This is a genomic window from Corynebacterium gottingense (assembly GCF_002285125.1).
GTDB lineage: Bacteria > Actinomycetota > Actinomycetes > Mycobacteriales > Mycobacteriaceae > Corynebacterium > Corynebacterium gottingense.
In genome coordinates, this window is the sequence record NZ_NSGN01000007.1 from 56,154 (window position 1) to 168,764 (window position 112,611).

Genomic DNA, 112,611 nt, shown 5'->3' on the forward strand with positions numbered 1-112,611 from the left:
GGTAGAGCCCCTCTTTGCCGCCGAAGTGCTCGTAGATGACCGGCTTGGACACCTCGGCCCGGCTGGCGAGCTCCTCCACCGAGATACCGTCGAGCCCGCGCTCCGCGAAGGCGGCGCAGCCCACGGCAATGAGTTGGTCCCGGCGTTGCTTGCCGGTCATTCGCTGACGAGCCATGCGTACTACTTTACGTCCGCGCTGCCCGCACCCGTCGAGGCCTCACCGCTGGTGACATTTTCTGGAATCGCGCGCGATACGCTAGACTGTCTTCTTGTCATTCCCCATGGTGTAATCGGCAACACTACGGTTTTTGGTACCGTCATTCTAGGTTCGAGTCCTGGTGGGGAAGCTTTTTTATGCAGCGGGTTCGCGTGGCTCAAATAGTAAAATCAATCTTTCCCCGACTACACTGCCATTGTTTTAACAGCTACTCGGAAGGCCTCCCCTATGCCGCGCCCAATTCACGGCTCAACCCAGTATGTCCCTGCGCTCGACGGGCTCCGCTCGATCGCGGTGCTGTTGGTCATTGCGTACCACCTAAACCTTCCGGGCTTTGGCGGCGGGCTGCTCGGCGTCGGCGTCTTTTTTACACTCTCCGGCTACCTCATCACGCTCAACCTGATGAACGGCCACCTGCGCGACAACTCGCTGCACCTGGGCACCTTCTGGCTCCGCCGGTTCCGTCGTCTCGCGCCGGCGATGTTGGCCACCGTCCTGACGGTCCTGCTTCTCTCCGTCGCCTTCGACGCCGAGCACCTGCGCGACCGCGCTTTCGAGGCCCTCAGCTCGGTGTTCTACGTGAACAACTGGCACAACATCGCCACGGGGGCGTCCTATTTTGACCAGTTCAACGGGCCCGGCCCGCTTGACCACATGTGGTCCCTGGCCATCGAGGAGCAGTTCTACCTCCTGTGGCCGCTCCTGCTCTGGGTCCTGCTCAGGGTGCTGCGCCGCCCCTGGCTCGTCGCCACCGCCACGGTCCTCCTCGCCGCCGCCTCCTTCGGGTGGATGTGGGCGCTGGCCACACCCGACGTGGACCCGACTCGCATTTACGAGGGCACCGACACCCGCGCCGGCGGCCTGCTGTTGGGCGCGGCGCTTGCCATCATCGTCGCTGCGCGCCGCAACGCCGGGAAGCAGGTGGCCGCTTCACCGGTGGCCGGCACGCTCGTCGGCGCAGTCGGCTTTGCCGGCATCATCGCGCTGAGCATGGTGGTCGCCCAGGAGAACATGTTCCTGTACAAAGGTGGCATCCTCCTGCTCAACGCGGCGACCGTCATGGCCATCTACGCCGTCTTGGGCACGCGCGGCCCCTGGCCCGCGATCCTCGGCTGGGAGCCGCTGCGCTGGATCGGCGAACGCTCCTACGGCATCTACCTGTGGCACATGCCGGTCATCTACTTCATGCCGAATACGTGGCTGCAGGAGCACCTGTTCTGGGCCTCCGTGCTCACCGTCGGTTTGTCCGTGGCGCTCGCAGCGCTCAGCTGGACCCTGTTTGAAAACCCGATCCGCCGCCACGGCGTGTTCGGCCCGCTCAAGGCATACAAGACGGAGCCGCTGCAGGCGCTGCGCCCGGTATCGCTGGGGTCCACGGTCACGCTGATCAGCGTGATCGCCATCGGCATCCCCGCCCTGTTCGCCACGGACACCGGCAGCCCCGCGAAGCCGACGATGGCGCTGCCCGACTCCGCGAAGAGCAGCGGTCACAGGGAACAGGAGGCCGAGGAAACGACCGAATCTATGACTACCACTGAGCAGGCGGCGTCGTGGAGCGACCAGGCCGCAGACGTCACCACCGCCTGCGGCCAGGTCATCCACGTGGGCGATTCCACCTCGATCGGCATGTTCGACCCCGGCCAGCTCCCCGAGGGCGCGGAAACCGCGATCGACCGCTACCTGGACGCCGGGGCGGACAGCGTCGAGACGAGCGTCTTCGGCGCTCGCGCCACCAACCAAGGGTTTAGCGGCAACGGCGAAAACTACCCGTCTGCCATCGAGTCCGTCCAGCAGCTCCAAAACATGGGCGTGCCCGGTGAGGACACCTGCTGGGTGATCGCCACCGGCGTCAATGACGCGGCCAACGCGGACGCCGCCCGCTCCTACGGCTACGACACCACCGGCGAGATCGAGACCAACATTCGCACGATGCTCGAGCTTCTCGACGGCTACCGCGTCATGTGGCCGACCGCCGCCACCGGCAACCCGAGCAACGGCTTCTACTCCAACGAGAACATGCAGGAGTTCAACGACGCACTCCGCAAGGTCGCGGCGGAGCGTCGCGACGTCGTGGTCTACGACTGGGCGTCCGAGGCCCGCGGCCACCTGGATTGGTTCCTGGCCGGAGACGAGGTGCACTACAACGCCACGGGCAACGACGCGCGCGGCACGCACTTCGCCTCAGCGCTGTCCCACGCATTCCCACAAGGCATCGAGACCAGCGACATCCCGAAGGACGCGGAGGTTACTGCGGACGGTCCAAAATCTTAAACTGGCCCATCATCCCCTCGTCCTCGTGGAACAGCATGTGGCAGTGGTACATGAAGGCGTACTCGGAGTTGGGGAGGAACGGGATGTCCACGTAGAGGCGGACCGTGGCCAGCGGCGGAATGTAGACGGTGTCGTGCCAGCCGTCCGTGAACGCTAACTCGCCGCCTTCCACGCCGAGCACACGGAAGCGCGCGTTGTGGATGTGGAAGTTGTGGGGCCAATCCGCGTTCTCGTTGGTCACGGTCCACACCTCCGGCCCCTCCTTATCAATGACAAAGTCGATCCGGTCCATGTCCATGGACTGCTCGTTGATCTGGAACCCGTTGAGGCGGAACTCGCGCTCCACCGCTGCCTGCACATCGTCGGAGCTCACCTCCGGCGCCGCGGCGAGCTCCGACGGCAGGTCCCCGTTGCTCCCGGACGCAGGCCCGGTTATTTCCAGCAGGTCGAACGTGTCGCCCAGCCCGAAGCCGTTGGCCACCTCCTCGTCCGGGAGGCCGCCGCCGTCCGGCACCCCGATGCTGCGCAGCTTCGCGGTCTTGCCCGCCTCGAGGTCCAGGATAACCTCGGCGCGCTCGCCCGGGCTGAGCAGGATCGAATCCACCTCGACGGGGCGCTCCAGCAAGCCCTGGTCCGTAGCGATGACGTGGACCGGCGTGCCGAAGCTGAGGTTGTGGAACCGCATGGTGGTCCCGTTGAGCAGGCGCAGCCGCAGCCGCGACGCTTCGGCCTCCAGCTTCGGTTTCGTAATGCCGTTGATCAGCGGGGTGTCCCCGAGCAGGCCGTAGGTCGGGTCGATCGTCTCGTCCAGCTGGCCGTCGTCGGTGAACTTGGCATCCGTGATTACCACCGGGATGTCGTCCACGCCGTAGGTACTGGGAAGGCCGAGAGCGTCCGCGTCGTCGTCGGCAATCACGATGCCCCCGGCGAGGCCGCGGTACGCGTGCAGCGCGGACACCCCGTGCGGGTGCGGGTGGTACCAGACGGTGGCGGCGTCCTGCCGCACGGTCCACTCCGGCTGCCACTGCTCCCCCGGCGCGAAGGCGAGCGCGGGGCCGCCGTCCGCATCAGCGGGAAGGTGCATGCCGTGCCAGTGCACGACGGTGGGCTCGCTCACCTGGTTGCGCACAGTCATCCGCACGGTCTCGCCGTTGCGCATGTACAGGGTCGGCCCGAGGAAATCGCCGTTGAAGCCCCAGGTCTTGGTGCGCACTCCGGGCAGGATCTCAGCGTGCCCCTCCTGCGCGGTCAGCTCGATCTCGCGCACTCCCCCGACCAACCGGCCCTGGTCCAACGGCGGAATAGGCAGGGGCCGCGCCTCCTCCTTCGCCCCGCGCGGGGTGGGTTGCCCGCTCGCGCAAGCGGCGAGTACCGCCGCACTCGAGAGGACGATGCCCCGGAAAAAGGTCCGCCGATTGATACCGCGTGCCACGGTCAAAGCCTCCTGCTCAGCCGAAAAGTTTGGTGCGCCTCATTCTGCGCACGCCACCCCTCAACTCTACTATTCCCCACATGAGCAACAGCCCGAAACCACATCAGGAGTACAACGCGCGCAGGTTCATCTGGTCGAACGGCCTGCAAGGCATCGGCGACCAGATCGTCGCCCCCAAAACGGTCCTGCCCTGGCTCTTCACGGCGGCAGGCGTGCCGCACGTCTTCACCTCTTTCCTCGTCCCGATCCGCGAGTCCGGCTCGATGCTCCCCCAGGCCGCGCTCAGCCCGTGGGTCACCTCGCAGGCGCAGCGCAAACGCGCCTGGCTCATCGGCTCGTGGGGCCAGGCGATCTCCGCAGGCTTGATCGCGCTCAGTGCAATGCTTATCGACGGCACCGCCCTCGGCGCCGCAGTCGTCGTCCTCCTCGCAGCGCAAGCGGTGTTCCGCGCGCTGTGCTCCATCGCGGGCAAGGACGTGCAGGGGCGCACCATTGAGAAGGGGCGCCGCGGCCGGATCACGGGCCGCGCCGCCGCGCTGTCCGGCGGCTTCACCCTCGCCGTCGGCCTTCTCCTCTCTTTTCTCCCCAACGACTTGCCCCGGTGGGTGATCGTGGCGCTGCTGGCTGGCGGCGCATCCACGTGGGCGTTCGCCTCGCTGGTCTTTGGCACGATCAAGGAGCCCGCCGAGGAGCCGACTCCTGCGTCCAACACCAACTGGGCGAAGGCCACCTACGATCTGGTCAAGGGCGACCGCCAACTGCAGAAGTTCCTCGTCGTGCGCTCGCTGATGTTGGTCACCGCCCTGTCCACCCCCTTTATCGTGGTGCTGGCGCAATCGGAGGGCGCGAACCTCTCCAACCTGGGCTCGTTCATCATTGCCTCTGGCGGCGCGGCGCTCATTGGTGGGCGCATCTCCGGCATCTGGTCCGATAAGTCGTCGAAGACGACGATGGCTTGGGCGGCGGCGGTGGCGTCGATAAGCCTGCTCCTGCTCGTCGCGAGCGCAAGCCTGCTGCCCGCGGCCGCCAACGCGTGGATCATGCCGCTGGGCTTCTTCGTGGTCAACCTGGCGCACACCGCCGTGCGCGTGAGCCGCAAGACGTACCTGGTGGACATGGCGGACGGCGACCGCCGCACGATGATCACGGGGGCCGCGAACACCGTGATGGGCGTGGTGTTGCTAGTGGTCGGCGCGATCTCCTCGGCGATCTCGGTGCTCGGACCGCAGACCACGCTGGTGTTCCTGGCCCTCGTCGGCTTCGTTGGTGTGTTCTCCGCCGCGAACCTGAAGGATGTCTCTGCCCGCAACGCGTAGGCGTTATGCGTTAACGTAAACAGGACGATAGTTACTCAACTCAAAGCCATACATAAGGAGCCAAGAGTGCCAAACCACTCCCAGTGCGCCGTCGTTGTGCTCGCCGCAGGCGCCGGTACCCGCATGAAGTCGACGAAGCAGAAGACGCTGCACGAGATCGGTGGGCGCAGCCTGCTCTCCCACTCGCTGCATGCCGCAGCCTCCGTGCACCCGGAGCACGTCGTCGCCGTCGTCGGCCACCAGCGCGACCAAGTGTCTCCGGCGGTGGACGAGATTGCCCAGGAGATGGACACCACCATCCTCCAGGCGGTGCAGGAGGAGCAGAACGGCACCGGCCACGCGGTCCAGTGCGGCCTGACCGCCATCCCCGACTTCGACGGCACAGTCGTGGTCACCAACGGCGACGTCCCGCTCCTGCAGCCGGAGACCATCGAGGCGCTCATCAGCGAGCACGAGCGGGCGCAGGCCGCCGTGACGGTGCTCTCCCTGGAATTCCAGAACCCCACCGGCTATGGCCGCATCATCCGCGACGAGTCCGGCGACGTGCGCGAGATCGTCGAGGAGAAGGACGCCAACGACGAGCAGAAGGCCGTCAAGGAGGTCAACTCCGGCGTCTTTGCGTTCGACGGCGCCGTGCTGCGCGACGCGCTGACCCGCATCAACTCGGACAACACACAGGGCGAGCTGTACATCACCGACGTGCTCGGTATCGCCCGCGGCGACGGCAAGACCGTTGCGGCCTTTGTGGCGCCCGACGCCCGCGAGCTCGCCGGCGTGAACGACCGCGTGCAGCTGGCTGCCGCCGGCAAGGAGCTGAACCGCCGCCAGGTGGAGAAGGCGATGCGCGGGGGCGCCACCGTGGTCGACCCGGCGACCACCTGGATCGGCGTAGACGTGGAGATCGGCCAGGACGTGATCATCTACCCCAACACGCAGCTGTGGGGTGCCACCTCGATCGGCGACCGCGCCGAGATCGGCCCGGACACCACGCTGACCGACATGGAGGTGCACGCCGGCGCGAAGGTAGTGCGCACCCAGGGCGAGCTGGGCGTGATCGGCGAGGACGCAACCGTCGGCCCGTTCACCTACATCCGCCCCGGCACCGAGCTGGGCGCGCGCGGCAAGCTCGGCGGGTTCGTCGAGTCCAAGAACGCGAAGATCGGCGAGGGCTCCAAGGTCCCGCACCTCACCTACATCGGCGACGCCACCGTGGGCCGCGAGTCCAACATCGGCGCTTCCTCCGTCTTTGCCAACTACGACGGCGTGAACAAGCACCACACCACGATTGGCGACTACTGCCGCACCGGGTCCGACACCATGTTTGTCGCCCCGGTGAACATCGGTGATGGCGCCTACACCGGCGCGGGTACAGTGGTAACGGAGGATGTGCCTGCCGGCGCACTCGCCATCAAGGAAGGCCGCCAGCGCAACATCGAGGGATGGGTGGAAAAGCGCCGCCCGGACACCGATGCTGCGAAGGCTGCCAAGAACGCACGCGAGAGCTAAAGGATCGCAATGACTGGATACTCAACCGAAAGCCACAAGGACCTCAAGGTCTTTTCCGGCCGCGCACACCCGGCGCTGGCGGACCAGGTGGCCAGCGAGCTCGGTATTGACCTCGTTCCCACCACCGCCCGCGACTTTGCAAACGGGGAGATCTTCATCCGTTTCGAGGAGTCCGTCCGCGGCGCCGACTGCTTTGTCATGCAGTCGCACGCGCAGCCGCTGAACAAGTGGCTGATGGAACAGCTCATTATGATCGACGCGCTCAAGCGCGGCTCCGCGAAGCGCATCACCGCGATCCTGCCGTTCTACCCCTACGCCCGCCAGGACAAGAAGCACCGCGGCCGCGAGCCGATCTCCGCCCGCCTCATCGCGGACCTGCTCACCACCGCCGGCGCTGACCGCATTGTCTCCGTGGACCTGCACACCGACCAGATCCAGGGCTTCTTCGACGGCCCGGTCGACCACATGCACGCCCAGCCCATCCTGGTGGACTACATCAAGTCCAAGTACCCGATGGACAACCTGGTCGTGGTCTCCCCCGACGCCGGCCGTGTGAAGACTGCGGAGAAGTGGGCGAACGCGATGGGCGACGCCCCGATGGCGTTCGTGCACAAGACCCGCGACATCGACGCCGCGAACAAGGTCGTGTCCAACCGCGTCGTCGGCGACGTCAAGGGCAAAGATTGCATCATCATGGATGACATGATTGACACCGGCGGCACCATCGCCGGCGCCGTCGGCGTGCTGAAGGAGGCGGGCGCGAAGTCCGTCGTCATCGCCTGCACCCACGGCGTGTTCTCCGACCCGGCACGCGAGCGCTTGAGCCAGTGCGGCGCCGAGGAGGTCATCACCACCGACACCCTGCCGCAGTCCACCGAGGGCTGGAAGAACCTGACGGTGCTGTCCATTGCCCCGCTGCTGGCTAAGACGATCCGCGAGATCTTTGAAAACGGCTCGGTGACCACCCTCTTCGAGGGCCAGGCGTAGTAGCCCACCGCCGTACTTTCCCATAAGCCCCCGTGACCGCACGCCGGTACGGGGGCCGCAATGAATTGTGAGGAGTCCCGTGTCCGACGTAGCAACACCGCCAGAAAGCGATGGTGGCCTGCAGCGCGGCGTGAAGCAGCGCCACATGCAGATGATCGCCTTTGGCTCATCGATCGGCACCGGCCTGTTCCTCGGCTCCGCCGAGTCCATCAACTACGCCGGCCCCGCGGTCCTGCTCGCGTTCCTCATCGTCGGCGCGATCGTCTACCTGCTCATGCGCATGCTGGGCGAGATGGCGGTCGCCCGCCCGGTCTCCGGCTCGTTTGCCGCCTACGCCCGCGAGTTCATCGGCCCGCGCGCCGGCTTCATCGCGGGCTGGAACTGGTGGTTCACCACCATCGTGGTGGGCATGATCGAGCTGACCGCCATGGGCACGTTCCTCGACTTCTGGTTTCCCTCCATCCCCCACTGGCTCACCGCCCTGGTCACGCTCCTGGTCGTGGTGACCATCAACGCGGCGCGCGTGAGCGTATTCGCGGAGGCCGAGTACTGGCTCAGCCTGATCAAGGTCATCGCGCTCACCCTCATGATTGTGCTGGGCATCGTGCTCGTCCTGGGACTGGGACCAGAACCCGCGGTGGGCACCGACAACCTGTTCATCCACGGCGGGTTCTTTCCCAACGGCGCCACCGGCGTCCTGTTCTCCCTGGTTGCCGTCACGTTTACGTTCGGCGGCATCATGTCCATCGGCACGGCCGCGGGCGAGGCGCAGGACCCGTCGAAGTCCATTCCACGCGCCGTCAACTCGGTCATCTGGCGCATCCTCCTGTTCTACCTGGGCGGCATGAGCGTCATCTTGCTCCTCGCCCCGTGGGACGAGCAAGGCTCCTCCGCCAGCCCGTTCATCCGCGTGCTCACGGCGGTCGGCGTCGACGGCGCAGCGCACCTGCTCAACCTGGTGATCCTGGTGGCGGTGGCCTCGGTGTGCAACACCATGACGTACTCCGGCAGCCGTATGCTCCGCGACCTCTCCCGCAACGGCCAGGCCCCCGCATGGTTCTCCGCCACCACCAAGAAGGGCCTGCCGCTTCGGGCACTGCTTTTCGACGCCACGCTGATGGGCGTCGTCGTCATCCTGAACTACTTCTTCGAGGGGAAGGTCTTCGCGGTGTTGCTTGCCATCATCGTGGGTTCGGAGCTGATCACGTGGGCGTCGATAAGCTTTGCCCACCTCCGCTTCCGCGCGGGCGGCGGGCAGTCTTCCTTCCGCGCGCCGTTCTCCCGCGCTGCCAACTGGCTCTGCGCCGGGTTCTACCTGCTGGTGCTCGTGCTCATGGCGTGCCTGCCGGATTACCGCGTGGGGCTGCTCGCGCTCATTGCCTGGATCGTCGCACTGAGCGTAATAAGTGCCCTCCGGAAGCACGATGAGGTCCTAAACTAGTCAGGCATGATCCGCCACGACCTCTCATCCCTTCCCGCATACGTCCCCGGCGCGCGCGAACTCGCGCCCGGCACTGTCAAGCTCTCCTCCAACGAGTCCGCGGAAGGACCGCTGCCCACCGTGGTGGAGGCGATGACGAAAGCGCTGGACGGCACGAACCGCTACCCCGACATGGGCGCGGTGGAGCTGCGCGAAGCCCTGGCCGCGCACCTTGGCGTCGACGTTGACCAGGTCGCTGTGGGCACCGGCTCCTCGGCGCTATGCCAGCAGCTGGTCACTGCCACCGCGCAGCCCGGCGACGAGGTGATCTTCCCCTGGCGCTCGTTCGAGGCCTACCCCATCTTCGCGCAGATCGCGGGGGCGACGCCGCGCCCGATTCCGCTGGACGCGCAGCACCGCGTCGACCTCGCCGCGATGGCCGGGGCGATCACCGACGCCACCCGCCTCATTTTCGTGTGCAATCCGAACAACCCGAGCGGCACCACCATCACGACCGCGGAGTGGGAGTCATTCATGGCCGCGGTTCCGCCGCGCGTGACGGTCGCGCTGGACGAGGCCTACTTTGAATACAACCGCGCCGCCGACACCCCGGTGGCCACCGAGGAAATCACGAAGTACCCCAACGTGGTGGGCCTGCGCACGTTCTCCAAGGCGTACGGCCTGGCCGGCGTGCGCGTGGGCTACGCCTTCGGCGCCCCCAGCATCATCGAGGCCCTGAACAAGGTGGCAGTGCCATTTTCTGTCAGCTCCGTCGCGCAGGCGGGGGCCGTCGCCTGCCTGAACGCGGGCGCGGAGCTGCAGGCTCGTGTGGACGAGACGTGTGCTCAGCGGACCAGGCTGGTCGAGGCGCTGTCGCGCTTCGGCACGCCGGAGTCGCAGACCAACTTCGTCTGGATTCCGGGTGCCCCACAGGATTTCGCCGAGCGCATGGCCGCGCACGGCGTGCTTGTGCGCGCGTTTCCAGAGGGCGTGCGCATCACAGTCACGAACGAACACGAGACAGACGCCTGCCTGCGCGTCCTTCACCAGATATTGGAATAGACGTTCACCTCGCTCCGTACGCTCGCGGGCCTGGAGTTCAACCTCGGCACCGTCGACGCCGTCCTTGCAGAACTGTACAGCCTGGCCACCTCGGGCCGATGCACGACGACGCTGCTCAGCCCCAGCACTGGACCCCCGAGCAGCGCGAGCGCCTGTACCTGCACACCGAAATAAAGGAGCTCGAGGCGGAAACGGTGGCGTACCTCGTCTGCTCGCGCCCGGCGATCCGCTCCTCCAAGAGTTTGGATTGATGTCGCTGGTGGGTTACACTTTCCACGTCTCGGCGAGGGCTGTATAGCCGTTATCGGCGCGATATGTATCCAGACTTTTTCTCATGCTCGAGTGAGCAGTGATGAGCAAGCCTGCGATCACTCGACGAGCACCTGTTCCGTTCAGTGGTCGCAGGTTTTTCCTGTGGCCCGAAACTATAAAGGAGTCACATCATGGCTGTTACCCCGACCGTCATCAAGGTTGAAAAGCGCGAAGAGTTTGGCAAGGGCGCTGCCCGCCGCCTGCGTCGCGAGGGTCGTATCCCGGGCGTCCTCTACGAGTCCGGCATCGACAACGTTCACTTCTCCGTGGACCGCATCGAGATCTCCGCGATCATCCGTAACGAGGGCGTGAACGCTATTCTCGAGCTCGACCTCGACGGCGAGAAGCTGCTCTGCATGGTCAAGCACATCGACCAGAACGTCATCTCCATGGACATCGACCACATCGACGTGCTTGGCATCAAGCGCGGCGAGAAGGTCAACGTCGAGGTCCCGGTCATCACCACCGGCGAGGCTCACCCGGACGCCGTCGTCCTGGTGGAGAACGACGTCATCGAGATCGAGATCGACGCCCTGAGCATCCCGGACGAGCTCGAGGTGTCCGTCGAGGGCAAGGAGATCGGCGACCAGATCACCGCTGGCGACGTCACCCTGCCGGCGGGCGCTACTCTGCTGTCCGACCCGGAGGACCTGCTGGTCAACGTCACCTACGAGCAGGTTGACGAGGAGCTCGAGGAAGCCGCTGCTGAGGCCGAGGAGGGCGGCGCCGAGGCTGGCGCTGAGTCCACCGAGGACGAGGCTGAGTCTGGCGACTCTGAGGAGTAAACACGATATGCTGAGGGGCCGTGTCTACTTCTGATTCGCCCCTTCTCGTTGTGGGGCTGGGAAATCCCGGCCCCAACTACGCCGGCACGCGCCACAACGCGGGCATCGCGCTTATCGACGAGCTCTGCTCCCGCGCCACACCGATGCCGGCCCAACTCGCCGTGCACAAACGCACGAACACCGAGGTCGCCGAGCTTGCCGTCGGCCGCCTCCTGCCCGACCGCCAGGTCATCCTGGCGCGCACCCGGGCCTTCATGAACGTCTCGGGCGGGCCGATCAAGGCGCTCGCGGACTACTTCCGCGTATCCCCGTCCAACCTTTACGTCGCCTATGACGAGCTGGATCTCGAGCTCGGCCAGGTCAAGCTCCGCACCGGTGGCGGGGACCACGGGCACAACGGGCTGAAGTCCGTCACCAAATCCCTGGGCGGCAAGCCCTACCACAAGCTGGCGCTCGGCATTGGTCGCCCGCCAGGCCGCATGGCCCCGGCGGACTACGTGCTCAAGCCGTTTTCTTCCCGGGAGCAGGTCGAGATCTCCATCGCCGCGGCCGATGCGGCAGATTTGTGGCGCCAATCCGTATAAGTTTGTGGCATGCGCTTAGTCACCCTGAGAGTCCCCGGCCATGACCTGACCGTCGCCGCCCGCCTCGAGTCCGACACCACCGCGATCACCTACCCAGGTTTCCCGGACGTCGGCGCGCTCCTCCAGTCGGATTCCTGGCAGGAGGGCGAACGCGTCTCGTTTTCCCACGACCAGCTTGCACCCGTGATTCCGAGCCCAAGCAAGATCATCTGCGTCGGGCTCAACTACGCCAAGCACATCGAGGAGATGGGGCACGATCGCCCCGACGTCCCCACCCTCTTTATCAAGTTCCCCGAGGCCCTCATCGGACCTTACGACGACGCGGAGATCCCCGAATTCAACGCGGACACGCTCGACTTCGAGGGCGAGCTCGCCGTCGTGGTAGGAAAGTACGCCCGCCACGTGCGGGAAGCGGATGCGCACGCACACATCGCCGGCTACGCGGTGATCAATGACTACACCCAGCGCCACATCCAGAAGCGCACCAAGCAGTGGCACCAGGGAAAATCATTAGAAAAGACCGCCGGGTTCGGACCGTGGCTGGACACCGAGTGGCAGCCCGGCCCCACCCTGACCACCGCCGTCAACGGCGAGGTGATGCAGCAGGCCCCCACCGACGATCTCGTCTTCTCCCCCGCCAAGCTCATCGAGTTCATCTCCCACCTCTACCCGCTCAACCCTGGTGACGTGATCGCCACCGGCACTCCGGCGGGCGTGGGCCACGCGCGCGACCCCAAGCGCTACCTCGCCGACGGCGACACGGTGCGCGTGGAGATCGACGGACTCGGCGCGATCGAGAACACCACCCGCATCCTGCGGCGGCAGCACGCCATGCTCACCAGCGCGTTCCCGCCCTCCGAGTACCTCTACGAACCAGAGTCGGACGAGAGCGACATCGCGATGATGCTCTGCCACGGCTGGAGCGCCGCCGAAATCACCGCGCATTACGAGGACGAGGAAAACGTCGACGCCCTTTCGCTTCTCGACGACATCCGCGCCGAATATGCCCGCTGCATCCCCTCCCCCTCCGAGGACGCCACCAAACTCGAGGCCTTCAGGGACGCGCTCGCCGACCGCGGTCTCTCCTTCTCCTTCGACGAGGGCTGGACCAAGGCCGAAGCCGCGGACGAGGGCGCGGATCGGGCCACACGCGAAGGCCGCCGCGGCTACGCCTACTGCACCACGCAGGACGTGGACGACCTCATCCACACCGGCAAGCTCTATTTCGGGTTCGCCTCGCTGGATTCGCCGAACACCGACGCAGACGACGCCGTCGGCCAGGAGGTCGTCGACGCGCTCAGGGACGTCGGCTTCGCGCCCGAGTGGGAAGGCACCCGCGCCGCGCGGATCACCTGCAGCGGCCTCGTGTTCGAGCTAGCGCTGAGCGACTAACGTTCGCCCAGCAGGTAGCGCTCGATCTCCTTCGCCGGCGCCTCCATCAGCTCCCCGCGGTCCTTGCCCACCAGGCAGTAATCCTGATCCTTCGTCATCGGGCGCAGGTACGGGTAGATCGGCGGCATGTCGCGGTAGCGCTTGGTCATCTCGTTTTCCAGGCCGCGCGCCCACCGGCCGGAAAACGCCTTGCTCACCACGGTTCTCCGGTCGGTGCGCAGCAGCTCGCGGTTACGCTGGCTGGTACCGGCTTCATCGGCCATGAGGAAGGCGGTGCCGCACGCAATGGTCGACGCGCCCAGATCCCGCAGCCGTGCCACATCCTCCGGGCCCCGCACCCCGCCCGCGGCGATGAACGGCGCACCGAAGTCCGCCACCTCTTCGACGATGGTGTCCAGGTAGCGGGTGTCCGGAACCTCCAGCGGCGACCAGGTGCTGCGGTGCCCGCCCGCCTCTGGGCCCTGCACGATGACGCCGTCGGCGTTCCATGACTCGCCCATCGCTTCCCACGCATCCTCGATGCGGGTCACGGTCACCCACGCCTCCGAACCGACGGAGTGCAACCGCTCCACGTGCTCCGGGTCCAGCGGCCCGAAGGTGCTGCTCACAATGGGTGGCGCGGCCTCCAGGACGAGCTCGAACTTTTCTTCAAAGCCCCCGGTGACATCCACGTTCGGGACGTCGGTGCCGAGTTCGGAGGCGATGAGTTCGACGTCGATAAGCGAAGGCTCGACCTGCGGTACGAAGAGGTTCACGCCAAACGGCGGTGTGCACTGGCCGAGCCACGTGCGAGCCTGCTCGACGGTGCAGGTGCCGAGCGCGAGAAAGCCGAAGCTGACCGCGTTGACCAGCGCCGGCGTGGTTGGTCCGCCCGCCATCGGTGCGGCGACGATGCGTGGTAGGTCCATGGTTATGCTTGTCCCCGTGTTCGATTTTCTGAAGCGACTGACATCCCAGCCACCGGCCAGCCCCCACACCGAGTGGCTCGTGGTGGGGCTGGGAAACCCCGGCCCCGAATATGAGACCACGAAGCACAACGCCGGTTTCCTGGCCGTAGACCAGTGTGCCAAAGATTTGCGCCCCGCGCCGAAGTGCCGCGCACTCGTGCAGCACATTGACGACGTCACGTTTGCCAAGCCCACCACCTTCATGAACCTGTCGGGCGAGTCCGTCTCAGCGTTCGGCGTGCGGCCGGAGCGGATCGTCGTGATCCACGACGAGCTGGACCTCCCGGCGGGGAAAGTGCGCGTGAAGCTGGGCGGCAACGAGAATGGGCACAACGGGCTCAGGTCCATCACGGAGCACCTGGGCACCCGCGACTACGTGCGCGTCCGCGTCGGCATTGGCCGCCCGCCGAAGGGGACGCCCGTGCCGGACTGGGTGCTCGGGCCGCTCTCCGGGGACGAGGCGATCGAGATGGCCGCAGAAGCTGCGCGCCTCGTCTGCGCCCGCGGGCTCGCCGCGGCGCAGAACGAGATCCACGGGCGCTAGATTAGGACAGCGCCTGCTCGAGGTCGTTGAGCACGTTCTCCAGGGACTGGTTCTTCTGCTCGCGGGGCGCGAAGGCGCCGTCGGCGAAGTCCTCGAACAGGGAGAGCGCGACCTGGTTGCGGACACCGAACATGGAGAAGTTCGCCACGATCTGGCGCCAGTGCTCCACCGCGCGAAGGCCGTTATCAGCGCCGTAGGACACGAACGCGACGGGCTTCCCGGCCCACTCGGCGCCAAGCACGTCGAAGGCGTTCTTCATCGCGCCCGGCACGGAGTGGTTGTACTCCGGGGTGACAAAGATGAAGGCGTCGCAGGCGTCGACCGCCTTGGACCACGCGGTGGTGGCCTCGTCCTCGTACTGCTTGTTTGCGGCGCCCGGCACCATCTCCGCGTCGAGCAGCGGGACGTTGAACTCGGACAGGTCAAGCCGCTCGTACTCGAAGCCGTCGCGCTTCTCAGCTGCGTCCGAGACCCAGCGGGCGACGGCCTCGCCGGCGCGTCCCTTGCGGATAGAGCCGAGGAAAATTCCGATCTTCATAGATGCAACCCTTTTGTTGATTCGTCTACAATTTCGACTCCCCACTCTACGCCGCCCCCGCAACATTGTCAGCCGAATCAGCGCTGCGAGAATTGCTCCAGGTCACGCGGGCTTCCCGCCGCCACGATGCGGTCCGACGGCGTGAGCTGGGTGCCGTCGGCAAGCGGTGCCCACCCCTCATCCCGCTTCACCGAGACGAGCTGAACATGTTGGTTCCTCCACACCTCACCCAAGTCGAGCGGGCGCCCCGTCACGCACGCGGGCGCCGCCATCTTTGTCACGCCGTAGTTGGTGGAGATCTCCGCGAAGTCCTGGAAGTGCCCACCCAACAGGTGGGCCACGCGCCTGCCCGTGTCGCGCTCCGGGCGAATCACGTGATTGGCCCCGATCTGGTGCAGGATGCGCGCGTGCGCCTCCGAGTCCGCCTTCGCCCAGATGTCCTGCACCCCCAGCTCGACGAGGTTGGACGTGGTCAGGATCGAGTCCTCCAAGTGGGAGCCGATGGAGACGACAACGCGCTCGACATCCTCGATCCCCAGCTGCCGCATCGCCTCCGGGTCCGTGGTGTCCGCGGCGAGCGCCTCGGTCAGGTACGGCGCCCGCTCGCGGACAATCTTCTCGCTGGAGTCCACGCCGAGCACCTCCACCCCGTTCGCCATGAGTTCGCTGGCCAAGGCGGTGCCGAATCTGCCGAGCCCGATGACTACGACGGGCGGAATGTCAATCGTCGCGCGGGAAAATAACTTAGCCAATGAACGGCCTTTCTTCGGGGTAGCTAAAGCGCCTATCGAGCATCTTCGCCGACAGCGCCGCCACCAGGGTGGTCGGGCCTACGCGGCCCAGATACATGATGAAGCAGAGCACGATTTGCGACGCCGACGACAACCCCGCCGTGATGCCGGTGGAAAGCCCCGACGTTGCAAATGCGGAGATGACCTCGAAGGACACCTGGTCACCGGTGAACTGCGGGTCGAAGACACGCAGGGCCGCCACGCCAAGAGTGACCACCATGACGCCCGCGAAGCTCAGCGCGAGCGCCTGCCTGGTCACCGAGTGCGGCAAGCTCCGATGCCCGATCGTCGTTTTTTCGCGACCGGTGAACTCGGCCGCCATCGCCGCCAGCAGCACGCACGCGGTGGTCACCTTGATGCCGCCCGCTGTGCCAGCCGAGCCTCCGCCGAGAAACATGAGGACGTCGGTGCCCATCAGCGTGATCGGGTGCGCCTGCCCATAATCAAAGGCGTTAAAGCCCGCAGTCCTCGGCGACGCGCTGGCAAAGAAGGCATTGAGCAGCTTCACCCCCACCGGCATGGGTGCAAGCACGCCGGTCCATTCCGTCGTCGCGACGAACACGGTGCCGGCGACAAGCAGGAACGCCGTCGCAGCCAGCGTCATGCGGGCGGTAATAGAGATGCGGTGGACGGCGTTGGACCTCCGGCGCACCAGTCGCACCAGTTCCGCCCACACTGGGAACCCGAGGCCGCCTCCGATCAGCGCGGCGGCTAGCGGCATGAGGATCCAGGCATCGGACGCAAAGGACACGAGGTTGTCGCTGTGGGTGCTAAACCCGGCGTTGTTAAACGCGGAGACGGCGTGGAAGACGCCCTCCCAGGCGGCGCGGCGGAACGAGTACCCGTAGCCCACCATGAGCCGCGCGCCGACGATCACCGCGATGGTGGCCTCGGCGATCGCCGTGAACCCAAAGGTGAAGATGAGGGTCCGGCGGATGCCTCCGGCAGTGATGGGGCGCCCCTCGTAGGCGCCGGTCTTGCGCGCCTTCAAGCTGATCCGCCCGGTGAGCAACAGCCCGGACAGCGAGGCAAGCGACATGATTCCCAGCCCGCCGAGCTGGATGAGCAGCAGGATAACGGCCTGTCCGGCAGGGCTCCAGAAGGTGCCGGTGTCCTCGACGACCAGGCCGGTCAGGGAGACCGCGGACGTCGCGGTAAAGAGCGCAGCCAGGAACGAGGCGTGTTCCGTCCCTGCCTCCGCGAAGGGGAGCATGAGCAACCCCGTGCCGCTCAGAATGAGCAGCAGGAACCCGATCGCGGTCAGCCGTGCTGGCCCGAGCGATCGCAAGAAAAGCAAGCGCTTCACAAAGGTGAAGTATAGGCCCAATCGATTCCTCCGCACCAACCCTTGGCGGCTACACTCTGCGGCATGAGTTCTCTCACTTCCGAGGCCAAGCGCCGCCGCACCTTCGCCGTCATCGCCCACCCCGACGCCGGTAAGTCCACGCTTACCGAGGCGCTGGCGCTGCACGCGCACATCATCTCGGAAGCGGGCGCCGTCCACGGTAAGGGCAACCGCAAGTCCACCGTGTCCGACTGGATGGATATGGAGAAGGACCGCGGCATTTCGGTCGCCTCCTCCGCGCTCCAGTTCGAGTACGCGCCGGAGGGTCACGAGGGCGAGCCCTACGTGATCAACCTGGTGGATACCCCGGGCCACGCCGACTTCTCCGAGGACACCTACCGCGTCCTCTCCGCCGTCGATGCGGCAGTCATGCTTATCGACGCAGCCAAGGGCCTCGAGCCGCAAACCCTGAAGCTCTTCCGCGTCTGCAAGGCCCGCGGCTTGCCCATCGTCACCGTGGTGAACAAGTGGGACCGTATCGGCCGCGAGCCCCTCGAGCTTGTCGACGAGATCGTGAACGAAATCGACCTGCAGCCCACTCCCCTCTACTGGCCGGTCGGGGAAGCCGGTGATTTCCGCGGCCTCGCCCACATCAGCGACGACGGCGAGGCCGACGAGTACGTCCACTTCATCCGCACCGCCGGCGGTTCCACCATCGCGCCCGAGGAGCACTACGCCCCGGACGACGCCTCCGGCAAGGAGGGCGAGGTGTGGGACACCGCGGTGGAAGAGGTCGAGCTGCTCGCCGCGGACGGCGCCCTGCACAACCAGGAGCTGTTCGAGCAGTGCATTACCTCCCCGATCATCTTCGCCTCCGCGATGCTGAACTTCGGCGTCCACCAGATCCTGGACACCCTGTGCGCGATCGCGCCCGCCCCACGCCCGAAGGAGGAGCGCGACCTCGACGGCGACTTCTCCGGCATCGTCTTCAAGGTGCAGGCAGGCATGGACCGCAACCACCGAGACACGCTGGCGTTCATGCGCGTGGTCTCCGGCGAGTTCGACCGCGGCATGCAGGTCACGCACGCCCAATCCGGCCGCACCTTCTCCACCAAATACGCCCTGACCGTGTTCGGCCGCAACCGCGACACGGTGGAGACCGCCTACCCGGGCGACATCATCGGCCTTGTGAATGCGGGCTCACTGGCCCCGGGCGACACCATCTACACCGGTAAGAACGTGCAGTACCCGCCGATGCCGCAGTTCGCGCCCGAACACTTCCGCACGCTCCGGGCGAAGTCGCTGGGCAAGTACAAGCAGTTCCGCAAGGCACTCGACCAGCTGGACGCCGAGGGCGTCGTCCAGATTCTGCGCAACGACCTGCGCGGCGACGCCGCCCCGGTGATGGCGGCCGTGGGCCCGATGCAGTTCGAGGTCATGCAGGCACGCATGGAGGTGGAGTACAACGTGGAGACCGTCACCGAGCCGGTTCCCTACTCCGTGGCGCGCCGCACCGACGCGGAGTCCGCCGACGAGTTGGGCCGCCAGCGTGGCGTGGAGATCTTCACGCGCACGGACGGCGAAATTATCGCCCTGTTCGGCGACAAATGGAAGCTGGCCTTCGTGGAGAAGGAGCACCCCGAGCTGACGATCGAGCCGCTTATCGCAGACTAGGCGCCGGAGCGGCGAGGAACTCGACCCACCGTTCCCACTCGCGTTCGAGCTGCGCCTGGCCGGCAGCGAAGTTGCGATGCAGCTTGCTGGGGCGGCGCTCGATCGACTCGGCCTGCATGTTGTCGGGGAAGAAGACCAGCGCATCGCCTGCCCGCTCGGCGGCGAGAATCTCCCGCTTGGCGGCATTGTAGCGCCCGGCGCGCACGTGTAGCGCGTTGCCGATCTCCGGGTAGCGGCGGAACATGCCCCGCACGGCCGCGGGCTGGACCAGCGGTTTCTTCCAGTAATCGCGGGGGCGGGTGGCTAAGACGACGAAGCGCGTGAAGCCGGCCCGGCGCGCGGCGTCGATGAGCAGGCCTCCGGAGGTGCCGAGGGCGCCGTCGACGTACGGTGCGGCGTCGATAAGCGTAATGGGCATGACTTTGGGCACTGTCGACGACGCGCGGGCCGCCCTTGCCACGAGCGACGGGTCGCGCAAGAAGTCGTCCCTGCCCCAACTGACGGTGTCACCGGTATCCGCGCGCATCGCCTCCACGTGCACCTGAGTGGAGGACGCGGCGAAGGTGGCGAAGTCGAACGGAAGGAGTTGTTCCGCCTGCCCGTAGAGGAACTCGGAATTGAAGTACCCCTTGCCGCGCGCCAGTTTGAGCACACCGCCGAAGTGCGGGTGCGAGGCTAGCTCGGTAAACGCGGCGCGGGCGCGGCGCACGTCCGCCGACGCGTAGTTCAGCGCGTGTACGGCGCCCGCGGAGACGCCGCCGACCCAGCCGAACTTCACCTGCTCGATGAGACGAACGATGGCGGGTGCGGTGTACGAGTTGCGCATCCCGCCGCCTTCAACAATCAGGGCCACGTCTTGCGCATCAATCATGCGCCAAAGTTTAGGGCTGGATCAGCGATCCCGCTGGGTGAGGAACTCGCGCATCGCGGGCCACTCGCGCGCCAGCTGCTCCTGGCCGGCTGCGTAGTTGGCCTTCAGCTTGTCCACGTTCAGCTCGGTCGACTCCACCCCCATGTGCTCGGGGTAGAACACGTACGCGTCGCCCGCCGCCTCAAGGCGTTTCACCTCGGCGCGCGCCGCGTTGTAGATGCCGGGGCGTGCGACCATTGCGTCGACGACGTTGGGGGTCTTGCGCAGGATGCGTCGTAAAGCGCGCTGCCGCTTCTCCGGCGGCTTGATGTAGTCGCGCGGGCGGGTGAGCACGACGAGAAAGCGGGAGTAGCCGGCGTCCTTCGCCGCTTGGATGAGGATGCCGCCCGAGGTCCCCAGCGCGCCGTCGACGTAGGGCACACCGTCGACCTCGCGCATCTTCATCACGAGCGGCAGTGTCGACGAGGTGCGTGCTGCGATATTGATCTGTTCGATGGTCTGCATGTCCTCGCGGTTGTAGGTGACAGTCTCCCCCGTGTCCGCACGGACAGCCTCGAGGTGCACCTCTTCCTCCGTGCGAAGGAACGTCTCCATGTCGAACGGCAGTTGGTCCGCGTAGCCCTCGTAGATGAACTCGCCGTTGAGCAGGCCCTTGCCGCGGACCATGGTGCGCCAGCCGCCGAACTCGGGGTTGCCCACGAAGTCGGTGAAGGATTTCTCTGACCGGTACGCGTCGCGCGAGGCGAAGTTGAGCGCGTGGCTCGCACCAGCGGAAATGCCGCCAACCCAGCCGAACTGCACGTGCTCCGCGATGAGCTTCTCCACCACCGGGGCCGTGTACGAGTTTCTGGTGCCTCCGCCTTCGAAGATGACAGCGACGTCGCGGGCGTCGATTTCTGGCTCAACAGTCATGCGCTTCATCCTAAACGTTTTCGTAGCGTCGCCCCAAGGTATTACCTTGCACACCGTGCGCAAATTTGCATATGCTGTGCATCATGTCGAATTTCCTATACAAGCTGGGCAGCCGGTCATACCGAAAAGTATGGCCCTTCCTGGCCTTTTGGATAGTTGTCCTCATCGGCGCCGGGGTGCTCGCCTCCAACTTTGCCAAGGCACCCAACCCCTCGTTCTCCATGCCGGACATGGACTCCACCATCACGCAGGAGGAGATGAGCGAGCGCTTTGGCACTGACGCGGATCTCACCAGCGCACCCACCGGCACCGTTGTGATCCAGGCGGAGGGCGACCGCACCCTCGCCGACCAAGACGTGATGGCAAAGGTGGACGAGATGCTCGGTGAGCTGAAGTCCTCCGACGCACTCGCCGATACCGACGCCATCGTGAACCCCGTGCTCGCCGCAGGCGGGATGCAGCAGCAGCTGACCGAGGCGAAGACAGCACAGGGCGTCCCACCGGAGCAGATTGAAAAGGACCTCGCGCAGCTCTCCCCCGTCAGCCCCGACCAAAAGACCGGCACCGTGGACGTCACCTTTGACGCCGAGGCGGTCATGGACATCTCGACTGAGCAGCGCAGCGAGATCACCGACGTTCTGGACAAGTACGACGGCTCCGAACTGCTCAACGTGCAGTACAACGGCATGGCGTTCCAGTCGCAGGAAATGAACATGACCTCCGAGCTGATCGGCCTGGCAGTAGCAGCGGTTGTCCTGCTCATTACGTTCGGCTCCTTCGTCGCCGCCGGCATGCCGCTGCTCTCCGCCGTGATCGGCGTGGGCGTCGGGCTCCTCGGCGTCCAGCTGGCAACGCTGTTTACCGACACGATCTCGGACATGACGCCGATGCTGGCCTCCATGATCGGCCTGGCCGTGGGCATCGACTACGCGCTGTTCATCGTGGCGCGCTTCCGCAACGAGCTCATCAACGGTGCCGGCCTCAACGACCTCACGCCGAAGGAACTAGCGCAGGCGCTGCGCACCATGGACAAGGGCACGCGCGCCCACGCCATGGGCATGGCCCTGGGCACGGCGGGCGGCTCCGTGGTGTTCGCGGGCTTCACCGTGCTCATCGCGCTCGCCGCGCTGTCCATCATCGGCATCCCGTTCCTGTCCACCATGGCGTACGCCGCCGCCGCGACGGTCGCACTCGCTGTGCTGGTGTCCACCACCTTCCTGCCGGCGATGCTGGGCCTTTTGGGCACCCGCGTCTTTGCGGGTCGCGTCCCGGGGCCAAAGGTGCCGGATCCGGAGGACGAAAAGCCGACGATGGGCCTGAAGTGGGCCCGCATCATCCGCAAGCGTCCGTGGGTCATGCTGCTGGCGTCGGTCGCCCTGCTGGGCATCCTGGCCATCCCCGCCGCGGGTCTCCGGTTGGCCATGCCGACCGACGGCACGGCGTCACCAGGCACCCCGGCCCGAGAGGCGTACGAGATGACCTCGGACGCCTTCGGCCCCGGCCGCAACGCCCCCATGATTGCGTTCGTTGACGTGGCCAACGTCGCCGAGCAGGATCGCCCCGCCGCGTTCCAGGATGCGCTGACCGCCTTCAACGAGACCGAAGGTGTCGAGAACGCGCAGATCGTGCAGACCACCGACACCATGGACGCCGCGCAGGTCCTCATCACTCCGACCACGGGCGCGACCGACCCGGCGACCACGGAGACGCTCGAGCGGCTGCGCGACTACCAGTCCGAATTCGCCGGCAGCACCAGCGGCGAGTTCGGCATCACCGGTGTCACCCCGATTTTCGACGACATCTCGCAGCGCCTCCAGGACGTGCTGCTCCCCTACATCGCTATCGTCATCGGGCTTGCGTTCATCGTGCTCATGCTCGTGTTCCGCTCCCTGTGGGTCCCGCTCATCGCCGCGCTCGGCTTCGCGCTCTCCATGGCCGCGACCTTCGGCATCACCGTGGCGATCTTCCAGGACGGCATGTTCGGCATCATTTCCGACCCACAACCGCTGCTGTCCTTCCTGCCCATCATGCTCATCGGCCTCACCTTCGGCCTGGCCATGGACTACCAGGTCTTCCTGGTCACGCGCATGCGCGAGGGCTTCGTCTCGCGCGGCAAGACCGCCGGCAACGCCACCGCCAACGGCTTCAAGCACGGCGCGCGCGTCGTCACCGCCGCCGCCCTGATCATGATTTCCGTGTTCGCCGCTTTCATGCTCATCGACGAGCCCTTCATCAAGGCCATGGGCTTCGCGCTCGCTGTGGGCGTGCTTATCGACGCCTTCGTGGTCCGCATGACCATCATCCCGGCCACCATGTACCTGCTGGATGATCGCGCGTGGAAGCTGCCCAACTGGCTGGACAAGGTGTTGCCCAACCTGGACATTGAGGGCGAGCACCTGCAGCAAACGGTGGAACACCATGAACCTGCGCGAGTCTAAGAAACAGGCAACCCGCGAGGTGATTTCCGACGCCGCGGCGCACATCCTGCTGCACCAGGGGTCAGAGAAGCTCACCGTCGCCCGGGTCGCCGCCGCGGAAGTGTCCCCGCGCACGTTCCACAACTACTTCGCGGACCTGGACGCCGCCCTGCTGGTCTTTGTGGAACGCACCTTTGCGGAGATCGGCGAGGATATTCGCCGCCTCCCGCCCGAGCTCGGGCTCACCGAGGCGTTCGAGCAGATCTGCGTCGACGCACTCACCGGCGACGGGGTCAAGCTGCACTCGGCGTCGACCCTGCTGCTCACCTCGGACCGGCTTGAGCTGATTCGTGGCTCCGCCTGCCCGAACGACGACCGCGAGCGCATCCTGGACCCGGTGGTCAGCGCGCTACAGGAGCGCGCACCCCAGCTGGCCCCCTTCGAAGTCCTCGTGCTACTCAGCGCCTACGGGTCCGCCGCGAGTGTGGCGTTCAAGCGGCACCTCCGCACGCCGAGTGCCGACAGCCAGGCCCTCCTGCACAAGGCGTTCGCCGCCGTGCGCGCGAGCCGCTAGTTCCGCGCGTTTTTTACCTCGCGCGCTGTCCGCGCGATCCACCGCTCCAGCTGCAGGCGCCACCGGGCGCCCTCGCTGGAGCGTGGCCGTGCCTGAATGTGCCGCTCAGAGTCGTACCCTACCTGGAGCTCCTTCGCGCGGAGGATTTCGGCGTCGATCTTCACGCCCTCCAGCAGCACGATGTTCATTACCCACACGAGCGCCAGCACCGCGATCACGGTCCCGAACGCCCCGTACGCGGATCGCACGCCGAACGTGGACATGTAGAGCCCGAACCCCCACCACAACCAGAAGCCGACGAACAGGGCTAACGACGACCCCACCGTCAGCAACCTGAACCGCCCCGGCCTCACATTTGGCGTGAAGTAGTACAACAGCGACAGCAGGATCATCGCCATCAGCACGATCACGGGCGTCCGCACATACACCCACACCGGCAGGAACTTCTCCGTGAGGTAGGTCAGCACATTCTCCACACCGAGCGGCCGCGCCACCGGCCCAAGCACGCTGTGCACGATGCCGTCCGTGAGCAGCGTCCCGATCAGGATCGCCAGCCCACCGACGACGAGCATCAGCGTGATCAGCCACATGGTCACCCAAGTGACCACCACGTTTCGCCCTTCCGAGCGCCCATAGACCAGGTTGGCGTTGCGCGAAAAACTCCGCACGTACGCCGACGCAGACAGCAGCGAGATCAGCAGCGAGACGATTAGCGCCACAGTGCTTTGCGACGGAGTGCCCACAATCGTCTCCATCAGATCCATCGCCTCTCCGCGCAGGGCCTCCGGCACGTACACCTCAACCAGCCCGTCCAGGAGCTGATCGACCGTCCCCGGGTCGCGCCCGAGTAGCAAGGTCGCGATGGCGTACGCCGAGACCAGCATGGGCGCGAGGGACAGCACCGTGTAGTAGGTCAGCGTGGCGCCTCGATCCACCATGGCGTCCGTGGAAAAGTCTGCAAAAAGCCGCTTGAGCACGAGCGTCCAACCGGCCTTTCCCAGCCGGTTCCTGCGACCGAGGGGATTGGGCATCGTGTCTTCCGACGGAGGAAACTCCGGTTCGCCGATGCCGTAGGGCAACACGAAGTCGACGCGTCGCGACGCAATCTCAGGGCCCTTTTCGGCATCTTCCATAGTGCCAGCGTAACGGTTTTCTGTGCGTTGACCTTGTCCTGACACGGCGAAAATCAGCGCGCTTCCAGAGCAGCAGTTTGTGTTCGCACGGACATTCTTTGCGCTTATGTTCGAACGGCAATTGTGCACCACATCGGCACTCTTTCGTACGCCTGTTCTATTTTCGCCGCCAATCTTCGAACCGGTGTTGGGGGCCACGTTTATAGTGCAAGGCATGAACGCTCAACAAGCCCCACCTCGCCCCTACTTCCGAATAGACAGACCCCACGACAGCGATGCGCACCTTGGCCGCAGCCTCCGTGAATCGGAGCACGCACTGTACTCGCGCTTTAGCGACGATGGCGTGGACATCGAAGACTTCGACGTGGTCGTCGATAAGCTTGCTCAGGCCACGGGGTACTCCCGCACCGTCATCCGCTCCGCAGTGCTGTCGTATCACCGGCTGACGGATCTGCCGCGGCTGCGTGCGCTGCACAACGAGCAAAAGCTGCTCACGCTGGGCCACCTGACCGCGATCCGGCGGAAGCTGGAGGAGCTCGGTCCCGACGCCGACGCGGAGATCCTCGCCGGTATCGACGACTTCCTGGTCGAACAGTTCACGCCCACCCGGCAGAGCCAGCCGTTCCCCGACCCTGCCGCCGTCACGCGAAAGTTGCGGGCGCACATCCGGCGCATCGATCCGGCTCTGGGGTACAACCCGAAGAAGCGGAAGGAGCGCGAGGCCCGCCGGGACCACGGAGCCGAGTTCTTCCTCGAGGACTTCGGTGGGATAACAAAGGGCATGATGAACCTGACCACGGACACCGCGACACTGGCCGCCGTGCGCGCGTTCGTGCAGCAATGCGGGTTGGAGCACAAGCTGTCTTCGCACGACACCGTGGTGAAACTGCTCACCGGCGAGATCACGCCGGCAGCGAAGGCGCGAATCCAGGTATACGCGCCGAAGGGGCGCGAGGCGGGGCAGCCAGTGTTCATCCCGGGCTTCGGCTGGACCGAGCCTGACGCCACGATCGCGTTCGACGAGATGTGCGCGCAGACCCCGCCCTCCGTCGCCGACATGGACGGCGTTCGCGAAAACACGACACCCAGCTACGTGCCGACGGCAGACATGCGGGCGCTCGTGGAGGCTCGCGACGGCACGTGCATCTACCCCGGCTGCAACCACCCCGCGGAGCAGTGCCAGTTGGACCACCGCATCCCGTTCGCTGAGGGAGGGGAAACACGCGTGGATAACCTTCACTGCCTCTGCCAGAAGCACCATAACCTCAAGACCGACCGACGCGCCTTCTACGTCGTCGACCCCGCAACCGGGGATGCGATCTGGCTGTACGAGGACGGCACATTTGAGGTTTCGGAGCCTTCCGGGCTGCTGACCGCTCAGTTGGGTGCTGAGGATCCGCGGTGGAGGGCGTCGATAAGCGAAGTGAAGCGCAGGCGCGAACGGGCCGCGGAGTTTCATGCGCGCGGACACGCGATTATGGACCAATACGAGAAAGATCAGGACATCATCGAGTGTGAATTCGCGCTGGACCAGCTCGAAGAACAGTTTGACATGCGCTTTCCGTTCCACCCGGAACCGGAATGGTGGATGGGGCTCACACCACCGGTGGATGCACCATTTCCCGACTATGAATGGGAGGACAACCCGGACAACCTGCGCTTTGACGACGCCAACATTCCGCTCCCGGAGGCCGGTTAGACTCGCACCATGGCATTTCTTGAGCGAATCCGCGCACTGTTCGCGGGCGACCCCACCCTGCCACTCGTGGAGTACCCGGAGGAATTTGAGCGATTCGAGGTCACGCACCTGCACGTTCACACCGCGAACCTGTCCCCCGACACCGACGAAAAGATGGTGATCATCACGACAACGCCCGCCGCGCTCCCCGCTCTTCAGGAGGCGAACGGTCCGGTGCAACTTGTCGCAAAAAACGAACGTCCCGTGACGTTCGTCCCGATGGACAAGCAAGCAGACCCGCTGCTCGACCCGAACCTCGGATGGCTCATTCCAGTGACCGAGGCAACCGGTCGTGAAATTGCGACCATGCAACAAGGCCCCGGCGCGCACGAGCTGAACTCGCTGCACCTGGGCCTTGTGTTAGAGGGCGACTAGGCGGCTACACCAGCCCCATCCACTTCCAGTACGTCGCGGAAAGGAGCAAGATCAACAAGTACGCCACGATGGTCAGCGGGATGCCCGCCCGGAGGAACTGCTTCGTGGTGAACGCGCCCGTGCCGTAGGCCAGCATGTTCTGCGGGGCGGAGATGGGCAGCAAGAACCCGAAGCAGATGACAAACTGCTGGATGATGACGAAGCCGATGCCGCCATTCGGCACGTCGAGCGTCGCAGCGAGCGCGATGAACACCGGGATCAGGGCGGAAGCGAGCGACGTCGCGGACGCAAATCCCAGGTGAATGATGATGTTGAACAGGGACACGATCGCGATCGTGGCGAGGATCGGCATCGAGGAAATGCCCAGCGCGCCAAACGTCTGCTCCGAAAGCCAGGTCGCCGCGCCCGTTTTCAGGAGGAACGAGCCGAGCGAGATGCCCACCGCGAACACGATCAGCGTGCCCCAGTTGATGTGGTTCTGCGCGTACTTGAAGTCCATCACCCCGATGCCCGGCAAGAGCATCACGCCGATCGCCACGAGCGTGATCGTGGACGAGTTGATGGGGTGCAGCAACCCCTCGGTCGCCCAGAAGAGAAGCAGGACCACGGCGATCGCAGTCAGGCGCTTCTCTGCGCCAGTCATCGGCCCCATCTCGTCCAGCTGCTGCTGCACCAGTTCGCGCCCTCCCTCAATGCGATCCACCTCGGGTTTCATGACTGCGAGCATGATGAAGTACAGCGCAATCGACATCAGCACCGCCCATGGCGCGGCCCACAGGAACCACTTGCCCCAGGACACGGTCTGACCCATCTGGTCCTCAATGAAACCGATGGCCACAAGGTTCTGCGCCGCAGCAGTCTTAATACCGACGTTCCAGATCGACACCGCCTGCACCGCAGTAATTACCAGCAGCGCCGACAGTTTCGAATCCACCGTCATGCCGAACGCGGCCACCATGCCCAGGAGGATCGGCACCACGGCGCCCGCGCGAGCGGTTGCGGACGGCACGAAGAACGCGAGGATGATAGAAATCACGATCGCGCCGACGACAATGTGCGACGTCTTCTCGCCCGCAACTTTGAGCACGTTGAGCGCGATGCGCCGGTGCAGCCCCGTCGCCTGCATCGCCGTGGCCAGCGCCAACGCGGCCGCGACCAGCGCCACCGCGCCCGACGAGAAGCCCCCGAGCGCAATGCTCAGCGCCGGGCCCGTGCCGAAAATCTCGCCCGGATTTTCCGGATCGGGCGACAGCCCCACGAGCATGGCGATCAGCCCAATGATCAGCACCGAACTGACCGGGTAGCTCACCGCCTCGGTCACCCACATGATCACGGCAAACGCAAGCATTCCGAGCGCGATCTGTCCCTGCCACTCGATGCTGTCAATGGGAATCAGCAGCACCACGATGAGCGCGATAAACGCGAGGAAAAACGAAATGAGCTTCCCCTTGCTCATCGACGCCCCCTCGTCACCCCCTCCCCGCGTCACCGTTCCCGAATCCGCCGTTTGGTGCGGTTTTGCTGGTTGAGTTGCAGCCGATGCCACGAGAGCCTCCCTACCGAAATTGGTGTTATAACCAATTCTAACCAGGGAAATTGGGCGAAACAAAAGAATACAAACGGTCAGGACCGGGCACTACCAGGCATTAAAACGGAAGCATTCCCGCAGACCAGGCGCCGCCCGCGATGAGCGCGATCACGCCGCCGAGCGCCGCGAGTACCGCGATCACAATGTCGGTGGTGCTGGACCCCCGTGCGGGATCCGAAGTGTTAGACGGCGTCTCCGTCGGCCCAATCGGCGCACCCAGCTTTGCCTCTGCGAGCTCGCGCAGGGTCTTCGGGGCATCCGGGTCCGCAAGCACTTCCTCACGCACCTGCTTCGCCTCGTCCGCGGAGTAGTCCAGGAGCGACAGGTCGTAGTGCTCGGCGAACACCTCCTCGCCGTCCTTGTTGCGCACCGCCACGTCGAGCGGCATCGTTGCGCCCTTGAGGTGCTGCACCCCGGTGATCGGGATGTCGAAGGTCACCGACGGCGTCTCCGCCAGCTGGCCGGGTACGCGGATCGTATCCGAGTAGTGCCCGCCGGGGTACGAGACGTCGACGGTGAAATCGTCCAGGTCCAATCCCAGGTTCCGGAGCTGGGCAGTGACGCTGTTGTCGTTCCGGGAGGTGATGATGGAGTTTGTGGAGGCGTCGATAAGCCTGAAGCCCGCCTGGCCCGCGTTGTGCTCGGCGGCCGCGATCTCCAGGTCCCGCACGAGCATGTCGTTGTGGGTGGCCACGGAATCGTCCGCGCCGGCGGTGGCGTTGACCTTGCCGATGAACTTGCCGCCCAGGTCAAGGTGCTCCCAGTCCGGGGCCACCTCGTAGGCCCCGGTGTAGCAGGTGTAGTCGCCGCAGTGCGGGTCGTCGCCATTGCCCTTGGCCACCGTGTCGCTGTAGTCAAAACGGGCGAACTGGTAGAGGTAGTTCATCACGGACTCGTAATGGCGCAGCAGGTCAGTTGTCTCCACGCGCGTATCCGACAGCGCGGACCCGGTGTGGGTCAGGCCCAGGTTGTGGCCGAACTCGTGCAAAATCGTGTTGCGCACCTGGTCCTGGCCCGTCAGCCCCTCGTGCTTCGCCACGTAAAACACGGAGTCGCTCACAAGGCCCATGCCGGTGGTGTAATCGTCTTTGGCTAGTTGGTCGCCGATGATGCCGACGCGGAAGACGGACTCGCGCGGCCCGAGGAGCCGGTCGCGGTCAGCGGCCAAGCGGGAGTGATGGTCGGCGTCCTTGAAGTAGTACGGCTCAAAGTCCTCGGTCGCGCCGCCGTGGCTCTCCCCGTAGTTGGGGATGTTGTTGAAAAGGCTGCCGGCATCAATGTGCAGGTTGATCCCCTGCCGATCAAAGAGGTCGACGAGCTCCAGGAGCGAGCTTCTCGACGGCCTGTACACGTTCGCATTCGCCGCATTGCACGCCGCGAACTCGCCGAATTGCTCCGCGCTCACGCCGAAGCGCTGCTCGCGGTCGCACCCCAACGTCTCCCATTCGGACTTCGCCCAGTTGAGCTGCAGGTACAGGTCGGGCCGGTGCGGGTCCGCGCCCCACGCCTGTAACGGGAACTGCTCCCCGCTCGCGGTGGTGAAGCCCTGGCGCTCCCACGCGTCCGGAAGCCCGTCGCGGTCCGAATCTACTGCGGATCCCTGCGTGGTGATGTCCATGGTCATGCTGGCATGCAGCTTGTCCCCTGCGGGAACCGCTCGCTCCCAGCGTCCGCGCTGGAACGCAGCGCCATCCGCGCCCACGCGCCCGACCTTGCCCTCGGCTGTGGTCGCGTCCTTGTCGGCCGCGACGCCGGACGACGTGGGGTCCTTGTAGCGCAGCGTCGTCTCGTAGCCGCCGTCCTGCGGGGCGATCATAAACGCGCCGTCCCGGAAGCTCGCCCGGTCCTTGTCGTAGGCGGTGATGCGCGAGTTCATGTCCACGCTGAGTTCGCGGTCCTCGTTGCGCAGGTTGGTCAGGGTGACGTCGACAGCCATGGACTTCTTGCCCACCGTGAACGTCCGTTCCACCTTCACGCCCTGGGACGCGTCTTCGTGCGTCAGGGTGACCACATCTGCGCCGTCTTTGGACGATGTGTGCACCTTCGTCGCGCTCGGCAGATAACGGACGCTGCCGCCGTCGGCGCGCAGCGCGACGTCGAAACTTCCGGCCATAATCCCCGCCACGGAATAGGGATGCTCGAACGTAAACGTCGTAGTGCGCCCCTTCGAGATGTCCATCACCGCGAACCCCTCGTCGTCGGCGCTGGGCGTCATGTGGACACCAAAGGGCATGTCCTCCACGCCCGCAATCGCCGGGCTCGTAGTCCCAATCGCGATCATCGCCGCAGCAATCGCGGCGGCCCCCGCTCCCCTCAGGTTCACCGGGCACCCCCAGAGAAGGTGGTCCACGCCCAGTTGCCCACAGCTCCGGCGACTGCCATCGCGACCATCACCACCGGAATCCACCACGCCTTGCTGAAGTCTTCGCTTTGGTCCGGCGCGTCCGCGGTCAGGGTGACGGTTGTCTCCTTTCCGTCGACGCGCAGCTTGACCGGGTACACCGCACCGCGCATAGCGTCCGATGGCACCGAAGCCTTCACCGCTCCGTGTTCGTCCACGGCGACGTCGGCGCCGCCACTATCGACGATCACCACATCCGTTCCCCCGCCAGCAAGGATTTCCTCCTCCTGCCCCGGTCGCAGCGTGTGCTGTTGGGTCGCTGATTTCGGTGCCACCCGGAGGCGCACCGGCGCCGTCGACTGCGAGCCGTCCGCATAGCTCACGCGCACGTTGACGTCTGCGTCCTTGGCTGTGTCCGACGGAGCGGCGGAGACGGCGCCCGTCGCTGGATCGACGGAGATGGCCCACCCCTTCAGCTCTGGGTTGTCCGCGCGGCGCCACACAAACTGAGCGTCCGCAGGAACGTCGGCGTCACCAGTCTGCTCCACCGTCACCCGTTCCCCTGGCGCCGCGGTGAGCGTCTCCCAGCCGGGGTGGAACTGCTCCGCGGTTGGCAGGTCGTTGACCTGGAAGACGGCCGTGGCCTCAGCGGTGGCGCCGCTGGGCAGGCCGACTTCCAGCGGCACCGTGACCGAATCGCCCGCCTTCGCGCCCGACGCCGCGGTGTCTAGCGTGACCTGGCCAGTCTTTGCGTCCACCCACGCGCCCTCCGAGACGGTGTGGAACGTCATTCCCCCCGGGACCGGTTGGCTGGAAAACTCGCGCCCCTGGTGCCAGATGGTCACCGTCGGCGCCGCGCTCCGCACCTTGCTCCCGACCCGTACCTGCGTCACCGGGTACGTCACGTCCTTCGGGTCCTGCGGTCCGGTCACGCGCACTGGAATGGTCTCGACCTGCCCCGCCGACGTGCGCACGATCAGGTCGTGCACACCCGGTCGCTCGTTCGCCGGGGGCATGGCCTCGACGGTGCCGTCGGTGAACACCTCGGCCCACTCCGGGCCGTCAATGCGCTCCACGGTGACCCCGCTCTCATTGCCCGTCACCGTCGGCACCACGGTTGCACGGCTTCCCGCCGCGACGTTGATTGAGCTCCAGGCGTAGTCGACCGTGCGCTCCGGCCCCGGGATCATCAGGCTCGATTCCAGATCTGCAGTGAGCTCGATCCCAGACTGAGTGTACTCCTCCCCGCCCCAGGTCGCGCGGTAGGCGTACGTGCCGACCGGGACGTCTAATGACACTCTGCCCGCGTAATCGGTCGTGGCCTGGAACGACCCGCCGCTGCCAGTGAGCTCGACGTTGACGTGTTCAAGCGGCCCGGCCGGGGTTGCAACCGTCAGGGTGTAGCGGGCGGTGTCGGCCGCGAGCGCCGCCGGGGCGACCAAGGCGGTGGTGACCGCCGCGCACGCCACGATGGGAGTCGTTGTCCAGTTCATTGTTCCGCCTTGCGCTGTTGAGCTTTGTTGAAGAGTTTAAATCAGGCCGCTCGCCCACGCCGCCGCTGCGCCACCTGCAATGGCCAGCAGGAGGAGCAGCGGCACGACGATGGCCGCCGAGCTGCTGCCGCTTTCCGGCTTGGGCGTTGCCTTGGGGGCTGGCGTTGCCTTCGTGGTCGGTGTTGCTTTGGTGGTCGGCGTGGTCTCGTTGTGCACCTGCGCGATCGCCGGGGTCGACTTCACGGCCCCGCCCATGGGCGTCGAGTCGGCGTTTGGGTCCTCGGCAACCGGGACGGCGAAGCGGTCATCGAAGGTGGTGTTGCCGAGCTCATCGGTCGCGTGGACGTCGAGAGGCAATGCCCCCGGCTCCGTGGGCGTCACGGGCACAGTGATGGTCGTCGAGTTCTTGCCGGAGCGGACGCCGCCGAGCACCACACGCTGGGTGGTGCCGCCGACGGCGACCTCGTAGCGGTGCAGGTCCAGGCCCGGGTTCGTGAGCTTGAGCGTCACCTCGCCGCGCTTGCCGCTGGTCAGGTCGCCCTCGTCGGTGACCTCGACGTCGACGCGGTCACCGCTCGCGTCGGCGCGCTCCATCTCCTTGTCCAGCTTCTTGAGCGCGGCCGTGTCGACCTTGCGCGCGTCAACGCCCGCGGTACCGACGTGGCCGCCGAGGCGCAGGGAGTTAATGAGCAAGTTGTCCCAGTCCGCGGGGACGCGGTAGTCGCCGCGGTAGCAGTTCACGCCCGAGCGGTTGCACTCCTCCGGGAGCGGGCCGCCGGACACGGCCTCCACGTCCGAGTAGTCGAAATAGGAGAACTGGTACAGGTAGTTCATCACGGACTTGTAGTTGGGCAGGTAGTCAGATTTTGGCACCTTGCCCTCAAACTTCAACGAGCCGTTGTGGTTGAGGCCCAGGTTGTGGCCCAGCTCGTGCATGATCGTGTTGCGCAACTGGCTGTCTTCGGTCATGCGCTCGTGCTTGGCCACGTAAAAACCATTATCGCCCACGAGGGAGGTGCCAACCGAGTAGTTGCTCGGGTTCATCTGGTCACCGATCACGCCGACGTGGAAGACGGAGGCACGCTGGCCCAGCAGGCGGTTGACGTTGTCCACCATGCGCAGGCCGGGGATGGAGTTACTGAAGTAGTACCGCTCGTATCCCTCGGTCTGTCCACCGTGGCGGGTGTCGTAGTTCGGGATGTTGGAGTAGGTCTCGCCAGCGTCGATGTGCAGGGAAACGCCGTGCTCATCAAACTTGTCCGCCAGCTCATCCAGGATGTGGCGGGGCGGGCGGTAGGTCCGGGTGTTCGCGGTGTCGCACTGCTCGGCGTCCGGCGTGTTCAGGCAGCCGAGTTTTTCGTACTCGGATTCCATCCAGTTCAGCTGCAGGAAGACATCGGGGCGGTGCGGGTCTGCGCCCCATTCGTTGAGGGGGAGCTGGGTGCCGTCGTCAAGCGTGACGCCCTGTTCCTCCCACTGGTCGGGCAGGCCGTCCTGATCGCTGTCTACGGCGGAGTCCTGCGTATCAAAGGTGATCGTTGCCTTCGCCGTGAGCTGGTCGCCGGGGTCAACCGAGCGGAACCAGCGGCCACGCTGGAACTGTGCGCCGTCGGGGTCGACGTAGCCGACCTCGTCGGTCGCGGTGGTCGCATTGAAGCTGTTTGCCACGCCGGAGAACCCGGGGTCTGCAAACTCCACCAACGTGTCGTAGCCGCCGTAATCCGGGCCGACGGTGAAGCGTTCGCCGTCGAAACTGCCGGTGAGCGTGCGGTTGGTGTTGATGGAATTGGTCAGATCCAGCTGGAAGTAGGCGTCCTCGGAACCCTGGTTCGTGGCGGTGACCTCAACCGTCATCTCGGTGTCGGTGGTGCGCACGACCCGCTCGATTTGCACTCCCTTCGCGGCGTCTGCGTACTGAGCAGTGGTCACCTGCGCGCCCCGCTCATCCTTCGTGGTGACCGGCGCGTTGTCCGGCGCCATAATGCGGGCGCCGTTGACAAGGATGTCGGTGTACAGCGTGTTCGACTGGGTACCCGCAACGGAGTCCTCGTCGTGGTGGGAGAACTGCGTCAGGCGGGAAGCGTCCACTTTTGCCTCGACGGCACCGGCGACCGCGGGCTGCCCGCCCACGACGAGCGCTGCACCGAGCGCGACTGCGATGCAGCGTGATGCCAGCTTCCTCATGCGGCTGCTCCTCAACGTTCTTACCCTGACCATGTATGCGCCGATGCATGAAAACTATTCACGGTCGATACATGAGCCAATGCTTATCATTTCAGTTCTGGTGTCAACTGCTTAAGCTACCCCAAAACCGCAGATTAACAACTTCCCCTTGCCCCAAAACCGCGACCAATCGCCAATTCATAGACACCGGTATATCAGATGTTCGGAAGCGTTCGCAGCTTGTTGAACAATCCTAGATGTGCATATTATTCACCAGGGAGTGTCCTATCAGATGAGAAGCCGTGAGGCTGATTCACACAATCGGAATCCTTTTCTCAGAATTGAGCCGGCATCCGGCCGTTAACTGGCGGAAGTCAACGTTTCTTCATTAAGGTTCGGCTTAGGCATCCTCTTAGGCCAGGTGAATACCTTAGCCGGGACAGATATAGACAATTCGACGCCTGTCAATAATGCGCTTGCCTCGCAGTGCAACGCGAGGCAAGCGCACCTTTTTTAGTGATTTTTAGCACACTTGGCGCTAGATCAGCCCCTGGCTCAGCGCCCACCCTGCTCCTGCAGCGGCAATTCCGCCGAGCGCAAGCAGCACGGCGACCACGATCGCGACGGCAGAAACGGGCTCCTCCTGCTGCCGGGTCGGCTTCTCCGCCTGCTTCTCCGACGGCTTCTTCGTGTTCAGTTTCGTGGCCGCCGCCGGGGCGCGATCGGTCACGCCGTCCAGCTTGGTTTTGGCCATCCGCTTCACCTGCGGCGAGGCGTCGGACTTGAGCACGTCGTTGAGCACGCGCTCCGCCTCCTCAGCGGTGTAGTCCAGCACCGAGAGCTCGTAGCGGTCGGTGAAGACGCTCTCGCCCGAGTGGTTGAAAATCTGCACGTTGACCGGCAGGGTCGGGCCACTGATGCTGTTCGCGTTGCGGATCGGAATCCTCACCTCGCGCTCCGAGCGCTTGTCCTTGATCCCGGCGAGCGTGATCTCCTCGGTGTAGCGCTGCCCGCCCGGGTAGTTGGCCACCAGCGTGAACCGCTCCGCGTCGGCACCAAGGTTGCTGATGGTGCCCGTAGCAAAGTTCTCTTCGCTGGCGGTCACGATGCCGTTGTCGCCGCTTGCAGTGGTGTCCATCTGGAAGCCGGCCTTGCCCACGTTGGCAACGGCGGCGTTTTCTGCCAGCTTGCGGGGAGTTTTTTCGGACTGGTCGTCGTCGTCAAGCTGCCCGGAGCCCGTCGTCACATTTCCCTGGCCGATGTTGAAGCCGGGCAGGTCCAGGTTGGACCAGTCAGCGGGGATGGTGACGGACTGCTCACCGCACCCGCCGCCCTTGACACAGGCGTTTACCCTCGCGTCGGTCGGTTCCTTGGCGTAGTCGAAGTAGCTGAACTGGTACAGGTAGTTCATCACGGACTTGTACTCCGGCACGTACACGTCCCCCGAGAGCGGGTTGTCGGGCACCTCGGGCCCTGAGTGCCCCAGGCCCAGCGTGTGTCCGAACTCGTGGAAGATCGTGTTGCGCAGCTGCTCCTGCGTGGTCATGTCCTTGTGGTCCGCAATGTAGAAGGCGGAATCGCGGACGAGCGCGACGCCGGAGGAACGGTTCCCCTCCGCCATCTTGTCGCCGATGATGCCAAGGCGGAACACGGCCTTGCGGGGCCCAAGCAGGCGATTGCGCTCGTCGAGCAGGCGCTGAGCTTGCGACTTGTCCTGGAAGTAGTACTGCTCAAAGCGCTCGGTCTTCCCGCCGTGGGGCTCCTCGTAGCCCGCGAGCGAGGCGCTCTGGTAGGTCTCGCCCGCGTCGATGTGCAGCGCGATGCCCTCTTTGGCAAAGACGTCCTCCAGGTCGCGGAGGGTCGAGGTGGAAGGGCGGTACGAGTTAACGTTGGCGGTCGCGCAACCGGCGAATTGCTCGAATTCCTTCACCGTCGGCGCGAAGTCATCCTTGCGCGCGCAGTTCAGGGTCTCCCACTCTGCCTGCATCCAGTTGAGCTGCAGGAACAGGTCCGGGCGCTCGGGATCGGCGCCCCACTTCTGAATCGGCAGTTCGGTCCCGTCCTCCAGCTTCAGGCCTTTGAGCTCCCACTCGTCGCGCAGCCCGTCGCCGTCCGTGTCAATCGCGGACTCTTGCGCCGCCACGCTTACCGACGCCCGCGCCTCCACCGATTCGCCAGGATCCAGCACCTCGATCCACTCGCCGGCCTGGAGCTTCGGCGTCCCTTCGCCGATCCCCTTGCTCTGCTCCTGCGTCAGCTGCTCGCGGGTGCCGGAAAAGTTCGGGTCTGTAAAGGACACGGTGGTGTCGTACCCCTCGGACTCCGGCCCCACCTTGTAGGTGTCCGCCTTCGTCTCGCGGGCGCTCACCTGGTAGGGGTTCTGCAGCTCGTTGGCCAGCTCGATGTCTACCTGGCGGCGCTGCTTGCCCGCGTTGTGCGCCCGTACGTCGACGTCGATGCGGTTCCCGTAGATACGGAAGGTGCGCGTGATCTCGACGTCCGAGCGGGCGTCCGTGTAGGTGTAGGTGATCACGTCCGCCCCGCCGTCCTTGCGCACGTCGGTTGACGCGCCCCAGTTGGGTGCGAGGTTCTTTCCATCGATCCAGATGCTTGAGTACACGGTGAACTCGTGAATACCCACCGCGGCCGCGGGGTGGACGTAGGCGAGCCGGGCGCGGGAGTCCTTGCGGACCTCGCCGTCGATCCGCCCCTGCTCTGCGTTGGGGGTCTCGCCGTGGACACGCACGGAGATTTCTCGCTGCTCCGTGGCGGCGGAGGCCTGCGGGACGGCGACGCCTCCGAGCGTGAGGGACGCGCACAGGGCGATGGCAACGGTTTTCAGGGAAGCATGCATGGTATTCACCTCTTAGATCCGGATCCCGAACTGTGAGAGCATCCGACGAATGTGGTCTTGGTTAACGAACGCGGCGTAGCCCACCCCGCCAATCGCGGCGAGGAGGCCGAGGACGATGGGCACCCAGCTGTACCCAGACGATGCGCCCGACGGCGCGTCCTGCGGGGTGGGGGTCACGGTCTGCAGGGCCGGGGCGTTGGCCTCGACATTCTTGATCCGCTGCGAACCGTCCGGGTACGAGACCACCACTGGAACTTGCACCGACTTCTTCTTGGTGACGGTGTCGTCCACGTCGACCGAGAGCTTGCCGGTGCGCTTATCGACGCTCACGTACCACCCCGGCTCGTTGAACTTCTCAGAGAGACCGAAGGTGGTCCCCTTCGGCGCGGTCGCGGTGCCCTTGCTGTCCTTGCTGTCCTTGCTGTCACGGCGTGCTTGCGAATCGGTGGTGACCTTGAGTGGGAGCAGCGCGGTAGTGCCGTCCGGGTACTGGGCGCGAACGCGGACGGTGTACGTGGCGTTGGCGGGCGCGTTCGCGGGAACATCGGCGCGGACCTTGCCGGTGCGCTGGTCAACGTCGACGCGCATGCCTGCGTCGTCCATGAGGACGAAGACGGTGCCCTCGGGGACGGAGCCCTTTGGCTCCGCGGTCACCGAGTTGCCGGTCTTGGAGACTGTTGCTGGGTAGGTCAGCGTGGTGCCCCGCTTCGGCGCCGATGCGGTAGCCACGCCGATCCTCGCGGTGATGGTGCGCTCCGACCCGTCCGGGAAGCGGACCTTCACCGGGACCTTGACCGGCTTGGCGTCGGCAGACGGGGCGGTGACGTCGAGCGCGCCGGTGCGCTCGTTCACGCCAACGACCCACCCGCCAAGTCCAGCGTCCTCGTCGAGCGCGTACTCAGTACCGTCCGGCACGCCCTTGGAGGTATGCGCGGTGATCATCGTGTGCTGCCCGGGCCCGACCAGGACTCCGGCCTCGTAGCTCGGTGCGAGGCGGTCCGCGATCGGGGACTCGACGATTTCAAACGGCACGATCGCTTCGTCCTCCGACCCATCGGGGAAGGTGATGGCGACTTTCACCTTGATGGTGCTGCCGGGTTTCGCGTCCTTCGGCACCTTCAGCTCCACGCGGCCGTCGCTGGCGACGGTCGCGTTCGGGTTTTCAATGATGCGGTACCCGGTGCCCGCCGGCAACGGCTGCCAGCCGTACTTCTCCGGGGTGATCGTGCGGGTCGCGGCCGGCTTCGGGCTGCTGGCCCGCTCCCCCGCGCGGACGGTGCGCGGTTCGTAGGACACGTCGTACAGCGCAGCCTCAGACTGCGGCTTCCCGACCGTGATGGTCACAACGTTGTGCCCTCCGGTGGAGTTGCGGATCTCCGCCGTGTACTTCCCCGGGGCGACATTTGCCTGCGGGGCTGCTGCGACGGTGCCGTTCTGGTCGACGGTGATCCAGGTGGCGTCGAGAAGCGGCTGCCCGTCTTGGCGGGTAACCCCATCCACGACGAAGGTGACGCCTCTGCCGGCGGACTTTTGGGGGTTTGCGATCTCGATCTCGCCCGGGCGGACCTCGATGTCGCCCCAGCCGAAGTTCTCAACCGGTGCGAGCGTGGGTTTGGGTTTGGGCTTCTTCGTGGTGGGGGTCGGCTTGGGTGCGGGTTTTGGCGCGGGCTTCTTCGTGGTGGGAGTTGGCTTGGGTGCGGGCTTCTTCGTCGTGGGAGCTGGCTTGGGCTTTGTGGTGGTCTTCGGTGTGGTCTTCTTCGTCGTGGGAGCTGGCTTGGGCGTTGGCGTTGGCGTTGGTGTGAGCTTGACCTCGAGCGCCTCAGTCTCATTGGGCGAAACCACTACGCTCGTAGTGCTCGCTGTATAACCATCCGCAACCACGTCGACGATGTACGTACCCGGGACAAGGCCCGCGGCCACGAACAATCCCTCGCTGTCTGTGGTGGCGGCAACTGCCCGGGCCGGGTCGTCCTCAGGGTGCACCTTCACCATGGCTCCGGCGATCGGGGTATTGCGGTCCGAGACGACCACCCCGGACAGCGCGCCGGGCAGCAGATTGACCTGAACGTCCGCAGACGCCGTCTCGCCCGGAGCGACGGTCACCCCCTGGTGCACGCCGCCCTCGATCGTTTCTGTCGCGGACACGGAGATGTTGTACGGGCCCGGTTTGAGGTCAGGGAACTGGAACCTCCCGTGTCGATCCGTGACGGTTTCATGCTGGCCGGTGCGTACTTTTACCCCGGCGACGGGGGTGCCGGAGGAATCGACCACGGTGCCGGTAATCGTGCCCGGTTTCGCAGCGACAGGGATGTCCCCCGCCCGGTTGTGCTCGGTGGGCTCGACCCTCACGCCTCTGCTTTTAGGCAGCGTGCGCGTCGAGGCTCCGACACGGATTTTTTGTTCCCCCTCCGGCACGTGGGTGAGGGTAAACGTTCCGTTGGCGTCCGTGGTGGTTTCCAACTCGCCGATGGAGACGGGGACGCCCTTGACGGGATTCTGGTGATCGTCGATCACGCGACCCGTCACGCCGATGGGCGTCAGCTCGATCGGGGTCGGGGTGTATTCCTGGCCGCTCGCCACGGTGAGGGAGACTGGCTGCTCGGCGAAGTACCCGTCCAGCGTGCCCGACTTGATGGTGTAGGTTCGGCCTGGTTCCACGTCGACGAAAGTGACGGTACCGTCCGCGTTGGTGGTTTGGGTTTGGAGGGGTTTGCCGTCGGCGCCAACAAGCGAGACCTCGACGCCCTCGGCCGGCTCGGTGGAGTCGGCGCGCACCACCTTGCTGTGGATGGTGGCGGGCTGCGCATCGAGCGGCTCTGCAAACCCGCGGGCGCCGACGGATGAGTTGTATGCGCGCCAGGGCAACGTGTCCGCGCCAGCGGCGTTGCTGATGAACAGCGCCTCCGCTTGGCCGATGGTCACTGTCTTGGGCAGGGTAATGTCCAGCCATTTGTAGCCGCGGGCGTCCTCGAACCCGTAGCCCGTCAGCGCGCCGAAGTCCTCGGTGACCTTTCCGTTCGTCTTCAGCTGAACCTGATATTTCTCCTCTGCGGGGAAGAACCGATCCACGTTGGAATAGCGGCCCGTTGGCGTTGGGTAGTTCGGGTTCGCTTCCCGGTCAGGCAGGAAGTACATGCGCACGGACCGGACCGATTTCGACTCATAGTCGCCATCCTCGAGTTTGAAGAACCCACCCCAGCTCCGTCGCGCGTTGATGCTTTGATCATCCGTCGTGGCGTAGAGCGCAAACCCGGCTGCCTCATCAAGCACGTCGGCCGCGTGCGCGACCGGGAGCAAGGTGGGCGGCACGGCGACGACACCGGACGCGAGACAAGCAACGACTGTGGCTACGGCGAAATTACGGCTCCGAAAACCCCGCACCATATCAATTCCCAGACTTTCCTTGAGGGCAACACAGGTAACTCCATTAATTTAACTACAGATATGCCTAAACTGCACGTTTGCGGAACGCGGGCCAAATTCCGCGCGAGCGGAGTCGTTTTACTCAGCAAAGGAGGCGCGTGCTGGGTATCGTGAACCGGAGGTGTCGGCGCGCTCAGCGTCGACAAGCTTTTGCATGTGTTGACGGAAAGGTTGTTCGGAAGTGAAGATTGCGGTTCTTGGTGGGGATGGATTCTGTGGCTGGCCGGCCTCGTTGCACCTCTCCGACCTCGGCCACGACGTGGTGATTGTGGACAATCTGTCACGCCGCGCCATCGACGAGGAACTGGGCGTGACCTCCCTGACCCCGATCGCTTCCATTGAGGAGCGCCTGCAGGCGTGGAACGAAATCTCCGGGCACACGATCGGCTTCCGCCATCTCGACGTCGCGCAGGACTACGAGGGGCTGCTCGCCTTTATCCGGGAGTTCCAGCCGGACGCAGTGATTCACTACGCCGAGCAGCGCGCCGCGCCGTACTCCATGAAGACGCCGCGGGCGAAGCGATACACGGTGGATAACAACGTCAACGCGACGCACGACCTGCTCGTGGCCATCGTGGAATCCGGGCTGGACGTGCACGTCGTCCACCTGGGCACCATGGGCGTCTACGGCTACGGCACCGCCGGGATGGAGATCCCGGAGGGCTACCTGGACATCAAGGTGGACACCGAGGACGGCACCACCGTGGAACAGGAGATCCTCTACCCCACCAACCCGGGGTCGATCTACCACATGACCAAGGTGCTGGATCAGAACATCTTCGCCTTCTACGCCAAGAACGACGAGCTGCGCATCACCGACCTCCACCAGGGCATCATCTGGGGCACCCACACCGCGCAGACGCAGCGCGACGAGCGCCTCATCAACCGCTTCGACTACGACGGCGACTACGGCACCGTGCTCAACCGTTTCCTCATGCAGGCCGCCGTGGGCTACCCGCTCACCGTCCACGGCACCGGCGGGCAGACGCGCGCCTTCATCCACATCCAGGACATGTGCAAGTGCATCCAGATCGCCCTGGAGAACCCGCCTGCCAAGGGCGACCGCGTGAAGATCTTCAACCAGATGACGGAGACGCACCGCGTGCGGGACCTGGCGCAGCTCGTCGCAAAGCTTTCGGGCGCCGAGGTGCAGATGGTGCCGAACCCGCGCAAGGAATCCGCCGAGAACGAGCTGCATGTGAAGAACGACACCTTTATCGGGCTCGGGCTCGAGCCCACCAAGCTGGCGGACGGCCTGCTCACAGAGGTGGAAGACGTCGCGCGCAAGTATGCCGACCGGGCGGACCGCTCGAAGATTCCGGCGCGCTCCCTGTGGACGGCCAAGCAGGCCGCGGGTGTGCCGACCGGCGAGCAGTAACCGCATGCGCATCGCGATTATCAGCGAGGTCTTCCTGCCCAAAATCGACGGAGTAGTCACACGCATCACCCGCCATCTCGACCAGCTGGCAGAGATGGGGCACGAAGTCATCGTCTTCGCCCCGGGCAACCCTCCCACGGAGTATGCGGGATTCGAGGTCGTGCCTATCCCCTCGCGGGCACTGAAGGTTTACCCGGAGGTCAAACACGGCATGCTCGGGCCGAAGGCGATCCGTCGCCTCCGCGAGTTCAATCCCGACATCGTGCATGCGGTCAACCCAATTTGGACCGCGGGGTGGTCAACATTGGTCATTTCGCGCCTCTTCCCTGTCATCGCGTCTTTCCACACCGATGTGCCGGAATACTGCGTCAAGCTGGGCATTCCGTGGGTCAAACCCATTGCGAAGTGGGGCCTTCGCACGTTCCACGGCCGTGCAGAAATCAATCTGGTCACATCTGGTCCGATGATGGACAAAGCTGCTGAGTATCGCATCCCCAACGTTCGCCTGTGGCCGAAGGCCGTCGACACAGAACGCTTTACACCAGAGGCTCGTTCAGTGTCGATGCGCGAGCACCTGGGCGGCGGCCCGCTCGTGATGTTCGTCGGCCGTATCTCCGCGGAAAAATCCGTCGAGCGCTGCTTCCCCATCATGGAGGAAGTCCGCAAGCGCGTCCCTGGTGCGCGTATCGCGTTCGTAGGCGAGGGCCCGCTTTACGACGAGGTACGTTCCAGCGCCCCCGACTGGGCCGTCTTCACCGGCTACCTCTCGGGGGCCGAGCTCGCTGCCGCCTACGCTTCCGGCGATGTTTTGTTGTTCCCCTCCACCACCGAAACGCTTGGCTTCGCCGCACTTGAATCCTTCGCGTCGGGCCTTCCGGTCGTGGCTGCCAACGCCGGCGGCCTGCCCTTTGTCATTGACGACGGCGAAACTGGCATCCTTGTGGATCCAGATGCGCCGGAAACCACGTGGGCCGATGAAATTGTGCGCGTGCTCCAAGACGACGCATTGCGCACCCAGCTTTCCACCGCAGCCCGGGCGGAAGCGCAGCGCTGGACGTGGCGAGCTTCCTCAGAGCAGGTGGTCGATTACTACGACGAGGTTATTCGAAACGCAGGACGGTAACCTCGGCGGTCTCCCCGCCCGCGTATTCGCGGGATTCCGTCGCTGTCCGCACTCTCGCCGAAGGATCAATGTCCTGGTAAGGGTCCACACCCGGACCACAGGCATCAACGTTGCGCGGGTCGAACCACTCGATATTTGCGCGGCCGTCTGCGATCACGCCGATGCCGGAGGCGGTCTCCCAAGCCTGGACATCGCCGTCAATGCCGGGCACGTCGTCTGGGTTGAAGCCGAGGCGCTGCGCTTCGGCCTTGTCCGTGTACGGGCAGAATACGTACGCCCGCTCCACTCCCGGCCCCGCCACATCCGCGACGGTGAAGTCTCCGGCGAGCGCGGCGTCCTGCAACCCCATTTCGGTGCCGTGCGCACCGCAGCCGGCCAGCGCGAACACGCTGGCAACGGCGGCGAGCTTACGGCGCATGCCCATAGTTACTTGATGCTCTCCGGAGCCTTGCGCTCCGGGTAGATCTTCGGGCGCACACCCGCGATCTCCTCCACCACGCGCACCACCTGGTGGGAGTAGCCGTACTCGTTGTCGTACCAGACGTAGAGCACCAGGTGATTGCCGGAGGCGATCGTGGCCAGGCCGTCCACCACGGAGGCGTGCGTCGTGCCCAGCAGGTCCGTCGAGACGACCTCGGGCGACTGGATGTAGTCGATCTGCTGGCGCAAGTTAGAGTCCGTGGACACGCGACGCAGGAAGTTGTTGACCTCCTCCTTCTCCACCTCGGTCTCCAGATCCAGGTTGAGCACCGCCATCGACACATCCGGGGTGGGCACGCGGATGGCGTTGCCCGTCAGCTTGCCCTCGAACTCCGGCAGTGCCTTGGACACGGCCTTGGCAGCACCCGTCTCGGTGAGCACCATGTTGAGACCAGCTGCGCGGCCGCGGCGGTCGCCCTTGTGGAAGTTGTCCGCCAGGTTCTGATCGTTCGTGTACGCGTGCACGGTCTCGACGTGGCCGTGCTTGACCCCGTAGCGGTCATTGATCACCTTGAGCACCGGCGTAATGCCGTTCGTGGTGCAGGACGCGGCGGACAGCACCTTTTCGTCGCCAATCATGCCCTCGTTGATGCCGTAGACAATGTTCGGGATGTCCCCCTTGCCCGGCGCGGTGAGCAGGACGCGGTCCACGCCCTTGGACTCGAGGTGCTTGGACAGCCCCTCGCGGTTACGCCACGCGCCGGTGTTGTCCACCACGATCGCGTCATTGATGCCGTAGGCGGTGTAGTCCACCTCAGCCGGATCGTTGGCGTAGATCATCTGGATCGGGGTGCCGTTCGCCCAGATGATTTCCTTTTCCTTATCCACGGTGATCGTGCCGTCGAACGCGCCGTGGACAGAGTCGCGGCGCAGCAAGGACGCGCGCTTCACAATGTCGTCCTCGCCCTTCTTGCGCACCACTACGGCTCGCAGACGCACGCCGCCGTAGGCAGCCTCGCGGGAAATGAGGATGCGGGCGAGCAGGCGACCGATGCGCCCGAAGCCGTACAGGACAACGTCGCGAGCCTGCAGCTCAGAGGAGGTCCCGACGACCTCGGCGAGCTCCTCTTCCAGGAACTCGCGCAGATCCTTGCCATCCGTGCGGGAGTAGTTTTTTGCCAGGCGGCCCAGGTCGATCGACGCGGTACCCAGGTCCATCTTGACCAGTTCCTTCAGGATGGGCAGCGTGTCATCCAGTGGCAGTTCGCGCTCGACGATGCGGCGCGCGTAGCGGTGCGCCTTGATGATATCGATGTCCGTGGCCCCCAGGAGCAGGCGGCCGTAGATAGACGTGACCGCGTTGTGCTCGCGGTGCAGCTGGCTGATCAGCGGGAGCATCTCCTGCGCGAGAGTGAGCTTGTGGTTCCAGTCAGCGGCGGGGGTAGTTGATTGTGTCACTGTAGTCCTCAAATACGGTCGTTGGTGTACGAATCATGTTCGGTTCGGGGGCATTCCGAAGACCCACATGCACCCCTATATTAGCGCGCCCGGCCGCGCGCGATGACGAGAGTTCGCCCTAAAGAAAACCGCGTGTCACCTAGACATTCCCCGGCGCACACATCACACCTTTGATTGGTTCGGTGCCAGTTTCCGCGCACACCCCGGTTCGTACTTTCGCTCAGAGAGGGAGTTCCTGCGGTGCCAACACCGCTACTTCGGCGTAGCATGTCTGCCATGGATTTGAGCTCGCAGCTGAACTACAACATGCATTCCGGCGCGCAGGACCTTCGCGACGCCCTTTTCACCCCGACGACGGAGATCCTCCCCGTATCGTGGCAGGCCTCCCTCGACGACCTGAGCTACTCGGTCATCGGCCTGTGGGACTCGATCGTCCGCGCAGTGGAGACGTTTCTGATTTAACCTCCCCTACTTCAGCACCTCCCTGTACTTCTCCGGCGACGGCTGGGGCGCGAACGACGGCGCCTGATCCTTGTCCACCAGCACCGCGCGCACACCCTCCACAAAGTCCGGCTCTCCGCGCATCAGCTCGCCGAGGACGCGCTCGTTGTCCAGGGAGCCGGCGAGGTCTTGGTTGGCGTTAGCGTGAAAAAGCTCGGCCGCGGCGACGAGCGCGGAGGGCGAGGCCTGCGCGGTAAGTTCGCGGACCTTGGCGCCGAACTCGCCGGCGGCGTCGAGGCGCCCCTCAATCTCGGCCCACGATCCGGCGAAGACCTCCTCGATCTGCTCGTACCACCGGGCAAGCCCGCTCTCGCCGGCGGGGAGGGCGAGGGCGTCGAGGGCGGTGACGCCTTCGTCGATAAGCTTTTCTACAAGCCCTTCAAAAGATTCCACCTTGTGCGAGGCCAGGCCGAGCGCGAGCATGTCGTCCGCAGTCATGCGGTAGCCGGTCAGCCCAAGGAACTTCCCGAGCGCGAGCGACGGGCGGGCCGGCAGGTGCTGCAGCTTCCAGGATTGGCCCACGTCCGTGATGTAACCGATGTTCATCTCCGGCATGGAGGCGAACGCGTCCTTGTGCACCACCAGGTGCGAGCCGAGCGCCGAGATCCCCATGCCGCCGCCCATGTCCACGCCGGAGACCAGCGCGATATACGGCTTGGGGTAGTTGGCAATGTAGTTGTTCATCTCGTATTCCTCGGCGAAGAACGCGCTGATCTCCTCGGTCTTTCCGGCGAGGACGCCCTCGCGCGCGTACTTCACGTCGCCGCCCGAGCAGAAGTGCTTGGAACTCGAGCGGACGATCACCTGCGTGATCGCGTCGTTTGCCTCCCACGCGCGCAGCGCCGTGTAGATGCCGTGAATCATCTCGCCGTTGAGCGAGTTCAGCGCCTTCGGCCGGTTGAGCGTGATGATGCCCGTGGTGCCGCGGGCTTCGACGTTGAGCAATTCGGTATTCAAGGATTCAGTCATACCCCCTAGTGTTGCACATCACAGCGAGTCCGGGTGGGGAGACAGCGGGTATGGTGTGAAGAATGAATGCCCCGCGCTTGGTTGCCCTCGATATGGACGGAACGCTGCTCGCCCCCAGCGGGGCGATCCCCGAGCACTTCTGGCACACGCTCGACCGGGCGCGCGCCGCAGGCATCACCGTCGCCCCCGCCTCCGGCCGCCAGCTAGCCACGCTGCGCTCCATGTTTGCGCGCAACGAACCCGACACCTTTATCGCGGAGAACGGAGCCGTGGTCCAGCACCTGGGCGAGATCGTCTCCGCCATCACCATGCCGGAGGACACCGTGCGCCGCTTTGTTGACGCCTTCCCGCACGCCCCCTTCACCGCCCACCCCGTCATGTGCACGCCCGAGGCCTCCTTCACGCTCGCCGACACCCCCGCCGAGGTGCAGCGCGAGGTGGACAAGTACTACTTGGCCAACGAGCGGGTCAGCACGCTTGCCGACGCCCCCGCGCACCGCATCGTCAAAATCGCCCTCTTCGTCGACGGCGACGCCGAGTTGGACGGCCTGCCCTGGGTCCGGGAGACGGTGCCGGAGCTCGAGGCGCTCGTGAGCTCCAAGCACTGGCTGGACATCATGCCGCCGGCCGCGTCCAAGGGCGCGGCGCTCACCGCGCTGGCGGCAACCCTCGGCATCGCGCAGGAGGACACCGCCGCGATCGGCGATTACCTCAACGACTTCTCCATGCTGCAGGCCGTCGGCACCGCCGTCGCGATGGGGAACGCGCACCCGGACCTCAAGGCGATTGCGCATGAGGTCATTGGGACGAATGGGGAGCACGCGGCCGTCGATAAGCTTGCCCAATGGGCCAAATGATCGACTTCGCACAACCCGCTGACCTCGTCGCCCCGCAGCTGCTGGGGTGCCTGATCACGCACCGCGGCGTGACGGTGCAGCTGACCGAGGTGGAGGCCTACACGGGCGCGAGCGACCCGGCCGCGCACACGCACCGGGGGAAGACCGCCCGCAACGCCGCCATGTTCGGGCCGGGCGGGCGGCTGTACGTCTACCTGTCGTACGGGATCCATCTCAACGGCAACATTGTCTGCGCGCCGGAGGGCGACGGGCAGGGCTGTCTCATGCGCGGCGGCGAAGTCATCGCGGGCGAGCCGCTGGCGCGGAAGCGACGGCAGCGGCCTGATCGCAACCGGATTCCCTTTGCAAATCTGGCGCGCGGTCCAGGGAATTTAGGGCAGGCGCTGGGGCTCGAGCTCGCGGACAACGGGACGCCAGTTGAGCTCACGCCGCGAGAGACGGAGCCGGAATGGGTGGCCGGGCCGCGCATTGGCATTAGCAAAAACGCGGACGCCCCACTCAGGTTCTGGATCCCGCGCGACCCGACCGTGTCCACGCCGCGCGGGTACCCGAAGCAGTAACGCTACTTCTTCTTCTTTTTGCCCTTCTTGTGCTTCTTGCCGGGCTTTTCCGACTCAACGCGGCGCTGCTCCAGCTTCGCGGCGGCGTCCGGCACGTAGCGGAACTCCTCGCGCGGGGGGCGCTCGTAGTCGGTGATCTCCGGGCGCTCCGGAATCTCCGGCAGGTCCACCTCGACGTGCTCGTAGGGCACCGTGGACAGGAGGTGCGAGATGACGTTGATGCGCGAGCGCTTCTTGTCCTCGCTCTCCACCGTGTACCAGGGCGCGGACGGGATGTCGGTGTGGATGAACATCTCGTCCTTCGCGCGGGAGTAATCCTCCCAGCGGGTGATGGACTCCAAGTCCATCGGCGAGAGCTTCCACTGGCGCAGCGGGTCCTCCTTGCGGGACTGGAAGCGCTTGTATTGCTCCTCGTCGGACACCGAGAACCAGTATTTGCGCAGCATGATCCCGTCTTCTACCAGGAGACGCTCGAAAATCGGGGCCTGGTGGAGGAAGCGGCGGTACTCCTGCGAGGAGCAGAAGCCCATCACGCGCTCGACGCCGGCGCGGTTGTACCAGGAGCGATCAAAAATCACGATCTCGCCCGCTGCTGGGAGCCGCTCGACGTAGCGCTGGAAGTACCACTGCCCCTGCTCACGCTCGGTCGGCTTTGGCAGCGCCTCGATACGGCACGTGCGCGGGTTGAGATACTGGGTGATTCGCTTGATCGCGGACCCCTTTCCGGCAGCGTCGCGCCCCTCCATCACGATGACGAGGCGCGCGCCGGTGCGCACGACCCACTGCTGCATCTGCACAAGCTCCGCCTGGAGTCGCACGAGCTCCTGCTCGTACGCCTTTTTGGAAAGCTTCGGCGGCTTCTTCGCCGCATGTTCTTCGCTCATGTCTTTCACCGTACCCAGGATGAAAGCTGCCGAGCAAAATGCTCAACCTAGCGGTTGACCTTGAACTCCGCCATCTCGTCCCACTCGGTCTTGCCCTCGATGAGCGTGTTGATGATGGTCGGGGTCTCCTTCAGGACCTTCGGGAACAGCTCCTGGGCGTCCTTGAAGTGCTGCGAGTTGACGTGCGCCTCAGCGGCGTCGTCCTTGAACGCCTCAACGAGCAGGTACTCCTTCGGGTCATCCTCGGAGCGGTACCAGTTGAAGAAGAGGCAGCCGTCCTCGGCGCGGCTGGCGTTGGTGAACTCCGACACGACCTCGCGGAAGTTCTCTACATGCTCATCAAGCGGCTTGAATCGTACGTTAATCAAAATCATGTGGACCACCGTACCCGGACTTGGCGGATTGGGTTGCGCGCCAATTGTTCAACAACTCTGCGCTACGCTTGTCTGCAATGTACGCGCTCGCGCTCGGCCCGGTGCATAAAAGGGGGAGTTTCCCCTCCTCCACCCGGCTGTAGCGAGTACCGTAAATATGTTGTCTTCTTCCCCACCTCGAGCCGGATGCCATGCTTGCCCAAAATGTTGCCGCCGAAGTTCGCCGCGCCATCTCGCGTGGCGAGTTTTCGCCTGGCCAGAAGCTCAACGAGGTAGCGCTGGCCGAACGTTTCGGCGTCTCGCGCAACACGCTGCGCGAGGCGTTTGCCATGCTGACGTCGGAGGGGCTGTGCGAGCGACTTCCCAACCGCGGCGTATTTTTGGCCACCCCCTCCCCCGAGTTTGTCACGGACACCTACCGCGCCCGCGCCGCCATCGAGCCCGCGGCGTTGCTGTGGGGCGAGCACCTCGACATCGAGCGGCTCACCCTGCTCAACGAGGAAGCACGGGAGGCGATCGCACAGAACGATGATGACCTCGTCTCCGCGATCAATCAGGCGTTCCACCACGTCGTCCTCTCCGCGATGGGGTCCAAGACGTTGGGCGACACAATGGACCAGCTCGACGCCTTCTTGCGCCTGGCCACGCTGCCGATCGTGCAGCACCAGCCCACGTTTCACCGCCAGTTCATTGACATCAACGAGCATCTCGTCGAGCTCCTGCTCGAGGAACGCCGGCAGGAAGCGTCCGATTACCTGCAGGAATCGCTGGAGGATCAGGGGCGGATGGTCAACGAGCTGATTGCCAAGATCAACAACGGCGAACCGATTTAGCCCACCGCATGCGTGGCGGAGTATAACTGTGTCAGGATCTGCCTGTGGCCCACGAGCCAGCACCCGCCTCGTGTGAGCCGCACCATGCATTCCGTCGCCCACGTTCAATGCTTCAGCTGTGAGAAGGGATGCCGCCTGTGAGCACCACCATTGACCTCAACGCCGACCTGGGAGAAACCACGGCCGGCAACCCCGTCGCCGACGACGCAGCCATGCTCGGCATGGTGTCGAGCGCCAACGTCGCCACCGGCTTCCACGCCGGCGACCCCCACACCATCGCGGCCACGCTGGCTGCCGCCGCGGAACACGGCGTTTCGGTCGGCGCCCACATTGCCTACCACGACCCGGCCGCGTTTGGCCGCCGCTTCGTGGACTACGAGCCGGGCATGCTTGCCAGCGAAACGCTCTACCAAATCGGCGCCCTCGACGCGCTCGCCCGCGCCCAAGGCCTGCAGGTGCGCTACGTCAAGCCCCATGGCGCCCTCTACAACGCGATCGTGCACCACGAGGCGCAGGCCAAGGCGGTCATTGACGGCATCAAGGCATTCGACCGCGACCTGCCCGTCATGCTGCTCCCGGGTGGCGTGGCCTGCGACATTGCTGAGCGCGCTGGGCTGCGCGTGATCCGCGAGGCCTTCGCCGACCGCGGCTACAACCCGGACGGCACGCTGGTGTCGCGCCGCGAGCCGAACGCGGTGATGCACGACCCCGAGCAGGTCGCCCAGCGCGTCCTGCAGGTCGCCGCAACCGGCTCCGTGACCGCCATCGACGGCACCGAGGTGCTGGTGCAGGCCGAGTCCGTTTGCGTCCACGGCGACTCGCCCGGCTCCGTCGAGCTCACCCGCAGCGTGGTCGAGCGACTCGGCCAGTCCGGAATCACGATCGCGAGCTTCCTATGAGCGTACGCATCACCCCGGTAGGCACCCGCGGGCTCATGGTGGACCTGCCCGACCTGGCCACCGTGATGAACTGGCACGCCTTCCTCAAGGCGAACCCGCTGCCGCGCCAGACCGACGTCATCGCCGCGGCCCGCACCGTGCTCCTCACGTTCGACTCCCCGACGGCGACGCGTGAGGCGACGGACAGGTTGGCGTCGATAAGCCCGAGCTCCGCCGAGCAGCGCGCACCCCGCGACGTGGAGATCGCAGTGCTTTACGACGGCGCCGACACCACCTCCCTGGCCGAATCCCTGCACATGAGCGTGGACGAGCTGATTGCGTGGCACACCTCCACGACGTGGGTCGCGGCCTTCGGCGGGTTTGCCCCCGGTTTTACCTACTGCGTGCCGGAGGACCCGGCGCGGGCGCTGAGCGTGCCGCGGCTGACTTCCCCGCGGACCGAGGTTCCCGCCGGCGCCGTGGCCGTGGCGGGCGAGTTCTCCGCGGTCTACCCGCGCACCTCGCCGGGCGGCTGGCAGCTCATCGGCACCACGCACACCCCGATGTGGGACTCCGCCGCGACCCCGCCGGCGCTCGTCGCACCCGGCGACCGGGTTCACTACCGCGCCGTTGACGCGCTCGAGGACGCGACCGAGACGAGCCACCACCACCTGGCCACTCCGCCGCGCCGCCCCATCTTTTCCGTGGACGACCCGGGCATGCAGACCCTCTACCAGGACCTGGGCCGGCAGGGCAACGGCAACCTCGGCGTGACCACGTCCGGGTCGGCGGACCGGGCGAGCGCGCGCACCGCCAACGCCGCGGTGGGCAACAAGCGCAACGCCACCCTGCTGGAGAACATCGGCGGTCTGACGCTGACGGCGCTAGCTGAGACGGTCATCTGCGTCACCGGCGCCGACGCGGACGTGACGGTAGGCGGCCGCCCCGCCCTGCTGGCCACGCCGACGATCGTGCCCGCCGGCGCGGAGGTCGTCGTGGCGCCCGCCCGCCTGGGGATGCGCACCTACATTGCGGTGCGCGGCGGGCTCATCGCCGACACGGAGCTGGACTCCGCCGCGACAGACATGCTCTCCGGGCTCGGCCCCGATCCGATCCGCGCGGGTGACACCATCGCCATGTCGCTCACGCGGCCCCAGTCCGCGAACGCGCTGCTGTCCAACCCGCTGCGCGTGCGCAAGGAGGGCGCGACCACCACGGGCACCGTCCGCGTGGTGCTCGGGCCGCGCGACGACTGGTTCAGTCCCGCGGCGATCGAGCAGTTCCTCTCCACCACCTACACCGTCACCGCGGAATCCAACCGCGTCGGCCTACGGCTGGACTCCGAGCAAGGCCTCGAACGGGCCCGCACCGAGGAGCTTCCCTCCGAGGGCATGGTCGCCGGCTCCGTGCAGATCCCGCCGTCGGGCCAGCCCGTCGTGTTCCTGCGCGACCACGCCGTCACCGGCGGCTACCCGGTCATCGCCACGGTGATCAACGAGGACGTCGACATTGCCACCCAGCTCCCGCCCGGGGGCACCATCCGTTTCGAACTGTTTGAGGAAAAGAATGACTAACGCCCCCCAGCACCAGCCGCTTACCGCCGTCCTGATTGCCAACCGCGGAGAGATCGCCGTGCGCATCGCGCGCACCGCCCGCGACCTGGGCATCCGCTCCATCGCCGTCTACTCCGAGCCGGACACCGGCGCGCTGCACACCCAGGTGGCGGACGAGGCCTACCTCCTTCCGGGCAAGACCTCGGCGGAGACGTACATGAACATCCCGGCGCTGATCGACATCGCTCACCGCGCCGGCGCGGACTGCCTACACCCCGGGTACGGCTTCCTGTCCGAAAACGCCGACTTCGCCCGCACCGTCGAGGAAGCGGGCCTGCGCTGGGTCGGCCCGCCGCCGGAGGCTATCGAGCTGCTGGGCGACAAGCTGTCCGCCCGCGCGCTCGCCGTCAAGGTCGGCGCGCCGCTCGCCCCCGGCACCGGGGAGCCGCTGGAGACCTGGGAAGAGGCGCGCGACTTTGCCGCCGAGCACGGCATGCCCATCGCCATCAAGGCGGCGTTCGGCGGCGGCGGGCGCGGCCTGAAGGTCGTTTTCGACGAGGCCGACATCGAGGAGGGCTTCGCCTCCGCGGGCCGCGAGGCGAAAGAGGCGTTCGGGCGCGGCGAGTGCTACGTGGAGAAGTTCCTCGTCCACCCGCGCCACGTCGAGGCGCAGGTGCTTGCCGACGCCCACGGCAACGTCGCCGTCTTGAGCACCCGCGACTGCTCCACGCAGCGCCGCTTCCAGAAGCTCATCGAGGAGGCGCCGGCTCCGTTCCTCACCGACGAGCAGCGCACCGCCATCGAGGAGGGCGCGCGCGCCATCTGCCAGCAGGCCGGCTACCAGTCCGCGGGCACGGTGGAATACATCGTCTCCGAGGACGGCACGGTATCCTTCCTGGAGGTCAACACCCGCGTGCAGGTGGAGCACCCGATTACCGAGCAGGTCACCGGCGTGGACATCATCGCCGAGCAGTTCCGCGTCGCCGCGGGCCTGCCCCTTTCCTTCGCCGGGAAGGACCCCGAGGTCAACGGCCACGCCTTCGAGTTCCGCATCAACGCAGAGGACGTCACCAACGGCTTCGCCCCCTCCCCCGGCACGATCACCCGCTTCGACCTGCCCACCGGCCCCGGCATCCGCGTCGATTCCGGCGTGATGACCGGGTGGACCATCCCCGCCTACTACGACTCGCTGATGGGCAAGCTCGTCGTCTGGGGCCCGGACCGCGAGACCGCGATGCGCCGCGCCGAGCAGGCGCTCAAGGAGTTCTCGATCGGCGGCGTGCGCACCGTCCTGCCGTTCCACCGCGACATGATCACCGCGCCGGAGCTCACGGGCGACTCGCTCGACGTCTACACCGACTGGGTCGACCACAACTACTCACCCTCGGCGCAGCACGAGGTGGAGGACATTGAGCACATTTACGACGATCGCACGTCCCTGGTCATCGAAATCGACGGCAAGCTTCACACCGTCGGCGTGCCGGTCGCGCTGCTCTCCGGCGGCGGAGCTGCGGGCGGTAGCGCCGAGCCGGCTCCCGGTGCGGCTGATGCCGCTGGCGCAGTCACGGTGAAGTACGAGGCCACCATCGTTGAGTGGCTCGTTGCCGACGGCGACGTGGTGTCCAAGGGCGACGCCGTGGCCACCATCGAGGCAATGAAGATGGAGTCCAGCGTGAAGGCCACCCGCGACGGCCAGATCTCCCTGGCGGCGGCCGCGGGCGAGCGCGTGAAGGCGAACGCGACGATCGCCACGATTTCCTAGGGGACGCTAGGGCACCTGGTACTCGGCGTCGTGCACGTCCGTGATGAGCATCTTGCCCGGCGAGTGGCAGATGGCCAGGTCCGGCCTCGAGTGCATGACGATGGACTGCGGGGTCACCCCGCACGCCCAGAACACGGGGACGGCGCCCGCCGGGATGTCGATGGCGTCGCCGAAGTCGGGCTGCCCGAGGTCCTCGATGCCGATCAGGGAGGGGTCGCCCACGTGCACGGGCGCGCCGTGCACCGCCGGGTAGCGCGAGGTGATGCGCACCGCGTCTGCGACCTGGCCGGCCGGGATTGGGCGCATGGACACCACCATGGGGCCCGCGAATACGCCGGCGGGCTCGCACTGCAGGTTCGTGCGGTACATGGGCACGTTGCGGCCCTGGGCGATGTGGGCGACGGGGACGTGGGCGTCGAGAAGCGCCCGCTCAAACGTGAATGAACAACCGATGAGGAAGCCGACCATGTCTTTCGTCCAATACTCGGTGGCGTCGGTGGTTTCCTCGACGAGCTCGCCGTGACGGTAGATGCGGTAGGCGGGGATGTCCGTGCGGATGTCGCCGCCCTCCATGAGGTGTGAGCTGACCTGGCCGGGCTCGAGGACGCCAATGACGGGGCACGGCTTCGGGTTGCGCTGCGCGAACAACAGGAAATCGAAGGCGTGCTGCTTGTCCACCGCGATCAGGTTGGCCTGCACGTTGCCCGGCGCGAAGCCTGCGGTCGTGGTGACGTTGTGCTCGCGGAAGTAGGCGCGCGCCTCCGCCGGAGTCATGGCTGCCGGGTTTATGCCCACAGCGCGCCCAGCTTCGTCAGGGACATCACGCCCAGGACGACGGAGCCGAGCAGCACAACGAAGCCGATGATGAGCAGCGACTTCGGGTACCGGTACCCCTTGAGCAGGTCCGGGCGGCGCCACGCGGCCCACATGACCACGGCGAAACCGATGGGCAGGATGATGCCGTTGAACGCGCCCGCGAAGATGAGCAGCATCTGCGGCGCGGCGCCCATGAGCAGGTACGCCACCGCGCACACCACGATGAAGGAGACGGTAAGCAGGTTGCGGGTGCGCTCCGAGGTCGCTTGCGTGGTGACGAAGGAGACCGAGGTGTAGGAGCAGCCGATCACCGAGGACAGCCCGGCCGCGAAGAGGACGAGGCCGAACGCGCGGAGGCCGAACTCGCCGGCCGCCTGGTAGAAGGCGTCCGCCGCGGTGTTGTCCTCGGACAGCGCCACGCCGGTGGCCACCACGCCGAGCACGGCGAGGAAGAGCAGTACGCGCATGATGCCAATGACGATGATGCCCAGCACGGACGAGCTGGTGATCTGCTTGATGTTTTCTAGGCCCGAGTTACCGGAGTCAATGAGGCGGTGGACGCCGGCGAAGGTGATGTAGCCACCGACGGTGCCGCCGATCAGGGTGGTGATGGTGAGGAAGTCGACGCGCTCGGGCAGGACGGTCTGCTTGAGCGCCTCCCCCACCGGCGGCTGCGAGACGATCGCCACGTACAGCATGAGCAGGATCATGATGGCACCGAGCACCACCACGATGCGGTCCAGCGCCACGCCGGCGCGCTTGGACAGGAAGACGAGGACGGCGATCGCCGCGGAGATGCCGCCGCCGATCTTCGGGTCCAGCCCCAGCATGGCGTTCACGCCCAGGCCGGTGCCCGCGATGTTGCCGATGTTGAAGACCAGCCCGCCGATGAACACCAGCGCCGCCATGAACCAGCCCAGGCCCGGCAGCACGATGTTGCCCAGCTCGTTGGCGCGCAGCCCGGAGATGCCCAGGACGCGCCACACGTTCAGCTGGATCGCAATGTCCACGATGATGGACAGCAGGATGGCAAAGCCGAGTGCTGCGCCCATCTGGACGGTAAAGACCGAGGTTTGGGTGAGGAACCCGGGGCCGATGGACGAGGTCGCCATCAGGAAGACGGCGCCGACCATCGCACCGATCCCCTTGCCAGAGCCTTGCGCGGCTTCTCTGGTCTGCTGCTCTTGAGTGGCCATTGCGGTGACCCCCATTTCGTTATACGCGGGAAAGTGACCCACGTAATGTTAGGCGATCATGTGACCTACGCGCCACTGCGCCCTACCCCTCGAGCTGCTCACCCAGCTCCAGCCACTCCATCTCCAGCTCGTCGCGCTGGTCTTTCAGCTCGCCGACCTGCCTCGTCTTCGCCCCGATCGCCTCGAAGTCGGGCGCGTCCTGCGCGGACATCGCAGCAATCTCGCCCTCCACGGCGGCGATCTGCTCGTCCGCCTTCGCGATCTTGCGGTCCAGCGCCTTCATCTTCTTCTGCAGCTCGCGTGCCTCCTGCGAGCTCAGGGCCTGTTGCTTCTCGACGCCCCCGTGCTCCTTCTCCCCCAAATCCAGGGGACCCGACGACGTGGACGTGGCCGCGCGCCGGTCCAGGTACTGCTGGATCCCGCCCGGCAGGTTGGTCAGCTTCCCGTCGCCGAACAGGGCGTAGGTGACGTCCGCGATGCGCTCGATGAGGTAGCGGTCGTGCGAGATCACCACGAGCGTGCCCGGCCAGGAGTCGAGCAGGTTTTCCAGCTCCTGGAGGGTGTCGATGTCCAGGTCGTTGGTTGGCTCGTCCAGGAGCAGCACGTTCGGCTCGCTCATGAGCACGCGGGTCAGCTGCAGGCGCCGCCGCTCGCCGCCCGAGAGGTCGCGCACCGGGGTGCGCTGCCGCTTCGGCGAGAACCCGAGCCGCTCGGCGAGCTGGGAGGCGGAGATCTCCTTGTTGCCCACGTGGACGTAGTTGGCCACGTCCTCCACCGCGTCGATGACGGTGCGGGAGGGATCCAGGTCGTCGAGCTCCTGGCGCAGCCACCCGATGCGGGTGGTCTGGCCTTCGACGCGTTTGCCGTCGTGAAGCGCGTGCTCGCCGGCGAGGGTGCGCAGCAGCGTGGTCTTGCCGGAGCCGTTGACGCCGACGAGGCCGATCCGCTCGCCCGGGGCGAGGCGCCAGGTGAGGTGGTCCACGAGGGTCCGGCCGTCGGGGGCGTCGATGCGCGCGTCCTCCAGCTCGATGACCACCTTGCCCTGGCGCTGCTTGGAAAAGGCCATGAGCTCGATCGAGTCGCGCGGGGCGGGCACGTCCGCGATGAGCGCCTCGGCGGCCTCGATGCGGTAGCGGGGCTTGGAGGTGCGGGCCGGGGCGCCGCGGCGCAGCCACGCGAGCTCCTTGCGCGCCAGGTTTTGCCGGCGTTGCTCAATCGCATCGGCTTGGCGGGCGCGCTCGGCGCGGGCGAACGTCCAGTCGTTGTAGCCGCCCTCGTACACGTCGACCGTGCCGTCGTGGACCTCCCAGGTCAGGGTGGCTACGGTGTCGAGGAACCAGCGGTCGTGGGTGACCACCACCACGGCGAGCTTGCGCGAGAGCAGGTGCTCGGCCAACCACTGCACCCCCTCCACGTCCAGGTGGTTAGTCGGCTCGTCGAGCACGATCAGGTCCAGGTCCTGCACGAGCGCGGCGGCGATGTTCACGCGGCGACGCTCGCCGCCCGAGAGGTTGCCCACCTGGGTGTCCAGGCCGAGCTCCGCGACGCCGGTGCCCTGGAGGACCTCGCGCACCTTGCTATTCGACGCCCACTCGAACGTCTGCAACCCCAGCGGCTCCACCACCGCCTGGCCCACGGTGAGCTGCTCGTCCAGGTCGAAGCGCTGCGTCACCACCGCCATGCGCAGGTCCGAATTGTGCGACACGCGGCCCGCGTCCGGCGGCTCGATGCCGGTGAGCACCTCGAGCAGCGTGGTCTTACCGCCGCCGTTGACGCCGACGATGCCGATGCGGTCGCCGGTCTGCACGCCGAGCGAGACCCCGTCCAGCAGGGTCTTCAGCCCCCACGTCTTGGACACGTTTTCCAGATTGATCAGATTCGCCATAACGAACCTGAGTTTACTGTGCCGCCTGTGCCCCCGGCGCAGGTCCCGTGGCGCCGAAGGACTCGTAGTCCGGGTAGCGCTCGCGCACCTGTCCCAGCACCTGCTCGGCCGCGGCGGCGTCGCGGCACAGCAGCGCGATCGTCGGCCCGGAGCCCGACACCATCGAGCGCGCGACGCCGGGCAGCGCTCCGGCAAAGGCGAGGATCTCCACGAGGATCGGGCGCATGGTCGTGGCGGCCGCCTCGAGGTCGTTGTGCATCGCGCGGCCGAGCTCGTGGGCGTCGCCCCGCGTCAGGGCCCGCGCTACCGTGGCGGTGCCCAGGCGCGGGACGAGTGCGGGGTCATTGTGCCGCAAGTCATCGAGCAGGCCGAACGCCTGCCCAGTCGGGATACCCACCTTGGGGTTGAGGAACACCCAGTGAGTGCTGCCGCGGGTGAGCATCTCCACGAGCTCGTCGCCGCGACCGGTGCCGAGCGCGGTGCCGCCCATGAGCGAGAATGGGACGTCCGCACCCAGTTCTGCGGCGAGCCGGTGAAGCGTGTCTCGGCCAAGCTCGCTGCCGGCAAATGCGGCGAGGTAGGCGTTCGCCGCCACGAGCGCGGCCGCCGCGTCGGCGGAGCCGCCGGCCATCCCGCCGGCGACGAAGACCTGCTTGTCTACCTCGATGTGCACCGGCGGCAGCGCGGTGACCATCTCCGCGCCGCTGCGGCGGTACTCGTCCACCACCGCGTCCACGGCGCGCCAGGCCAGGTTGAAGGGGGCGTCGATGTGTTCCTCCGGGCGCCGCACCCCGAACGTGGTGGTCATACCGGTGACCACGCTGCCGGTGGACACCGGGGGCGCGTCCTGCACGACCAACGTCACCGTCTCGCGGCGATCCACCGCCTGGAAGACGCTGACCAGGTCGTGGTAGCCGTCCGAGCGGGCCTCGCCAACGCCCAGATGCAGGTTGACCTTGCCGGGGGCAGATGCGGAGAAGCGTTGCGCACCGTTGCTCATCGCGCCTCCCCAAGCCGGATGAAGTCCTCGACCCCCAGCTTTTCGCCGCGCAGTCCGGGGTCGATCCCGGCCGCCGTGAGCGCCTCCTCGGCGGCCGCGGGGGCGCCGTAGACCTGGGCGAGGGTCGAGCGCAGGGTTTTGCGGCGTTGGGAAAACGCGGCGTCGATAAGCGGGAAGACCTTGGGGCGTATGGCGCGGCGCGCGGCATCAGCGGTGACGTCGATGCGCACGAGGCCCGAGGAGATGTTCGGCGCGGGCCAGAAGACGTGCTTACCAATGGTGCCGGCGAGCGAAACGTCGCCGTAGAACGCGGCCTTGACGCTCGGCACGCCGTAGATCTTCGAGCCCGGCGCGGCCGCGAGGCGATCCGCCACCTCTTTTTGCACCATCACCAGCACGCGGCGGATGGTGGGGAACTCTTCCAGCAGGTGCAGCAGGACCGGCACGGAAACGTTGTAGGGCAGGTTTGCCACCAGCGCGGTCGGCGCGACGTCCAGGTCGGCGCGGGTCACCGCGAGCGCGTCGATGTTGGTCACCGTCAGCTTCGCGGCGTGGTCGGGGGCACGCTTCTCGACGGTCTGCTGCAGCCGGCCCGCCAACCGCGGATCAATCTCCAACGCGGTGACGTGGGCGGCGGTGTCCACCAGGCCGAGGGTGAGCGAGCCGAGCCCGGGGCCGACCTCCACGACAACGTCGTCCGGGGTCAGCTCCGCGGCGGCGACGATGCGGCGCACCGTGTTCGGGTCGTGCACGAAGTTCTGGCCGAGCTTCTTCGTCGGGGTGACGTCCAGCTCGGTGGCGAGCTCGCGGATCTCGACGGGGCCCAGCAGGTGGGATTGGCTCATGGGGACCCAGCTTACCCAGCCGGGTGGGGCGCGGAGCGACTAGCCAATGCCCAGCTTGGCGGTGCAGGCGGGCCATGCGCCCCAGCCCTGCGCCGCCTGGACCTTCTCGGCCACGGCGATCTGCTGCTCGCGGGTCGCCTGGTTGGCGCTCGGGGCGTAGGCGGTGCCGCCGAAGCCGGCCCAGGTGCCCGGGGTGAACTGCAGGCCGCCCTGGAAACCGTTGCCGGTGTCGATGGCCCAGTTTCCGCCGGACTCGCACTGCGCGATGGTGTCCCACACGGAGCCACCCGCGACGGACGGGGCGGCGGCGCCGGTGTTACCCTGCTCGGACTTGGCGGCCTTCTTGGTGCCGCGGTGGATCACGGCCGGGCGCGCTTCCTTGGTCTCGTGTGCGGACGCGATGAAGGTCTCCTCCGGCACGCCGTTGACCACGACGGTGTGGCGCACGACCTGCTTCTCGCCCAGGACCTCTTCCTTGCGGACCTCCTCGGTGCCCTCCTCGAGCTCCGGGTCGTCGACGTACTCGGCCGGGGCCTTCACGTCCATGATCTCGCGGTCCTTGAGCAGCTCGACGCGGTCCAGCGTGATCTGCATGTTCGGGGTCACCGGCGCATCCAGGGCGACGTTGAGGCGGTCGTTGGAGTCGAAGGTCACGCCGCGCTCGGCGAGCAGGTCGCCGACGGTCTTCGCGGCGGCGGCGGTGTAGGTGACGTTGCCGCCGTCATTAATGGCCACGATCTTCGGGGTGGTCACATCGACGTTCAGCCCCTCGGTCACCGGCTGGTCGCGGTCCACATCGGTCGCAGCGTTGGCCGCCAGGCCCGCCTCGTCCATGAGGTCACCCACGGTGGCGGCGGTGGAGGTCAGCTCCTGCGCCACGCCGTCAACCACCACGGCGACCGGCTTGGCGGTGCGCACAGTGACGGTGTCGCCGTTGGCCAGCTTCTCGCCCGGCGCCGGGTAGACCACGTCCTTGTCGCTCACCTGCACGCCGGCGGCCTCGAGGGCCTTGTTCACGTCGCCGGAGAAGGTGGAGACGTTGGTGGTCTCACCGTTCACGTCGACGGTAATGTCCTTCTGCGCGGCGACGGCAGCGGTGGCGCTGCCGACGATCGCGGCGCCAGCCACAGTGCTGGCCACAACGCGCCGTGCAGCGGGGGTGCGGGAGGTGGTGCGGGACATAGCGGGGATGGTTCCTTCTGTGATACGACCGTGTACTACTGCGGTAACAATACGGTAACGGCGCGGGGTTTACAAGATTGTGACCTCCGCGCGTGTCGCACTCCACACCCCAATCGCAAACGTGCCGCCACTCGGCGCTTCTCCCTCCTCAGGCACCACTTTTGTCACACGTTGAACACGCGATCAAACGTTGCCGAGACCTCCTCGGCGAGCGCCTCGACCGCCATCCCGCGCGCCTCGGCGACCACCTTTGCCGTGTGCCCGATGAGCGACGGCTCGTTGCGCGCGCCCCGGAACGGCTCCGGCGTCATGTAGGGCGCATCCGTCTCAATGAGCAGCTGCCCGGCCGGCGCGAGCGCCGCCGCCTCCCGCATGCCCTCGTTGCGCTTGAACGTCACGTTGCCCGCGAAGCTCAGCACGTAGCCGCGCTCGATTGCCTCGCGCGCTACCTCCACCGGCGAGGAGAAGCAGTGCAGCATCACCTCGCGCGGGGCAGGTGCGTCCGCCAAGATGCGCATGAGCTCGGCGTCGCCCTCGCGGTTATGAATCATGAGCGCCTTCCCGCTCTCCACCGCCAGGTCGATGTGGAAACGCAGCGCCTCCTCCTGCACGTCCAGCGGGGCGGTGCCGTCCGCGTCGTGCTTGAGCCAGTACGTATCGATGCCGGTCTCCCCCACCGCCACGCAGCGCTCGTCCTGGACCATTTCGCGCAGGCGGTCTCTCGTGGGCGCGTCGAGCTCGTGCGCGCGGGTCGGGTGGATCGCGCAGGCGGCGAACACGCGCTCGTTGAAGTGGGCCGCGGCCAGCGCGAGCTCGGCCTCGTCCAGCCCGTCGCCGACGGTGCACATCCGCTCGACGCCCGCGTCCACGGCGCGGGCCACCATCGCATCGACCTCGTCGCGGGTGCGGGCGCCGGCGGAGGCGAGGTGGGTGTGGGCGTCGATAAGCTTGGCGACGCGCTCGGCGGGCACTGGTGTGGGGCGTGGCTTCTTTTTGCTCATACAGTAGAGCCTATGGCATTCCAAGATTTGGACCCGCAGACCCGCACCCAGCTCGACCGCGACCTGGCCGAGGCCGCGGGCCGTGGCATCAACGGCGATGTCGACGCGGTAGTGAAGAGCTTCGAGCACACGCTCGGGTATTACCACCGGCTCCCCGAGGACGTGCGCCGCGGCTACCCGCGCGGCGAAACCGCCCGCATCTTCGGCGCAGCGCTTGGGGCCGCGCTCGTGCGCGACCACGGCTTTGCGTGGCAATTGCTTTTCGACGACTACGGCACCGACCTCGTCGTCGCCCGCGACATCGACACCGCCGAGCCGAAGTACGCCGCCCCCATGGTGATCGTGGACGCCCGCTTCGAGGACGCCGAGCCCGGCAAGCTCACCGCCTTCGTGCAGCAGTTCCTGTGAGCACTTTGCTAGGTTCAAGCCCATGGCTTCCTTTGAACGCGTCACCGTCCCCGCGCACACCGCAATCCTCGTGCGCGACACCGTCAGCCCCACCGAGATGGCCGCGCTGACCGGCGAGGCCCTGCCCAACCTGCGCGAGTTCCTCATCTCCACCGGCGCCGAGCCAGGGGCCGCGCGCGCCTACATCTTGTCCGAACCTCACGGCACCTTCGACGTCGGCGTCGGCTTTGTGGTGGTCGAGCAGGATCTGCCACTGGTGGAGCCGTTCGCGGGCGACACCGGCGACGACCGCGTCGAGCTGGCGCACTTCGATGCGACGACGGCGCTTGTCCACCGCCACACCGGCCCGCGCACTGAACTCTCTGGGGCGTGGCGCGAGTTCGCCGCCGAGGCCGAGGCCGCCGGCGAGCCGCTCGGCGCGGGCAGCTTCGAGGAGCTCGTGTCCGATACCGTGACGGACCTCTACCTGCACCTGCGCTAGCAAAGCAGCTTGTCGACGAGCCCCGCCCCCGTCACCTCGCGCGTCCCCGGCCCCAGGCGCGGGTCAAGGTCCTTCGCGCACGGCACCATGTGGCCGAAGCCCTCGATGGTGGCCAGGTGCACCGGGGCATCCCCGTCCCAGGTATCGAGGTGAATGTGCTCGCTCAGCTGCGTCCGGCCCCGAAGCGATGCGCCGTTGCGTGCCGCGAAGTACGCGGCGGAATCGACCGCCGAGCGGGTCACGCCGCGGTTGTTGCCGCCGATGCCGGCCATGCCTCCTTCGTACGGGACGAGCGGATCTGCGGTCCCCTGCACGCACAGGATCGGGGTCGGGTGCCATGCTCGCGACGAGTCACGCGGGGGAAGCGTGTTCTCCTCGGTGGGCATGGATGCCCCGAAGAGGGCGGCTGCGTGGAGGGTGGCGGGGGCGTCGATAAGCATGCGGATGAGCATCTGACCCCCGTTGGAGAATCCGCAGCCGATGACGCGCTCGTGGGGGTAACGCGCGAGGAGCGCGGTGAGGAAGCCGACGTCGTCGACGCCGAGCGTGCGGGCCGACTCGCGGAAGCCGCGGCGCAGGTCGTTGAAGTGACGGCCTACCCCGTCCGGGTAGATGACGGTGTGTCCGAGCGACTCGAAGGTGCGGTCCGTGAAGTTGCGTGCGACGTTGCCCGACTGGCGCGAGCCGTGCAAAAACAGGATCAGCGTGCCGGTGTCCCCGCCGGGGACCTCGACCCAGGTGCGCGTGCGCCCGCCGAATTCCAGCGAGCGCTTCCGCGGTCGTTGCTCGGTCACCCTGCTACTGGACGGGCGCCCACTCGGGGCCCGTCTGCCCCAGCTCCGGATCCAGCTTGGCCACCAGCGGCTTCGGCTTGGCAAGCTCGGTGCCGGCCTCGATGTCCACGCGCTGCCACACCGCCTGCTGGCTGGTGTAATCGCCGGTGATGGTCAGGTACGTCTGCCCCTTCTCCGGCAGACCGACGCCGACGAGGTCGTAGTCAGCGTCGTCGGTGATCTCCTCGATGCGCGGCTCCGCGGCCCACACGCCGGAGCGGCCGAGGGTCTCGTGGACCTTCTGCGCGGTGTGCGGCAGGAACGGGGTGAGCATTGCGTTGCAGTCCGAGACCACCTGCAGGGCGGTCCACAGGACGGTGGCCAGGCGCTCACGCTGCGTGTCATCCTTTGCCAGCTTCCACGGCTCCTGGTCCGCGATGTAGGCGTTCGCCTCGCCGACGACGTGCATGACCTTCGTAATCGCCGCTTTGAAGTGCGCCTTGGACAGGTCCTCGCCGGCGGTGGCGAAGGTCTGCTCGGCCAGGTCCAGGATGGCTCGGTCCGCGTCGTCGAGGTGTCCCGGGGTGGGCACGGCACCGAAGTTCTTGTGCGCCATGGACACGGTGCGGTTGACCAGGTTGCCCCAGCCGTTCGCGAGCTCGTTGTTCACGCGGCGGACAAACTCGTCCCAGGTGAAGTCCGTGTCATTGTTCTCGGGGCCGGCCACCGCGATGAAGTAGCGCAGCGGGTCCGGGCCGAACTCCTTGAGGAAGTCCTTGACGTAGATGACCACGCCCTTGGAGGACGAGAACTTGGAGCCGGACATGGTGAGGAACTCGGAGGAGACAACCTCAGTGGGCAGGTTGAGCTCGCCGAGCGCGTGGGACTCGCCGCCCTTCGCCCCCTTACCGGCGTAGCCGAGCAGCTCGGCGGGCCAAATCTGGGAGTGGAAGGTGATGTTGTCCTTGCCCATGAAGTAGTAGCCCTCGGTGGCCGGGTCCTGCCAGAAGGTTTTCCACGCCTCCGGGTCGCCGGTGCGCGCGGCCCACTCGATGGAGGCAGACAGGTAGCCGATGACCGCGTCGAACCAGACGTAGAGCTTCTTCGACGGGTTGTCCTGCCAGTCCTCCACCGGGATCGGGATCCCCCAGTCGATGTCGCGCGTCATCGCGCGCGGGCGCATGTCCTCGAGCAGGTTGAGCGAGAACTTGAGCACGTTCGGGCGCCAGTCCTGCCGGGTCTCGAGCCACGACGCGAGCGCGTCGTGCATGGCGGGCAGGTCCAGCATGAAGTGCTCGGTCTCGATAAACTCCGGAGTTTCCCCGTTGATCTTGGAGACCGGGTTGATCAGGTCGGCCGGGTCGAGCTGGTTGCCGCAGGTGTCGCACTGGTCGCCGCGGGCGTCGTCGGCACCGCAGATTGGGCAGGTGCCCTCGATGTAGCGGTCCGGCAAGGTGCGGCCTGTCGACGGGGAGATCGCGCCCTTGGTGGTCTCCTTGACCATGTAGCCGTTGGCGTAGAGGCCCTTGAACAGCTCCTGGACCACCGCGTAGTGGTTGCGCGTGGTGGTGCGGGTGAACAGGTCGTAGGACAGGCCCAGACCAGCAAGGTCGTGGACGATTTGCTCGTTGTAGCGGTCCGCCAGCTCCTTCACAGTCACGCCCTCTTTGTCCGCCTGGACCAGGAGCGGGGTGCCGTGCTCATCAGTACCGGAGACCATGAGCACGTTCTTGCCGCGCATTCGCTGGTAGCGGGCAAACACGTCGGAGGGCACGCCGAAGCCGGCGACGTGGCCGATGTGGCGCGGGCCGTTGGCGTAGGGCCAGGCCACGCACACAAGAACGTTCTCAGGAGCCGTAGGGGTCTCAGGTAAAGTCATGGTGTTTAGCATAATCAACCCGCCCGGCCGGTCGAATCGGGGCATGAGAAATCCCCAGCACCCGGCTGGTGGGGTGCTGGGGATGGTGATGCGGTGGCGTCGAGAAGCGAGCGAGCGCTACTTTCGCTTGCCCGTGAAAGCGCGCTTGACCTGCGCCTTGCGCGCGTTCAGCTCGCGCTGATCGCGGTGCATGCGGCGCTCGATGGCCAGCTGGCGGGAGAAGCGCTCCTGCTCCTTCTTATCCAGGTAGATCGTGTCGTTGGACAGATCCTTCACAATCGCGAACATCAGCGCGATGAGGATAAGCAGGAACGGGGTTGCCGCGACGATGGTCACGGACTGCAGCGAGTTCAGCGCGTCCGAGCCACCGGAGATCAGCAGGGTGAGGCCGACGGCTGCGGTGGCCAGACCCCACATCGCGGCGATCCACGGCTTCGCGTCGGACTTGCCGTTCTGGGTCATGGATGCCATGACGGTGGAGGCGGAGTCCGCCGAGGTGATGAAGAAGGTGGCGAGCAGCAGCAGCGCGAACACGCCCATCACCACGCCACCTGGCAGGGAGTGCAGCAGGTTGAACAGCTGCTGCTCCGAGGAGCCGTCTGCGTAGATGGACTCGCCGGTCTGCTCCATGTGGATGGCGGTGCCGCCGAAGATGGCGAACCACACGGTGGACAGGCCGGACGGGACGAGCAGCACGCCCAGGCAGAACTCGCGGATGGTGCGGCCGCGGGAGATGCGAGCCAGGAAGGTGCCCACGAACGGGGACCAGGAGATCCACCATGCCCAGTAGAAGATGGTCCAGCTGGACAGGAAGTCGCCAGCCTCGCCGTCAGCGCTCTCGGCGGTGCGGCCTGCCATCTCGAAGAAGTTCTGCAGGTAGGTGCCGACAGACGTCGGCAGCAGGTTGAGCTGTACGACGGTCGGGCCGAAGACGAACACGAAGATTGCCAGCAGCGCGGCGATCACCATGTTGGCGTTAGACAGCCACTGGATGCCCTTGGACACGCCGGACATGGCGGAGAGCAGGAACGCGAGCGTCAGCACGGCGACAATGCCGATGATGAGGCCGTTCGACGGGTCGTGGACAAAGCCGGATGCCTCGAGGCCGGAGCTGATCTGCATCGCGCCCAAGCCCAGGGAGCAGGCGGTACCGAAGATGGTGGCAAAGATGGCAAAGCCGTCAATGAGCTTGCCCAGCGGGCCGTCCGCGGCCTTCTGGCCGATCAGCGGGATGAACGCGCTGGACAGCAGCTGCTTGCGGCCGAGACGGAAGGTGGAGTACGCAATTGCGAGCCCCATGATGGCGTAGACCGCCCACGGGTGCAGGGTCCAGTGGAACATGGTCTGCGACATCGCGGTGCCCACCTCGTGCGGCTCGTGGCCCGGCACGCCGTCGCGGTACATGGCCAGCGGCTCGGAGGCGCCGTAGAACATCAGGCCGATACCCATGCCCGCGGCGAACATCATGGCGATCCAGGATGTCGTCTTAAACTCGGGCCGCTCGTCGGCGGAGCCCAGGCGGATGGTGCCGAAGTTCGAGCAGGCGATGACCAGCACGAAGACCACGAAGGCGGTGCCGCCGAGCACGAAGGCCCAGCCCAGATTGTTGATGACCCAGCCGAAGGCCGCGTCTGCGAAGTTGGAGAAATTCTCCGGCGCAAGCAAGCCCCACGCGACCATGGCGACCACGATGACCGCAATTGGCACAATGATGCCCCAGTCCACGGGTGCGTTTTCCGCATCGGCCTGGCGCTCGATCTGCTCTTCGGGGTCCTGGTAGTTGCCACGTTCGCCGGCGCTATCGGCCTGCAGCAGCGAGACGAGCTCACCAGCCGCGGACGGCGCGGGGTCGGTGGAGTTGTTCTCAATTTGCGGATCTGCAGTCCGCGGTTCTGCGCCCGGATCGTGCGGATCCAAGCCAGTCTCACGCCGAGACATCAATCACTCCTCAAGTATCGAAAAACTCGTATGACCTTTGCAGGGTATCTGATAAATAGTCTCAGCACGAACCGAGCGCAATCTTTTCCCGGATCTGGTAGAGGGACGTTGTCGCTGCGTACTTCTGCGTCTAGTCCGCGCGCGCGGCAAGGGCCGCATTATAGAGGTCGCCCGTCTTCACGCCGTGTGCCTTGGCCACGGCCTTGCACGCGTCCTTCATCCGCTCACCCGCATCGACCCGCTCGAGGACGAGTCCCACCAGGTCCTCGGGGTTCTCCTCCGCCCTGGTGCCGCCCTCAATAACGACGGTGATCTCCCCGCGCACGCCTTCCTCGGCCCACGCGGCGAGCTCCCCCAGCGTGCCGCGCTTGACCTCCTCGTACGCCTTGGTCAGCTCGCGGCACACCGCGGCGCGGCGGTCGGCGCCCAAGATCTCGGCCGCGCGCGACAGGGTCGCGGCGATGCGGTGCGGGGACTCGAAGAAGCACACGGCGCGCTCCTGCCCCACCAGCGAGCGCAGCCAGGTTTCCTGGGCACCGGGCTTGCGGGGCGCGAAGCCGTCGAAAAGAAAATGCCCCACGCTCAGGCCGGACAGGGCAAGCGCCGTGGTCACCGCGCTCGGCCCTGGCAGGCAGGTCACGGGAACGCCCGCGTCGTGCGCGGCGGCGACGATGGAGTGCCCAGGATCGGACACCAGCGGCATGCCTGCGTCGGTGACCACCAGTACGACCCCGGCACGCGCGTCCCGGAGCAGCTCCTCGGTGCGCGCGTCCTCGTTGTGGTCAAAGTTGGAGATGATCTTGCCGCGCGGCTCGACCCCCAGCGCCGCGGCCAGCGCGCGAGTCCGCCGGGTATCCTCCGCCGCGATCACGTCCGCGCGCTCGAGCAGTGTGCGCAGCCGCTCGCTCGCGTCCGCGACGTTGCCCAGCGGCGTGGCCGCGAGCACGATGCCGGTCTGTGGCAGCGAATCCTGGGGCAGATCTGTGGAGGCAACCATAAACGCCAAGCATACGCACGAACCAGTAAGATCCTTGTCCGTGAGTACCCAAGTGCCAGCTTCCGCCCCACCCGCGTCGCCTACGCTGCCGCCTGCGCCGAAGCGCTGGCGCGCGAAGCGCCCCGAGCCGTCCGCGCCCGTCACGGTCCCGTGGACCAAGCGCGATACCGTCTCCGCGACCGTGATCGGCGTGCTCGCACTGCTGACCCGCTTCATCGGGTTGACCCAGCCGACGTCGGGTGGCACGCCGGTGTTTGATGAGAAGCACTACGTCCCGCAGGCGTTCGACATGGTGCGCGACTACATCAACCCGGTCCTGGGCGGCATCGAGTCCAACCCGGGGTACGGCCTCGTCGTGCACCCGCCGTTGGGCAAGCAGCTGCTGGCGTGGGGCGAGCAGCTCTTCGGCTACACCCCGCTCGGCTGGCGCCTCATGACAGCGCTGTTCGGCACCGCCATCGTCGTCTTCGTCTTCCTCATCGCGCGCCGCGTGAGCCAGTCCACCAGTATCGGTTTGTTCGCGGGCATCATCGCGCTTTTCGACGGAGTGCTGCTGGTCACCGCCAAATTCGGCATGCTCGACGTGTTCGAGGTCTTCTTCGTCGTCGCGGCGGCGTGGACGCTCGCCGGCGACATGCAGCAGGTGCACCGCCGCTGGCACGACGCCTACCTGACCGGGAAGCTGGACGGCATGGACGCGCTCGGCCCCCGCCTGGGCTTCCGCTGGTGGCGCTTCGCCACCGGTGTCCTGCTCGGCCTGGCCATGGCTGTGAAGTGGTCGGGCTACATCGCGTTCTACGGCCTGCTCTCCGCGTTCTGGGACCTCTGGCTGCGCAAGCGCTACGGGGTGAAAAAGCCGCTGGCGGGCGCGCTGCTTCGCGACGTCCCCTCCGCCCTCGCCTCCATCGTCCTCGTCCCCGCGCTGCTCTACATCTGGTCCTGGCGCGCCTGGTTCGCCTCCGAGACGTCCGTATACCGCCACGCGGTTGCCGACGGCACCGTGGCCGACTCCGACTGGCCCTGGCTGACCAACCTCCCCTCCCCCGCCGCGGACTGGCTGTACTACCACTTTTCCGTGCTCGAGTTCCACAGCTCGCTGACATCCTCCTCCGGGCACTCCCACCCGTGGGACTCCAAGCCCTGGTCCTGGCTCGTGGCCTCGCGCCCCATCCTCTACTACTCCAACACCGACCTGGCCTGCGGCGACGGCGGCACCTGCCGGGAAATGATCTTCCTCTTCGGCACCCCGGTGATCTGGTGGCTGACCATCCCGATCCTGCTGTGGGGCGCATGGGTGTGGATCACCCGCCGCGACTTCCGCGTCATCGTCCCGATGGTGGCGTTCATGGCCGGCTTCCTCCCGTGGCTGGCCGCCTTCGACCGCCAGATGTACTTCTTCTACGCCGCCCCGCTCGTCCCGTTCACCGCGGTCCTGCTCGCGCTCGCGCTGGGCAACCTGGCGCAGAAAGGCGCGCCGAGCGGCAACCGGCTCGTGCGGCGGATCGCCGGCGCGGACCTGCGCACCGGGCAGCTCGCCGTGATCGTGTACCTGGCCCTTGTCGTAGCCAGCTTCGTGTACTGGTCCCCCATCCTCTACGGCTTCATGGTGCCGGAGGACTACTACCACTCGCTCATGTGGCTGCCCAGCTGGAAATAGCGCGCTAGCTGGGGTTCGCGTCCAGCAGATGCCAGGCGCGGCGGATTTCAATCCCGCGGTCCGCCACCCACGTCCATACGAGCCCGAAGAGGGTAACCAGCGGGATGAGCACAATGCTGGGCACGAACTCGCCGGTGGAGAGCACCCAGTCGCGCACCGCGAAGCCCGCGGTAAAGGTGAACATCGTGCCCACGATGAGCAGGACGCCCGGGATCTGGCGCGGACGCCAGGCGGTGACGCCGAGCGCCAGCGCGACACCGAAGCGGACGGCCGCCGTAGACGTCTCCAGCGAGTCCGTACCGCCGCCGTGAACCAGCAGCAGCACCGCCCACACCGCCCACACCACCGCAGCGGCGATAAGCGCCACGCGACCAATCGCCAGGGTGATAAGGCGGCGCTGCTCGAGCTTGCGCCACGTATCGTCCACGCCCGCCATGATGACCTCGGAGAGGTCGTGGGGCGGTGCCATCCCGCCGTCCACTTCGGCGAAGCTCATGCGCCGGGAGAGGGAAAGCGCGCGCTCCCAGTAGGCGGTGCATTCCTCGCACTGCGCCAGGTGGGCGTCCACGATGGCGTCGTCAAGCCCGGGCGACTCGCCGTCGATACGCGCGGAGAGCGCGGCCTGGACCTCCTCGTGACTAACCACGGGTGAGCACCCCGTCCAGGCTCGCGCGGCCCGTGCCAAAGACCACGAGAGCGAAGAGCGCGGCGGCGAGCACCAGCGTGTACTCCACGCCCCCGTGCTCCACGAAGAAGCCGTTACCCAGGTGCACGAAGTAGGCGGCGGCGAGTGAGAGAATGAGCAGCAACGACGCCGCGATCGTGGTGAGCAGACCGATCACCAGGAAGGTCCCGCCGATCAGCTCGACGGCGCCCGTCACATACGCGCTCAGCTGCGGCTGCGGTACCCCCGCGTACGCAAGCTGCTCGGCAGTTTTATTCATGCCGACAGCAAACCAGTGCTGGTAGCCGCGGGCAACAAACACGGCCCCAACGACCAGGCGTAAGAGTAGGAGTGCGAAGTCTCGAACGGCAGGCCTGTTCATGCCATTTACCCTACCGATGGAACCGAACGGCCATAAATCGAGTCAAATATATATGAGCAATTTCAACGAAACACCCAAGTCCCTGCCCATCACCTGCGACGATGGTCTGGTCCGCCCGCCGTGGGCCGCCACCGATCCCCTCCTGCGCGAGTACTACGACACCGAGTGGGGCATGCCGCTTACCGACGAGGCGTCGCTCTTCGAGCGCGTCTGCCTCGAAGGGTTCCAAGTCGGCCTGTCCTGGCGCCTGATCCTGTCCAAGCGCGACGCGTTCCGCGAGGCGTTCCATGGCTTCGACCCGGACGAAGTCGCCGCCATGGACTCCGTCGACCACCTGATGGACAACCCCGGGCTGATCCGCAACCCGAACAAGCTCAAGGCCGCGGTCACTAACGCGAGGGCGACCCTCGCGCTGCGCGAGGAGGGCACGCACCTCGGCGAGTTCATCTGGTCCTACAAGCCCGCCACCACTCCGCGTCCCCGCACCGCCGAGGAGGTGCCGACCACCTCGCCGGAGTCCAAGGCGCTCGCGCGGGACTTAAAGAAGCGCGGCTTCATCTTCGTCGGCCCCGTCACCATGTACGCGCTCATGGAGTCCGTGGGCATCGTGGACACCAACCTCGTTGGGACGTGGCGGCGCGGCGCCTCCGGTGTGTGGAGCGCCGAGGAGCTCGGCGAGGGCTGACGAGGGGGTGAGCTAGCAGTCCTCCATATCCGCGAAGGCCTCCTCCACGGAGGCGTGCTCCTCGCGGGATTCCTCCCACACCTCCTTGGCTGCGGACAGGTTGATGACCGCGATGATCGCGCCGACGACGATGTCGAACCAGGCGGTGGACCACACGAACGTGAGGAGGCCTGCCACGATGATGAGGAGGTTGGCCAGGGCGTCGTTTCGCGCCGCGAGCCACGCGCCCTTGGCCAGCGAGGACCCCTGGTCCCGCAACCGCAGCAGAATGACGGCGCAAATCACGTTCACGACGAGCGCGCCGACCGCGACGCCGGTCAGCCCCTCGGGCGAGGGCGCGACCGGGTTGATGAGCTTGGTCACCACCATGACAATGGCGGCAATCGCCGGAATGAGGATCAGCGCGGCGAGCACGCTGCCGGCCGCGCGACGATGAGGACGGCGCGGCGGATGGTTTGTGTGGTCACGAGTCCCTCCTACACGAAACCCCGTTGCCGGCACCGAAAGTGCTGGCAACGGGGGTAGTTTCCCTTGTGGAGCTAAGGGGAATCGAACCCCTGACCTTCGCATTGCGAACGCGACGCTCTACCAACTGAGCTATAGCCCCTCGCTGGTTTGAAAGGTTACTCCTTTCACCCCAGAGCATGAAATCCGCAGGTCACTAGCTTGCGCGGGGCGTGTACTCGCCGTATCCGTCATCCCGCGGCTGCGGGCGCACGTAGCCAGGCAGCGCGTCGAAGTCCGGGTGTTCCTCGTCCAGGTCCAGGATCACGGAGCCGACGCGGCGGCGCTCGCGGGGGGCGGGCTGCGGGCGGTCCACGTCAACGCCGAGGCGGGCGCGGCGCAACTGGCGCACGCGGCGCTCGTGCAGCGCGCGCTCCTTCTTCACCACGCCACGAAGGACGATGAGGAACCAGGCGGTCAGGCCGGCGGTGATGGCGGGCAGGACCCAGGTCCACCCGCCCACGACGAACGCGACGACAAAGGTGACCACGAAGGAGGCGATGAGCACCAGCAGGGTGCGCTGGCGACGCTGGAACCGGTCCGCCTTTGCGGTGCGCTCGCGCTCCGGGTCGTAGCCGCCGCGCCCACGGCGGGTCTTGGCAAACTCCAGGTCGCTGTCGTCCGGTTCAAAATCGGGCTCGGGTTCCGTTTCAGGTGCGACTTCGGCGGTGGAGGAGTCGTCTGCGTCCTCAGAGCTCTCAGGGTCCTCGGGGGCGTAGCCGAAATCTGAGGGCGCGCCGTAGGACTCGCTCATCTCGTAGCGGTCGGCTTCCGCGTCAGTGTCCACGACGGTGGAGCCGCCCTGAGGCTCCCCGTCAATCATCTCGTCACCCTTTTCGTCACTCTCCTCGTCAAGGTCGACGACGGTGGAACCCGCCTCCTCGTCCTCCGGCTCGGCGTCGATGACCACGGGGCGGTCCTCCTGGGTCGCGACCTCTTTGCGGAAGAAGTTGCGGAGGGTGGGTGTGTCGTCGATAAGCACCTGCTCCTCCTCGGCCTCGACGATCTCGACGTCATCTTCGGCGGCGGTGTGGTGGTGCACATCGGCGGACGTGAGCTTGGGGCGGCGGCGGGCCACGACGGGTTCGGTGCCTCCCTCGTGCAGGACGCGCGTTTCCTCGTACCCCTCGCCAGAGCGGCGAATCTTCTTCGTGTTCCCCAGCATCATCGGCGCAAGCACGATGACCCACACGACGAGAATGAGGACCAGAATGAGGCTCGGGCTGCCCATAGGCAATGCCACCTTTCAACGCAACCAATTGGGTGTGTACACAGAACTGGCCCCAACGCTATCCGCGCGCACTCGGCCCCACCGCCAGGCGCGCCGGACCCTGCGCCTGAAAAATTACTGAACCGGCCGAACGCGCCCCGCCGCGCGCAGCCGCTCCACGGCGGTGTGCGGGAAATCGTCCGCGTTCAGCGCCACGAAGTGGTGGTCGCGCCACTGCCCGTCGATGTGCAGGTTCTTGCGGAGGTAGCCCTCCTCGCGGTAGCCATTTGCCAGGAGCACGCTTTTCGACGCCGGGTTGTCCGGCAGGAACGTCGCCGTCACCCGGTGCATGCCCACCCTCGCAAAGGCGTGGTCCGTGCCGAGCGCGCACGCCGCTGTCGCGATGCCGCGCCCCATGAACGGCGAGTGGACCCAGTAGCCGATCCAGCACTCGCTCACCGCACCGTGCTGGATATTGCCCAGCGTCACCTGCCCGGCGAACTCGCCGTCCGCGACGATGACCAGCGGCACGACGACCCCGTCAGCCGCCAGCTTTTTCAGGTTGAGCCAGTTGGCACGCCAGGCTTGCGGCGAGTGCGCGTCAGCCCACGTCCCTTGTACGGTCGGCTCGACCGGCTTGAGCCAGTGCTCGTCCAGCACGCGGGTTTCGCTCCATGCGCGACCGTCGCCGGATTTGAGCGGGCGCAGGTGGACGTGTGTTCCGTCCGCCAGCCGCAGCGCGGGCGTCGTTTCCGGCCAGCCCGGCGTGGGCTCGCGGAAGAGTGCAAACAGGTCCACCGGGGCAGGTTCCTAGCTGCGCTGCTGCAGGAATTCAACATCCACGAACTCGCCCGGGCGCACCTGGAGCACGTCCTCGGGGATGCGAATCATGGCGTTGGCCTCGGCGAACCCGGCAAGCAGGTGCGCCGCGCTACCGTCGAGTGTGCCCAGCGACTCCACCAGGTACTCCCCCGTCTCCATGTCGCGCATGAGGCGCGCACGAATGTAGCCGCGGCGGCCCTTGATGGAATCAATGTGGCGCACCGAGCGGGCCTGTACCGTGCGGCGCGCGACGCTCGCCTTCCCAAGCGACTGCCGGATCGCCGGGCGCACCAGCGTCTCCGCAATCACCAACGCGCTGACCGGGTTGGACGGCAGCAGGAAGACGGGCGTACGCTCCTCGCCGAGCAGGCCGAAGCCTTGCACAGACCCGGGGTGCATGGCCACGCGCTGCGTGTCGAGCTCCCCCATCTCGCGCAGCACGTCCTGGATGACGTCCGCGCCCGAACCGCCAACGGCGCCGATCACGATGACTACTTCGGACCGCGCGATGTGCCCGGCGATGGTCTCGCGCAGGCGGCGCGGCTCCGCGTTGACGATGCCCGCGCGCACCACGTCCGCGCCGGCCTCCTCGGCGGCGGCTGCAACGGCGTACGACGCGACGTCGTACACCTGCCCAAGGCCCGGGTCGCGGTCTACGTCCACCAGCTCGAGGCCGTAGCTCATCACGGTCACGCGCGGGCGCGGGTAGACCAGCACCTTCTCGCGCCCCGCGGCGGCCACGAGCCCGATCTGCGCCGGCCCGAGCACCGAGCCCTGGCGCACGGCGATGTCCCCCGGCTGGATGTCCGAGCCGGGTTTGCGGACAAAGTCGCCGGTGCGCACTGCGCGCGACGGGGTGACGCGCTTGCGCCCCCGGTCACTCCATTCCAGCGGGAGGACGGCGTCCGCGAGCGTTGGCAGCGGCGCGCCGGTGGCAACGCGCACGGCCTGGCGCGGCTGGAGGCGAAGCGGCTTCTGCGAGCCCGCCGCGACCTCCCCCACCACGGGCAGCGTGCGGTCGCGGTGCGGTGTGCGGCGTTCCGTAGTCTCCCCGCCGTCCTGCTCCTCCGGGGGCTCCGCGGCGAGGCGCAGGCCCGCGGTGCCGCCCACGTCCACGGAGCGCACGGCGTAGCCGTCAACCGCTGCCTGTGAAAAGCTGGGCAACGGGGCGGTTGCGGCGATTTCCTCGGCGCACATGAGGCCGAGGGCATCAAGGATTCCGACGCGGATCGGCTCAGGCGTCACCGCCGCGTCTACCACCATTGCTTGCTGGTCTTCAACGCTGCGCATTGGACCAATCCTAGTGGGAACTAGCGGACAATATCGGGATTCTCCGCTTCGAAGTCGCTGATAATCTGCTTCAGCGCCGTGTACAGGGCCGGACCATACTTCTCGTTGTGCAGCCCAAAGTCCACATTCGCCGGGATGTAACCACCCGGATTGCCCAAATCGTGGCGCTTCCCGTCATGCACCACCACGTGCACCGGGTGGCCCTCCGTGATCATCAGCTCGATCGCATCAGTCAGCTGCAACTCACCACCCTTGCCCGGCTCGATCCGACGCAACGCGTCAAAAATCGCCCGATCCAGCAGGTAGCGACCCGTAGCAACCAACGTCGACGGCGCATCCTCCACCGCAGGCTTTTCCACCATGCCACGCACACGCTTGACCTCAACACCATCACCCTCGGTGTCCACCTCCTCAACGTCAAACACGCCGTAGTTGAACACCTCCTCACGGCTGACGTTAAACGCGCACAACACCGAGCCACCAAGCTCCTGGCGCACCTTGACCATCTTCTCCATCACACCCGCCGGCAACACCAAATCATCCGGCAGCATGACAGCGACAACGTCCTCGTCATCATCCAGCGCGACCTCCGCACACCCTACGGCGTGCCCCAACCCCAGCGGCTTATCTTGCGTCACCGAAATCGCATCAATCAGCTCACCAGCGCGGGCGACCTTTGCCACCTGCTCGTCCTTACCGCGCGCAGCAAGCGTTTCGCGCAGCGTGGAAAACTCGCCGAAGTGAGCCATGATCTCCTCCTTCTGAGGAGCCACCACCACCGCCAAGCGCTGCGCCCCCAGCTGGGCCGCTTCCTCCGCGATCAGCTCAATGCCGGGAGTATCCACCACCGGCAAAAGCTCCTTCGGCACCGTCTTCGTCGCCGGCAGAAAACGAGTACCCATACCCGCCGCCGGCACGACAACCGTCTTCACCGCACCATGGGAAGGCACGGATGATACTTCGTTAGAATTCCGCATAAATATCGAGCCTACATGGCCAGTTGCTGCTATTTTGCTCCGACCCACGTTCTCCGCTCAACCCGAAGGGGGCCACCATGCCAACGCCAACCGAGGACAAGCAAGCCCTGCGCGCCCGCCGCACCGAATTCCGCCGCCGGCTCCGCCACGACCCCGCCCGCAAGACAGCGCTCGACGCGGCGATCCTGACCAACGCGGTTGCCTGCATCGACGCGTTCGGCGCACGTGGCGCCAACATCTCCGCTTACAATCCGCTCCCCACCGAGCCAGGCCCGGCAGACTTCGCTGCGCAGCTGCGCCGCCATGCGCGGAGCGTCTTCATCCCAATCTCGCTGCCGGACGGCGTGCTGGCGTGGTCGCTGGCGGACGGGGCGACGCAGCCCGGCGCGCTCGGTGTCGCAGAACCGACCGGTGCCCGGTTCACCTCCCGCGTCCTCTCCTCCTGCGCGCTGCTCCTGGTTCCCGCGTTGGCCGTCGATGCCCGGGGGATGCGACTGGGCAAGGGCGCCGGCTATTACGACCGGGCGCTCGCTGGGCGAGACGTGCCCACGGCGGCGGTGCTCTACGACGAGGAAGTCGTCGACGCGGTCCCCCACGACGCGCACGACGTCCCCGTGCGCGCGATCATCACGCCGCGCGGGTGGCGGGAAATTTCGGTGTAGAGGGAACCGCCGCGCGTCCGGCTGCGTCTAATATGCATGGACCTCTCGCAACGACTCACTGGACTCGCCCACCGCCTGCGCACCCCGGGCTATCGACGCTCCGTGCTCCTCCGACGCGCGCTCGCCGGCGCACTCGTCTGCGCCGCCGGCCTCAGCGCGCTGCTCAACGCGTCCCGCGCCGACCCCCTGGTTGTCACCTTCGCCCGCCCCGTCGCCGCGGGCGCCCGCGTCACCGATGAGGACCTGCAGCTGCAGCGGGTGCCCGAACGCGTCGTCCCGGAGGGCGCGCTGCGGGAGCAGTCCCTGGCCAGCGGGCACATCCTCGCCGCAGGTGCCGCGCCCGGGGAGGTGGTCACCTCCACCCGGCTCGTCGGCCCCGACCTGGTGAGCGAGCTCGTTGCGGGCCAGCCGGAAGGTGAGCCGTTCACCATGGTGCCGGTGGCGCTCGCGGAGCCGGACATCCTGCCCATGCTGCACCACGGCGCCGTCGTGGACGTGATCGCGGAGGGGCCGACGACGGTCGCCTCCGGCGGGCGCATTGTCACCGTTGGCGAAGAGGGCACGGTGCTCGTGCTGATGCGGCGGTCGCAGGCGTCGGCGGTGGCGGCGGCGTCGTTAAGCATGCCCCTCGCCGTTGTTTTGGCCTCTGCTGGCACGCCGGCATAAACTGCGTATCCTTGACACCTGCCATGCGCACGCATGGCGGTGCCGTTTCTTCCCCCACTACGCAATGCTCTTGCAAAGGAGTGCATGTTTCATGCTGAAAGGTTTCCGCGATTTTATTCTGCGCGGCAACGTCATCGATCTGGCCGTCGGTGTTGTCATCGGCGCCGCCTTCACCGGGCTGGTCACGGCGTTCTCTGACGCCATCATCAACCCGCTGCTCAACATCTTCGGCGACGCCGAGGTGGGCGAAGGCTGGAAGATTCCGGTCATCCCGGGCCGCCCCGAGACCGCCCTCGACCTGGGCATGCTGGTCTCCGCCGCGATCAACTTCCTGCTCATCGCCGCGGTGGTCTACTTCCTCATCGTCGCGCCGATGAACAAGCTCAATGAGATGCAGAAGCGAAAGCGGGGCATCCCCGAAGACGTCGCTGCCCCGACCGAAACGGAGCTGCTCACTGAGATCCGCGACCTGCTCGCCGGCCAGTCCCCGGAGCAGGCAGGCAGCACCACCCCGCCCGCGACCAGCAACTAGTCCCCACCGTGGTGGGGCGGGCGCTCGTAGTCGTAGAACTCCCGCCCCGTCAGCTCCGCGGCCGGGTCGCCGTCTTCCTCAAAGGACACCGCGCGTTCGCCATCGCCCCCGGCCCCCGTGAACGGCGCGTCCGCCGTGCGGTCGTAGTCCACGTCCGCGACGCGCCGCGCCCTTCGCCGCTGCCGCGTCATTTCTGCACGGTGTAGCTGTTGAGCTCCGAGATCAGGTGGTCCACCAGCGGCGCGATGGTGGCCACGCCGTCACGAATCGCCTGCCGGCTCGGAGCCAGGTTGACCACCACTGTGGAGCCGGACACACCACAGATGCCGCGGGAGGTGCACGCGTCGACGGCGCCGCAGGCCTGGCCGGAGGAGCGAACCGCCTGCGAGACGCCCGGCACCAGCTTGTCAATCACCGCGCGCGTGGCCTCCGGCGCCTTGTCGCGCGGGCCGACCCCGGTCGCGCCGACGGTGAGCACGAGGTCGACGCCGCCGACCACACCGGTCTCAATCACCTTGCGGATTTCGGACTTCTTCGACTTGGTGCGCACCACGCCATCGACGTGGTAGCCGTACTCGCCCAGCAACTCCGCGACCATCTCGTGCGTGTTGTCGCCGGGGGCCTCGTAGCGGTGATCACCGATGAGCACGATGATGGCCCGGGACGGGGCGGGAGTGTCCTCCGCGAGCTCGGTGGCCCGCAAAAACGCGTCGTCCGGCTCCACGTTTTCCAGCGCATCAAGTGTTGTGGACATGTGCCTTCTTTCCCTCTCTCGCTTCGACGTTGTTCCGGCCCCGCGACCGGAGGAGTGTCCTTTAACTTACTCGGAACTCAGCGTCACATCTACGGAAACGGGAGCCTCCTCCCCCTCCCGCCGGATCTGCAGGGTGACCGTCTCGCCGAAGTCGTGGGAACGCGTCGCCGCGATGAGCGCGTCGGCGGAATCGATCAGCCGGTCGCCCACTTTGGTGATCACGTCGCCCCTACGCACGCCAGCCTGCTCCGCCGGGCTATTCGGCTCCACGCCGGCGACGACGGCGCCGTCGTCGCCCATGTCCATGGCGCTGACTCGCACGCCCAGCATCGGCTGAGAGGCGCTGCCCTTGTCAATCAGCTGCTGCGCCACGCGCTTGGCAAAGTTGGACGGGATTGCAAAGCCCAGGCCGATGGAGCCGCCCTGCGATTCCTGCCCGTAGCCGCCCGCAGACAGCGACGCAATCACGGAGTTCATCCCGATGAGGTTGCCGTGCATGTCCACCAGCGGTCCGCCCGAGTTACCGGGGTTAATCGCGGCGTCCGTCTGGATGCCGTCCATCAGCGAGCTCTCGCCACCGCCTTGCGACGCCCGCACCGGTCGGTTCAGCGCCGAGACGATACCGCTGGTCACCGTCGCGGACAGGCCCAGCGGAGAGCCGACGGCCACCACCTCCTGGCCGACGGCGAGCTGGTCGGAGTCGCCGAACTGCATCGTCGGCAGGTCCTTCACGCCCTCAATCTTGATCACGCCGACGTCGGTGTTCACGTCGCTGGCCACGAAGGTGGCGTCGTGGCGCGAACCGTCATTCAGCGTGACCTGGATCTGGGACTGCGAGCTCGCCGCATCGGCGATCACGTGGTGGTTCGTCAGCACGTAGCCGTCCGAGGAGATAATGGAGCCGGAGCCTTCCGCCGACGCACGCGGCGTCTGCACCACGATCGAGACCACGGCGGGCAGGACCTGCGACGCCACGTCTTCGACCGAGCCCTTTGGCGCCGCCTGCGCCTCCCCCTGGTCGTTCTGCTGGTCGTTCTGCGGAGCCGGGGCTGCCGGCGCCTCCAGGGCGCTGTACGAGCTCTCCTCACCGTCGTTGGTTTTGCTCACCACGTACCCGGAACTAGCGCCCCCGACAAGCGCGGCGACGAGTGCGGTGGCTATGACGGTCCCCGCACCGAATCGACGCTTCTCTCGAGCCCCCTCCGGCGCGCTTGGCACCTGGTCGACGTGGTACACGGTCGGCTGGTCCTGGCGCGTCTCGGTCAGTGCGGGAGATGTATCTGTGTTGCTGGTAACACGATCCGAGCCGCCGCTCGCTGCGCGACGGGGGTTGCGTGGATCCTCTGGAAAAGTCATGGAGGTAATTATCAACCTTTCTGCTGGAGCCAGTCTTGATGCCTGAACAGACTCCACCTAAAGTTAACTGAACGTTCCCTGTGTGCTGTGCGCTGGTGCAATGCCGCTTATCGACGAAACCCCGCCCGGTGAGATCCCTCCCACCAAGCGGGGCAACGCGACCGTGCGCACACGCGCTTGCTAGTCCTCCGCGGGCGGGCGCCACCCCGGGAACACGACACGCATGCGGGTGCCCCCGTCGTCGGATTCCTCGACGAAGATCTGGGCGTTGTGGCGGTCGAGCACCTGTTTCACAATCGCCAGGCCCAGGCCCGAGCCCGGCATCGCGCGCGACTCCGGGGCGCGGTAGAAGCGTTCGAAGACGCGGGCGCGCTCCTTCGGCGCAATGCCGGGGCCGGAATCGTCGACAATCAGCACCGCCTTCGTCGTGGCCGCCTTGAGCGAGATGCGGACGGTGCCGCCGTCCGGGGACCACTTGGCGGCGTTGTCGATCAGGTTAATCGGCGCGCGCCCCATGGCGAAGTGGTCGCCCATGATGACCCATGGGTCGGCGTGGAACTGGAACGTGACGTCCGGGCGGCGGCGACGCACGCGGTCCAGCGCCTCCTCCAGGATCATGTCGAGACGGAGCTCAGTGAACTCCGTGTTGGGAGAGTCCTCGCGCGCAAGGTCGACGAGGTCTCCAATCAGCGTGGACATCTCCTCCATCTGCGCCAGCACGTCCCGCTCCAGGTTCTCGCGCTCCTCGGGCGAGATCATGTCCTGGTGGCCGGACTTGTACATCATCATGAACAGCTCAATGTTGGTGCGCATGGACGTCAGCGGCGTCTTCAGCTCATGGCCCGCGTCTGCGACGAGCTGCGTCTGTCGGGTACGCGAGTCCTGGAGCGTCTGGATCATCCGGTTGAACGAGCGGCTGATGTTCGCGAGCTCGTCGTCGCCCTCAACCGGGAGCGGCTTGAGCTCCTCGGTCCGGGTCACCTCGTCCACCGCTTTTTGCAGCCTGCGCAGTGGATACAAACCGGTCGCGGCGACAACGGACGCGACGGCCCACGCCATCGCAATGCCGAGGCACAGGATGACCAGCAGCGCCGCACCGGAGCTGCCCTGCAGCCGGCGCGAGGGATCCACCTGCTGGGCAAGCGCCACCGCAGAGCCGTCGTCCTTGCGGAGGACCAGGATGCGCTCCCCGCCCGCAGTACGGACCGAGATTTCTTCGCCGTCCGCTTCCCTGTGGAACGCCCCACCGATCGCGATCGCATCGCCGTAATAGCGATTGGACTGCGGCGGCGACACCGCTGCGTGGATCTGCGGGTTGAAGTACTTAAACGCCGCTATCTTCCCCTCAAGCTCATCGACGGGATGCCTTTCCACCTCGTCCATCAGCGCATCCGCCTTCACCCGGAGGTCGCTATCCATTGAATTCGTGATCGTCGTGGCGGCAGCCCAGAAGCTGACCAGGGCGGTGACCAAGATGGTGAAGGCGACCATCACGCCAGTCAGCACCACGAGCTGCTGGCGCAGAGAAAGTCCGAGCCCAAGGAACCGAGAGCCGCGGAAACCTGACGCCTCCGCGCCCCCCTGCTCGTCGATCCACGCGTCCTTATCGCGCTGGTAAGTCTCGGCTGATTGCCGAAGGATCACGGTGCCGTCTCCCGCAGCACGTAACCAACGCCGCGGACGGTGTGGATCAGGCGCGGCTCGCCCGCAGCCTCCGTCTTGCGCCGGAGGTAGCCGATGTACACCTCGAGCGCGTTGCCGGAGGTTGGGAAGTCGTAGCCCCACACCTCTTCCAGGATGGTCTGGCGGGTGAGCACGCGACGCGGGTTCTGCATCAGCAGGTGCAGCAGCGCGAACTCGGTGCGCGTCAGCGAGATGGTACGGGAGCCGCGCGTGACGTCTCGGGTCTCCGGGTTGAGCGTGAGGTCCTCGAACTTCAGCGCGGAGGACTCGTGGTCGCCGCCCTCTATAGAATCCGCGCGGGCACGGCGCAGCAGGGAGCGAACGCGGGCAAGGAGCTCTTCGAGCGCGAACGGCTTGGGAAGGTAGTCGTCGGCACCGGCATCCAGCCCCGCCACCCTGTCAGACACGCCGTCACGCGCCGTAAGCATCAGCACGGGCCGATCGTAGCCGGACGAACGCAGCGTACGGCACACGCCAAGCCCGTCAAGCTTAGGCATCATCACGTCAAGGATGGTCAGGTCCGGCTCTTCCGCGCGGATCAGATCCAGCGCCTCTTCGCCATCTTCCGCCAGGCACACCTCGTACCCGTTGAAGCGAAGAGAGCGCCGTAAGGATTCACGCACGGCCTGCTCATCATCGGCCACAAGAATTTTCATGTTTCTATTATGGCTTACTCGATGATTTTTGGTGCATAAGACCGCAAAAAAGCCGATTCCCCAGGTCAGGGAACCGGCTTCCGGTGGAGCTGCGTTTAGAACTGCTCCACGTCAATCAGGCCAGCCTGCGCGGCCTTGACCAGGCGACGCGGGATGCGAACTTCCTGGCCGTCGATCTTGACGGTCTGCAGTGCGGCGTTGTCAGCCTTCCACTGCGAGCGACGCATGCGGGTGTTTGCGCGGGACTTCTTAAACTTCGGGGTAGCCATTTCTCAATTCCTCCTTTACGCCTAGTTAGCGGACTTCTTCTTACGGCGAGCCATGCCACCGAAGCGCTGGTTGAACTTCTCAACGCGGCCAGCGGTGTCCATGAGGCGCTGTGCGCCGGTCCAGAACGGGTGGGACTCAGCGGTCACGTCGACAACGATGAGCGGGTACTCGTTGCCGTCCTCCCACTGGTCGGTACGGTCGGAGGTCTTGGTGGAGCGAGTCAGGAACTTGTGGCCCGTGTTCGCGTCCTGGAAAATCACCGGGTGGTAATCCGGATGAATATCCTTCTTCATATACTTCGTCTCCCTCAGGATTGAACTTCAGGTCGTCTCCTCCGCGAGGATCGTGCCTGAGTTGGGTGCGAAAAACTGACATTACGCCCGGCTCCCGCCGGACAACTCGCACAAGCATACAGCTCAGGTCCCCCATTACCTAATCTCGGCATTTTGCTTCTCGACGCCCCGCCACCCCGCCGAGAACGTGGCGTCGTCAAGCATACTGCCCCCTTGCACGCACCGAATTAGGAAAACCGCAGCCCGGCATGTATCGTTGACTCTCGCTGTTGTCGAAGTACACGTATACGCCTACGTCAACCGATTGCACCAGACGCTCTCGCGGACCCTCACTCCGCTTAGCAGTGGCGTCATCCTCACTTGTGATCAGTGCGTGGGCGGCAGAAGAGAAAGAAGTCAACCCATGTCGGCACATTGCCAGGTCACGGGACGCGAGCCAAAGTTTGGCAAGACCGTCTCGCACTCGCACCGCCGCCACTCGCGCCGTTGGAACCCCAACGTGCAGAAGCGCCGGTTCTACCTGCCCTCCGAGGGCCGTACCATTACTCTGAACGTTTCTACCAAGGGTCTGAAGATCATCGACCGTGACGGCATCGAGTCCGTCGTGGCAAAGATCCGCGCACGAGGTGAGAAGATCTAATGGCACGTAACGATATTCGCCCGATCATCAAGCTGAAGAGCACCGCGGGCACTGGTTTTACCTACGTCACCCGCAAGAACAAGCGCAACAACCCGGATCGCATCACGCTGAAGAAGTACGACCCGGTTGTGCGCAAGCACGTCGAATTCCGCGAGGAGCGATAATCAATGGCTAAGAAGTCGAAGATCGCCAAGAACGAGAAGCGCAAGGAGATCGTTGCTCGTTACGCAGAGCGACGCAACGAGCTCAAGGCAATCATCCGCAACCCGGAGACCTCGGACGAGGACCGCCTGGACGCGCAGTTTGAGCTGAACCGCCAGCCCCGCGACGCTTCCCCGTCGCGCGTGCGCAACCGCGACTCTCGCGATGGCCGCCCCCGCGGCTACCTGCGTAAGTTCGGTGTGTCCCGTGTCCGTATGCGCGAGATGGCTCACCGCGGTGAGCTGCCTGGCGTCCGTAAGTCTTCGTGGTAAGGAGGAATTGACCAATGAAGCGCAATAACCAACGCAAGGCGCGCATGGAGCAGTCCCGCCGCCCGAAGAAGAACCCGCTCAAGGCCAAGGGCATTGAGAAGGTCGACTACAAGGATATTGAGACCCTGCGTCTGTTTATCTCTGACCGTCACAAGATCCGTTCCCGCCGCGTCACCGGCTTGACCCCGCAGCAGCAGCGTCAGGTTGCTACCGCCGTCAAGAACGCGCGCGAGATGGCTCTTCTGCCGTTCACCACCCGCTAACCAGCGGTTGACGTCAACAGCGTAGAGTTTTCGACCCAAAGCCTGCCCCGCCCGGATGTGATTCCGGTGCGGGGCAGGCTTTTTCATGCGCTGCCGCTACCTTTCTAACGATTGAAAGGCCGCGGCGTGCAGTAGACTAGGAACGCACACGCGTCGCTGCCTTCCCTGCAGAACGGCGCCGTTTTGAGAGGAGTAGTGGATGAGCGGAAACGTGGGTCGCCCCCGCAAGAACAGCCCCCGTCGTCGCGGCAAGACAGCCCGCGACGAAATCCTCGACGCATCCTCGGAACTGTTCACCCGCCGCGGCTTCTCCACCACGTCTACGCACCAGATCGCCGAGGCCGTGGGCATCCGCCAGGCGTCGCTGTACTACCACTTCCCCTCCAAGAACGACATCTTCCTCACCCTGCTGAAGGGCACGATCCAACCGGCGTTGGACCTCGCCTCGGACTTGGCGGAGTCGGACGCGTCGCCGGCGCTGAAGCTGTGGGCGCTGTGCGCCGCCGAGACGCGCATCCTGCTGTCTTCCAATTGGAACATCGGTCGCCTCTACCAGCTGCCGACGCTGGAATCGGAGGAGTTCGAGGAGTACCACGAGGCGCGCGCGAAGCTCGAGGGCATCTACCGCGACCTCGCGGCGCAAATCGTCGGCAATGACGATCCCCGCATCGATCTCCCGTTCCACATGACGCTCGCCGCGATTGAGATGCGCGACAACACCGGTGTGGCGCCCTACCCGCTTGTCGACGATGCCCTACCCGCCCCCTCAGTCATGATCGCCGATGCCGTGCTCGACGTGCTCCACGCCGAGCTCCCCTCCTGCCGCGGCGAGCGCACCCTCGAGCTGGTGGCGAAGGTGTCGGGGAATCCGGAGTAGCAGCGGGGCTTACGGCTGGCAGCGCAGCAAACACGGGCTGCGCCGACCTAATCGGTACCCACATGACGAGATCCCCGTGACGAAGATATTGGAAATTGGGACCGCGGACAAATAGTTGGTGTGTCCCCGGGGGCGGAGAGGGTTTCTGATGTCCGCGCATTTTCCCCGTGAGATCCGGGAGCAAGCAACGCCTGAGTGAGACACCGCTACCGGATACTCACTCAGGCGCTACCAGATACTCACCACACCGCTACCATTTCAGTCTTCTGAACACTATCCTTTGAACTCCACACCTATTGCGAAGCTCATGCTCGGCCTGCTTGGTTCGGTGGCGGAGTTTGAACGTTCGATTATTCGTGAGCGTCAGGCCGAGGGCATTGCCCGTGCCAAGGCTCGCGGTGTCTACAAGGGTCGCGCGAAGGTGCTCACCGACGCCCAGGTCGCCCAGGCCTGGGGGTGGGTAGCCGATGGCGTGCCCAAGGCGGAAGTGGCCCGCCGGCTCGACATCGGATGGACCACCTTGTATACATACCTCGCAAGAAGCGCTGTATAAACACCCTCTCCTAGCGACCGCTCCTACTCCCGCGCTTCGCCGAAGCCATTCGCAATGATGCGCCACAGAGAACTGATGATAACGGTGGTAATTAAGTAACCGCTGACCGCATAATTGAAAAGGCCGCTACACATCTCATCGCTAAGTATGTCGTAGATCAGGAAAACGGGTGCTAGTAAAACCATCACGACTAAGAAACGGTATGGAGAAAGCACCTTCCGCTTAGCTGAAAGGTGGACTAGGTACCCCATTGCCATGATGCATAAGGAGATGAATAGCGCGACCACTGCACCAAAAACCACATAGATCATGTTTCTCTCTAAATTCTTTTAGGGGGTGGTCATGACATCCATTGCGTTCGATCCTATTCCGGAGCCTCGGTTCCCTGTGTTGCCTGAATGTGTTGCCTGAATAGGATCCGGCTGACTATCAGTCGTGGTGTCGCTTGGTGTTGGGGTCTTTCCTTCTCGGATTGTTGGAAGTGACGTGGGTATGCTGCCACTCTTCAGTGCCGCTTCGATTTCCTCCGAGGACGTTCCTGCCGGGAAGAACGGGACGAGATCCATACCTTCGCTCAACTGGTAGTTCGTCGTGTCAACCACTTCAGCATCCGGAAGGGCAGATACGGCGTCCGAATTGGGGACATTAAACGTTCTAACCGAGGAAGTGTTCTTATCTGCGGTGATGTAAGTGGCAGATGCAGTCGAGGTTCGCTTCCTCAGATTGTCTGCCAGTCGGGACCATGAATACCGAGCGACAGTCTGGGAGTTCAAAGGACCTAAAAGAGATACATTTGAAACCGGCCCCCATGCTTGCACATTCAATCTGATAGTAGTGATCCCTGTGACGGTAGTCGGGACAAATCTGAAGTTGATCAACCGACCGGCACCTTCGGGGTGTCCCTCCAGGGATTTAAAGGTGAAACCATCTGGGGAAATAGCCTCTACTCGTACTGGGGCATCCACTCCTACTGCCGTGTCAAGATTGCAAGTATCTCCTACGCGGAGAGTATCGGGGCAGCCCGTGAAAGTGAAATATTGATTAAAGTGAGTGGTCAACTCTCGATTTAGGGCCTGCGGGGTCCATTGCTCACTGATATTGAAAATATCGTAAAACTGGTTGTAGCTACCATATGCAGAGCCGTAGGTTGGTAGGGATGCGGGCTTAAAAGGAACCCATTGAAGGGCGTGGCCTTGGAATTCTTGTTGAACTGCGCCGTCGATCAAACGCCGTTCCTCGGATACAGGAAAACCGAATCTACTCTTCTCCCACCCGTTCTTACCCCAATAGTTTCTAATTTCACCTAGTACTTTATGCGCGCCGGTGGAAGGGCTCCAATAGATCGAGCCTCCTTGGAAATGATTGAACTTCCCTTCTCCGCCAGGAGTATTGAGCTCGTCGGTCGTAGGAAAGCCAAGTGGGCCCATTTCCCAGTCGCTCAAACCCCATTGCTTTTTAATCTCGCCTTGGATATTGTGCGCGCCGGTGGACGGACTCCAATAGATCGAGCCTCCTTGGAAGTGATTGAATCGCCCTCCTGGTTGCCGAGTGGGAAGTTCATCTGTGGCGGGATAACCGAGATGCTCCCGTTCCCACCCCAGTTCCGCCCATTTGTCCCTGATTGCCCCTCCTACTTGGTGGGCGGTTCCACCATCGACGTTAGGGTGCCAATAAATAGAGGAGTCGCGGGCAAAGACCTGAAAACGCCCATTCCACGCCGACACACTTTCGGGGGTCAAGGCATCCCCAAATGTGGGCCAGCCGCCGAGGCGTTGATACGTTTCTTCAATTCGACCTCCGATCCAATGCCCATGAAAGACATCGGCGGTAGCTGTGGCCGTACCTAAACTGCACGCGACAAGAAATGCCGTGGCCGAAGGGAGAATTCGATGACTACATTTCATTTTTGCCTCTTACTTAGAGGGGGAAATCGTCATTCTCGTTAGAGTAACGGATCACCCTAGCCTTTGTAGGACTTTCGAACCTCCGATATTGGGGGTCAGTGAATCTCTTTCGCGCACGTGCAGTGGCACAAATGCGAGACTATATTGACAACTACATCGACTTCTACACCCATACCAGGCTGAAGTCGACGCTAGGCAACGGCTATGTCACCATCGCCGAACACCGCCAAGCACTTGGAGTCTAAACAACAACACACAAGCCCACGGGGCACTCCAACAAAACATCCGCAGGCCCATTCTCAACGAATTCGTCACCCTGTTCTCGTCATCCAGTCAATGCTTCACCCCGACGTGACGCCCGTCCGCTTTACGGCTGGCAGCGCGCCGCCGGCAGCAACTCGGTCCCCTCCCCCAACCGCTGCGCCATCGCGCTGAGCATCTGCTGCCCTGTGTCGTACGCGCCGTCCGCGGGAAACGCGGCGAGCGCGACGGGCGCGTAGCTCCCGTCCGTGCGCGGCACAAGCCCGAACTGTCGCACCTGATACATGCCTGCTGTGTCCGGGCCCCACCCGCCCTTGAACAGGGCCCCAAGCGTCCCCAGGCCGTAGGACTGGCCCGGGTCGACCTGCCCCATGAGCTGGAGCACCTGCCCGGCGCCAGCAATGCACGCGAGCGAGTCGGCGAGCTGCGCTTCATCGCTGACCGAGAGGGCGGTCTGGCCGAACGTGGAGAACTCCGGACGGGTCTTCGCCGTATTTACCGGCACGGTAAGGCCGGACTCGCTGAGCACCGCATCCACCGCGTCGGCACCGGCGGTGGCGTAGAGCCGTTCCGCAGCGGCGTTATCCGAGGCGGTGATGGCGGCGGCGACGTCGCCGGAGGCAGCGGGATCGGCGCGGAGCGCGGCGATCGCGATGGGCACCTTGATCGTCGACCACGCCGCGGTTGCCCCCTGCTCCCCTGACGCCACGACTCCGTTCGGCCCGGCGACGGCGGCACCGGCGGTGCCCCAGGCGGAGGCGGCCTGCACGGTGGCGTCGAGAAGCGACTGCGCGTCAGGGGCCGCGGCGCGGCGTTCTGTGGTGGACGGGGCGGGCGGAGGCGTAACGAACTCGGTGGACTTCACCACGACTGTCGGTGGTTCCTGCTGCGGCCCAGTCGGCACGGTACAGGACGACAAGGCGCAGGCGGACGCGGCGAGCGCAACGCCGAGCCGGAGAGGGACTACCAAATCCGGACCCTGGCGTTATTGCCGCCGGAGCAGTACACGGTGCTGCCGCCGCTGCACGACATGGTGTAGGTGTATCCCGTCCGCGGGCTGTACGCAGAGATCGTGACGTTCGTGCTGCCCGAACTGTTGTACGCGTCGACGAACTCGCTGTACACGTTCGCGGCAAACGGCCCGGTGGTCACCCCGGTATCGGCCGCGTAATGCGAGTACGTGTGACGCGAGGGCGCCGGTGCTGCCGGGGCGGGCTCCTCGGCCTGCTGCTGGGCGGGCGCCTCCTGCTGGAGCGTCTGGGTCTCCACATCCGTAATGGTCACCGGCTCGCTCGAGCCGCTGAACGCCCCGGAACCAAACAGGTACGCAAGCACGCCCACTATCGCCGCGAGCAGGACCCCAATGATGGCGATGAGCCACGGGGTCCAGTTTCGGCGATTCTCCTCGTGGTACGGGTACTGCCCCTGGCCGTACGCCGGACCGTATTGCTGTGGTGGATATTGCTGCGGTGCGTATTGCTGCTGGGGCTGCTGCGGGTACTGGCCCGAGAACTGTACCGTCTCGGTGTCCGCGGCGGCCCACTGCTCCGTGCTGGGGTTCACGTCGCCTTGGCCGTACTTACTGCTCATTGTCGCGCCTTTCCCGAGGCGCGGGGGCGCGCCGAGGGTCATGTATGCAAATTGGGGGTTCTGGGAAATGATAAATCAACATCTGCCAAAATGTTGAAATTCACCGCGCATTTCCCTCACCGCAAGCTGGGTGCGCTACCGGCTCGTCGTCGGGCTGGTCTTGGTCGTCTTCGAGGCTTGTGACTTCTTCGTCTTGCTCGCCGTTGCAGTGCTTGTCGACGCCCCCATGCTCGCCTTCGACGACGCCACAGCCGAGGACTTCTTCGACGTCTTTGAGGCTTTCGGTGTCTTCGACGTCTTCGGCGCCGTCGTGCTCGTCGGCGCGGGAGCCGGCGCCACCCTCGTCGTCGTCACCTCCGTGACCTGCGTCGACGTCACGACCATGGTGCTGGTAACACTCTCGGGTTGCTTCGCGCCCTGCGCGAGGCCACTCACCGAGGTGTAAAAGAGCGCCCCCATGATGAGCGCGGCCGCCCCGACCAGACCGCCGACGAGCCAGGTACCAACCGCCCCGCGGCGGTCGTCGTCCTGAGTCTCGTCCTGATATTCATCGACCTGCTGCGCGGGAAGGACCTGGGTAGGCGGGTCAACCTCCTGGTCACGCTCGTACTCGCGTTGTCGGTCGACCACGCACTACCGCCTTTCTTATTTCGGCCTGCAGAGTGTGCAGGTTTCACAAGAGGTTAGCAGCGCGCGGTGGGCAGGGTCCCGCGCATCCCGTCAAGGCCGCGTGCGAGTTCGCTGAGCATTTGGGTGCTCTCCGCGTAGCCGCCGTGGCTGAACGCGGTGATCGCCACGGCGACATCGCCGTTCGGGCCCGGGACCAGGCCGAACTGTCGGGCCACGTAGCCGTCCTCGTGCGTGTTCCAGCCGCCCTTGAAGCGGGCACCGCCGATCTGGCCAAGGCCCCAGCGCTGGTCCGGGGTGATCTGCCCCATGAGGTCCAGCACCGGCTCGTGGCCCGCGACGCAGCGCAGCCCGGAGGCAAACTGCGCCTGGCCGGAGGTGTTCCAGAGGGTATCCATCCCGTACGCCGCGGAGGTCGTCGTGGCGGAACCCGCCTGCTGGATCACCTTGACGGACTCGGCGCCAGGGACCTGGTTGTACATGCGGTAGGCGGCGTCGTTGTCGGAGACCGTGATGGCCAGGCGGGCGTCGTTGGCAAAGCCCGGGCTCTGGCGCAGGGCGGCGATGGCCAGCGGCACCTTCATGGTGGAAAACGCCGGGTAAGCGGCGTTGTCTCCGGCGGTGATCTGCGCGCCGTTGCCCGCGACCGAGACGGCGACGCGGCCGTTGTGGTGCCCCTCCACCGCGCGTACCAGCCCGTCAAGGGCCGCCTGGTGGTCAACGGCGGGCTGCGCGGCGGCGCCCGGCGCGTGGGACGGCTGCCCCGCCTGGCCGGGCTGCTTCGGCCGCAGCTGCGGCGGGACCTGTTGCTTGATGTTGTCGGGCAGGCCGTTGTAGGCCTGCACGTACGCATCGCCGACGACGGGGAGATCCTCCACCGCCGGCATCACCGGCAGGGAGATCCCCATGGCCATCAGCGCCGCGGTAATTTGCTTCGCCCACGGCTGCGAAGAAAGTTGCGAGGACACGAATCTGCGCTCCCTACGTCACGTTACTGCCGTTTATTTACGGCTGACCTTAAAAGTATACGTAGGATACCATTCTGTGCCCCGCAAATTAGTGAGCGAAGTGGCGAGTCCCCGTCAGGTACATCGTCACACCGGCCTCCTTGGCGGCGGCGATGACTTCCTCATCGCGGATGGAGCCACCCGGCTGCACCACAGCCTTCACGCCCGAGTCGGCGAGCAGCTGGAAACCGTCGGCGAAGGGGAAGAACGCGTCGGAGGCTGCCACGGCCCCGTTGGTGCGGTTCTTGCCCTCGTCCAGGGTGTTGGCGCGGTCGACGGCGAGCTTCGCCGAGTCGACGCGGTTGACCTGGCCCATGCCAATGCCTACCGACGCCCCCTGGGCTGCAATCAAGATCGCATTGGACTTCACGCAACGCACGCTGCGCCAGGCAAACTCCAGGTCGGCCAGGGTCTGCTCGTCGGCGGCCTCGCCGGCGACCAGCTTCCAGCTCGAGGCGGGGTCTCCCTCAGCCTGGTAGGCGTCGCGGTCCTGTACCAGCCAGCCACCGGAGATCTGCTTCCGCTCCTCGCCGGGCTGCTTCGGCTCGACCTGCAGGATGCGCAGGTTCTTCTTCTCCTGAAGCACCTCGATCGCGCCGTCCTCGTAGGACGGAGCCAGGATGACCTCGGTGAAGATCGGCTTGACCTGCTCCGCCATCTCGACGGTGACCTCGCGGTTCGCGGCGACCACACCGCCATACGCGGAGACCGGGTCGCAGGCGTGCGCCTTCGCGTGCGCGTCGGCAATAGAATCGTCCGACACCGCGACACCGCACGGGTTGGCGTGTTTGATAATGGCCACGCAGGGGCGCTCGTGGTCCCAGGCGGCGCGCCACGCGGCGTCGGCGTCCTGGTAGTTGTTGTAGCTCATTTCCTTGCCACCGAACTGGGTGGCGTTGGCGATGCCCCAGCCCTCGTTGACCAGGCGGGCTGCCTGGTGCGGGTTCTCGCCGTAGCGCAGTGCGTCGCCCTCGGCAGCCTCCTCGGCGCCGAGCTGTTCGGCGAACCAGGAGGAGACGGCAGCGTCGTATTGCGCGGTGTGCGTGAACGCCTCGAGCGCGAGGCGCTTGCGGTCCTCCAGCTCGAAACCGTCGCCCTTCACAGCATCAATGACGTCCGCGTAGCGGGACGGGTTGGTCACGACGGCGACGGACGGGTGGTTCTTCGCGGCGGCGCGCACCATGGAGGGGCCGCCGATGTCGATCTGCTCCACGCAAGCGTCGAAATCCGCCCCGGAGGCGACGGTCTCCTCGAACGGGTACAGGTTCACCACGACGAGCTGGAACGGCTCGATGCCCAGCTCCTTGAGCTGCTCGGCGTGGGCGTCCTTGCGCAGGTCCGCCAGGATGCCGGAGTGCACGCGCGGGTGCAGGGTCTTGACGCGCCCCTCGAGCACCTCGGGGAACCCGGTGAGCTCGGCGACCTCGGTGACGTGCACGCCGGCGTCGGCAATGCGCTTGGCGGTCGAGCCGGTGGAGACGATCTCTACGCCGGCCTCGCCGAGCGCGCGGGCGAGATCCTCCACGCCAGTCTTGTCGTACACGCTGATCAGCGCGCGCTTAATCTGAATTCCCATTGAACAGTACCTTCCCGTCGGAGATGGTGGCGCCGCGCAGCAGACCCACAATCTGCTCGCGCTCCGCCTGCTTGATTCGTTCGTGCAGAGTGGACTTCGTGTCGCCCTCCTGGATGCGCACCGCGCGCTGAGCGATGATCTCGCCGGTATCCATCCCAGCATCCACGTAGTGGACGGTGCAGCCGGTCACCTTCACGCCGTACTCCAGCGCGTCCTCGACGGCGTGCGCGCCCGGAAACGCGGGCAGCAAAGAGGGGTGAGTGTTAATTGTGCGCCCTTCAAACTCATCCAGGAACGCGCTGCCCAAGATACGCATAAAGCCCGCGGAAACGACCACGTCAGGCTGTGCCTTGGCCACGGTCGCCGCGAGCTCTCTATCCCAGGCAGCGCGATCATCGCCGACTGGCACGACCGCGGTGCGCACACCGGCGTTCTTCGCACGCTCGATGCCGGGACATACTTGGTCCGCGACGACAAGATCGACGCGGTACGGGCTCTGGATGTCGTCCAAAATCGCCTTGAGCAGGCTGCCTGTGCCGGAAACCAGCACAGCAACGGACAATGATTGGCTACTCACGGGCCATAGCTTAGTCATCCTGCTTCGCACTGCGGAATACGGCAACCGCCCACACCAGCAGGCTCAGCACCGCGAGCCACCCGAGCAGGAGGACTCCCAGCTTCCACGCGGTGGGGCCGACGGTCCCGTAGGCGCCGGCCTCGCCGGAGGTGAGCACGCCGAGGACCAGACCGATCACGCCGCCCCACACGCCCGTCGCACCCGCCTGCGCCAGCGTCGGCCGGACCTTCCAGAGCGACGCCAGGATGACGCCGGCCGGGATCAGCATGCACACCGGCGCCCACGCCGGCACGCTCTCCGGCACCGCGGCCAGCAGCGGCAGCGGCGGCAGCGCGACGTTGCCGGAGGCGAACAGCGAGGTGGACACCCCGGCGTAGTCGAAGGACCCGCCGAGCAGGACCGCCATCGACGTCACCGCAGCGTTGGGCAGGTAGAGCAGGCACAGCAGCGTCAGCCACAGCCCACCCGCGGCCCCGAGGTTGGGGTAGGCGGCGACCAGGTCGCCGACCCGCTGGTAGTGCAGCGCCAGCACGACCAAGGCAACGACGCCGCCGGCGAGTGCGAGGTTCCGGATGGCGTTGAGGGCGGTGAGCGCGGCGTCGATAAGCACTTCCGGCACCCCGCCTCGCTTGGCCAGCGCGCGCCACAGGACGGTCCGAAGGCCGAAGCAGAAGCCAATGAAGTGCAGCGCTGGCGGCAGGAACAGCGCCAACGCGGCGGGCGGGGCGCTGACCGGGTAGACCGCCGAGGCGTCCGACACCATGAACAGGGCGATGCCGGACAGCGTGAGCGGGATGAGGAGAGTGAGTACGAGCAGCACCCCCAGGTCGAGGAGGCTCACCCGGTGGGCGGTCGCCGCGCGGACGCGAGCAGCCACGATGGCGATCGCGCCGAGCGCAGGCAGCAGCGGGACCGCGCCGAGGGTCACGCCATCGAACTCGAACGGGACGCCGTGGCCGACCAGCCACGTCTCGCCGATAGCCATCGGGAGGTACGAAAGTGGCCAACCACCGATCAGCAGCACCGCGAAGCACAGTGCGATCGCGCCGAGCCCGAGTACCGCGTTGGGGACCAGCACGAAGCCAAGGTAGTGGCGGATGCGCTCGCTCCACGTCTGCGGGACCGCATCCGCCTTTTCTGGGCGGCCGCGCAGCTGCTGTGCGCGACGCGTCCGGTTGCCTTGTCGCAGCCGTTTGCGCTTCTCGACGCCTCCACGCGGCCGGCGAGCCTGCCCGCGCCCGTCGGCATCACTGTGCTCACTCGGCTCACTGGCCGCACTTGCTTCACTGTATTCTCGCTGTTCACGCAAGGTAACGCGCGGGCGGCTCCGCTGCGGCCTCGAGGAGGGCCCTGTTTGGGGGCTTGAATTGGTGCTCATCGTCGTTAACTTTGCCACTGAATTGCCGCTGCCCGATGTCCAACACTCCCCCGCGTACCCACGCGGCGGCGGTAAAATACCCGGACGACTCCCAACAAAATGCAACGTCCTGGGCCCGCCCGGGCATGAGACGCTACACGCTCGCGTGCGAGCGCATTTATGTAACGAATCAACAACCTGAAAACGATTAAGAAAATTTTAGAATCCAGCTTGCCATGCCGAGACCAATTCGTTACAGTGACCTCTCGTAGATAACAGGAAGGTTACGATCCGCTACCGGGAAGGTTGCGGAACGCAGACCAACGGAACGCTTCAAAGAGGGCACATGTACAACGCATCGAAGCAGGGCGGCAAGCACCGCAAGCAGACCCCGAACAAGGGTCGCGTCGCCATGGTCGCCGTCACCACCGGCGCAGTCTCCACCGCCGGCCTCTCCGGCGCCGCCGCCGCAACCCTGGCCGCAGACGGCCCGCAGACCTCCAACGTTGACATCGAGCTGGCTGCGGACACCAACCAGCTTGTTGACGACGCCGTCGCCACCGCCGACGCCCTCGCCTCTTCCCCGCAGGTGCTGGCCATCTCCGAGTACAAGCCGGTCACCAACTTGACCGACCAGCTGGACAAGGCCGTTGCGCACTCCGACGAGGTAGCAAAGGCCGACGAGGCCGCCCGCGCACCGCAGACCGTCAAGCCGGCAGAGGGTGCGTTCACCTCCCCGTTCAGCCCGCGCTGGGGCTCCTTCCACTACGGCGTGGACATCGCGAACTCCCCGGGCACCCCGATCCTCGCCGTCATGGACGGCACCGTGATCGACTCCGGCCCGGCCCAGGGCTACGGCAACTGGATCCGCCTGCGCCACGACGACGGCTCCGTCTCCGTCTACGGCCACATGCAGACGCTCAACGTGGCAGTCGGCGAGCGCGTCCACGCCGGCCAGAACATCGCTGGCATGGGCAGCATGGGCTTCTCCACCGGCTCGCACCTGCACTTTGAGATCCACCCGGACGGCACCACCCCCGTCGACCCGGCCGCTTGGCTGGCAGAGCGCGGCATCTCGCTCTAAGACCTTCCTTCCCCTCTTGACGCCCCGGTTTTCCCGGGGCGTTTTGCGTTGCTGCGGCAATCGCAGGGATCAAGGGGCAGCACTGCCCCGGCTCGGCATGTCGCTGGGGCGAGGAATGGCCTGTGCGACGAGAACGGGATGACGAAGACGCGGAATATTTTTTGCATCTTCGTCATCCTGCCCTCGTCATGTGGGACGGGCTGTTTTGGGCGGGCCTTTTCCGCCCCAGTACAGGTCGGGTGTGGAGTATCCGCCCAGCTCCCCCCTACCGGCCCCATCCCCGGACTCCCCTCACTCGCGTCACTTTTGCAACAATTTTCACTCCAGCAACACCCGCGTTGACCTGCGTGGATGGCGGAAAATGACACAACTTTTCGACAAAATTGCACGTCAGAGCGTTGCTCACGGGGTGTCGGCACGCTAAGTTTTAACGCGGTATACACTCCCCTCAATGTAAAGGTTTGTCGCACATGCAACGTCGCCTGCTTGCCGCAGTCGCTGCCACGGCGCTTTCGCTCACCCTGCTGCCCGCCCCGGCATTCGCCGGCCCGGCCATCCAGATCAACGGCGCCCCGGTAGAAAACCAACAGGATGCGGTCAAGCACCTGGCCAAGGCCGCGGACACCATTTTGGAGTCCGGCGCCACCCTCACCGTCGGTGACTACAGCATTGTCTACGACCCCCGCGCGCTCGGCCAAGAGATCAGCAGCCAGTTCACCCCCAACAACGGCGCAGGCGGCGTCACCATGCAGCGCGGCCGCACCGCGGACGGCCGCACCGTGGTCACGCCGGCCACCGGTACGTTCACCTCTGGCTTCGGCATGCGCTGGGGCACCATGCACCGCGGCATCGACATTGCCAACAGCCTGGGCAGCCCGATCTACGCCGTGATGGACGGCACCGTGATCAACGCCGGACCTGCGCAGGGCTTTGGCAACTGGGTCGTCATCCAGCACGACGGCGGCGAGGTGTCCGTGTACGGCCACATGTCGCAGTACAACGTGTCCGTTGGCCAGCGCGTCAAGGCTGGCGAGCAGATCGCTCAGATCGGCTCTGAGGGCCAGTCCACCGGCCCCCACCTCCACTTTGAGATCAAGCCCGACGGCGTGAACCAGGTCGACCCCGTCCCCTGGTTCGCCCAGCAGGGCATCCGGATCTCCTAAATCTTCTCCATCGGCAGCCCGCCGATGAGCATGAGCCGGACGGTGCCGGAGGAGCCGAAGTCCACCGTCACGGTCTCACGCACTCCCGCGCCGTCCACGGACTGGACGGTGCCGAGCCCGTACTTGGCGTGGTTGACCCGGTCGCCCGGCGCCAGGTTGAGGTTCTTGTGCACCTTCACCCCGCCGGAACCGGCCCCGCGACCCGAGCGCCGGCCCGAACCCGAGCGCCGGCCACCGCCGAGGGGCGCGGGCGAGCCCCAGGCGCCGGACGCGCCGGTTCCGCTCGGCTCAGTCCTGCGCCAGTCGATGAGGTCCTCCGGGACTTCCGCGAGGAAGCGGCTGGCGGGATTGGTCACCGGGTTCCCCCACGAGGAGCGCAGCATCGCGCGCGTGAGGTACAGCCGCTGCTTGGCGCGGGTGATGCCCACGTACGCCAGGCGGCGCTCCTCGGCCAGTTCGTCCGGGTCCCCCAGCGCGCGCAGGTGCGGGAACTGCCCGTCCTCCCAGCCGGTGACAAAGACGGTGGGAAACTCCAGGCCCTTCGCGGTGTGCAGTGTCATCATGGTGACCACGCCCTGCTCGTTGTCCGGCAGCTGGTCCGCGTCCGCCACGAGAGAAACCTTTTCCAGGAACGCCTGCAGCGATCCCGGCGCGGGCTCGCCCTCCACCATCACGGCGTCGAGCTCCTCGTCCGACATGTAGGCGACCTGGTTGGCCGCCTCAGAGGAGAATTCGCGCGCGACGGAGACGAGCTCGTTGAGGTTGTCCAGGCGGGTCGCGTCCTGGGGGTCGTTCGACGCCTCCAGTTCCGCCTTGTACCCGGTCGCGTCCAAGATACGGGAGACGAGCTGGCCCAGTTCTGGCATGCCCGTGACCTCGTTGCGCAGCTCCGGCATCTCCTTGCGCAGTCCGTCCATAAGCTCTACGAACCCGCTGATCGCGTTCTTGGCGCGAGCTTTGATCATGTCGACGTTCCCCGACGCGGCGTCGATAAGCGCCTGCCCAAAGCTCACCCCCTGGTTCTCCGCGTGGAGCGCCACCATGGCCTGGGCCTTGTCGCCGATCGCGCGCTTGGGCACGTTAACGATGCGGCGCAGGCTGACCGTGTCATCGGGGTTGTCCAGAACTTTCATGTAGGCGACGATGTCGCGGATCTCGCGGCGCTCGTAGAAGCGCGTGCCGCCGACCACCTTGTACGGGATGCCGGAGCGGATGAAGATGTCCTCGAGCGCGCGCGAGGCATTGTTGGTGCGGTACATGACCGCCATGTCCGAATACGCAATCCCAGAATCCGCGAGCTGGTCGATCTCCGAGGCGATGAAGCGGGCCTCGTCGTGCTCGTTGTCCGCGACGTAGCCGACGATCTTCTCGCCCGCGCCGTGGTCGGTCCACAGCTTCTTCGGCCGGCGCCCCTCGTTCTGCGCGATCACCGAGTTGGCCGCGTTCAAAATGTTCTGGGTGGAGCGGTAGTTCTGCTCCAACAGGATGGTGCGCGCGTTGGGGTAGTCGCGCTCGAACTCCTCGATGTTACGGATCGTGGCGCCGCGGAACGCGTAGATCGACTGGTCCGAGTCGCCCACCACCGCGAGCTCCGGGGCGTCCGCACCCGTGCCGACGAGCGTGTGGATGAGCTCGTACTGCGCGTGGTTCGTGTCCTGGTACTCGTCCACCAGCACGTGGCGGAAGCGGCGGCGGTAGTACTCCGTGACCTGCGGGTGCTCCTTGAGAATGCGCACGACCTCCCCCACCAGGTCGTCAAAGTCCAGGGCGTTGGACTGGCGCAGGCGGCGCTGGTACTCCGCAAAGACCTTGGCCACGGTGGTCTCGAACGGGTTGTGGGTGCGCTCCGCGTCCGCTAACGCGGTGTCCGGGTCCACGAGCTCGTTCTTGAGATTGGAGATGCCGTTGGCCAGGGTGCGCGCGGAGAACTTCTTCAGGTCCAGGTTGAAGTCCTTGGCAATCATGGACAGCAAGCGGCGGGAATCGTCCGAGTCGTAGATGGTGAAGTTGGTGTTCATCCCCGGCACGAGCTGCGCCTGCTGGCGCAGGATGCGCACGCAGACCGAGTGGAACGTGGCCACCCACATGCGCTCCGACTCCGGGCCGACCAACTGGGCGACGCGCTCCTTCATTTCCGCGGCCGCCTTATTAGTAAAGGTGATGGCGAGCACCTGCCACGGCGCGACCCCGCGCTGCTGCAACAGGTAAGCAATGCGGCGGGTCAGCACGGCGGTCTTGCCGGAGCCTGCGCCGGCGACGATGAGCAGCGGCGAGCCCTCGTGCTGCACAGCCGCCTGCTGTTGCGGATTGAGTCCCAGGGTCAGATCAGTCATGCGGTTCAGAGTACCCACCGCCCCAACATCGCCCCGAGCCCGTTCGAACACCCTGGATAAAACGGTCCATATCCGCAGGTGCCGTGGCATAATGTCCTGCCATGAGCGATTTTGACATCCGCATGCCCTCTGGCACCGATGACCCGCTGTCGGACGCGGAGATTCAGCAGTACCGCAAGGAGATTGACCGGCTGGACCGGGTGATCCTGGACGCGGTGAAGCGCCGCTCCGAGGTCTCCCGCGCCATCGGCAAGACGCGGATGGGATCCGGCGGCACGAAGCTCGTGCACACCCGCGAGGTGGCAATCATTAACCAGTTCCGCGACGAGCTGGGCGAGGAAGGCCCAACCCTGGCCAACATCCTGCTGCGCCTGGGCCGCGGGAAGCTGGGCTAGGCACTCGCACCGCACTTTTGGCTACCGTGGGGTGAGAACGATTCGCACTTCCTTGGGAGGAATAATGACCGACATCACGTCCACGTCTGCCTGGAAAAACCTGGAAAAGCTGCACGCCGAGAAGTCGCAGACCACGCTGCGCGATCTCTTCGCCGCGGACAGCAACCGCGCGACAAACCTCACCTTCGAGGCGGCAGGCCTGCACGTGGACATGTCGAAGCAGCTTATCGACGCCTCCGTGCTCGACGCCCTGACCGCCCTCGCAGAGGAAGCGGGCCTGCAGGACAAGATCGGCCAGATGTTTGACGGCGCCCACATCAACAACACCGAGGATCGCGCAGTGCTCCACACCGCGCTGCGCCTGCCGGCCGAGGCGGACCTGGAGGTCGACGGCCAGGACGTCGCCGCCGACGTCCACGAGGTCCTCGGCCGCATGCGCGACTTCGCCTCCGCCCTGCGCTCCGGCGAGTGGCTCGGCCACACCGGCCACACCATCAAGAAGGTCGTGAACATTGGCATCGGCGGCTCGGACCTGGGTCCCGCGATGGCGACCAAGGCGCTGCGCGCCTACGCCACCGCAGGTATCACCGCGGAGTTCGTGTCCAACGTCGACCCGGCAGACATGGCCGCGGTGCTGGACCGCTGCAACGCGGAGGAGACCCTATTCATCATCGCCTCCAAGACGTTCACCACGCAGGAGACGCTGACCAACGCGCACGCGGCGAAGCGCTGGCTGCTCGAGCAGTTCGACGGCGACGAGTCCGCGATTGCCAAGCACTTCGTCGCCGTATCCACGAACAAGGAGAAGGTCGCCGAATTTGGCATCGACACGACCAACATGTTCGGCTTCTGGGACTGGGTTGGCGGCCGCTACTCGGTCGACTCCGCAATCGGCCTGAGCCTCATGGCCGTGATCGGCCCGATGGACTTCATGCGCCTGCTCGAGGGCTTCCACGCCATGGACGAGCACTTCCGCACCACCGAGCTGTCCAAGAACGTCCCGGCGCTGATGGGCCTGCTCAACGTCTGGTACCGCAACTTCTACGACGCCCAGACTCACGCCGTGCTCCCCTACTCCGAGGACCTCTCCCGCTTCCCGGCGTACCTGCAGCAGCTGACCATGGAGTCCAACGGCAAGTCGGTCCGCCACGACGGCTCCCCGGTCACCTACGACACCGGCGAGATCTTCTGGGGCGAGCCGGGCACCAACGGCCAGCACGCCTTCTTCCAGCTCCTGCACCAGGGCACCACGATGGTGCCCGCGGACTTCATCGGTTTTGCCACGCCGAAGGAGGACTTCCCCACCGCCGACGGCACCGGCTCCATGCACGACCTGCTGATGGGCAACTTCTTCGCCCAAACCAAGGTGCTCGCGTTTGGCAAGGACCAGCAGACCATCGAGGCGGAGGGCGTGAGCAACGAGCTGGCCCCGCACAAGGTCATGCCGGGCAACCGCCCCACCACCACGATCCTGGCCGAGGAACTCAGCCCGTTTACCCTGGGCGCGCTCATCGCGCTCTACGAGCACATCGTGTTCACCGAGGGCGTCATCTGGGACATCAACTCCTTCGACCAGTGGGGCGTTGAGCTGGGCAAGCAGCAGGCCAACGACCTCGCAGCCGCCGTCGCGGGCAAGGAGGCACCGAACACCGGCGATGCCTCTACCGATGCACTGATTTCCTGGTACCGCAGCAAGAAGTAGGCACCCATGGGCGAGCAAATCTCCGCGGATTCCTACACCCCGCGCCAGCGCTCCGTGTACCGGAGGCGCCTGGAGGACGAGCTCGAGCTCTTCGACCGCCACCTGCAGGAGGCGGAGTTTGTCAGCCACGGCACGATCGGGCTGGAGCTGGAGCTCAACCTGGTGGACGCGGAGATGCGCCCGCACGCCAACAACCAGGCCGTGCTCGAGCGCCTCGGCGACGAGTTCCAGTCTGAAATCGGCGCCTACAACGTCGAGCTCAACCACCCGCCGCTGTCCATTGCGGGCGACGGCCTGACCAAGCTCGAGGAGGGGCTCAGCCGGCGCCTCAAAGAGGTGTCCGAGGCCGCGGAGGCCGCCGGCTCCACCGTCGCGATGATCGGCACCCTGCCCACCATGACCTCGAAGTTCCTCAAAAACCCGGCGTGGATGACGCCGGAGAACCGCTACGCGGGGCTGAACAACTCCATCATGGATACCCGCGGTGAGCTCGTCCACCTCAACCTGTGGCGCGAGGAGCGCTACCGCCACAACTTCGAGGACATCGCCACCGAATCCACCTGCACGTCCATCCAGTTGCACCTGCAGGTTTCCCCCGCGCGCTTTGCCAACGCGTGGAACGCGTCCCAGGCGATCGCGGGCGTGCAGGCCGCGCTGTCCGCGAACTCCCCGCTCTTTATGGGGCACCGGGTCTGGCACGAATCGCGCATCCCTGTGTTCCAGCAGTCCATCGATACGCGCACCCAGGAGCTGATTAACCAGGGCGTGCGCCCGCGTGTCTGGTTCGGCGAGCGCTGGATCACCAGCGTCTTCGACCTCTTCGAGGAGAACGTCCGGTACTTCTCCCCGCTGCTCCCGGAGGGCCGCATGCAGGCCGGCGCCCCGTTCATGAGAGGCGACAGCCCCGGGCTGCACTACCTCAACCTGCACAACGGCACGATCTGGCGCTGGAACCGCGCCATCTACGACCCGAACACGGAGCTCTCCCACATCCGCGTGGAAAACCGCCTCCTGGCCGCAGGCCCCACTGTCAAGGACATCATCGCGGACGCCGCCTTCTACTACGGCATGGTCAAGGCGCTCAGCGAGCAGACCCGCCCCGTCTGGTCGCGCCTCAGCTTCGAGGACGCCGAGCGCAACTTCCACGAGGGCGCGCGCCACGGGCTCACCGCGCAGTTGACCTGGCCGACGCTGGGTAGTATTGACGTCACGGAGCTCGTCGCAAAGCACCTGCTGCCCCTCGCCCACGAGGGTTTGGAGCTTCTCGACGTCGCACCCCACCTCGCCGACGAATACCTCGGCATCATCGAGGGCCGAGCCCGCACGCGCCAAAACGGGGCGATGTGGCAGCTCAACGCGCTCAACTCCATCGCCCCGCAGTCGCGGCCGGCCACCAAGGAGCGCGGCGACGCGCTCGCCCGCGTGCTCAGGCAATACGTAGCAAACCAGCAGTCCGGCGCGCCTGTGCACACTTGGTCCTTGGAGGTCTCGTAGGGCACAATAAGCGTTTAGCTTCGGCCCAAATGGAATACAAGGAGTAGCCGTGCAAGGAATCATCGACTGGATCATCCACCTCATGGAGATCCTCGGCGGCCCGGGCGTTGGCATCGCCATCCTGCTAGAAAACCTCTTCCCGCCAATCCCATCTGAGGTGGTCCTCCCGCTCGGCGGCTTCACCGTGGCGCAGGGCTCCCTGTCCTTCGCCTCCGTGCTCATCTGGTCCATCGTCGGCTCCGTCGTCGGCGCGTACCTCCTCTACGGCATCGGCGCCTGGCTGGGTGCCGCCCGCCTGCGCAAGATCGCGGACTGGATGTGGCTGGTCAAAGCCTCCGACGTGGATGCGTCGCTGAAATTCTTTGACAAGTACGGCAGGACCTCCGTGTTCATCGGCCGCCTCATCCCGGGCATCCGTTCCCTGATCTCCATCCCCGCCGGCCTGGACCGCATGAGCCTGCTCACGTTTGGTATCTGGACCACGCTCGGCTCCGCGATCTGGAACACCATCCTGGTCTCCCTCGGCTACGCGCTCGGCGACCGGTGGGAGGAGGTCACCGGGTACGTCGATGCGTATTCCAAGGTCATCTACGTCATTCTCATCCTGATCATCGTCGGCTTCCTCGCCTTCTTCATCCGCCGCGCCATGAAGGAGCGCAAGGAAGGCGCCCCCGCCCAGTAGCGGCTCACGGCGCGGGCTGGCACCGCGGGCACCACCAGATCACGCGCTCCAGGTCACCCTCGCCTCCGAGAAACCCCTTGGTAATGAGCGTGCCGCAGCGCCTGCACGGTTTCCGGTTCCGCCCAAACACGTAGCTCGTCTCGCCCGCACGCTTGATCCCGGTGGTCACGCGCACGGGCGAGTCTTTGTTTGCCCACATCAGCCGGCGCGCAAGGGCCACATGCTTTGCGACGTCCACGTCCCCCACCTTCAACGCCGGGTGGGTCCCCGCCAGGAAGTTGATCTCCGCACGGTACTCGTTGCCGATTCCGGCAAGGTTGCGCTGGTCCAACAGTGCGCGCCCGATTTCCATGTCCGGGTTTGCCTCAATGCGGCGCACCGCCTCGGCGGCGTCGAAGTCCTCGGCGAGCAGGTCCGGGCCCAAATACCCCATCTCCTGGGGGTACTCGCGGGCCGGGAAGACCCGGACGAGTCCGAGCCAAAACCCGACGAGCTCGATGTCGGGGGCGGGGGCGTCGGCAAGCGAGAGCACGACGCGGGCGGCGTGGCCGGGCTTGCGCCACCGCTGGCCCGCCCGGTGGAAGGCCCAGGTGCCCTCCATCTTCAGGTGGGTGTGCAGGATCTGCGCCGCGTGGTCGGGCGCGCCGAACCGCATAAACAGGTGCTTGCCGTAGGGCCACACGCGCTCGCAGGTCATGCCGGTGAAGTCGACCGTGGCGTAGCGGGGCACGCGCAGGCTCGTGCGCGTGACCTCCCGGCCGGTCATCCACTGCAGGCGCTTGGACAGCTGGTAGACGGAATCCCCTTCAGGCATGGTGCGATTCTAGGCCCCGGGGGCGCTAGTCGCGGGTTAGGGACGGAGTTGGTGCAGCGGGAAGGTGACAATCCCGTCGTCGAGCGGCGCTGTGATGCCTGTACCCGTGATCACCGCGCTAAACGTTGGAGGTCCGGATTCGTGATCTATCGAGGCGATCGCCTTTTTCAGCGAGGCTACGCCTCGCTCAACCCCACTGAACCCAGTTTTCACTTCGACAGCACCCCAGCGCCCATCAGGCAGTGTGAGCACCGCATCGATCTCGTTGCCGTTTGAGTCCCGGTAGTGGTAGATGGAACCTCCCATTGCTTCGATCATGACTGCGAGGTCGTGGATCACGGCCGATTCGAAGAGAAGGCCCACTGTCTCAGGATCCGCGGTCAATGAGGCGGATGTTGCTCCGAGTGCCGCAATGGCTAGCCCGGGATCGGCCAGATGATACTTGGGCGAGACACGCAACCTCGCTTTCGAGCGGAGCCGCGGGGCCCATGCGGAGACCGCCTCCACAACAAAGATCCGCTGCAGACTGTCGAGGAGTTTCGTCACCGTCGGTAGCGAGATTCCTGGACTTACCGTATCCAAATCCTTTCGCAGTGTGGAGACGGAAACTTCCCCAGAAACGGACCTTGCGATTGCCGCAATCAGCCGCTCTGTAGCAAGTGGAGTGACGCGCAAGTCCGCCACGCGGTGCATGTCCGAACGCGCCGCCTCCGACAGGTATCCGTGTAACTGGGCCAACACGATCTGCTCATTTCCAGTCTGGAATCCCGGAAACCCCGGAGTGAGCAGATTTTGGATGACATGGGTGTAGGAAATCTGACCAGCGTCGGGGGTGACCGGCTCCCCCTGTAGGAGTCCAGCCAGCGATACAACGGGGGCGTAATCTGCCTTCTCACACAGCGTGAGTGTGCGTTGCCGAAGCCGAAGAAATCGAGCCGCACCGGTATGTCGAGTAATGCTATCCGCAGGAACCGCTGAACCGGCTAAAATAAATTGTCCAGGTGCTGCTGCTAGGTCCACTTCTCGTCGGGCGAGATTAAACAGGTCGGGGGCAGCTTGCCACTCATCGAGGAGCCGCGGTCGAGGACCGTCTATCACCGCGGCCGGCGCGAGTTTCGCTATGTGGTTTGTCGCCGGGTCATCGATAAGCGCATACGACGCACAGTGGTGGAGCCCTGTCATCGTCTTCCCGCACCCGCGAGGTCCTTCAATAATCACTGCACCGCTCGCCTCGAGCAGAAACTCAAGCCGCTTATCGACGATTCTCGGGCGGTATCGACGGCCAGCCAGCTGTTGTGTATCCAAAACTCCCCCTGTTTTACATATTGCAGGATTTATACTTTATGTTTTGCAGACATCGTACTTGATGTTTTGCAGATTTTTGGCGCGCTAATCGTCGAAGCTGAGCCCCTCGGCGGGCCCGCGCGCCTCGTCCATCTCCCCCAGCGCCTCGGCCACGCTCCTCCCCCGCCGCTTCGGCGGCGCCGCAGCTTTCGCGCCAATCTTCACGCCCTTGTGCGTCACCCGCGCCCCGTAGTCGCGCAGGCCAAACGCTGGGCCACCATTGAGCTTCTCGACGCCCACGGGCTGCATCCGCCCGGCGCGCACCGCCTCATCCAACGCACCGATGACCAGCGGGAGCGGGTCGCCCACTCCCTCCGGGAAGCCGTCGAAGAATGTGGTCATGGTTTTGCCGCCGCGGGTGATGTGGGCGGCCAGCAGGCCGTCGATAAGCACAACGATGGCCCCTGCTGCCCTCGTCGGGCCCTGTACGGGCCACGGGAGGGCGGCGCCGTAAGGGTTGGCGGGGTCGGTGGCGGCGAGCACGTGGACGTGTGGTTCGCGGGTTCCGGATGGCCAGCCGATGACGTCGTCGGAATCCGCGTGCCCGCGCAGCCGGTCGATGGTGGCTGGGGTGGAAAACTGCGCCGCGCCGAGGCCCTCGATGAGGTAGCCGCGCATCGCCTTGCCGGAGGATTCGAAGCCGGACAGCGTCTTGTAGGCCAGCGCGAAGCCGCCGAGGATGTCCTCTGCCACGACGGAGCCGCGGGTGACCACGCCGTATCGGTCGAGCAGGCTCTCCCCCAGCGCGACGGAGCGGCGCGTGGCGTCGGTGTCCGCGCGGGGTGTCGCGGCCCAGCGCCCCACCATGTCCGGCGGCGTGGTGTTGGCGAAGGAGGTGCGGCCAGAGCGGATGCGGCTGCGCTGCGGGCGGCGCCGCGTGCGGTGCGCCGACTTGCCTTTGCCACCGGCGAGGCGGGCGCGGATGGGCGCGAAGGAGTCGGGTGAAACGCTGCCGGCCTCGACGAGGTCCCACATGGCCTCGCGCAGCTCCTCGGCAGTCGTGGTGCGCTCGGTGACGGGGCCTAGCAGGTCCGCGAACAGGTAGCCGCCGCCTCCGCGAATGCACTCCATCACCTGCGTCTGCGTGAGGCTGAGTTGTGGTTCATCCACCTGCGGCATGAGCTGCTCGGCGTAGTCGGCGGGCAGCAGCATGATCCACGGGTCGCGCGCGCCGGCCTTGCCCGCGCCGGCGATGAGGATTTCCCTGCCCGCGGTGAGCTCGTCGAGCATTACCGGCGAGTAGTCGCCCACGCGCGAGGGCAGAATGTGCGACTCCCACGCGCTGGCAGGCAGGCGTACTCCGGCTAGTTGCTCGAGCACGGTGAACACGCCGTCCGCGCCGCGGAGTGCCGGACGCACGCCTGCTGGGGCCACGTTGTGCCAGGCCGGCAAGAAACGCCCGTAGGCGGACTGCGTCACCGGCTGGGTTTGCGCTCGGGCCACCGCCAGCGAGCGCGAACGGATGATGCGCAAGACTTCGGCGGCGACGTACTCTTCCTCGTCCACGCCCTGGCGGTAGCGCCCCGGGATCACCTTGTCCTGGTCCACCAGCCGGGTCAGCGGCTCGTGCGCAGCGCCCACGGCCAGGCCGAAGGCGTCGGCCAGGTCGCGCAGGGTGAACGGGCCACGGGTGCGCACCCAGCGCCCGACCAGCTGCTGCAGCGCGTCCGGGATGGTGGCCACCTGTGCGGCAACCCCGGGCGGGACGGGGATGCCCAGGCCGTCGCGAAGCAGCGGGGCGTCAAGCGTTTGCGCGATGTGCTCGCGCCCGCCGATGCGCACCCGCATCACCCGGCCGCGCAGGCTCTCCTCCAGCGTGGTCAGGGGGACGTCGGTGTAGTCAGCGAGCGCGTCCACGGCGACTGGCCCCACCATCCGCAGGGTGTCGGCGAACTGCTCGCTGGTTTTCGCGCGGCCCAGGCGGCGGAGTTTCGCGTCGGTTTCGGCGATCACGTCGGCGTCGAGAAGCTCCCGCAGCTCCACGGTGCCCAAGAGCTTGGCCAGCAACGACGGGTCGAGCGAGAGGGCGGCGGCGCGCTTTTCGGCGAGCGGGGTGTCGCCCTCGTACATGAAGGCGCCGGTGTAGTTAAACAGCAGCGACGAGGCGAACGGGCTCGGCTGGTCCGTGGTCACCTCCGCGATGCGGATGCGGCGCGTGGACAGCTCGCGCACGACTTCCTGGAGCGCGGGCAGGTCGTAGACGTCCTGGAGGCACTCGCGGACCGTCTCCAAGATGATGGGGAACGACGGGTAGTTGCGCGCGACGTCGAGCAGCTGCTCCGCGCGCTGGCGCTGCTGCCACAGTGGCGCGCGCTTGCCCGGGTTGCGGCGCGGCAGGAGCAGGGCGCGGGCGGCGCACTCGCGGAAGCGGGCCGCGAACAGGGCGGAGTTGCCCACCTGCTCGGTGACGATGTCGGCGATCTCGTCAGCGTCGAATTGGAAGAGCGACCCGTCCGGCTCCTTCTCCCCCTGCGGCAGGCGTAGGACGATGCCGTCGTCGCCCGCGACGGCTTGGGCGTCCATGCCGGTCTCCTGGGCGACGCGCCAGCCGGTGGCCAGCGCCCAGGCGGCGTTCACGCCCTTGCCAAAGGGGGTGTGCAGGACCACTCGCCAATCGCCCAGCTCGTCGGTGAAGCGCTCGAGCACCAGCGTCTGCTCGTCCGGCAGCACGCCCGTGGCTTCCTCCTGTTCCTGCAGGTAGGCGACGAGGTTGGTGCGGGCGAACTCGTCGAGCGCCGGGTCGATCCCCTCGCCCGAGCGCGCCTGGCGGCGGAACTCGCCGAGCGCCTTGCCCAGCTCGTATGGGCGGCCCAGGCCGTCGCCGTTCCAGAACGGGAGCCGGCCCGTGTGGCCGGGCGCGGGCGTGACCTGCACCTGGTCGCGGGTGATGTTCTCGATGCGCCAGCTCGACGCGCCGAGGGTAAACACGTCGCCCACGCGAGACTCGTAGACCATCTCCTCGTCCAGCTCGCCGACGCGGCGGGGTGCTTTGTCGTCCGAGCCGAGCAAGAACACGCCGAACATGCCACGGTCCGGGATCGTGCCCGCGTTCGTCACCGCCACGCGCTGCGCGCCCGGCCGGGCCTTTAGCGTCGTGCCTTCCAGAATGGCGCGGGGCCGAAGCTCCGCGAAGTCAGTCGACGGGTACACACCGGTAACCAGGTCGATCACGGAATCGAACACCTCGCGCGCCAGGTCCCGGTAGGGCCAGGCGCGGCGCACGGTTTCGAACCACTCGTCCACGTCCAGGTCCTCGAAGGCGACGGCGGCGACCGTCTGCTGCGCGAGCACGTCCAGCGGGCTGCGCGGGGTGTGCAGCTCCTCGATCGCGCCCTCGCGCATTCGCGGGACCGTCACCGCGGTTTGCACCAGGTCAGAGCGGTGCTTGGGGTAGAAGCTGCCCTGCGAGACCGCGCCCACGGTGTGTCCGGCGCGTCCGACGCGCTGCAGGCCGGAGGCCACCGACGGCGCCGATTCGACCTGGATCACCAGGTCCACCGCGCCCATGTCGATGCCCAGCTCAAGCGACGAGGTGGAAATCACCGCGCGCAGCGCACCCTCCTTGAGCATCGTCTCGGTCTGCAGCCGCTCGTCCTTGGACACGCTGCCGTGGTGGGCGCGCGCGATGACCTGCTCCGCGTGGCCCGCCGTGTCCACCGACTTCATCAGCTGCGCGGGTGGCCGCCGGGTCTGCGGCGAGAGCGCGTCCGGGTCGTGCTCCTTCGCCCACAGCTCGTTGAGCTGGCTGGTCAGCCGCTCCGCGGTGCGCCGGGAGTTGACGAAGACGATGGTCGAGCGGTGCGCCATCACCTCGTCGTACACGGCGCGCTCGATGTGTGGCCAGATGGACTTTGAGGCGCCCGGTGGTGGGGGCTCGGTGGCGTCGTCAAGCAAAAGCTTTTCGACGTCACCCTCAATCACGGCCTCCCCAATCGTGGAAGCATCCTCCGGCACCGGCAGGTCCGACATGTCCTCGACGGGGACGTGAACGTCCAGCTGCCAGCGCTTCTCCGCGGGCGGATTGATGATGGTGGTCTTGTCGCCCAGGAAGTTCGCCACCGCCTCCAGCGGGCGCACCGTGGCGGACAGGCCGATGCGCTGGAAGTTCCCCGCGAGGCGGCGCAGGCGCTCGAGCGAGAGCGTGAGGTGCACGCCGCGCTTCGTGCCGGCCAGCGCGTGGATCTCGTCCACAATTACGGTGTCGACCGTTTTCAGGATGCCCGCCGCCTTGGAGGTGAGCATGAGGTAGAGCGACTCCGGCGTGGTGATGAGAATGTCAGGCGGCTTTCGCAGCTGCCGGTTACGCTCCGCCTGCGGGGTGTCGCCGGAGCGCACGCCGACGGAGATGTCCGGCATGTCGCGCCCCATCCGCTGCGCGACGCGCGCGATCCCGCCAAGCGGCGCGCGCAGGTTGTTTTCCACGTCCACGCCCAGCGCTTTCAACGGGGAGATGTAGAGGACGCGGACGCCACCGTGGGTGGAGGACTGCGCGCCGTCGATAGGCAATGCCTGCTGGCCCGCGCGCTCAACCAGCGAGTTCAGCGACCAGAGAAAGGCCGCGAGCGTCTTGCCCGAGCCAGTGGGGGCGACCACCAGGGCGTTCTCCCCGTCCGCGATGGCGCGCCACGCCCCCTGCTGGACCGGGGTCGGTTCCGCGAAGACCTCCGAAAACCAGGTGGCCACCTGAGGGTGGAAGCGGTTGAGGATCTCCGTGCTCATGGCTGCAAGGATAACGGGCCGCCAACTGCGGTAGTGTTTGAACTATGACTGCGCAGTATTCAGACTCCCGGCTGACCAACCTGATTGCCCAAGGCACCGGCGAGATCCTCAAGGGGATCCGCGGCGTCGGCTTGCTGCGAGGGCGCGAACTCGGTGAGGCGGGCGATGACCTGGCCCAGAACTGGATCGCCCGCGTGCTGGAGCAGCACCGCCCGGGCGACGGATTCCTCTCCGAAGAAGCTGCGGATGACCAGACCCGCCTGAGCAACAAGCGTGTGTGGATCGTGGACCCGCTCGACGGCACCAAGGAGTTCGCCACCGGCCGCCAGGACTGGGCTGTGCACATCGCGCTCGTGGAAGATGGCGTGCCCACCCACGCCGCGGTCGGCCTGCCGGACCTGGGCGTGGTGTTCAAGTCTTCGGACGTGCGCCACGTCGCCGGCCCCTTTGCCAAGAAGATTGCGATCTCCCGCAACCGCCCGCCGGCCGTGGCGGAGGCAGTGGCGGACGCGCTCGGGTTTGAAACTGCGAAGGTGGGCTCCGCCGGCGCGAAAGCGATGCACGTCCTGCTTGGTGATTATGACGCCTACGTCCACGCCGGCGGGCAGTACGAGTGGGACCAGGCCGCGCCGGTGGGCGTGTCCCTGGCCGCGGGCCTGCACTGCTCCCGCCTCGACGGCTCCCCGCTGCGCTTTAACAACAAGGACACCTACGTGCCAGACGTGCTCATCTGCCGCCCGGAGATCGCGGACGACATCCTCGCCGCCTGCGCGAAGTACCGCGACGAGCACGGCAGCTACGAGGGGGTCGCAACGAAGTGACGGTCCCCACCCCGTACGAGGACCTGCTGCGCGAGATCTCCGAACACGGCAAGGCGAAGGGTGACCGCACCGGCACCGGCACGGTGAGCCTGTTCGGCCGCCAGCTGCGCTACGACTTGGCCGACTCCTTCCCGCTGCTGACCACGAAGAAGGTCTTCTTCAAGGGGGTCGTCGGCGAGCTGCTCTGGTTCCTGCGCGGCGAGTCCAACATCGCCTGGCTCAAGGACAACGGCATCCGCATCTGGAACGAGTGGGCCGACGAGGACGGCGAGCTCGGCCCGGTCTACGGCGTGCAGTGGCGCTCCTGGCCCACCCCCGACGGGACACACGTGGACCAGATCGCGGAGGCGCTGCGGACGCTGAAGGAGAACCCGGATTCGCGCCGCAACATCGTCT

General features: G+C 66.0%; 104 protein-coding genes, 1 tRNA gene and 1 pseudogene (2 of these 106 running past the window's edge). 47 read left to right on the plus strand and 59 right to left on the minus strand.

Annotated features, from left to right (window positions below; all coding sequences use genetic code 11):
- Window positions 1–175 carry the 5' end (the start) of a TetR/AcrR family transcriptional regulator gene (locus CKJ82_RS07835; RefSeq protein ID WP_095535690.1) on the minus strand. 509 nt of this gene lie to the left of the window's left edge, so only the first 175 of its 684 coding nucleotides appear in the window; the start codon lies at window positions 173–175; its stop codon lies off the left edge, out of view.
- Window positions 176–445: 270 nt separating this feature from the next.
- Here CKJ82_RS07835 and CKJ82_RS07840 point away from each other — a divergent pair, with 270 nt between their 5' ends.
- Window positions 446–2,488 carry an acyltransferase family protein gene (locus tag CKJ82_RS07840; RefSeq protein WP_095537681.1) on the plus strand — a complete coding sequence of 681 codons (2,043 nt, stop codon included), beginning with the start codon at window positions 446–448 and terminating at the stop codon, window positions 2,486–2,488.
- Here the strand turns inward: CKJ82_RS07840 and CKJ82_RS07845 are convergent.
- A complete protein-coding gene (locus tag CKJ82_RS07845; protein WP_240510727.1) occupies window positions 2,463–3,920 on the minus strand; it encodes a multicopper oxidase family protein in 1,458 nt (485 codons plus the stop codon). The genes CKJ82_RS07840 and CKJ82_RS07845 overlap by 26 nt on opposite strands.
- An 80-nt stretch (window positions 3,921–4,000) precedes the next feature.
- On the opposite strand from CKJ82_RS07845, the gene CKJ82_RS07850 reads away from it, so the two are divergent.
- The 10 genes and pseudogenes from CKJ82_RS07850 (at window position 4,001) to CKJ82_RS12165 (ending at window position 13,284) form a co-directional block, all read left to right on the plus strand.
- The gene (locus tag CKJ82_RS07850; protein ID WP_095537682.1) at window positions 4,001–5,236 is read left to right on the plus strand and encodes an MFS transporter; all 1,236 of its coding nucleotides are present in this window, start codon (window positions 4,001–4,003) and stop codon (window positions 5,234–5,236) included.
- Between the two features lie 66 nt (window positions 5,237–5,302).
- Window positions 5,303–6,742, plus strand: coding sequence for a bifunctional UDP-N-acetylglucosamine diphosphorylase/glucosamine-1-phosphate N-acetyltransferase GlmU (gene glmU, locus CKJ82_RS07855; RefSeq protein ID WP_095537683.1), 1,440 nt, complete (start codon window positions 5,303–5,305; stop codon window positions 6,740–6,742).
- Between the two features lie 9 nt (window positions 6,743–6,751).
- Entirely contained in the window at window positions 6,752–7,729 is a 978-nt protein-coding gene (locus tag CKJ82_RS07860; RefSeq protein ID WP_095537684.1) for a ribose-phosphate diphosphokinase, read from the plus strand.
- A 79-nt stretch (window positions 7,730–7,808) separates the two neighbouring features.
- Window positions 7,809–9,170 carry an amino acid permease gene (locus tag CKJ82_RS07865; protein WP_240510728.1) on the plus strand — a complete coding sequence of 454 codons (1,362 nt, stop codon included), beginning with the start codon at window positions 7,809–7,811 and terminating at the stop codon, window positions 9,168–9,170.
- Between the two features lie 6 nt (window positions 9,171–9,176).
- A complete protein-coding gene (gene hisC / locus CKJ82_RS07870; RefSeq protein WP_095537685.1) occupies window positions 9,177–10,211 on the plus strand; it encodes a histidinol-phosphate transaminase in 1,035 nt (344 codons plus the stop codon).
- A gap of 98 nt (window positions 10,212–10,309) precedes the next feature.
- Window positions 10,310–10,462, plus strand: coding sequence for a hypothetical protein (locus tag CKJ82_RS11835; RefSeq protein WP_158221708.1), 153 nt, complete (start codon window positions 10,310–10,312; stop codon window positions 10,460–10,462).
- A gap of 192 nt (window positions 10,463–10,654) precedes the next feature.
- Entirely contained in the window at window positions 10,655–11,308 is a 654-nt protein-coding gene (locus CKJ82_RS07875; RefSeq protein ID WP_095276890.1) for a 50S ribosomal protein L25/general stress protein Ctc, read from the plus strand.
- A gap of 20 nt (window positions 11,309–11,328) precedes the next feature.
- Window positions 11,329–11,892 (plus strand): aminoacyl-tRNA hydrolase, encoded by a 564-nt coding sequence (gene pth / locus CKJ82_RS07880; RefSeq protein WP_095537686.1) that lies wholly within the window; start codon window positions 11,329–11,331, stop codon window positions 11,890–11,892.
- A gap of 9 nt (window positions 11,893–11,901) precedes the next feature.
- Window positions 11,902–12,699 (plus strand): annotated as a pseudogene (locus CKJ82_RS12050) (fumarylacetoacetate hydrolase family protein); the annotation flags it as partial.
- A 96-nt stretch (window positions 12,700–12,795) separates the two neighbouring features.
- Entirely contained in the window at window positions 12,796–13,284 is a 489-nt protein-coding gene (locus CKJ82_RS12165) for a DUF6891 domain-containing protein (RefSeq protein WP_420838561.1), read from the plus strand.
- On the opposite strand, the gene CKJ82_RS07890 is transcribed toward CKJ82_RS12165, so the two are convergent.
- Entirely contained in the window at window positions 13,281–14,192 is a 912-nt protein-coding gene (locus CKJ82_RS07890) for a nitronate monooxygenase (RefSeq protein WP_095535696.1), read from the minus strand. The genes CKJ82_RS12165 and CKJ82_RS07890 overlap by 4 nt on opposite strands.
- 4 nt (window positions 14,193–14,196) lie before the next feature.
- Between CKJ82_RS07890 and pth (CKJ82_RS07895) the strand changes: the two genes are divergently transcribed.
- Window positions 14,197–14,775, plus strand: coding sequence for an aminoacyl-tRNA hydrolase (gene pth / locus CKJ82_RS07895; protein WP_095537757.1), 579 nt, complete (start codon window positions 14,197–14,199; stop codon window positions 14,773–14,775).
- 1 nt (window position 14,776) lies between these two features.
- Here the strand turns inward: pth (CKJ82_RS07895) and CKJ82_RS07900 are convergent, their stop codons facing one another.
- From CKJ82_RS07900 to CKJ82_RS07910, 3 genes are all read right to left on the minus strand, one after another.
- Window positions 14,777–15,313 carry an NADPH-dependent FMN reductase gene (locus CKJ82_RS07900; RefSeq protein WP_095537688.1) on the minus strand — a complete coding sequence of 179 codons (537 nt, stop codon included), beginning with the start codon at window positions 15,311–15,313 and terminating at the stop codon, window positions 14,777–14,779.
- A gap of 77 nt (window positions 15,314–15,390) precedes the next feature.
- Complete coding sequence (locus CKJ82_RS07905; RefSeq protein ID WP_095537689.1) at window positions 15,391–16,065, minus strand: potassium channel family protein; 675 nt, start codon at window positions 16,063–16,065, stop codon at window positions 15,391–15,393.
- Entirely contained in the window at window positions 16,058–17,410 is a 1,353-nt protein-coding gene (locus tag CKJ82_RS07910) for a TrkH family potassium uptake protein (protein WP_095537758.1), read from the minus strand. Before CKJ82_RS07910 ends, CKJ82_RS07905 begins: the two co-directional genes overlap by 8 nt.
- Before the next feature lie 63 nt (window positions 17,411–17,473).
- Here CKJ82_RS07910 and CKJ82_RS07915 point away from each other — a divergent pair, with 63 nt between their 5' ends.
- Window positions 17,474–19,063, plus strand: a complete 1,590-nt coding sequence (locus tag CKJ82_RS07915; RefSeq protein ID WP_095537690.1) for a peptide chain release factor 3 — start codon at window positions 17,474–17,476, stop codon at window positions 19,061–19,063.
- Here CKJ82_RS07915 and CKJ82_RS07920 read toward each other — a convergent pair.
- Together CKJ82_RS07920 and CKJ82_RS07925 are read right to left on the minus strand one after the other, a co-directional pair.
- Window positions 19,050–19,934 (minus strand): patatin-like phospholipase family protein, encoded by an 885-nt coding sequence (locus CKJ82_RS07920; protein WP_095276902.1) that lies wholly within the window; start codon window positions 19,932–19,934, stop codon window positions 19,050–19,052. The genes CKJ82_RS07915 and CKJ82_RS07920 overlap by 14 nt on opposite strands.
- A 21-nt stretch (window positions 19,935–19,955) precedes the next feature.
- Complete coding sequence (locus CKJ82_RS07925) at window positions 19,956–20,846, minus strand: patatin-like phospholipase family protein (protein WP_095537759.1); 891 nt, start codon at window positions 20,844–20,846, stop codon at window positions 19,956–19,958.
- An 83-nt stretch (window positions 20,847–20,929) separates the two neighbouring features.
- Here CKJ82_RS07925 and CKJ82_RS07930 point away from each other — a divergent pair, with 83 nt between their 5' ends.
- Window positions 20,930–23,284 (plus strand): MMPL family transporter, encoded by a 2,355-nt coding sequence (locus CKJ82_RS07930; protein ID WP_095537760.1) that lies wholly within the window; start codon window positions 20,930–20,932, stop codon window positions 23,282–23,284.
- Complete coding sequence (locus tag CKJ82_RS07935; protein ID WP_095537691.1) at window positions 23,265–23,837, plus strand: TetR/AcrR family transcriptional regulator; 573 nt, start codon at window positions 23,265–23,267, stop codon at window positions 23,835–23,837. Before CKJ82_RS07930 ends, CKJ82_RS07935 begins: the two co-directional genes overlap by 20 nt.
- Here CKJ82_RS07935 and CKJ82_RS07940 read toward each other — a convergent pair.
- Entirely contained in the window at window positions 23,834–24,970 is a 1,137-nt protein-coding gene (locus tag CKJ82_RS07940; RefSeq protein WP_095537692.1) for a YihY/virulence factor BrkB family protein, read from the minus strand. The genes CKJ82_RS07935 and CKJ82_RS07940 overlap by 4 nt on opposite strands.
- A gap of 214 nt (window positions 24,971–25,184) precedes the next feature.
- Here CKJ82_RS07940 and CKJ82_RS07945 point away from each other — a divergent pair, with 214 nt between their 5' ends.
- Complete coding sequence (locus tag CKJ82_RS07945) at window positions 25,185–26,669, plus strand: HNH endonuclease signature motif containing protein (protein ID WP_133064048.1); 1,485 nt, start codon at window positions 25,185–25,187, stop codon at window positions 26,667–26,669.
- A gap of 9 nt (window positions 26,670–26,678) precedes the next feature.
- A complete protein-coding gene (locus CKJ82_RS07950) occupies window positions 26,679–27,083 on the plus strand; it encodes a hypothetical protein (protein WP_095537694.1) in 405 nt (134 codons plus the stop codon).
- Between the two features lie 4 nt (window positions 27,084–27,087).
- Here CKJ82_RS07950 and CKJ82_RS07955 read toward each other — a convergent pair whose 3' ends face one another.
- From CKJ82_RS07955 to CKJ82_RS07980, 6 genes are all read right to left on the minus strand, one after another.
- Complete coding sequence (locus tag CKJ82_RS07955; protein ID WP_095537695.1) at window positions 27,088–28,539, minus strand: SLC13 family permease; 1,452 nt, start codon at window positions 28,537–28,539, stop codon at window positions 27,088–27,090.
- Between the two features lie 190 nt (window positions 28,540–28,729).
- Window positions 28,730–30,994 (minus strand): zinc metalloprotease, encoded by a 2,265-nt coding sequence (locus tag CKJ82_RS07960; protein WP_133064049.1) that lies wholly within the window; start codon window positions 30,992–30,994, stop codon window positions 28,730–28,732.
- On the minus strand, window positions 30,991–32,505 hold the full coding sequence (locus CKJ82_RS07965) for a YPDG domain-containing protein (RefSeq protein ID WP_095537697.1): 1,515 nt from the start codon (window positions 32,503–32,505) through the stop codon (window positions 30,991–30,993). Before CKJ82_RS07965 ends, CKJ82_RS07960 begins: the two co-directional genes overlap by 4 nt.
- A 36-nt stretch (window positions 32,506–32,541) precedes the next feature.
- On the minus strand, window positions 32,542–34,689 hold the full coding sequence (locus CKJ82_RS07970; protein WP_095537698.1) for a hypothetical protein: 2,148 nt from the start codon (window positions 34,687–34,689) through the stop codon (window positions 32,542–32,544).
- Window positions 34,690–35,206: 517 nt separating this feature from the next.
- Window positions 35,207–37,522, minus strand: a complete 2,316-nt coding sequence (locus CKJ82_RS07975; RefSeq protein WP_095537699.1) for a hypothetical protein — start codon at window positions 37,520–37,522, stop codon at window positions 35,207–35,209.
- Between the two features lie 12 nt (window positions 37,523–37,534).
- On the minus strand, window positions 37,535–40,831 hold the full coding sequence (locus tag CKJ82_RS07980) for a Rib/alpha-like domain-containing protein (RefSeq protein WP_165765409.1): 3,297 nt from the start codon (window positions 40,829–40,831) through the stop codon (window positions 37,535–37,537).
- 295 nt (window positions 40,832–41,126) lie between these two features.
- Here CKJ82_RS07980 and CKJ82_RS07985 point away from each other — a divergent pair, with 295 nt between their 5' ends.
- Window positions 41,127–42,323, plus strand: coding sequence for an NAD-dependent epimerase/dehydratase family protein (locus CKJ82_RS07985; protein ID WP_095537701.1), 1,197 nt, complete (start codon window positions 41,127–41,129; stop codon window positions 42,321–42,323).
- Between the two features lie 4 nt (window positions 42,324–42,327).
- Window positions 42,328–43,446 carry a glycosyltransferase family 4 protein gene (locus CKJ82_RS07990; protein ID WP_095537702.1) on the plus strand — a complete coding sequence of 373 codons (1,119 nt, stop codon included), beginning with the start codon at window positions 42,328–42,330 and terminating at the stop codon, window positions 43,444–43,446.
- On the opposite strand, the gene CKJ82_RS07995 is transcribed toward CKJ82_RS07990, so the two are convergent.
- Window positions 43,424–43,864, minus strand: coding sequence for a hypothetical protein (locus CKJ82_RS07995; protein WP_095553213.1), 441 nt, complete (start codon window positions 43,862–43,864; stop codon window positions 43,424–43,426). The two genes, CKJ82_RS07990 and CKJ82_RS07995, sit on opposite strands and share 23 nt — an antisense overlap.
- A gap of 8 nt (window positions 43,865–43,872) precedes the next feature.
- Entirely contained in the window at window positions 43,873–45,324 is a 1,452-nt protein-coding gene (locus CKJ82_RS08000; RefSeq protein WP_095537704.1) for a glyceraldehyde-3-phosphate dehydrogenase, read from the minus strand.
- 276 nt (window positions 45,325–45,600) lie between these two features.
- Here CKJ82_RS08000 and CKJ82_RS08005 point away from each other — a divergent pair, with 276 nt between their 5' ends.
- Entirely contained in the window at window positions 45,601–45,786 is a 186-nt protein-coding gene (locus CKJ82_RS08005; protein WP_095276937.1) for a hypothetical protein, read from the plus strand.
- 6 nt (window positions 45,787–45,792) lie between these two features.
- Here CKJ82_RS08005 and CKJ82_RS08010 read toward each other — a convergent pair whose 3' ends face one another.
- Entirely contained in the window at window positions 45,793–46,794 is a 1,002-nt protein-coding gene (locus tag CKJ82_RS08010; protein ID WP_095537705.1) for a 3-hydroxyisobutyryl-CoA hydrolase, read from the minus strand.
- A 62-nt stretch (window positions 46,795–46,856) separates the two neighbouring features.
- On the opposite strand from CKJ82_RS08010, the gene CKJ82_RS08015 reads away from it, so the two are divergent.
- Together CKJ82_RS08015 and CKJ82_RS08020 are read left to right on the plus strand one after the other, a co-directional pair.
- Window positions 46,857–47,651 (plus strand): HAD family hydrolase, encoded by a 795-nt coding sequence (locus tag CKJ82_RS08015; RefSeq protein WP_095537706.1) that lies wholly within the window; start codon window positions 46,857–46,859, stop codon window positions 47,649–47,651.
- Window positions 47,648–48,211, plus strand: coding sequence for a DNA-3-methyladenine glycosylase (locus CKJ82_RS08020; protein ID WP_095537707.1), 564 nt, complete (start codon window positions 47,648–47,650; stop codon window positions 48,209–48,211). The genes CKJ82_RS08015 and CKJ82_RS08020 overlap by 4 nt, the downstream gene beginning before the upstream one ends.
- A 2-nt stretch (window positions 48,212–48,213) precedes the next feature.
- Here the strand turns inward: CKJ82_RS08020 and ppk2 are convergent, their stop codons facing one another.
- Both ppk2 and CKJ82_RS08030 read right to left on the minus strand, forming a co-directional pair.
- Window positions 48,214–49,095 (minus strand): polyphosphate kinase 2, encoded by an 882-nt coding sequence (gene ppk2 / locus CKJ82_RS08025; protein WP_095537708.1) that lies wholly within the window; start codon window positions 49,093–49,095, stop codon window positions 48,214–48,216.
- 47 nt (window positions 49,096–49,142) lie between these two features.
- Complete coding sequence (locus tag CKJ82_RS08030) at window positions 49,143–49,469, minus strand: putative quinol monooxygenase (protein ID WP_095276950.1); 327 nt, start codon at window positions 49,467–49,469, stop codon at window positions 49,143–49,145.
- Between the two features lie 191 nt (window positions 49,470–49,660).
- On the opposite strand from CKJ82_RS08030, the gene CKJ82_RS08035 reads away from it, so the two are divergent.
- The 4 genes from CKJ82_RS08035 to CKJ82_RS08050 all read left to right on the plus strand — a co-directional run bounded on the left by CKJ82_RS08035 (window position 49,661) and on the right by CKJ82_RS08050 (window position 54,495).
- Window positions 49,661–50,302: a GntR family transcriptional regulator gene (locus tag CKJ82_RS08035; protein ID WP_095537709.1), complete on the plus strand. Its 642-nt coding sequence runs from the start codon at window positions 49,661–49,663 to the stop codon at window positions 50,300–50,302.
- 128 nt (window positions 50,303–50,430) lie between these two features.
- The gene (locus tag CKJ82_RS08040; protein ID WP_095537710.1) at window positions 50,431–51,201 is read left to right on the plus strand and encodes a LamB/YcsF family protein; all 771 of its coding nucleotides are present in this window, start codon (window positions 50,431–50,433) and stop codon (window positions 51,199–51,201) included.
- Window positions 51,198–52,754, plus strand: coding sequence for a 5-oxoprolinase subunit B/C family protein (locus tag CKJ82_RS08045; protein ID WP_095537711.1), 1,557 nt, complete (start codon window positions 51,198–51,200; stop codon window positions 52,752–52,754). The genes CKJ82_RS08040 and CKJ82_RS08045 overlap by 4 nt, the downstream gene beginning before the upstream one ends.
- Window positions 52,747–54,495, plus strand: a complete 1,749-nt coding sequence (locus CKJ82_RS08050) for an acetyl/propionyl/methylcrotonyl-CoA carboxylase subunit alpha (RefSeq protein ID WP_095537712.1) — start codon at window positions 52,747–52,749, stop codon at window positions 54,493–54,495. Before CKJ82_RS08045 ends, CKJ82_RS08050 begins: the two co-directional genes overlap by 8 nt.
- 6 nt (window positions 54,496–54,501) lie before the next feature.
- Here the strand turns inward: CKJ82_RS08050 and CKJ82_RS08055 are convergent, their stop codons facing one another.
- The 7 genes from CKJ82_RS08055 to CKJ82_RS08085 form a co-directional block, all read right to left on the minus strand.
- Window positions 54,502–55,290 carry a putative hydro-lyase gene (locus tag CKJ82_RS08055; RefSeq protein ID WP_420838558.1) on the minus strand — a complete coding sequence of 263 codons (789 nt, stop codon included), beginning with the start codon at window positions 55,288–55,290 and terminating at the stop codon, window positions 54,502–54,504.
- The gene (locus CKJ82_RS08060) at window positions 55,281–56,444 is read right to left on the minus strand and encodes an NRAMP family divalent metal transporter (protein WP_198947128.1); all 1,164 of its coding nucleotides are present in this window, start codon (window positions 56,442–56,444) and stop codon (window positions 55,281–55,283) included. Before CKJ82_RS08060 ends, CKJ82_RS08055 begins: the two co-directional genes overlap by 10 nt.
- 145 nt (window positions 56,445–56,589) lie before the next feature.
- A complete protein-coding gene (locus CKJ82_RS08065) occupies window positions 56,590–58,392 on the minus strand; it encodes an ABC-F family ATP-binding cassette domain-containing protein (protein ID WP_095537715.1) in 1,803 nt (600 codons plus the stop codon).
- 13 nt (window positions 58,393–58,405) lie between these two features.
- Window positions 58,406–59,392 carry a 4-(cytidine 5'-diphospho)-2-C-methyl-D-erythritol kinase gene (locus CKJ82_RS08070; protein WP_095537716.1) on the minus strand — a complete coding sequence of 329 codons (987 nt, stop codon included), beginning with the start codon at window positions 59,390–59,392 and terminating at the stop codon, window positions 58,406–58,408.
- Complete coding sequence (gene rsmA, locus CKJ82_RS08075; RefSeq protein ID WP_095537717.1) at window positions 59,389–60,237, minus strand: 16S rRNA (adenine(1518)-N(6)/adenine(1519)-N(6))-dimethyltransferase RsmA; 849 nt, start codon at window positions 60,235–60,237, stop codon at window positions 59,389–59,391. Before rsmA ends, CKJ82_RS08070 begins: the two co-directional genes overlap by 4 nt.
- 39 nt (window positions 60,238–60,276) lie before the next feature.
- Window positions 60,277–61,419 carry a resuscitation-promoting factor gene (locus CKJ82_RS08080; protein ID WP_095537718.1) on the minus strand — a complete coding sequence of 381 codons (1,143 nt, stop codon included), beginning with the start codon at window positions 61,417–61,419 and terminating at the stop codon, window positions 60,277–60,279.
- Window positions 61,420–61,583: 164 nt separating this feature from the next.
- Window positions 61,584–62,420, minus strand: coding sequence for a TatD family hydrolase (locus tag CKJ82_RS08085; RefSeq protein WP_095537719.1), 837 nt, complete (start codon window positions 62,418–62,420; stop codon window positions 61,584–61,586).
- A 12-nt stretch (window positions 62,421–62,432) separates the two neighbouring features.
- Between CKJ82_RS08085 and CKJ82_RS08090 the strand changes: the two genes are divergently transcribed.
- The gene (locus tag CKJ82_RS08090; protein ID WP_095276976.1) at window positions 62,433–62,828 is read left to right on the plus strand and encodes a DUF3806 domain-containing protein; all 396 of its coding nucleotides are present in this window, start codon (window positions 62,433–62,435) and stop codon (window positions 62,826–62,828) included.
- 22 nt (window positions 62,829–62,850) lie between these two features.
- Window positions 62,851–63,309 (plus strand): hypothetical protein, encoded by a 459-nt coding sequence (locus CKJ82_RS08095; RefSeq protein ID WP_095537720.1) that lies wholly within the window; start codon window positions 62,851–62,853, stop codon window positions 63,307–63,309.
- Here CKJ82_RS08095 and CKJ82_RS08100 read toward each other — a convergent pair.
- From CKJ82_RS08100 to rsmI, 4 genes are all read right to left on the minus strand, one after another.
- Complete coding sequence (locus CKJ82_RS08100) at window positions 63,306–64,103, minus strand: CE1 family esterase (protein ID WP_095535734.1); 798 nt, start codon at window positions 64,101–64,103, stop codon at window positions 63,306–63,308. The two genes, CKJ82_RS08095 and CKJ82_RS08100, sit on opposite strands and share 4 nt — an antisense overlap.
- 4 nt (window positions 64,104–64,107) lie before the next feature.
- On the minus strand, window positions 64,108–65,961 hold the full coding sequence (gene metG, locus CKJ82_RS08105) for a methionine--tRNA ligase (RefSeq protein WP_095537721.1): 1,854 nt from the start codon (window positions 65,959–65,961) through the stop codon (window positions 64,108–64,110).
- Between the two features lie 117 nt (window positions 65,962–66,078).
- A complete protein-coding gene (locus CKJ82_RS08110; RefSeq protein ID WP_095537722.1) occupies window positions 66,079–67,899 on the minus strand; it encodes a BCCT family transporter in 1,821 nt (606 codons plus the stop codon).
- 130 nt (window positions 67,900–68,029) lie between these two features.
- Window positions 68,030–68,896 carry a 16S rRNA (cytidine(1402)-2'-O)-methyltransferase gene (rsmI, locus tag CKJ82_RS08115; protein ID WP_095537723.1) on the minus strand — a complete coding sequence of 289 codons (867 nt, stop codon included), beginning with the start codon at window positions 68,894–68,896 and terminating at the stop codon, window positions 68,030–68,032.
- 34 nt (window positions 68,897–68,930) lie between these two features.
- Between rsmI and CKJ82_RS08120 the strand changes: the two genes are divergently transcribed.
- Window positions 68,931–70,553 (plus strand): protein O-mannosyltransferase, encoded by a 1,623-nt coding sequence (locus CKJ82_RS08120; RefSeq protein WP_420838559.1) that lies wholly within the window; start codon window positions 68,931–68,933, stop codon window positions 70,551–70,553.
- Window positions 70,554–70,557: 4 nt separating this feature from the next.
- Here CKJ82_RS08120 and CKJ82_RS08125 read toward each other — a convergent pair whose 3' ends face one another.
- On the minus strand, window positions 70,558–71,199 hold the full coding sequence (locus tag CKJ82_RS08125) for a zf-HC2 domain-containing protein (RefSeq protein ID WP_095535737.1): 642 nt from the start codon (window positions 71,197–71,199) through the stop codon (window positions 70,558–70,560).
- Window positions 71,192–71,599 carry a DoxX family protein gene (locus tag CKJ82_RS08130; RefSeq protein ID WP_095537724.1) on the minus strand — a complete coding sequence of 136 codons (408 nt, stop codon included), beginning with the start codon at window positions 71,597–71,599 and terminating at the stop codon, window positions 71,192–71,194. The genes CKJ82_RS08125 and CKJ82_RS08130 overlap by 8 nt, the downstream gene beginning before the upstream one ends.
- A 52-nt stretch (window positions 71,600–71,651) precedes the next feature.
- Between CKJ82_RS08130 and CKJ82_RS08135 the strand changes: the two genes are divergently transcribed.
- Complete coding sequence (locus tag CKJ82_RS08135) at window positions 71,652–72,284, plus strand: DNA-3-methyladenine glycosylase I (RefSeq protein ID WP_095537725.1); 633 nt, start codon at window positions 71,652–71,654, stop codon at window positions 72,282–72,284.
- 12 nt (window positions 72,285–72,296) lie between these two features.
- Here CKJ82_RS08135 and CKJ82_RS08140 read toward each other — a convergent pair whose 3' ends face one another.
- From CKJ82_RS08140 to CKJ82_RS08165, 6 genes are all read right to left on the minus strand, one after another.
- Window positions 72,297–72,698 (minus strand): cation efflux transmembrane domain-containing protein, encoded by a 402-nt coding sequence (locus CKJ82_RS08140; protein WP_240510611.1) that lies wholly within the window; start codon window positions 72,696–72,698, stop codon window positions 72,297–72,299.
- Window positions 72,699–72,818: 120 nt separating this feature from the next.
- Window positions 72,819–72,891 (minus strand) — tRNA-Ala (locus CKJ82_RS08145).
- Between the two features lie 54 nt (window positions 72,892–72,945).
- A complete protein-coding gene (gene sepX, locus CKJ82_RS08150; protein ID WP_095537726.1) occupies window positions 72,946–74,019 on the minus strand; it encodes a divisome protein SepX/GlpR in 1,074 nt (357 codons plus the stop codon).
- Between the two features lie 114 nt (window positions 74,020–74,133).
- Window positions 74,134–74,796 (minus strand): GNAT family N-acetyltransferase, encoded by a 663-nt coding sequence (locus tag CKJ82_RS08155; protein ID WP_095537727.1) that lies wholly within the window; start codon window positions 74,794–74,796, stop codon window positions 74,134–74,136.
- A gap of 12 nt (window positions 74,797–74,808) precedes the next feature.
- Window positions 74,809–76,110 (minus strand): molybdotransferase-like divisome protein Glp, encoded by a 1,302-nt coding sequence (glp, locus tag CKJ82_RS08160; RefSeq protein ID WP_095535741.1) that lies wholly within the window; start codon window positions 76,108–76,110, stop codon window positions 74,809–74,811.
- Between the two features lie 20 nt (window positions 76,111–76,130).
- A complete protein-coding gene (locus tag CKJ82_RS08165) occupies window positions 76,131–77,087 on the minus strand; it encodes a UTP--glucose-1-phosphate uridylyltransferase (RefSeq protein ID WP_095537728.1) in 957 nt (318 codons plus the stop codon).
- A gap of 77 nt (window positions 77,088–77,164) precedes the next feature.
- Between CKJ82_RS08165 and CKJ82_RS08170 the strand changes: the two genes are divergently transcribed.
- From CKJ82_RS08170 to mscL, 3 genes are all read left to right on the plus strand, one after another.
- The gene (locus CKJ82_RS08170) at window positions 77,165–77,749 is read left to right on the plus strand and encodes a 5-formyltetrahydrofolate cyclo-ligase (RefSeq protein WP_095537729.1); all 585 of its coding nucleotides are present in this window, start codon (window positions 77,165–77,167) and stop codon (window positions 77,747–77,749) included.
- A 36-nt stretch (window positions 77,750–77,785) separates the two neighbouring features.
- Window positions 77,786–78,415, plus strand: a complete 630-nt coding sequence (locus CKJ82_RS08175) for an SAF domain-containing protein (RefSeq protein WP_095537730.1) — start codon at window positions 77,786–77,788, stop codon at window positions 78,413–78,415.
- A 91-nt stretch (window positions 78,416–78,506) separates the two neighbouring features.
- Complete coding sequence (gene mscL / locus CKJ82_RS08180; protein WP_095535745.1) at window positions 78,507–78,947, plus strand: large-conductance mechanosensitive channel protein MscL; 441 nt, start codon at window positions 78,507–78,509, stop codon at window positions 78,945–78,947.
- Here mscL and CKJ82_RS11675 read toward each other — a convergent pair.
- The 7 genes from CKJ82_RS11675 to CKJ82_RS08210 all read right to left on the minus strand — a co-directional run bounded on the left by CKJ82_RS11675 (window position 78,944) and on the right by CKJ82_RS08210 (window position 83,959).
- Entirely contained in the window at window positions 78,944–79,138 is a 195-nt protein-coding gene (locus CKJ82_RS11675; protein WP_133064050.1) for a hypothetical protein, read from the minus strand. The genes mscL and CKJ82_RS11675 overlap by 4 nt on opposite strands.
- Window positions 79,135–79,701, minus strand: coding sequence for a MogA/MoaB family molybdenum cofactor biosynthesis protein (locus CKJ82_RS08185; protein WP_095535746.1), 567 nt, complete (start codon window positions 79,699–79,701; stop codon window positions 79,135–79,137). The genes CKJ82_RS11675 and CKJ82_RS08185 overlap by 4 nt, the downstream gene beginning before the upstream one ends.
- Before the next feature lie 66 nt (window positions 79,702–79,767).
- Window positions 79,768–81,057, minus strand: coding sequence for a S1C family serine protease (locus tag CKJ82_RS08190; protein ID WP_095537731.1), 1,290 nt, complete (start codon window positions 81,055–81,057; stop codon window positions 79,768–79,770).
- Window positions 81,058–81,237: 180 nt separating this feature from the next.
- Entirely contained in the window at window positions 81,238–82,701 is a 1,464-nt protein-coding gene (locus CKJ82_RS08195; protein WP_240510614.1) for a sensor histidine kinase, read from the minus strand.
- The gene (locus CKJ82_RS08200; protein ID WP_095535748.1) at window positions 82,698–83,396 is read right to left on the minus strand and encodes a response regulator transcription factor; all 699 of its coding nucleotides are present in this window, start codon (window positions 83,394–83,396) and stop codon (window positions 82,698–82,700) included. The genes CKJ82_RS08195 and CKJ82_RS08200 overlap by 4 nt, the downstream gene beginning before the upstream one ends.
- Window positions 83,397–83,491: 95 nt before the next feature.
- Entirely contained in the window at window positions 83,492–83,665 is a 174-nt protein-coding gene (gene rpmF, locus CKJ82_RS08205; RefSeq protein ID WP_095277040.1) for a 50S ribosomal protein L32, read from the minus strand.
- 21 nt (window positions 83,666–83,686) lie between these two features.
- Window positions 83,687–83,959 (minus strand): type B 50S ribosomal protein L31, encoded by a 273-nt coding sequence (locus CKJ82_RS08210; protein WP_095277043.1) that lies wholly within the window; start codon window positions 83,957–83,959, stop codon window positions 83,687–83,689.
- Between the two features lie 403 nt (window positions 83,960–84,362).
- Here CKJ82_RS08210 and rpmB point away from each other — a divergent pair, with 403 nt between their 5' ends.
- The 6 genes from rpmB (at window position 84,363) to CKJ82_RS08240 (ending at window position 86,765) form a co-directional block, all read left to right on the plus strand.
- Window positions 84,363–84,599 carry a 50S ribosomal protein L28 gene (gene rpmB, locus CKJ82_RS08215; protein WP_095277046.1) on the plus strand — a complete coding sequence of 79 codons (237 nt, stop codon included), beginning with the start codon at window positions 84,363–84,365 and terminating at the stop codon, window positions 84,597–84,599.
- On the plus strand, window positions 84,599–84,763 hold the full coding sequence (gene rpmG / locus CKJ82_RS08220) for a 50S ribosomal protein L33 (RefSeq protein WP_006841072.1): 165 nt from the start codon (window positions 84,599–84,601) through the stop codon (window positions 84,761–84,763). The genes rpmB and rpmG overlap by 1 nt, the downstream gene beginning before the upstream one ends.
- A 3-nt stretch (window positions 84,764–84,766) precedes the next feature.
- On the plus strand, window positions 84,767–85,072 hold the full coding sequence (rpsN, locus tag CKJ82_RS08225) for a 30S ribosomal protein S14 (RefSeq protein WP_095277048.1): 306 nt from the start codon (window positions 84,767–84,769) through the stop codon (window positions 85,070–85,072).
- Window positions 85,073–85,086: 14 nt separating this feature from the next.
- Window positions 85,087–85,335 (plus strand): 30S ribosomal protein S18, encoded by a 249-nt coding sequence (gene rpsR, locus CKJ82_RS08230; protein ID WP_095277051.1) that lies wholly within the window; start codon window positions 85,087–85,089, stop codon window positions 85,333–85,335.
- A gap of 199 nt (window positions 85,336–85,534) precedes the next feature.
- The gene (locus CKJ82_RS08235; protein ID WP_095537732.1) at window positions 85,535–86,212 is read left to right on the plus strand and encodes a TetR/AcrR family transcriptional regulator; all 678 of its coding nucleotides are present in this window, start codon (window positions 85,535–85,537) and stop codon (window positions 86,210–86,212) included.
- Between the two features lie 280 nt (window positions 86,213–86,492).
- On the plus strand, window positions 86,493–86,765 hold the full coding sequence (locus CKJ82_RS08240) for a recombinase family protein (RefSeq protein ID WP_240510731.1): 273 nt from the start codon (window positions 86,493–86,495) through the stop codon (window positions 86,763–86,765).
- A 23-nt stretch (window positions 86,766–86,788) separates the two neighbouring features.
- Here CKJ82_RS08240 and CKJ82_RS08245 read toward each other — a convergent pair whose 3' ends face one another.
- The 9 genes from CKJ82_RS08245 to CKJ82_RS08285 all read right to left on the minus strand — a co-directional run bounded on the left by CKJ82_RS08245 (window position 86,789) and on the right by CKJ82_RS08285 (window position 95,616).
- Complete coding sequence (locus CKJ82_RS08245; RefSeq protein WP_095537734.1) at window positions 86,789–87,076, minus strand: hypothetical protein; 288 nt, start codon at window positions 87,074–87,076, stop codon at window positions 86,789–86,791.
- Between the two features lie 18 nt (window positions 87,077–87,094).
- Window positions 87,095–88,504 carry an LGFP repeat-containing protein gene (locus CKJ82_RS08250; RefSeq protein ID WP_240510732.1) on the minus strand — a complete coding sequence of 470 codons (1,410 nt, stop codon included), beginning with the start codon at window positions 88,502–88,504 and terminating at the stop codon, window positions 87,095–87,097.
- Window positions 88,505–89,036: 532 nt separating this feature from the next.
- On the minus strand, window positions 89,037–89,900 hold the full coding sequence (locus tag CKJ82_RS08255) for a hypothetical protein (protein WP_240510733.1): 864 nt from the start codon (window positions 89,898–89,900) through the stop codon (window positions 89,037–89,039).
- Window positions 89,894–90,520 carry a hypothetical protein gene (locus tag CKJ82_RS08260; RefSeq protein ID WP_095537736.1) on the minus strand — a complete coding sequence of 209 codons (627 nt, stop codon included), beginning with the start codon at window positions 90,518–90,520 and terminating at the stop codon, window positions 89,894–89,896. Before CKJ82_RS08260 ends, CKJ82_RS08255 begins: the two co-directional genes overlap by 7 nt.
- 135 nt (window positions 90,521–90,655) lie before the next feature.
- Window positions 90,656–91,150, minus strand: a complete 495-nt coding sequence (locus CKJ82_RS11680) for a hypothetical protein (RefSeq protein ID WP_133064051.1) — start codon at window positions 91,148–91,150, stop codon at window positions 90,656–90,658.
- Between the two features lie 53 nt (window positions 91,151–91,203).
- A complete protein-coding gene (locus CKJ82_RS08270; protein WP_095537738.1) occupies window positions 91,204–92,115 on the minus strand; it encodes a serine hydrolase in 912 nt (303 codons plus the stop codon).
- A gap of 88 nt (window positions 92,116–92,203) precedes the next feature.
- The gene (gene purH / locus CKJ82_RS08275; RefSeq protein WP_095537739.1) at window positions 92,204–93,730 is read right to left on the minus strand and encodes a bifunctional phosphoribosylaminoimidazolecarboxamide formyltransferase/IMP cyclohydrolase; all 1,527 of its coding nucleotides are present in this window, start codon (window positions 93,728–93,730) and stop codon (window positions 92,204–92,206) included.
- Window positions 93,714–94,325 (minus strand): phosphoribosylglycinamide formyltransferase, encoded by a 612-nt coding sequence (gene purN / locus CKJ82_RS08280; RefSeq protein WP_095535756.1) that lies wholly within the window; start codon window positions 94,323–94,325, stop codon window positions 93,714–93,716. Before purN ends, purH begins: the two co-directional genes overlap by 17 nt.
- Window positions 94,318–95,616 (minus strand): cell division protein PerM, encoded by a 1,299-nt coding sequence (locus CKJ82_RS08285; RefSeq protein ID WP_133064052.1) that lies wholly within the window; start codon window positions 95,614–95,616, stop codon window positions 94,318–94,320. Before CKJ82_RS08285 ends, purN begins: the two co-directional genes overlap by 8 nt.
- A gap of 394 nt (window positions 95,617–96,010) precedes the next feature.
- On the opposite strand from CKJ82_RS08285, the gene CKJ82_RS08295 reads away from it, so the two are divergent.
- Both CKJ82_RS08295 and CKJ82_RS08300 read left to right on the plus strand, forming a co-directional pair.
- Window positions 96,011–96,748: a M23 family metallopeptidase gene (locus CKJ82_RS08295; protein WP_095277076.1), complete on the plus strand. Its 738-nt coding sequence runs from the start codon at window positions 96,011–96,013 to the stop codon at window positions 96,746–96,748.
- Window positions 96,749–97,218: 470 nt separating this feature from the next.
- Window positions 97,219–97,911, plus strand: a complete 693-nt coding sequence (locus CKJ82_RS08300) for a M23 family metallopeptidase (protein WP_095537741.1) — start codon at window positions 97,219–97,221, stop codon at window positions 97,909–97,911.
- Here the strand turns inward: CKJ82_RS08300 and pcrA are convergent.
- On the minus strand, window positions 97,908–100,244 hold the full coding sequence (gene pcrA / locus CKJ82_RS08305) for a DNA helicase PcrA (protein WP_095537742.1): 2,337 nt from the start codon (window positions 100,242–100,244) through the stop codon (window positions 97,908–97,910). The two genes, CKJ82_RS08300 and pcrA, sit on opposite strands and share 4 nt — an antisense overlap.
- A 101-nt stretch (window positions 100,245–100,345) precedes the next feature.
- On the opposite strand from pcrA, the gene CKJ82_RS08310 reads away from it, so the two are divergent.
- The 4 genes from CKJ82_RS08310 to CKJ82_RS08325 all read left to right on the plus strand — a co-directional run bounded on the left by CKJ82_RS08310 (window position 100,346) and on the right by CKJ82_RS08325 (window position 104,517).
- Window positions 100,346–100,639, plus strand: a complete 294-nt coding sequence (locus CKJ82_RS08310) for a chorismate mutase (RefSeq protein ID WP_095277083.1) — start codon at window positions 100,346–100,348, stop codon at window positions 100,637–100,639.
- Window positions 100,640–100,703: 64 nt separating this feature from the next.
- Window positions 100,704–102,341 (plus strand): glucose-6-phosphate isomerase, encoded by a 1,638-nt coding sequence (gene pgi / locus CKJ82_RS08315; RefSeq protein WP_095537743.1) that lies wholly within the window; start codon window positions 100,704–100,706, stop codon window positions 102,339–102,341.
- Between the two features lie 6 nt (window positions 102,342–102,347).
- Window positions 102,348–103,835 (plus strand): glutamate-cysteine ligase family protein, encoded by a 1,488-nt coding sequence (locus CKJ82_RS08320; protein WP_095537744.1) that lies wholly within the window; start codon window positions 102,348–102,350, stop codon window positions 103,833–103,835.
- Between the two features lie 49 nt (window positions 103,836–103,884).
- A complete protein-coding gene (locus CKJ82_RS08325) occupies window positions 103,885–104,517 on the plus strand; it encodes a DedA family protein (protein ID WP_095277091.1) in 633 nt (210 codons plus the stop codon).
- 4 nt (window positions 104,518–104,521) lie between these two features.
- On the opposite strand, the gene CKJ82_RS08330 is transcribed toward CKJ82_RS08325, so the two are convergent.
- The 3 genes from CKJ82_RS08330 to CKJ82_RS08340 form a co-directional block, all read right to left on the minus strand.
- Entirely contained in the window at window positions 104,522–105,331 is an 810-nt protein-coding gene (locus tag CKJ82_RS08330; protein ID WP_095537745.1) for a DNA-formamidopyrimidine glycosylase family protein, read from the minus strand.
- A gap of 36 nt (window positions 105,332–105,367) precedes the next feature.
- Window positions 105,368–106,636 carry an ATP-binding protein gene (locus tag CKJ82_RS08335; RefSeq protein ID WP_233125475.1) on the minus strand — a complete coding sequence of 423 codons (1,269 nt, stop codon included), beginning with the start codon at window positions 106,634–106,636 and terminating at the stop codon, window positions 105,368–105,370.
- An 84-nt stretch (window positions 106,637–106,720) separates the two neighbouring features.
- Window positions 106,721–111,394 carry an ATP-dependent helicase gene (locus CKJ82_RS08340; RefSeq protein ID WP_095537746.1) on the minus strand — a complete coding sequence of 1,558 codons (4,674 nt, stop codon included), beginning with the start codon at window positions 111,392–111,394 and terminating at the stop codon, window positions 106,721–106,723.
- Window positions 111,395–111,438: 44 nt separating this feature from the next.
- On the opposite strand from CKJ82_RS08340, the gene CKJ82_RS08345 reads away from it, so the two are divergent.
- Both CKJ82_RS08345 and CKJ82_RS08350 read left to right on the plus strand, forming a co-directional pair.
- On the plus strand, window positions 111,439–112,215 hold the full coding sequence (locus CKJ82_RS08345; protein ID WP_095537747.1) for a 3'(2'),5'-bisphosphate nucleotidase CysQ: 777 nt from the start codon (window positions 111,439–111,441) through the stop codon (window positions 112,213–112,215).
- On the plus strand, window positions 112,212–112,611 hold the 5' end (the start) of the coding sequence (locus CKJ82_RS08350; protein ID WP_095537748.1) for a thymidylate synthase. Its footprint extends 401 nt past the window's final position; 400 of the gene's 801 nt are visible here — the first part of the coding sequence; it begins with the start codon at window positions 112,212–112,214; its stop codon lies off the right edge, out of view. The genes CKJ82_RS08345 and CKJ82_RS08350 overlap by 4 nt, the downstream gene beginning before the upstream one ends.

What these genes read in the sequence shown, in the direction of transcription:
- rsmA (WP_095537717.1), bottom strand. Translation starts at nt 60,237, where the DNA reads ATGAGCCAATCCCACCTGCTGGGCCCCGTCGAGATCCGCGAGCTCGCC.
- CKJ82_RS08170 (WP_095537729.1), top strand. Translation starts at nt 77,165, where the DNA reads ATGCCAACGCCAACCGAGGACAAGCAAGCCCTGCGCGCCCGCCGCACC.
- CKJ82_RS08010 (WP_095537705.1), bottom strand. Translation starts at nt 46,794, where the DNA reads ATGACTGAATCCTTGAATACCGAATTGCTCAACGTCGAAGCCCGCGGC.
- CKJ82_RS08040 (WP_095537710.1), top strand. Translation starts at nt 50,431, where the DNA reads ATGCCGCCTGTGAGCACCACCATTGACCTCAACGCCGACCTGGGAGAA.
- CKJ82_RS08245 (WP_095537734.1), bottom strand. Translation starts at nt 87,076, where the DNA reads ATGATCTATGTGGTTTTTGGTGCAGTGGTCGCGCTATTCATCTCCTTA.
- purN (WP_095535756.1), bottom strand. Translation starts at nt 94,325, where the DNA reads ATGACTAAGCTATGGCCCGTGAGTAGCCAATCATTGTCCGTTGCTGTG.
- CKJ82_RS08095 (WP_095537720.1), top strand. Translation starts at nt 62,851, where the DNA reads ATGGCTTCCTTTGAACGCGTCACCGTCCCCGCGCACACCGCAATCCTC.
- CKJ82_RS07945 (WP_133064048.1), top strand. Translation starts at nt 25,185, where the DNA reads ATGAACGCTCAACAAGCCCCACCTCGCCCCTACTTCCGAATAGACAGA.
- CKJ82_RS07840 (WP_095537681.1), top strand. Translation starts at nt 446, where the DNA reads ATGCCGCGCCCAATTCACGGCTCAACCCAGTATGTCCCTGCGCTCGAC.
- pgi (WP_095537743.1), top strand. Translation starts at nt 100,704, where the DNA reads ATGACCGACATCACGTCCACGTCTGCCTGGAAAAACCTGGAAAAGCTG.
- CKJ82_RS08080 (WP_095537718.1), bottom strand. Translation starts at nt 61,419, where the DNA reads ATGTCCCGCACCACCTCCCGCACCCCCGCTGCACGGCGCGTTGTGGCC.
- CKJ82_RS08345 (WP_095537747.1), top strand. Translation starts at nt 111,439, where the DNA reads ATGACTGCGCAGTATTCAGACTCCCGGCTGACCAACCTGATTGCCCAA.
- rpmG (WP_006841072.1), top strand. Translation starts at nt 84,599, where the DNA reads ATGGCACGTAACGATATTCGCCCGATCATCAAGCTGAAGAGCACCGCG.
- CKJ82_RS07975 (WP_095537699.1), bottom strand. Translation starts at nt 37,522, where the DNA reads ATGCATGCTTCCCTGAAAACCGTTGCCATCGCCCTGTGCGCGTCCCTC.
- CKJ82_RS08085 (WP_095537719.1), bottom strand. Translation starts at nt 62,420, where the DNA reads ATGAGCAAAAAGAAGCCACGCCCCACACCAGTGCCCGCCGAGCGCGTC.
- CKJ82_RS07940 (WP_095537692.1), bottom strand. Translation starts at nt 24,970, where the DNA reads ATGGAAGATGCCGAAAAGGGCCCTGAGATTGCGTCGCGACGCGTCGAC.
- CKJ82_RS08340 (WP_095537746.1), bottom strand. Translation starts at nt 111,394, where the DNA reads ATGAGCACGGAGATCCTCAACCGCTTCCACCCTCAGGTGGCCACCTGG.
- CKJ82_RS08310 (WP_095277083.1), top strand. Translation starts at nt 100,346, where the DNA reads ATGAGCGATTTTGACATCCGCATGCCCTCTGGCACCGATGACCCGCTG.
- CKJ82_RS08060 (WP_198947128.1), bottom strand. Translation starts at nt 56,444, where the DNA reads ATGGTCGGCGCCGTCTTCCTGATGGCGACCTCGTCCATCGGCCCCGGG.
- CKJ82_RS08070 (WP_095537716.1), bottom strand. Translation starts at nt 59,392, where the DNA reads ATGAGCAACGGTGCGCAACGCTTCTCCGCATCTGCCCCCGGCAAGGTC.
- metG (WP_095537721.1), bottom strand. Translation starts at nt 65,961, where the DNA reads ATGACTTTACCTGAGACCCCTACGGCTCCTGAGAACGTTCTTGTGTGC.
- CKJ82_RS08005 (WP_095276937.1), top strand. Translation starts at nt 45,601, where the DNA reads ATGGATTTGAGCTCGCAGCTGAACTACAACATGCATTCCGGCGCGCAG.
- CKJ82_RS12165 (WP_420838561.1), top strand. Translation starts at nt 12,796, where the DNA reads ATGCTCTGCCACGGCTGGAGCGCCGCCGAAATCACCGCGCATTACGAG.
- CKJ82_RS08050 (WP_095537712.1), top strand. Translation starts at nt 52,747, where the DNA reads ATGACTAACGCCCCCCAGCACCAGCCGCTTACCGCCGTCCTGATTGCC.
- CKJ82_RS08065 (WP_095537715.1), bottom strand. Translation starts at nt 58,392, where the DNA reads ATGGCGAATCTGATCAATCTGGAAAACGTGTCCAAGACGTGGGGGCTG.
- rsmI (WP_095537723.1), bottom strand. Translation starts at nt 68,896, where the DNA reads ATGGTTGCCTCCACAGATCTGCCCCAGGATTCGCTGCCACAGACCGGC.
- CKJ82_RS08175 (WP_095537730.1), top strand. Translation starts at nt 77,786, where the DNA reads ATGGACCTCTCGCAACGACTCACTGGACTCGCCCACCGCCTGCGCACC.
- CKJ82_RS08200 (WP_095535748.1), bottom strand. Translation starts at nt 83,396, where the DNA reads ATGAAAATTCTTGTGGCCGATGATGAGCAGGCCGTGCGTGAATCCTTA.
- CKJ82_RS08300 (WP_095537741.1), top strand. Translation starts at nt 97,219, where the DNA reads ATGCAACGTCGCCTGCTTGCCGCAGTCGCTGCCACGGCGCTTTCGCTC.
- CKJ82_RS08235 (WP_095537732.1), top strand. Translation starts at nt 85,535, where the DNA reads ATGAGCGGAAACGTGGGTCGCCCCCGCAAGAACAGCCCCCGTCGTCGC.
- CKJ82_RS08295 (WP_095277076.1), top strand. Translation starts at nt 96,011, where the DNA reads ATGTACAACGCATCGAAGCAGGGCGGCAAGCACCGCAAGCAGACCCCG.
- rpmB (WP_095277046.1), top strand. Translation starts at nt 84,363, where the DNA reads ATGTCGGCACATTGCCAGGTCACGGGACGCGAGCCAAAGTTTGGCAAG.
- rpmF (WP_095277040.1), bottom strand. Translation starts at nt 83,665, where the DNA reads ATGGCTACCCCGAAGTTTAAGAAGTCCCGCGCAAACACCCGCATGCGT.
- CKJ82_RS07950 (WP_095537694.1), top strand. Translation starts at nt 26,679, where the DNA reads ATGGCATTTCTTGAGCGAATCCGCGCACTGTTCGCGGGCGACCCCACC.
- hisC (WP_095537685.1), top strand. Translation starts at nt 9,177, where the DNA reads ATGATCCGCCACGACCTCTCATCCCTTCCCGCATACGTCCCCGGCGCG.
- CKJ82_RS08110 (WP_095537722.1), bottom strand. Translation starts at nt 67,899, where the DNA reads ATGTCTCGGCGTGAGACTGGCTTGGATCCGCACGATCCGGGCGCAGAA.
- CKJ82_RS07930 (WP_095537760.1), top strand. Translation starts at nt 20,930, where the DNA reads ATGTCGAATTTCCTATACAAGCTGGGCAGCCGGTCATACCGAAAAGTA.
- CKJ82_RS08190 (WP_095537731.1), bottom strand. Translation starts at nt 81,057, where the DNA reads ATGACTTTTCCAGAGGATCCACGCAACCCCCGTCGCGCAGCGAGCGGC.
- CKJ82_RS07995 (WP_095553213.1), bottom strand. Translation starts at nt 43,864, where the DNA reads ATGCGCCGTAAGCTCGCCGCCGTTGCCAGCGTGTTCGCGCTGGCCGGC.
- CKJ82_RS08330 (WP_095537745.1), bottom strand. Translation starts at nt 105,331, where the DNA reads ATGCCTGAAGGGGATTCCGTCTACCAGCTGTCCAAGCGCCTGCAGTGG.
- CKJ82_RS07925 (WP_095537759.1), bottom strand. Translation starts at nt 20,846, where the DNA reads ATGACTGTTGAGCCAGAAATCGACGCCCGCGACGTCGCTGTCATCTTC.
- CKJ82_RS08320 (WP_095537744.1), top strand. Translation starts at nt 102,348, where the DNA reads ATGGGCGAGCAAATCTCCGCGGATTCCTACACCCCGCGCCAGCGCTCC.
- CKJ82_RS07990 (WP_095537702.1), top strand. Translation starts at nt 42,328, where the DNA reads ATGCGCATCGCGATTATCAGCGAGGTCTTCCTGCCCAAAATCGACGGA.
- CKJ82_RS07850 (WP_095537682.1), top strand. Translation starts at nt 4,001, where the DNA reads ATGAGCAACAGCCCGAAACCACATCAGGAGTACAACGCGCGCAGGTTC.
- CKJ82_RS07915 (WP_095537690.1), top strand. Translation starts at nt 17,474, where the DNA reads ATGAGTTCTCTCACTTCCGAGGCCAAGCGCCGCCGCACCTTCGCCGTC.
- ppk2 (WP_095537708.1), bottom strand. Translation starts at nt 49,095, where the DNA reads ATGAGCGAAGAACATGCGGCGAAGAAGCCGCCGAAGCTTTCCAAAAAG.
- CKJ82_RS07955 (WP_095537695.1), bottom strand. Translation starts at nt 28,539, where the DNA reads ATGAGCAAGGGGAAGCTCATTTCGTTTTTCCTCGCGTTTATCGCGCTC.
- CKJ82_RS08130 (WP_095537724.1), bottom strand. Translation starts at nt 71,599, where the DNA reads ATGAACAGGCCTGCCGTTCGAGACTTCGCACTCCTACTCTTACGCCTG.
- rpsN (WP_095277048.1), top strand. Translation starts at nt 84,767, where the DNA reads ATGGCTAAGAAGTCGAAGATCGCCAAGAACGAGAAGCGCAAGGAGATC.
- pcrA (WP_095537742.1), bottom strand. Translation starts at nt 100,244, where the DNA reads ATGACTGATCTGACCCTGGGACTCAATCCGCAACAGCAGGCGGCTGTG.
- CKJ82_RS08035 (WP_095537709.1), top strand. Translation starts at nt 49,661, where the DNA reads ATGCTTGCCCAAAATGTTGCCGCCGAAGTTCGCCGCGCCATCTCGCGT.
- CKJ82_RS08030 (WP_095276950.1), bottom strand. Translation starts at nt 49,469, where the DNA reads ATGATTTTGATTAACGTACGATTCAAGCCGCTTGATGAGCATGTAGAG.
- CKJ82_RS08135 (WP_095537725.1), top strand. Translation starts at nt 71,652, where the DNA reads ATGAGCAATTTCAACGAAACACCCAAGTCCCTGCCCATCACCTGCGAC.
- CKJ82_RS07965 (WP_095537697.1), bottom strand. Translation starts at nt 32,505, where the DNA reads ATGAACTGGACAACGACTCCCATCGTGGCGTGCGCGGCGGTCACCACC.
- CKJ82_RS08020 (WP_095537707.1), top strand. Translation starts at nt 47,648, where the DNA reads ATGATCGACTTCGCACAACCCGCTGACCTCGTCGCCCCGCAGCTGCTG.
- CKJ82_RS07970 (WP_095537698.1), bottom strand. Translation starts at nt 34,689, where the DNA reads ATGAGGAAGCTGGCATCACGCTGCATCGCAGTCGCGCTCGGTGCAGCG.
- sepX (WP_095537726.1), bottom strand. Translation starts at nt 74,019, where the DNA reads ATGGGCAGCCCGAGCCTCATTCTGGTCCTCATTCTCGTCGTGTGGGTC.
- purH (WP_095537739.1), bottom strand. Translation starts at nt 93,730, where the DNA reads ATGGGAATTCAGATTAAGCGCGCGCTGATCAGCGTGTACGACAAGACT.
- CKJ82_RS07920 (WP_095276902.1), bottom strand. Translation starts at nt 19,934, where the DNA reads ATGATTGATGCGCAAGACGTGGCCCTGATTGTTGAAGGCGGCGGGATG.
- CKJ82_RS08015 (WP_095537706.1), top strand. Translation starts at nt 46,857, where the DNA reads ATGAATGCCCCGCGCTTGGTTGCCCTCGATATGGACGGAACGCTGCTC.
- CKJ82_RS11835 (WP_158221708.1), top strand. Translation starts at nt 10,310, where the DNA reads ATGCACGACGACGCTGCTCAGCCCCAGCACTGGACCCCCGAGCAGCGC.
- CKJ82_RS08165 (WP_095537728.1), bottom strand. Translation starts at nt 77,087, where the DNA reads ATGCGGAATTCTAACGAAGTATCATCCGTGCCTTCCCATGGTGCGGTG.
- glp (WP_095535741.1), bottom strand. Translation starts at nt 76,110, where the DNA reads ATGCGCAGCGTTGAAGACCAGCAAGCAATGGTGGTAGACGCGGCGGTG.
- CKJ82_RS07935 (WP_095537691.1), top strand. Translation starts at nt 23,265, where the DNA reads ATGAACCTGCGCGAGTCTAAGAAACAGGCAACCCGCGAGGTGATTTCC.
- rpsR (WP_095277051.1), top strand. Translation starts at nt 85,087, where the DNA reads ATGAAGCGCAATAACCAACGCAAGGCGCGCATGGAGCAGTCCCGCCGC.
- CKJ82_RS08090 (WP_095276976.1), top strand. Translation starts at nt 62,433, where the DNA reads ATGGCATTCCAAGATTTGGACCCGCAGACCCGCACCCAGCTCGACCGC.
- CKJ82_RS08210 (WP_095277043.1), bottom strand. Translation starts at nt 83,959, where the DNA reads ATGAAGAAGGATATTCATCCGGATTACCACCCGGTGATTTTCCAGGAC.
- CKJ82_RS07900 (WP_095537688.1), bottom strand. Translation starts at nt 15,313, where the DNA reads ATGAAGATCGGAATTTTCCTCGGCTCTATCCGCAAGGGACGCGCCGGC.
- CKJ82_RS11675 (WP_133064050.1), bottom strand. Translation starts at nt 79,138, where the DNA reads ATGACGCGGCAGCGGCGAAGGGCGCGGCGCGTCGCGGACGTGGACTAC.
- CKJ82_RS08260 (WP_095537736.1), bottom strand. Translation starts at nt 90,520, where the DNA reads ATGAGCAGTAAGTACGGCCAAGGCGACGTGAACCCCAGCACGGAGCAG.
- CKJ82_RS08045 (WP_095537711.1), top strand. Translation starts at nt 51,198, where the DNA reads ATGAGCGTACGCATCACCCCGGTAGGCACCCGCGGGCTCATGGTGGAC.
- mscL (WP_095535745.1), top strand. Translation starts at nt 78,507, where the DNA reads ATGCTGAAAGGTTTCCGCGATTTTATTCTGCGCGGCAACGTCATCGAT.
- CKJ82_RS08185 (WP_095535746.1), bottom strand. Translation starts at nt 79,701, where the DNA reads ATGTCCACAACACTTGATGCGCTGGAAAACGTGGAGCCGGACGACGCG.
- CKJ82_RS07875 (WP_095276890.1), top strand. Translation starts at nt 10,655, where the DNA reads ATGGCTGTTACCCCGACCGTCATCAAGGTTGAAAAGCGCGAAGAGTTT.
- pth (WP_095537757.1), top strand. Translation starts at nt 14,197, where the DNA reads ATGCTTGTCCCCGTGTTCGATTTTCTGAAGCGACTGACATCCCAGCCA.
- CKJ82_RS07890 (WP_095535696.1), bottom strand. Translation starts at nt 14,192, where the DNA reads ATGGACCTACCACGCATCGTCGCCGCACCGATGGCGGGCGGACCAACC.
- CKJ82_RS07860 (WP_095537684.1), top strand. Translation starts at nt 6,752, where the DNA reads ATGACTGGATACTCAACCGAAAGCCACAAGGACCTCAAGGTCTTTTCC.